General features: G+C 34.6%; 108 protein-coding genes, 2 other RNA genes and 1 pseudogene (2 of these 111 running past the window's edge). 48 read left to right on the top strand and 63 right to left on the bottom strand.

All coding sequences use genetic code 11. The features are described 5' to 3' along the window. The 9 genes from H4O20_RS06700 to H4O20_RS06660 form a co-directional block, all read right to left on the bottom strand. Positions 1-484 carry the 5' portion of a polysaccharide pyruvyl transferase family protein gene (locus H4O20_RS06700; RefSeq protein ID WP_185098681.1) on the bottom strand. Its footprint begins 641 nt before the window's first position, so only the first 484 of its 1,125 coding nucleotides appear in the window; its start codon is at positions 482-484; the stop codon falls past the left edge of the window. After that, positions 481-705 carry a hypothetical protein gene (locus H4O20_RS06695; RefSeq protein WP_221442746.1) on the bottom strand — a complete coding sequence of 75 codons (225 nt, stop codon included), beginning with the start codon at positions 703-705 and terminating at the stop codon, positions 481-483. The genes H4O20_RS06700 and H4O20_RS06695 overlap by 4 nt, the downstream gene beginning before the upstream one ends. Before the next feature lie 56 nt (positions 706-761). Beyond that, the gene (locus H4O20_RS06690; protein ID WP_185098679.1) at positions 762-1,553 is read right to left on the bottom strand and encodes a glycosyltransferase; all 792 of its coding nucleotides are present in this window, start codon (positions 1,551-1,553) and stop codon (positions 762-764) included. Next, entirely contained in the window at positions 1,553-2,524 is a 972-nt protein-coding gene (locus H4O20_RS06685; RefSeq protein WP_185098678.1) for a glycosyltransferase family 2 protein, read from the bottom strand. Before H4O20_RS06685 ends, H4O20_RS06690 begins: the two co-directional genes overlap by 1 nt. Positions 2,525-2,649: 125 nt before the next feature. Continuing rightward, a complete protein-coding gene (gene tpiA, locus H4O20_RS06680; protein ID WP_185098677.1) occupies positions 2,650-3,405 on the bottom strand; it encodes a triose-phosphate isomerase in 756 nt (251 codons plus the stop codon). 104 nt (positions 3,406-3,509) lie between these two features. Beyond that, positions 3,510-4,586, bottom strand: a complete 1,077-nt coding sequence (locus H4O20_RS06675; protein ID WP_185098676.1) for an ABC transporter permease — start codon at positions 4,584-4,586, stop codon at positions 3,510-3,512. Then, the gene (locus tag H4O20_RS06670; RefSeq protein ID WP_185098675.1) at positions 4,586-6,301 is read right to left on the bottom strand and encodes a BT_3928 family protein; all 1,716 of its coding nucleotides are present in this window, start codon (positions 6,299-6,301) and stop codon (positions 4,586-4,588) included. Before H4O20_RS06670 ends, H4O20_RS06675 begins: the two co-directional genes overlap by 1 nt. Before the next feature lie 156 nt (positions 6,302-6,457). Beyond that, positions 6,458-6,802 (bottom strand): four helix bundle protein, encoded by a 345-nt coding sequence (locus H4O20_RS06665; RefSeq protein WP_185098674.1) that lies wholly within the window; start codon positions 6,800-6,802, stop codon positions 6,458-6,460. A 51-nt stretch (positions 6,803-6,853) separates the two neighbouring features. Further along, on the bottom strand, positions 6,854-7,393 hold the full coding sequence (locus H4O20_RS06660) for a DUF1599 domain-containing protein (protein WP_185098673.1): 540 nt from the start codon (positions 7,391-7,393) through the stop codon (positions 6,854-6,856). Between the two features lie 54 nt (positions 7,394-7,447). Between H4O20_RS06660 and folP the strand changes: the two genes are divergently transcribed. Continuing rightward, positions 7,448-8,287 (top strand): dihydropteroate synthase, encoded by an 840-nt coding sequence (gene folP / locus H4O20_RS06655; RefSeq protein WP_260402645.1) that lies wholly within the window; start codon positions 7,448-7,450, stop codon positions 8,285-8,287. A gap of 124 nt (positions 8,288-8,411) precedes the next feature. Further along, complete coding sequence (gene cdaA, locus H4O20_RS06650; protein ID WP_139854813.1) at positions 8,412-9,185, top strand: diadenylate cyclase CdaA; 774 nt, start codon at positions 8,412-8,414, stop codon at positions 9,183-9,185. 22 nt (positions 9,186-9,207) lie between these two features. On the opposite strand, the gene rnpB is transcribed toward cdaA, so the two are convergent. Next, an RNA gene (gene rnpB, locus H4O20_RS06645) (RNase P RNA component class A) lies at positions 9,208-9,556 on the bottom strand. A 145-nt stretch (positions 9,557-9,701) separates the two neighbouring features. On the opposite strand from rnpB, the gene H4O20_RS06640 reads away from it, so the two are divergent. From H4O20_RS06640 to H4O20_RS06620, 5 genes are all read left to right on the top strand, one after another. Continuing rightward, positions 9,702-11,528: a DNA polymerase III subunit gamma/tau gene (locus H4O20_RS06640; protein WP_185098672.1), complete on the top strand. Its 1,827-nt coding sequence runs from the start codon at positions 9,702-9,704 to the stop codon at positions 11,526-11,528. A 127-nt stretch (positions 11,529-11,655) separates the two neighbouring features. After that, positions 11,656-12,237 (top strand): tRNA-(ms[2]io[6]A)-hydroxylase, encoded by a 582-nt coding sequence (locus H4O20_RS06635; RefSeq protein WP_185098671.1) that lies wholly within the window; start codon positions 11,656-11,658, stop codon positions 12,235-12,237. Positions 12,238-12,258: 21 nt separating this feature from the next. Continuing rightward, positions 12,259-13,566, top strand: a complete 1,308-nt coding sequence (locus H4O20_RS06630) for a chloride channel protein (RefSeq protein ID WP_185098670.1) — start codon at positions 12,259-12,261, stop codon at positions 13,564-13,566. A 1-nt stretch (position 13,567) separates the two neighbouring features. Further along, a complete protein-coding gene (locus tag H4O20_RS06625) occupies positions 13,568-14,173 on the top strand; it encodes a trans-aconitate 2-methyltransferase (RefSeq protein ID WP_185098669.1) in 606 nt (201 codons plus the stop codon). 30 nt (positions 14,174-14,203) lie between these two features. Further along, on the top strand, positions 14,204-15,460 hold the full coding sequence (locus H4O20_RS06620) for a T9SS type A sorting domain-containing protein (RefSeq protein ID WP_185098668.1): 1,257 nt from the start codon (positions 14,204-14,206) through the stop codon (positions 15,458-15,460). A gap of 53 nt (positions 15,461-15,513) precedes the next feature. Here the strand turns inward: H4O20_RS06620 and H4O20_RS06615 are convergent, their stop codons facing one another. The 12 genes from H4O20_RS06615 to H4O20_RS06560 form a co-directional block, all read right to left on the bottom strand. Continuing rightward, positions 15,514-16,416: a Ppx/GppA phosphatase family protein gene (locus H4O20_RS06615; protein WP_139854819.1), complete on the bottom strand. Its 903-nt coding sequence runs from the start codon at positions 16,414-16,416 to the stop codon at positions 15,514-15,516. A 1-nt stretch (position 16,417) separates the two neighbouring features. Further along, a complete protein-coding gene (gene ppk1, locus H4O20_RS06610) occupies positions 16,418-18,514 on the bottom strand; it encodes a polyphosphate kinase 1 (protein ID WP_139854820.1) in 2,097 nt (698 codons plus the stop codon). Further along, positions 18,514-18,999, bottom strand: coding sequence for a histidine phosphatase family protein (locus H4O20_RS06605; protein ID WP_139854821.1), 486 nt, complete (start codon positions 18,997-18,999; stop codon positions 18,514-18,516). Before H4O20_RS06605 ends, ppk1 begins: the two co-directional genes overlap by 1 nt. Before the next feature lie 71 nt (positions 19,000-19,070). After that, positions 19,071-19,715, bottom strand: a complete 645-nt coding sequence (pdxH, locus tag H4O20_RS06600; protein ID WP_185098667.1) for a pyridoxamine 5'-phosphate oxidase — start codon at positions 19,713-19,715, stop codon at positions 19,071-19,073. 145 nt (positions 19,716-19,860) lie between these two features. Next, entirely contained in the window at positions 19,861-20,766 is a 906-nt protein-coding gene (locus H4O20_RS06595; protein WP_185098666.1) for a ribonuclease Z, read from the bottom strand. Between the two features lie 67 nt (positions 20,767-20,833). Further along, the gene (locus H4O20_RS06590) at positions 20,834-21,169 is read right to left on the bottom strand and encodes a ribonuclease Z (protein ID WP_139854824.1); all 336 of its coding nucleotides are present in this window, start codon (positions 21,167-21,169) and stop codon (positions 20,834-20,836) included. Beyond that, the gene (locus H4O20_RS06585; protein ID WP_139854825.1) at positions 21,159-22,094 is read right to left on the bottom strand and encodes an aspartate carbamoyltransferase catalytic subunit; all 936 of its coding nucleotides are present in this window, start codon (positions 22,092-22,094) and stop codon (positions 21,159-21,161) included. The genes H4O20_RS06590 and H4O20_RS06585 overlap by 11 nt, the downstream gene beginning before the upstream one ends. Positions 22,095-22,238: 144 nt before the next feature. Continuing rightward, on the bottom strand, positions 22,239-22,778 hold the full coding sequence (pyrR, locus tag H4O20_RS06580) for a bifunctional pyr operon transcriptional regulator/uracil phosphoribosyltransferase PyrR (protein ID WP_185098665.1): 540 nt from the start codon (positions 22,776-22,778) through the stop codon (positions 22,239-22,241). A 177-nt stretch (positions 22,779-22,955) separates the two neighbouring features. Continuing rightward, a complete protein-coding gene (locus tag H4O20_RS06575; RefSeq protein WP_185098664.1) occupies positions 22,956-25,412 on the bottom strand; it encodes a zinc-dependent metalloprotease in 2,457 nt (818 codons plus the stop codon). 147 nt (positions 25,413-25,559) lie between these two features. After that, positions 25,560-27,410, bottom strand: a complete 1,851-nt coding sequence (gene rpsA, locus H4O20_RS06570) for a 30S ribosomal protein S1 (RefSeq protein ID WP_185098663.1) — start codon at positions 27,408-27,410, stop codon at positions 25,560-25,562. A 408-nt stretch (positions 27,411-27,818) separates the two neighbouring features. Then, positions 27,819-30,494 carry a DNA gyrase/topoisomerase IV subunit A gene (locus H4O20_RS06565; protein WP_185098662.1) on the bottom strand — a complete coding sequence of 892 codons (2,676 nt, stop codon included), beginning with the start codon at positions 30,492-30,494 and terminating at the stop codon, positions 27,819-27,821. Positions 30,495-30,631: 137 nt separating this feature from the next. Continuing rightward, entirely contained in the window at positions 30,632-32,482 is a 1,851-nt protein-coding gene (locus H4O20_RS06560) for a DNA topoisomerase IV subunit B (protein WP_139854830.1), read from the bottom strand. A gap of 297 nt (positions 32,483-32,779) precedes the next feature. Here H4O20_RS06560 and H4O20_RS06555 point away from each other — a divergent pair, with 297 nt between their 5' ends. After that, the gene (locus H4O20_RS06555; RefSeq protein WP_185098661.1) at positions 32,780-33,685 is read left to right on the top strand and encodes a DnaJ C-terminal domain-containing protein; all 906 of its coding nucleotides are present in this window, start codon (positions 32,780-32,782) and stop codon (positions 33,683-33,685) included. Next, positions 33,685-33,975, top strand: coding sequence for a chaperone modulator CbpM (locus tag H4O20_RS06550; protein WP_185098660.1), 291 nt, complete (start codon positions 33,685-33,687; stop codon positions 33,973-33,975). The genes H4O20_RS06555 and H4O20_RS06550 overlap by 1 nt, the downstream gene beginning before the upstream one ends. A gap of 88 nt (positions 33,976-34,063) precedes the next feature. On the opposite strand, the gene ychF is transcribed toward H4O20_RS06550, so the two are convergent. Next, on the bottom strand, positions 34,064-35,158 hold the full coding sequence (gene ychF, locus H4O20_RS06545) for a redox-regulated ATPase YchF (RefSeq protein ID WP_139854833.1): 1,095 nt from the start codon (positions 35,156-35,158) through the stop codon (positions 34,064-34,066). 199 nt (positions 35,159-35,357) lie between these two features. Between ychF and H4O20_RS06540 the strand changes: the two genes are divergently transcribed. Together H4O20_RS06540 and H4O20_RS06535 are read left to right on the top strand one after the other, a co-directional pair. After that, positions 35,358-35,834: a hypothetical protein gene (locus tag H4O20_RS06540; RefSeq protein WP_139854834.1), complete on the top strand. Its 477-nt coding sequence runs from the start codon at positions 35,358-35,360 to the stop codon at positions 35,832-35,834. A 186-nt stretch (positions 35,835-36,020) separates the two neighbouring features. Continuing rightward, a complete protein-coding gene (locus tag H4O20_RS06535) occupies positions 36,021-36,581 on the top strand; it encodes a hypothetical protein (RefSeq protein ID WP_139854835.1) in 561 nt (186 codons plus the stop codon). A 163-nt stretch (positions 36,582-36,744) separates the two neighbouring features. Here H4O20_RS06535 and H4O20_RS06530 read toward each other — a convergent pair whose 3' ends face one another. Next, positions 36,745-37,095 carry a 4Fe-4S dicluster domain-containing protein gene (locus H4O20_RS06530; RefSeq protein WP_139854836.1) on the bottom strand — a complete coding sequence of 117 codons (351 nt, stop codon included), beginning with the start codon at positions 37,093-37,095 and terminating at the stop codon, positions 36,745-36,747. Positions 37,096-37,158: 63 nt separating this feature from the next. On the opposite strand from H4O20_RS06530, the gene H4O20_RS06525 reads away from it, so the two are divergent. The 8 genes from H4O20_RS06525 to H4O20_RS06490 all read left to right on the top strand — a co-directional run bounded on the left by H4O20_RS06525 (position 37,159) and on the right by H4O20_RS06490 (position 44,708). Continuing rightward, on the top strand, positions 37,159-38,208 hold the full coding sequence (locus tag H4O20_RS06525; RefSeq protein WP_185098659.1) for an acyl-CoA reductase: 1,050 nt from the start codon (positions 37,159-37,161) through the stop codon (positions 38,206-38,208). A 149-nt stretch (positions 38,209-38,357) separates the two neighbouring features. Next, positions 38,358-39,425 (top strand): 3-phosphoserine/phosphohydroxythreonine transaminase, encoded by a 1,068-nt coding sequence (serC, locus tag H4O20_RS06520; RefSeq protein WP_185098658.1) that lies wholly within the window; start codon positions 38,358-38,360, stop codon positions 39,423-39,425. Positions 39,426-39,476: 51 nt separating this feature from the next. Beyond that, positions 39,477-40,430, top strand: coding sequence for a D-2-hydroxyacid dehydrogenase (locus H4O20_RS06515; protein WP_185098657.1), 954 nt, complete (start codon positions 39,477-39,479; stop codon positions 40,428-40,430). 116 nt (positions 40,431-40,546) lie between these two features. Beyond that, positions 40,547-41,188 carry a DUF937 domain-containing protein gene (locus H4O20_RS06510; RefSeq protein ID WP_139854840.1) on the top strand — a complete coding sequence of 214 codons (642 nt, stop codon included), beginning with the start codon at positions 40,547-40,549 and terminating at the stop codon, positions 41,186-41,188. Between the two features lie 123 nt (positions 41,189-41,311). Further along, positions 41,312-41,731: a DUF6146 family protein gene (locus tag H4O20_RS06505; RefSeq protein WP_139854841.1), complete on the top strand. Its 420-nt coding sequence runs from the start codon at positions 41,312-41,314 to the stop codon at positions 41,729-41,731. Then, on the top strand, positions 41,728-42,030 hold the full coding sequence (locus tag H4O20_RS06500; protein WP_165148221.1) for a DUF6787 family protein: 303 nt from the start codon (positions 41,728-41,730) through the stop codon (positions 42,028-42,030). Before H4O20_RS06505 ends, H4O20_RS06500 begins: the two co-directional genes overlap by 4 nt. After that, positions 42,027-42,356, top strand: coding sequence for a hypothetical protein (locus H4O20_RS06495; protein ID WP_139854843.1), 330 nt, complete (start codon positions 42,027-42,029; stop codon positions 42,354-42,356). The genes H4O20_RS06500 and H4O20_RS06495 overlap by 4 nt, the downstream gene beginning before the upstream one ends. Before the next feature lie 138 nt (positions 42,357-42,494). Then, positions 42,495-44,708 (top strand): TonB-dependent receptor, encoded by a 2,214-nt coding sequence (locus H4O20_RS06490; RefSeq protein WP_185098656.1) that lies wholly within the window; start codon positions 42,495-42,497, stop codon positions 44,706-44,708. 72 nt (positions 44,709-44,780) lie between these two features. On the opposite strand, the gene H4O20_RS06485 is transcribed toward H4O20_RS06490, so the two are convergent. Further along, positions 44,781-45,083 (bottom strand): hypothetical protein, encoded by a 303-nt coding sequence (locus H4O20_RS06485; protein ID WP_185098655.1) that lies wholly within the window; start codon positions 45,081-45,083, stop codon positions 44,781-44,783. Positions 45,084-45,184: 101 nt separating this feature from the next. Next, entirely contained in the window at positions 45,185-45,784 is a 600-nt protein-coding gene (gene folE / locus H4O20_RS06480) for a GTP cyclohydrolase I FolE (RefSeq protein WP_185098654.1), read from the bottom strand. A gap of 121 nt (positions 45,785-45,905) precedes the next feature. On the opposite strand from folE, the gene H4O20_RS06475 reads away from it, so the two are divergent. The 8 genes from H4O20_RS06475 (at position 45,906) to H4O20_RS06440 (ending at position 53,424) form a co-directional block, all read left to right on the top strand. Further along, positions 45,906-46,565 carry an ABC transporter ATP-binding protein gene (locus H4O20_RS06475; protein WP_139854847.1) on the top strand — a complete coding sequence of 220 codons (660 nt, stop codon included), beginning with the start codon at positions 45,906-45,908 and terminating at the stop codon, positions 46,563-46,565. A gap of 24 nt (positions 46,566-46,589) precedes the next feature. Next, on the top strand, positions 46,590-47,354 hold the full coding sequence (locus tag H4O20_RS06470) for a TIGR02757 family protein (RefSeq protein ID WP_139854848.1): 765 nt from the start codon (positions 46,590-46,592) through the stop codon (positions 47,352-47,354). Between the two features lie 122 nt (positions 47,355-47,476). Further along, a complete protein-coding gene (locus H4O20_RS06465) occupies positions 47,477-48,712 on the top strand; it encodes an ATP-binding protein (RefSeq protein WP_139854849.1) in 1,236 nt (411 codons plus the stop codon). A 69-nt stretch (positions 48,713-48,781) separates the two neighbouring features. Further along, positions 48,782-50,704 (top strand): BatA domain-containing protein, encoded by a 1,923-nt coding sequence (locus H4O20_RS06460; RefSeq protein ID WP_185098653.1) that lies wholly within the window; start codon positions 48,782-48,784, stop codon positions 50,702-50,704. 27 nt (positions 50,705-50,731) lie between these two features. Continuing rightward, a complete protein-coding gene (locus H4O20_RS06455; RefSeq protein WP_185098652.1) occupies positions 50,732-51,988 on the top strand; it encodes a dihydroorotase family protein in 1,257 nt (418 codons plus the stop codon). Beyond that, positions 51,988-52,308, top strand: a complete 321-nt coding sequence (locus H4O20_RS06450) for a hypothetical protein (RefSeq protein WP_139854852.1) — start codon at positions 51,988-51,990, stop codon at positions 52,306-52,308. The genes H4O20_RS06455 and H4O20_RS06450 overlap by 1 nt, the downstream gene beginning before the upstream one ends. A 52-nt stretch (positions 52,309-52,360) precedes the next feature. After that, positions 52,361-52,684 (top strand): DUF4870 domain-containing protein, encoded by a 324-nt coding sequence (locus H4O20_RS06445; RefSeq protein ID WP_139854853.1) that lies wholly within the window; start codon positions 52,361-52,363, stop codon positions 52,682-52,684. Between the two features lie 80 nt (positions 52,685-52,764). Beyond that, complete coding sequence (locus H4O20_RS06440) at positions 52,765-53,424, top strand: alpha/beta hydrolase (protein ID WP_185098651.1); 660 nt, start codon at positions 52,765-52,767, stop codon at positions 53,422-53,424. A gap of 545 nt (positions 53,425-53,969) precedes the next feature. On the opposite strand, the gene H4O20_RS06435 is transcribed toward H4O20_RS06440, so the two are convergent. Both H4O20_RS06435 and H4O20_RS06430 read right to left on the bottom strand, forming a co-directional pair. Further along, entirely contained in the window at positions 53,970-54,464 is a 495-nt protein-coding gene (locus tag H4O20_RS06435) for a hydrolase (protein WP_139854855.1), read from the bottom strand. Positions 54,465-54,468: 4 nt separating this feature from the next. Further along, positions 54,469-55,245, bottom strand: coding sequence for an MBL fold metallo-hydrolase (locus H4O20_RS06430; protein WP_139854856.1), 777 nt, complete (start codon positions 55,243-55,245; stop codon positions 54,469-54,471). Positions 55,246-55,324: 79 nt separating this feature from the next. Between H4O20_RS06430 and H4O20_RS06425 the strand changes: the two genes are divergently transcribed. Beyond that, the gene (locus H4O20_RS06425; protein ID WP_139854857.1) at positions 55,325-56,779 is read left to right on the top strand and encodes a TonB-dependent receptor; all 1,455 of its coding nucleotides are present in this window, start codon (positions 55,325-55,327) and stop codon (positions 56,777-56,779) included. On the opposite strand, the gene bcp is transcribed toward H4O20_RS06425, so the two are convergent. Beyond that, on the bottom strand, positions 56,776-57,231 hold the full coding sequence (gene bcp, locus H4O20_RS06420) for a thioredoxin-dependent thiol peroxidase (protein WP_139854858.1): 456 nt from the start codon (positions 57,229-57,231) through the stop codon (positions 56,776-56,778). The two genes, H4O20_RS06425 and bcp, sit on opposite strands and share 4 nt — an antisense overlap. 30 nt (positions 57,232-57,261) lie before the next feature. Between bcp and nth the strand changes: the two genes are divergently transcribed. After that, a complete protein-coding gene (gene nth, locus H4O20_RS06415) occupies positions 57,262-57,921 on the top strand; it encodes an endonuclease III (RefSeq protein WP_139854859.1) in 660 nt (219 codons plus the stop codon). 106 nt (positions 57,922-58,027) lie between these two features. Here the strand turns inward: nth and H4O20_RS06410 are convergent, their stop codons facing one another. Next, positions 58,028-58,180 carry a hypothetical protein gene (locus H4O20_RS06410; protein WP_165148262.1) on the bottom strand — a complete coding sequence of 51 codons (153 nt, stop codon included), beginning with the start codon at positions 58,178-58,180 and terminating at the stop codon, positions 58,028-58,030. A gap of 59 nt (positions 58,181-58,239) precedes the next feature. Beyond that, positions 58,240-58,824 carry an RNA polymerase sigma factor gene (locus H4O20_RS06405; RefSeq protein WP_185098697.1) on the bottom strand — a complete coding sequence of 195 codons (585 nt, stop codon included), beginning with the start codon at positions 58,822-58,824 and terminating at the stop codon, positions 58,240-58,242. Positions 58,825-59,090: 266 nt separating this feature from the next. On the opposite strand from H4O20_RS06405, the gene uvrA reads away from it, so the two are divergent. After that, the gene (gene uvrA, locus H4O20_RS06400) at positions 59,091-61,862 is read left to right on the top strand and encodes an excinuclease ABC subunit UvrA (RefSeq protein WP_185098650.1); all 2,772 of its coding nucleotides are present in this window, start codon (positions 59,091-59,093) and stop codon (positions 61,860-61,862) included. A gap of 316 nt (positions 61,863-62,178) precedes the next feature. Beyond that, complete coding sequence (locus H4O20_RS06395) at positions 62,179-63,453, top strand: hypothetical protein (RefSeq protein WP_185098649.1); 1,275 nt, start codon at positions 62,179-62,181, stop codon at positions 63,451-63,453. Between the two features lie 967 nt (positions 63,454-64,420). Here the strand turns inward: H4O20_RS06395 and H4O20_RS06390 are convergent. The 15 genes from H4O20_RS06390 to H4O20_RS06320 all read right to left on the bottom strand — a co-directional run bounded on the left by H4O20_RS06390 (position 64,421) and on the right by H4O20_RS06320 (position 80,713). Continuing rightward, complete coding sequence (locus H4O20_RS06390) at positions 64,421-66,187, bottom strand: ABC transporter ATP-binding protein (RefSeq protein WP_139854863.1); 1,767 nt, start codon at positions 66,185-66,187, stop codon at positions 64,421-64,423. 206 nt (positions 66,188-66,393) lie between these two features. Further along, the gene (locus H4O20_RS06385) at positions 66,394-67,452 is read right to left on the bottom strand and encodes a hypothetical protein (RefSeq protein ID WP_185098648.1); all 1,059 of its coding nucleotides are present in this window, start codon (positions 67,450-67,452) and stop codon (positions 66,394-66,396) included. Beyond that, positions 67,449-68,336: a glycosyltransferase family 2 protein gene (locus tag H4O20_RS06380; protein ID WP_185098647.1), complete on the bottom strand. Its 888-nt coding sequence runs from the start codon at positions 68,334-68,336 to the stop codon at positions 67,449-67,451. Before H4O20_RS06380 ends, H4O20_RS06385 begins: the two co-directional genes overlap by 4 nt. A gap of 40 nt (positions 68,337-68,376) precedes the next feature. Then, positions 68,377-69,516 carry a glycosyltransferase gene (locus H4O20_RS06375; protein WP_185098646.1) on the bottom strand — a complete coding sequence of 380 codons (1,140 nt, stop codon included), beginning with the start codon at positions 69,514-69,516 and terminating at the stop codon, positions 68,377-68,379. Continuing rightward, a complete protein-coding gene (locus H4O20_RS06370) occupies positions 69,513-70,298 on the bottom strand; it encodes a sulfotransferase domain-containing protein (protein WP_185098645.1) in 786 nt (261 codons plus the stop codon). Before H4O20_RS06370 ends, H4O20_RS06375 begins: the two co-directional genes overlap by 4 nt. Continuing rightward, positions 70,295-71,005, bottom strand: a complete 711-nt coding sequence (locus H4O20_RS06365; protein ID WP_185098644.1) for a class I SAM-dependent methyltransferase — start codon at positions 71,003-71,005, stop codon at positions 70,295-70,297. Before H4O20_RS06365 ends, H4O20_RS06370 begins: the two co-directional genes overlap by 4 nt. A 9-nt stretch (positions 71,006-71,014) precedes the next feature. Beyond that, positions 71,015-71,887 (bottom strand): sulfotransferase domain-containing protein, encoded by an 873-nt coding sequence (locus tag H4O20_RS06360; protein WP_185098643.1) that lies wholly within the window; start codon positions 71,885-71,887, stop codon positions 71,015-71,017. A 6-nt stretch (positions 71,888-71,893) separates the two neighbouring features. Further along, entirely contained in the window at positions 71,894-73,096 is a 1,203-nt protein-coding gene (locus H4O20_RS06355; protein ID WP_185098642.1) for an ABC transporter ATP-binding protein, read from the bottom strand. 292 nt (positions 73,097-73,388) lie between these two features. Next, on the bottom strand, positions 73,389-74,228 hold the full coding sequence (locus H4O20_RS06350; protein ID WP_185098641.1) for an ABC transporter permease: 840 nt from the start codon (positions 74,226-74,228) through the stop codon (positions 73,389-73,391). A 90-nt stretch (positions 74,229-74,318) separates the two neighbouring features. Then, entirely contained in the window at positions 74,319-74,972 is a 654-nt protein-coding gene (locus H4O20_RS06345; protein WP_185098640.1) for a hypothetical protein, read from the bottom strand. A gap of 10 nt (positions 74,973-74,982) precedes the next feature. Further along, positions 74,983-75,618 (bottom strand): hypothetical protein, encoded by a 636-nt coding sequence (locus tag H4O20_RS06340; protein ID WP_185098639.1) that lies wholly within the window; start codon positions 75,616-75,618, stop codon positions 74,983-74,985. A 1-nt stretch (position 75,619) separates the two neighbouring features. Further along, complete coding sequence (locus H4O20_RS06335; RefSeq protein WP_185098638.1) at positions 75,620-76,246, bottom strand: hypothetical protein; 627 nt, start codon at positions 76,244-76,246, stop codon at positions 75,620-75,622. Between the two features lie 339 nt (positions 76,247-76,585). Next, the gene (locus tag H4O20_RS06330; RefSeq protein WP_185098637.1) at positions 76,586-79,069 is read right to left on the bottom strand and encodes a hypothetical protein; all 2,484 of its coding nucleotides are present in this window, start codon (positions 79,067-79,069) and stop codon (positions 76,586-76,588) included. A gap of 200 nt (positions 79,070-79,269) precedes the next feature. Then, a complete protein-coding gene (locus H4O20_RS06325; protein WP_139854877.1) occupies positions 79,270-79,650 on the bottom strand; it encodes a hypothetical protein in 381 nt (126 codons plus the stop codon). A 1-nt stretch (position 79,651) separates the two neighbouring features. After that, entirely contained in the window at positions 79,652-80,713 is a 1,062-nt protein-coding gene (locus H4O20_RS06320; RefSeq protein ID WP_185098636.1) for a hypothetical protein, read from the bottom strand. An 859-nt stretch (positions 80,714-81,572) separates the two neighbouring features. On the opposite strand from H4O20_RS06320, the gene lpdA reads away from it, so the two are divergent. Next, positions 81,573-82,949, top strand: coding sequence for a dihydrolipoyl dehydrogenase (gene lpdA / locus H4O20_RS06315; protein ID WP_185098635.1), 1,377 nt, complete (start codon positions 81,573-81,575; stop codon positions 82,947-82,949). Between the two features lie 174 nt (positions 82,950-83,123). Here lpdA and H4O20_RS06310 read toward each other — a convergent pair whose 3' ends face one another. The 8 genes from H4O20_RS06310 to H4O20_RS06275 all read right to left on the bottom strand — a co-directional run bounded on the left by H4O20_RS06310 (position 83,124) and on the right by H4O20_RS06275 (position 89,307). Then, positions 83,124-83,786: a hypothetical protein gene (locus H4O20_RS06310; RefSeq protein ID WP_185098634.1), complete on the bottom strand. Its 663-nt coding sequence runs from the start codon at positions 83,784-83,786 to the stop codon at positions 83,124-83,126. Positions 83,787-84,392: 606 nt separating this feature from the next. Beyond that, complete coding sequence (aroQ, locus tag H4O20_RS06305; protein ID WP_139854881.1) at positions 84,393-84,818, bottom strand: type II 3-dehydroquinate dehydratase; 426 nt, start codon at positions 84,816-84,818, stop codon at positions 84,393-84,395. Positions 84,819-84,884: 66 nt separating this feature from the next. Beyond that, entirely contained in the window at positions 84,885-85,526 is a 642-nt protein-coding gene (locus H4O20_RS06300; RefSeq protein ID WP_185098633.1) for a porin family protein, read from the bottom strand. A gap of 67 nt (positions 85,527-85,593) precedes the next feature. Next, on the bottom strand, positions 85,594-86,175 hold the full coding sequence (locus tag H4O20_RS06295; protein WP_185098632.1) for a porin family protein: 582 nt from the start codon (positions 86,173-86,175) through the stop codon (positions 85,594-85,596). 125 nt (positions 86,176-86,300) lie between these two features. Continuing rightward, positions 86,301-86,879, bottom strand: a complete 579-nt coding sequence (locus H4O20_RS06290; protein WP_185098631.1) for a porin family protein — start codon at positions 86,877-86,879, stop codon at positions 86,301-86,303. Positions 86,880-87,194: 315 nt separating this feature from the next. After that, entirely contained in the window at positions 87,195-87,806 is a 612-nt protein-coding gene (locus tag H4O20_RS06285) for a porin family protein (protein WP_139854885.1), read from the bottom strand. Between the two features lie 182 nt (positions 87,807-87,988). After that, on the bottom strand, positions 87,989-88,555 hold the full coding sequence (locus tag H4O20_RS06280; RefSeq protein ID WP_185098630.1) for a porin family protein: 567 nt from the start codon (positions 88,553-88,555) through the stop codon (positions 87,989-87,991). Positions 88,556-88,752: 197 nt separating this feature from the next. Continuing rightward, a complete protein-coding gene (locus H4O20_RS06275) occupies positions 88,753-89,307 on the bottom strand; it encodes a porin family protein (protein ID WP_185098629.1) in 555 nt (184 codons plus the stop codon). A 109-nt stretch (positions 89,308-89,416) separates the two neighbouring features. Here H4O20_RS06275 and xerD point away from each other — a divergent pair, with 109 nt between their 5' ends. Continuing rightward, the gene (gene xerD, locus H4O20_RS06270) at positions 89,417-90,313 is read left to right on the top strand and encodes a site-specific tyrosine recombinase XerD (protein ID WP_185098628.1); all 897 of its coding nucleotides are present in this window, start codon (positions 89,417-89,419) and stop codon (positions 90,311-90,313) included. Positions 90,314-90,461: 148 nt separating this feature from the next. After that, positions 90,462-91,409: an aldo/keto reductase gene (locus H4O20_RS06265; protein WP_185098627.1), complete on the top strand. Its 948-nt coding sequence runs from the start codon at positions 90,462-90,464 to the stop codon at positions 91,407-91,409. Positions 91,410-91,483: 74 nt separating this feature from the next. Here H4O20_RS06265 and rny read toward each other — a convergent pair whose 3' ends face one another. The 4 genes from rny to H4O20_RS06245 all read right to left on the bottom strand — a co-directional run bounded on the left by rny (position 91,484) and on the right by H4O20_RS06245 (position 93,851). Beyond that, positions 91,484-93,046 (bottom strand): ribonuclease Y, encoded by a 1,563-nt coding sequence (rny, locus tag H4O20_RS06260; RefSeq protein WP_139854890.1) that lies wholly within the window; start codon positions 93,044-93,046, stop codon positions 91,484-91,486. A 55-nt stretch (positions 93,047-93,101) separates the two neighbouring features. Beyond that, positions 93,102-93,210: non-coding RNA, 6S RNA (ssrS, locus tag H4O20_RS06255), on the bottom strand. 52 nt (positions 93,211-93,262) lie between these two features. Continuing rightward, entirely contained in the window at positions 93,263-93,553 is a 291-nt protein-coding gene (locus tag H4O20_RS06250; RefSeq protein ID WP_185098626.1) for a cell division protein ZapA, read from the bottom strand. Between the two features lie 7 nt (positions 93,554-93,560). Further along, complete coding sequence (locus H4O20_RS06245; RefSeq protein ID WP_185098625.1) at positions 93,561-93,851, bottom strand: hypothetical protein; 291 nt, start codon at positions 93,849-93,851, stop codon at positions 93,561-93,563. A 542-nt stretch (positions 93,852-94,393) separates the two neighbouring features. Between H4O20_RS06245 and H4O20_RS06240 the strand changes: the two genes are divergently transcribed. Continuing rightward, positions 94,394-96,085: a M23 family metallopeptidase gene (locus H4O20_RS06240; protein ID WP_185098624.1), complete on the top strand. Its 1,692-nt coding sequence runs from the start codon at positions 94,394-94,396 to the stop codon at positions 96,083-96,085. 9 nt (positions 96,086-96,094) lie between these two features. Then, positions 96,095-98,554: a carboxypeptidase-like regulatory domain-containing protein gene (locus H4O20_RS06235; RefSeq protein ID WP_185098623.1), complete on the top strand. Its 2,460-nt coding sequence runs from the start codon at positions 96,095-96,097 to the stop codon at positions 98,552-98,554. Here H4O20_RS06235 and H4O20_RS06230 read toward each other — a convergent pair. Then, the gene (locus H4O20_RS06230; protein ID WP_185098622.1) at positions 98,551-99,315 is read right to left on the bottom strand and encodes a lipopolysaccharide kinase InaA family protein; all 765 of its coding nucleotides are present in this window, start codon (positions 99,313-99,315) and stop codon (positions 98,551-98,553) included. The two genes, H4O20_RS06235 and H4O20_RS06230, sit on opposite strands and share 4 nt — an antisense overlap. Before the next feature lie 159 nt (positions 99,316-99,474). Between H4O20_RS06230 and H4O20_RS06225 the strand changes: the two genes are divergently transcribed. Next, complete coding sequence (locus H4O20_RS06225; protein WP_185098621.1) at positions 99,475-100,548, top strand: glycosyltransferase family 9 protein; 1,074 nt, start codon at positions 99,475-99,477, stop codon at positions 100,546-100,548. On the opposite strand, the gene H4O20_RS15140 is transcribed toward H4O20_RS06225, so the two are convergent. Both H4O20_RS15140 and H4O20_RS15135 read right to left on the bottom strand, forming a co-directional pair. After that, positions 100,545-101,384 (bottom strand): glycosyltransferase family 2 protein, encoded by an 840-nt coding sequence (locus H4O20_RS15140; RefSeq protein WP_333907983.1) that lies wholly within the window; start codon positions 101,382-101,384, stop codon positions 100,545-100,547. The genes H4O20_RS06225 and H4O20_RS15140 overlap by 4 nt on opposite strands. A gap of 27 nt (positions 101,385-101,411) precedes the next feature. Further along, a pseudogene (locus tag H4O20_RS15135) lies at positions 101,412-102,230 on the bottom strand (glycosyltransferase family 2 protein); the annotation flags it as partial. 150 nt (positions 102,231-102,380) lie between these two features. Between H4O20_RS15135 and H4O20_RS06215 the strand changes: the two are divergent. Genes H4O20_RS06215 through H4O20_RS06205 form a run of 3 tightly spaced genes read left to right on the top strand, consistent with a single transcriptional unit; the run spans position 102,381 to position 105,078 of the window. Further along, entirely contained in the window at positions 102,381-103,118 is a 738-nt protein-coding gene (locus H4O20_RS06215; RefSeq protein WP_185098619.1) for a glycosyltransferase family 2 protein, read from the top strand. Between the two features lie 58 nt (positions 103,119-103,176). Beyond that, complete coding sequence (locus tag H4O20_RS06210) at positions 103,177-103,938, top strand: glycosyltransferase family 2 protein (protein ID WP_185098618.1); 762 nt, start codon at positions 103,177-103,179, stop codon at positions 103,936-103,938. Between the two features lie 9 nt (positions 103,939-103,947). Continuing rightward, entirely contained in the window at positions 103,948-105,078 is a 1,131-nt protein-coding gene (locus tag H4O20_RS06205; RefSeq protein WP_185098617.1) for a CDP-glycerol glycerophosphotransferase family protein, read from the top strand. On the opposite strand, the gene H4O20_RS06200 is transcribed toward H4O20_RS06205, so the two are convergent. Continuing rightward, a complete protein-coding gene (locus tag H4O20_RS06200) occupies positions 105,073-105,858 on the bottom strand; it encodes a glycosyltransferase family 2 protein (protein ID WP_185098616.1) in 786 nt (261 codons plus the stop codon). The two genes, H4O20_RS06205 and H4O20_RS06200, sit on opposite strands and share 6 nt — an antisense overlap. A gap of 123 nt (positions 105,859-105,981) precedes the next feature. Between H4O20_RS06200 and H4O20_RS06195 the strand changes: the two genes are divergently transcribed. The 5 genes from H4O20_RS06195 to H4O20_RS06175 all read left to right on the top strand — a co-directional run bounded on the left by H4O20_RS06195 (position 105,982) and on the right by H4O20_RS06175 (position 110,836). Further along, on the top strand, positions 105,982-106,548 hold the full coding sequence (locus tag H4O20_RS06195) for an L-threonylcarbamoyladenylate synthase (protein WP_185098615.1): 567 nt from the start codon (positions 105,982-105,984) through the stop codon (positions 106,546-106,548). A gap of 144 nt (positions 106,549-106,692) precedes the next feature. Further along, the gene (locus H4O20_RS06190) at positions 106,693-108,114 is read left to right on the top strand and encodes a CCA tRNA nucleotidyltransferase (RefSeq protein ID WP_185098614.1); all 1,422 of its coding nucleotides are present in this window, start codon (positions 106,693-106,695) and stop codon (positions 108,112-108,114) included. Positions 108,115-108,118: 4 nt separating this feature from the next. Next, a complete protein-coding gene (locus tag H4O20_RS06185) occupies positions 108,119-109,144 on the top strand; it encodes a heme A synthase (RefSeq protein ID WP_139854904.1) in 1,026 nt (341 codons plus the stop codon). A gap of 29 nt (positions 109,145-109,173) precedes the next feature. After that, positions 109,174-109,701 (top strand): hypothetical protein, encoded by a 528-nt coding sequence (locus H4O20_RS06180; protein WP_185098613.1) that lies wholly within the window; start codon positions 109,174-109,176, stop codon positions 109,699-109,701. 76 nt (positions 109,702-109,777) lie between these two features. Then, positions 109,778-110,836: a nucleoid-associated protein gene (locus H4O20_RS06175; RefSeq protein ID WP_185098612.1), complete on the top strand. Its 1,059-nt coding sequence runs from the start codon at positions 109,778-109,780 to the stop codon at positions 110,834-110,836. A gap of 121 nt (positions 110,837-110,957) precedes the next feature. Here H4O20_RS06175 and recQ read toward each other — a convergent pair whose 3' ends face one another. Then, positions 110,958-113,150, bottom strand: a complete 2,193-nt coding sequence (recQ, locus tag H4O20_RS06170) for a DNA helicase RecQ (protein WP_165148391.1) — start codon at positions 113,148-113,150, stop codon at positions 110,958-110,960. A 198-nt stretch (positions 113,151-113,348) separates the two neighbouring features. Here recQ and H4O20_RS06165 point away from each other — a divergent pair, with 198 nt between their 5' ends. The 3 genes from H4O20_RS06165 to H4O20_RS06155 all read left to right on the top strand — a co-directional run. Continuing rightward, positions 113,349-114,314, top strand: a complete 966-nt coding sequence (locus H4O20_RS06165; protein ID WP_185098611.1) for an SIS domain-containing protein — start codon at positions 113,349-113,351, stop codon at positions 114,312-114,314. Next, on the top strand, positions 114,314-115,147 hold the full coding sequence (gene tatC / locus H4O20_RS06160) for a twin-arginine translocase subunit TatC (protein WP_179951773.1): 834 nt from the start codon (positions 114,314-114,316) through the stop codon (positions 115,145-115,147). The genes H4O20_RS06165 and tatC overlap by 1 nt, the downstream gene beginning before the upstream one ends. Positions 115,148-115,256: 109 nt before the next feature. Further along, positions 115,257-115,343, top strand: partial view of a carboxymuconolactone decarboxylase family protein gene (locus H4O20_RS06155; RefSeq protein ID WP_139854909.1) — the start only. 261 nt of this gene lie beyond the right edge of the window; 87 of the gene's 348 nt are visible here — the first part of the coding sequence; the start codon lies at positions 115,257-115,259; its stop codon lies beyond the right edge, outside the window.

The raw sequence follows: 115,343 nt of genomic DNA, 5'->3' as shown, positions 1-115,343 counted from the left end.
TAGACAATTCACCTCTTACCCCTATAAATAGGCACTTATCTAAGACTACCTTCCAATCTTGAGCGTCTGAAGGGAAACCAATTTGATGAGCTAATTCAGGGTCTGCAACTCCTGAGCCAAAAACTACAAGCTCTGCGTTAGGAAATTTAAAGTGATATTCAGTGAGTAATTTAAGATAACTTTCTTTTTTACTTTTCTTAATAATAGTACCACCTCCGAGTATAATTAAATCAGGAGCTTTGAACAACCAACTTCTCAAATACTTACCCGAACTAGGCTTCACATAGGAAATAGGATATAAATATATTTTTTCTTTTAAAAGTCCTTGTATTGCAATAAAAACACCCTCATCACCTAAATTACTATGTCCAGTACACCCAATATATACTGCTTTTCTCTTTTTTGTAAAGAGATAACCTATATTTTTCGGCAGATAACGTATCTCGGCTATTAACTGATCTAAATAATATCTTAACTTCTTCAAGGTTTTATTTTTTTCTTAAATTCCTTTAAAATTCGCTTCCTAAAAAGGATAGCATAATACCCAAAAAACACATTCTTAATATTATTCATTACTTTATTAATACTAGAGTGAGGTTTATAATGCATTCCATTATAGCTTATATAGAATTCCTCTGGCTGATCGGTATAATTCACTTCAGAATATTTCATCGTTCGTTTCCAGTTGATAAAGTGAAGATACATAACTTCGTCAATAGACTGTCAATTACTAAACCCTATTACACTTTCTTATTCACTCATCATGAATGCCTTGACAATTTATAGGCTTTTAAAAGCTTTTTCAAGTATTTTTTTTTAAAAACATCCTTCTTATGTGCTTTTTTCAATATATTCAATATAGCTTTAAAGTACTTCTTATTAGTTAAAAGCTGAAATTCATTAATTTTTTGCCAAGAACCTGACCATAAGTGTATTGCGAAAGTATTCTCTTTAGAATACTCCTCATAATTCCTATCTAAGGGTCGCTTATATTCATTATAAGGAATAGGATAGAAAAATTCTGGGCGATAAATAGTAACTCCATCTTTTCTAACCGTATTCGAAAAACCTTCATTATAATTATAATATTCTCGAAAAATCTGAGTAACTATCTTAGTTATGGGCATTTTGAAATCATCTAATCCGAAATCATTTAAATTTTCATAATATTCTAGACATTTTTTTATGAATTCATTATGTTTTTCTGCTCCAATAATCCCACAACTAATTCTACTAGAACTTTCTGAACCAAAAAAGCAAATTTCATCCATAAAGCTATTAAAGCTTCTAACTACATACATATCTGTGTCTAAATATACACCACCATAATCGTATAGGCATTTTAATCTTACATAATCAGAAACATATGCCCATTGTTTATTCTCGAAAGCAAACTTTACAAAGGGAATTTCAAGTATGGTATTTTCTTCATTCCATAACATTAATTTATAATCAGGTAGTATTTTTTTCCAGGTAGCAATACAAGATTGTTCCGTTTGAGGAAAATCTTTGCCTCCAAACCAACAATAGTGAATTATCTTTGGTATAGCCATTATAATTTAGGTAGGTTATATTTTAAATGTAAAAAAATCTTGCTATAGAACCATTTGTTTAATCCACCTATTTTACTATAAACCAAAATCTTATAATACAATAAGTTGTTATTGGGTTTAAGCAAGAATTTCATCTCATGCAAAATAAATATGCAGTTATCTCTATCTGACTTTTTTAAAGCAGTATTTAATAATTTCAAGATTTTTTTATATGAATAGTTCATCAACTCTCTATCTCCTAACTTCATAGCCCGCTCAAGACTTCTTAAGTGATTTTTGGCTATAGATAAAATTATTTTCGAATCATAATTTTTACTTTTCTCTGTTTTTGTTCCATCATGTTGCCTATATAAATAAATAGGTTTATTTAAAACAGCATATTGACTCTCATTAATATCATAAAAAATTCTCGAAAAAAAATCAGTTTCTTGCCCCCTAACTAATGTTTCATCAAAACTATATTTTTTTAAAATATTCCTTTTAAATAAAACTGACTTTGTATATATCTCAAACTTCCAAAGTGCATACTGTTTGTATAGATTTGATGGTCTTACAAGGTTTACCTGTCTCTTTAAATTCAATAAAGAATCAACTATTAATCCTGAACCAATTACCACTTCAATTGTAGTTGAAAACATTAGTAACCGAGATGACAAAAAATCTATTAACATTACATCATCATCATCAAACCACTGAATATACTCCCCTTTACTCACCTCAAACCCATAATTCCGCGCTGCATTTCCTCCAGGCAATCTATCTTTAGGTCTGTGGTGATATTGGAAACGGGCGTCTTTAGCCATATATGCTGCCATCACCTCGTCAGTATTATCCGTACTCCCATCATCCACCACAATACACTCCCAGTTTTGGTAAGTTTGTGCCAATACCGAGTCTAGCGTTTCACCAATAAGGTGCGCGCGATTATAGGTTGGAATAATAATAGAAACTAAGGGATTGGAACTTGGCAAGGTTTAAACTGTTTATTATCAAAAATAAGAAAAAGGTTAAGCTAAGCAACAAAATAAAAGCCTCAAATTCTAAAACATCTGTTTTAAAACTTGAGGCATAAATTTTAAACTAAATTCGAAGGCGGTTATCCCTCAAATGCATTAACAATATCCATAAAGCTATCTACTTTTAAAGCTGCACCTCCAATTAGTCCGCCATCAACATCGGCTTGAGAGAAAATTTCAACAGCATTATTAGGTTTTACACTACCTCCATATAAAATTGAAACTTTATCTGCGATATCTTTTGAATACTTTTCCTCTATAGTTTCTCTAATAAACTTATGTATTTCTTGTGCTTGCTCTGGACTAGCAGTTTCTCCTGTGCCAATAGCCCAAACTGGTTCGTAGGCTATAATAATATTCTCCCAAGCTCCACTAGAAACATGGAAGAGTCCTTCTGTAAGTTGATTTTTTACTAGATTAAAATGATTTCCGCTTTTTCTATCTTCAAGCTCCTCTCCTATACAGAAAATTACAGTCATTTCATTTTTTAAAGCTGTATTTACTTTTTCTGCTAGCAACTGGCTATCTTCATTAAAATAAGCACGACGCTCACTATGACCTAATATAACAGTGCTTACTCCAACGCTTTTAAGCATTTTTGCCGACACCTCACCTGTAAAAGCACCTTCTTCACTTTGATGCATATTTTGAGCAGCAATCGATACAGGATGTTCGCGCATAGAAGTAAATGCGTGACTTAAATTGGTAAAAGGAGGGGCTATCATTACCGTCACATCTTCTGGAAAAACTTGTTTTTTAAGATCTACTAAAAATGTTTCAGTCTGTGCTAAATCATTATTCATTTTCCAATTCCCAGCTACTATTTTCTTTCTCATTATCGTATATGTTTGGTGTTTTGTATTTTCTTTTGGTAAAACTATTTTTTAAGTTTAATTCAAATTTCTAAATTCATAATTCTGCATTCATAATTCATAATTATCTACTGTCTACTAATTTTCGGGTCTAGCCAGCCGTAAATTATATCTACAAAAATATTGATTATTATAAACAATGTCGCAATTACTAATACTGCGCCCATTATTACGGGTAAATCTAAGGTGTTTAAAGCGTTTACAATTTCTTTTCCTAATCCGTTCCAGCCAAAGATGTATTCCACGAAAACAGCTCCTGCGAGCATAGAAGCAAACCAACCAGAAATAGCCGTAACTACCGGGTTTAGTGAGTTTTTTAAAGCGTGGCGTTTAATGATTTGATAAAACGAAAGTCCTTTAGCCTTTGCAGTGCGTATGTAGTCTTGATTTAAAACTTCCAACAAGGAATTTCGCATTAACTGACTAACAACTGCAAGTGGGCGAATACCTAATACTACGGCAGGTAAAATCAAATTTTTCCACTGAATGTATTTACCATTTCCAAAATCGTCAACTTCATACAAGCTTCCTGTCATATTTAAGTTTGTGTATTCGTGTAGTAGAAACCCGAAAATCCAAGCGAATATAATCGCACTAAAAAACGAAGGGACACTCATTCCTAAAGTGCTTACCAATTGAATCATCTTATCGATAAATCCATCCTTGAACAACACTGAAATAATTCCCAAAAGCACTCCGATAAGAATTGCAATTACAATGGCTGAAACTGCAAGTATAAAGGTATTTGGGAGGGTTTCAGCAATTACCTGACTTACTTCTTTTCCATTTTTTTGAAAAGATTCGCGTAAATAAGGCGTTTTAATTACAACACTTGTATTTCCTACGTTGAACAAATGAGTAGCATTGTACTTTCCTTTTTTTAGAAATGTATAATCATCAGGATTATTACTGTGAAATGAAACGGGTGATAAATCGTTTAAATACCGTACATATTGAACAGAAACAGGTTGATCGAAACCGTATTTCTTTTTAACGATTGCAACTTGTTCGGCGGTTTCATTTTGACCCAACATCATTCTTGCTGGATCACCAGGAAGTATTGTGAAAAGTAGGAATATAACAGTAACAACCCCAAAAAGTGTCAATACTGCATAACCCAACTTTTGAAGAATATACTTTACCACTAACCTTGATTTATTTGGTCCATCGTTTTAACCTCGTAGATAAAGTCGTCTCCAAAAAGAATTTTTGCATACTCTTCTATCGTTTCTGTAAAACCAGCTTCTTTTCTTCGTTCATTAACAGTTTCAGGCTTTTCGATAGGCCAAATAAAAGAACCTCTTGCATCGTCATAGCTCATTCCCTGAGTACCGTAAACTTGTGGTTTCCCTTCTAGCATTAAATACCTGTCTTCCATCATAGCTGCAGCGGTCTTCGGAATTTCACCTGCATCAGCTGCTTTTTTTACAAGTGGTAAATAATTTGGGATTTTATCAGGATTATGCTGAAGTACATTCCAAGCTACTAAACTAGACTCCTCTCCCACTACTGATTTACCTGGATATCCTTTTTCAATAAAATATTTCTCTACAAAAATCATATTAACGCTATCCAAAACCTTTTGCATTTCTGAAAGATCGCCGCTGTATTCAGCTTCAGTCAATCCCATACTTTCACCAAGTTGCTTTCTTTCTTCCAAAGATCTAGTTTGCATTAGGCGTCTGTATTTTTGATCTAAGTTTCCTATGCTATCAAGTCGCTGTTTTAATGATAAATCCAATTTAGGTTTTGAATTTTCAACTACAGGTAAGTCTAACTTATGAGCGTCATTCCAATGAAGTTTTTGCTTTATCGTTCCCTTATCCAATTCTAAGATTCCTGGATTACTTCTTACAATAGTCTTTAAGGTAGTTTCATCGCAGAAATAAAACTTGAAGTTTAGTTTGTAAGTATCTGTTAAGCTTTCAGTCATTTCTTGTGAAGAAGCAGATAGTCCAATTACATTATAACCGTTTTTAATAGCTCTATCTGTAATTTCTTTTACAGAAATATAACCGTCTTTTTCAGTGTTTGTCAAGCTATAAGCTACAATTACAATAAGATTTTCTTCATTTAAGAACTGATCGGTAAAGTCTTCGCCATTTCTTTCCATAGTAAAGTCGTGAATTGGCGGTACATAACCTTCCTGAATCATTTTAGTTTCAGTATTCACTAATTCTCCATCAACCTGTGGGTATTCCCCGTTTGTAACGATAGTTTTTTCTTCACCATTAATATTAAAAGTCCATTTATATTCATAAATAGGACCTGGAGCACCTTCTGGAACAGTCATTCCATCCTTAATATTTGCACCAATTTTATAAGGTCTGAAGTCAATAATGGGAAGGTGTTGTAATACGTGATAAGTAATGGCCATACACCCTACAAAAGTTGCGAAAATGATGATGCTACGCGTGCCTTCAGCAAAAAATGGTTTGATGTATTTACGCCCTATAAAAAGAATTATAATTAGAACTAAAAGAATAATGTCTTTGTAAAACGATTCCCAAGGAGTTAAAGGAATTGCATCTCCAAAACATCCACAATCTGTTACTTTGTTGAAATAAGCCGAATAAAAGGTAAGAAAAGTGAAAAACACTATCATTAGCATTAATGCCCATAGCGTAAACTTTTTTAAATACCCTAAGAGAAGCGCTACACCTACTAGCACCTCAAAAATCACAACGAAAATTGCAATTAGTAATGAATAAGGCACCAAAAACCCAAGGTCTAAAACGTCTGGGGCAAAGTAGTCTTGTAGTTTAAAAGCAAACCCAATAGGATCGTTAAGTTTCACCAAGCCGCTTATAATAAACAAGGCTCCAACCAATACTCTAGATATTCCAACTAATATTTTCATTTACTTTATTTTAATTAAATTAACTTTAGATATATATATAAAATTTGTTTTCTTAATTAATATCATTATATCTTAAACAAATAAAATCCAAAATTTTAAGCACCAAATTCCAAAACTAAATTATTTTAAAATTTTTGCTTAAGATTAAATTTATCTCTACTCAAACTTTTTAATTATTGTAGATAATATTTTTGTTATTTCTTCAGATTCATTAATTAACTTTTTAAATTCCATAATACCTGGATTCGCTTCCTTTAATAGTCGTAACCAATATCTAGATTCTTTAGCTTCCTTTCTAGCTATCTTTAATCTAAATACAAAATCTCTATCACCTAGTTTTTCATTCGCTTCAATATAATTAGCTCCAACAGAACCCGACGATTTAATCAATTGTTTACCATCTTCAACATTTGCCGTTGTATACTTTAAAGATTTAACGAGTATACGGCATTCATTTGCAAATTGAAAAGTTCTTTCTTCTAAATCATATTTTGCACCCACTTTTTGGAATTTAGATTTTTAGTTTTTGGTATTTAAATTATGCAATTTTTGCTAATTTTCATTTAAATGAATTAGCGCAAAAATTGCATAATTTATCATATCCTGATAATTAGCATCAATCCCTTCAGATACTAAAGTTTTCCCGCTATTGTTTTCAATTTGTTTTACGCGAAGTAATTTTTGAAGAATCAAATCAGTTAACGAACTCACTCTCATATCACGCCAAGCTTCGCCATAATCGTGATTTTTGTCCATCATCAGTTGTTTGGTTTCGGCAATGTGTTTGTCGTAAAGTTTTACAGCCTCATCTACTAATAAATCGGGTTGATCTACAACACCTTTTTCAAGTTGGATAAGCGCCATAATCGAGTAATTTACAATTCCAATAAACTCACTCGTTTGACCTTCGGCAATTTTTTGTTCTTTATTTTCTTGTAATCCGCGAATGCGTTGTGCTTTAATAAAAATTTGATCAGTAAGTGAAGGAAGTCGAAGAATTCGCCATGCACTTCCGTAGTCGTGCATTTTATTGATAAACAGCTCCCTACATTTTTCTACTTGTTCGCTGTATTGTTTTGATGTCTTTGCCATTCGTAAATTGTAAGATTTTGCGTAAATTTCGGGTAAATAAATCAATTTAGAAAATTGCAGACCCTTAATTGCCGCGGCAAGCTCATAGATCTTACCATCCCAAAAGTAATGGGAATTATAAACGTTACTACCGATTCGTTTTATGACGGTGGAAAAACGACTACTGAAAACGATATTTTAAGTCAAGCCGAAAAAATGCTTTCGGATGGCGCAACATTTTTAGACATAGGCGGTTACAGCACCCGACCTGGTGCAAATGAAGTTACAGAAGCTGAAGAAATTAAAAGAGTTACCGAAGCAATAACCCTTATCCTTAAGAAGTTTCCTGAAGCATTAATTTCAGTGGATACTTTCCGAAGTGAAGTAGCAAAAAAAGCCGTTGAAGCAGGAGCCGCAATAGTAAACGACGTTTCTGGTGGAACTTTAGATTCAGAAATGTACTCTATGGTAGGAAAATTAAAAGTGCCTTATATTTTAATGCATATGCGGGGTACTCCTAAAACAATGAGTTCACTTACCGATTATGAAAATGTAACTATTGAAGTTATAAAAGACCTTGCGTCAAAAATTGCCTTAGCTCGTGCAGAAGGTATAAACGATGTGATTTCCGACCCTGGATTTGGATTTGCAAAAACACGAGAGCAAAATTTTGAAGTTTTAAACAACCTTGAACTTTTCCAAAACCTCGAAATTCCACTTTTATCGGGAGTTTCTAGAAAATCTTTTATTTACAAAACGCTAGACACCACTCCAGAACATGCCTTGAACGGGACTACTTTTGTAAATACCTTTTCACTTATGAAAGGAGCTTCTATTTTAAGAGTTCACGATGTGAAAGAAGCTGTGGAATGTGTAAAGCTTTGGTGTGCAATTAATGGAGTTGAACATTACTGATAATTAGACAAAATTATCCAGGTTTTCTGTAATGAAGTATTATAAATTTTCTAACTTTCAAAATGTACTTAAGACTGAAACATAAAATCAATTTTTAAAGTACTTTTACAAAAAATACAGCCCTTTGGATTTTCTGGATATTCGAATTTTAGACATTGTAGATATAGTACTGGTTGCAGTGCTATTATACTATATCTATAACCTAGTGAAAGGCACTGTTGCCATCAATATTTTGGTGGGTATAATTATAATTTATACCATCTATGTTGTAACTCAACTTTTAGAAATGGAGTTACTCAGCCAAATATTAGGAGGATTTTTAGGTGTTGGGATGTTCGCCTTGGTAGTTGTTTTCCAACCAGAAATTAGGAAGTTCCTTTTAATGCTTGGCTCTACAAATTTTAAAGCCCGCCGGAAGTTTTTCCAACGATTTAATTTTTCTTCTGCCGATTCTGGTCCTTTTATAGACATCGATGCTATTGTAAAAGCTTGTAAAAAAATGGCAACCACCAATACGGGGGCTTTAATTGTAATTCAGCGGAACAATAGTTTAGATTTTGTAAAAAACACCGGAGACAAAATGAATGTTGAAGTTAATCAACCAATTATAGAAAGTATTTTTTACAAAAATAGCCCTTTACACGACGGTGCTATGATAATTGAAGAAAACAGGATTACGGCAACACGTGTAATTTTACCAGTTTCCAACGACCGTACTATACCTTTGCGATTTGGATTGCGACATCGTGCAGCTGTGGGTATTACCGAAAAAACCGACGCTGTTTGCTTGGTTGTTTCGGAGGAAAACGGCCAAATTTCTTATCTAAAAGACGGTGACTTCGTGCTTTACGAAAACACCGATGATTTGAAAAAACTTCTGAAAAAAGATTTAAGCTAAAAAGCAAAATCTAAGTATAAAATAAAAAAGCAGGCCTATAAGCCGGGTTCTGTTACTACTTCGATTAAATCAAAATAGCACCTTATCATTTATCTAGACGTTTCGTTACCGAAACGCTCAATCTGTCTACCCTCCTGCATCGGGCGGGTACCCTTATCCGAAAACGGAACGCAGGTTTACGTGACATTTCACCGCATAGAGTTTACCTGGTTTCACTACAGCATTACCTGTACATACTTTCTGTTGCACTTGTCCTAAAATTCTTACTCGCGCAAGAATAGTGACGGCTGTTAGCCGCTATGCCTCCCTGTGGTGCCCGGACTTTCCTCCCTCCCGATTAAAATCGGGACGACGATAAGGCGGCCTGCTGCGCAAAAGTACTCCAATGTTAATAAATATGAGAAAATACGAGCATCTATTTTTTTAAAACCCGATACACATCTTTATATTTGCTACCAAGTCATAATTTACAATTCAGAAATTTAATACTGAATTTTGAAAACGACTATTTTAACTATGGAACACTTCATTGTATCAGCCCGAAAATACCGCCCTGCAACTTTTAAAGATGTAGTTGGGCAACAGGCCATTACCAACACTTTGGATAACGCCATAGAAAACAACCACCTAGCACAAGCATTACTTTTTACGGGACCAAGAGGTGTTGGAAAAACTACTTGTGCGCGTATTCTTGCCAAGAAGATTAACCAAGATGGCACAGAAAAAGAAGATGAAGATTTCGCTTTCAATATTTTTGAATTGGATGCAGCTTCAAATAACTCGGTTGATGATATTCGTAATCTAATAGACCAAGTACGCATTCCACCACAAGTTGGAAAATACAAGGTTTATATTATAGATGAGGTTCATATGCTGTCTTCAGCAGCTTTCAACGCGTTCCTAAAAACGCTTGAAGAGCCGCCAAAGCACGCTATATTTATACTTGCTACTACCGAAAAGCACAAGATAATTCCTACTATTCTCTCTCGTTGTCAGATTTTCGATTTCAGAAGAATTGGCGTTAACGATATTAAAGGTCATTTAGCCGATGTAGCCAAAGCTGAAGGAATAGACGCAGAAGATGATGCTCTTCACATTATTGCTCAAAAAGCAGATGGTGCACTACGTGACGCACTGTCAATTTTTGATAGGGTTGTAAGTTTTGCGGGAAAAAACCTAACGCGTGAAGCTGTAACCGAAAACTTAAATGTTCTTGATTATACGTGGTATTTTCAAATCACCGATTTGCTATTGCAAAACAATATTCCACAAGTTTTAGTTACTTATAACGATATTCTCGCAAAAGGATTTGACGGTCACCATTTTGTAATGGGGCTTGCATCTCACTTTAGAGACTTGATGGTTTGTAAGAACCAGGAAACAATACAACTCCTTGAAGTTGGAGAACAAGTAAAGGAAATGTACCTAGAGCAGTCTAAGAAAACAAGTGCTCAATTTTTGATGGATGCTATAGAAATCGCTAATACCTGCGATTTAAAGTATAAAAACAGTCAAAATCAGCGACTCCTTGTTGAACTCTGCCTAATGCAACTTGCTTCCTTGACTTTTCAGGGCGAAAAAAAAAACTCTAGTATCGGGCAACGCTTCGTAATAGCTCCCTCCTATTTTAAATCGGAAGAATTTACTTCAAAGAGAATAACTTCTGCTGGAAGCATTATCCCTAAGCCGTTTAGGAAAATTGAAACTGACAATACAAATCAACAGGAAGTTGCATCTTCTCAAGCTGAAAAAAGTCAACCTAACGTTCAGGAACCTACTTCAAATATTTCTTCTGTAAATGTAAAGGCTGAAACTACAACTAAAGGAGAGGAAGTCACAACTCAAGAAGTAGCACAGCCTAGTATAGCAACTAAACGAAATGAAAGAAAAGTTTCTGCATTATCGTTAAAAAGCATTCAGAAGAAACAAGAGTTAAAACAGGAATTAGAAGCCAATCAACCTAAAGAGGAAGATCTCCCGGTGAATAATTTTACCGAAGAAGAGATGCTTAAGTATTGGAATAAATACACCAAAAAAGTGGAAAAAGACGGGAAATTTAACCTGCTTTCTCACTTAACAATGGGTACCCCAAAATTGGAGGGAGCGATAATTCATCTTGAATTTCCAAATCATACCATAAAAACTGAAGTTGAACGCGCTAAATACGATTTACTTGGGTATTTGCGTGAAAAACTTCAAAATTATGAGATAGACTTAGATATTACAGTAAACGAAACCACTGAAAAGCGTTATGTTTACTCAACACGAGAGAAATTCGAGAAAATGAAGGAAATGAATCCTGCTTTAGAAAGACTTAGACAGGAGTTTGATTTAGATATATAACTAGAGTAAATTCAAAAAACAATAAGGTAGTTATTGAATACATTAGCGATAGATTTTAATTGACACCACTCTTTATACTTGGACACTTAAAATCTTAATACCATAAACTTGAAACGATTAAGATAATATGTTAGGCTTAAAACTTCCCACAGACCCTCGCTGGGTAAATATTGTAGAAAAGAACATAGAAGACATTCTTTCAGATCACGCTTGGTGCGAACAAAAGGCAGCATCTACAGCTGTTTCTTTAATTGTGAGTTTCCCTGAATACACAGAGCTTACACAAGAGATGATTGCTTTGGTAAAGGAAGAAATCAGCCATTTTAAAATGGTTCACGATAAAATTTTAGAAAGAGGCTGGGTTTTAGGTAGAGATAGAAAAGATGATTATGTTGTTCAGATACTAAAGTTTTTCCCAAAAGGCGGGAGCCGCACCACACAACTCGTTCATAGACTATTGTATGCTGCACTTATTGAAGCTCGAAGCTGCGAACGATTTAGATTGTTAAGTGAAGAGCTTGAAGACAAAGAACTGGCCGAATTTTATAGAAAATTAATGGTTAGTGAGGCAAATCACTATACGATGTTTCTTGGTTTTGCACGTCAATACGGTGATAGAAAGGAGGTTGATCAAAAATGGAACGATCTTCTTACCTATGAAGCTGAGGTAATGAAAGACTTGGGAAAGCATCAATCCATTCACGGATAAATAACTTAGACCCCCTTCCCAATGAAAATCGAAAGAAGAAGGAAATTAATTAAATACAGAGATGTTTTAGACCAACCTATTCGATTTAACCCCTTTGTGTTTAGTAGAATGTTTATTCTCTGGGCTTTATTAGGGCTTATTGGAGGCGTTATTTCTGGGGTGTATTGGGTGGTTTTAATGTATCTAACCGACTTTTTAGCAGTATATCAAGGATGGCTTGTAATTCCTGTTATGGCTATTTGTGGGCTTCTTGCAGGGTTAATTATCTACTTTATTGGCGACCCTGGCGAAATGGAACTTATGGTTAATAACATTCGTTTCAAAAAAGGAAAGTTAGACCCTAAAAACAATCCTTCAATGATATTATCATCGCTGCTGTGTGTAGCCTCGGGAGGAAGTTTGGGCCCAGAAGCACCTTTGGTACAGGTTACAGGTTCCACAGGATCTTGGATGGGAAAAATTTTCAGATTAAAAGGTGAAGAGCTGCGCTCTTTAAGCATTGCAGGGATGGCATCGGGATTTACTGCCTTATTTGGCGCTCCCCTTGGAGGTAGCCTCTTTTCTTTAGAAATACTCCACCACAAACACGCCGTAGAATATTACCAAGCAATAATACCAGCACTTGTTGCCAGTGGATTTAGTTATATCATTTTTGCTATAATCGTGCAATTAGGATGGGGACCAATGTGGAATCTACCTGCCTACGAAATGGAAACTTTTTTCGATTTTGGATGGGCTGTCTTATTTGCAATTATGGCAACTATAGTGGGGTGGATGTTTATTTTTTGTACTAAGTTTTTTAAAACTCTTTTCAAAAAATTAAAATCTCCTATTTACATTAAAACCTTAATCGGAGGTATTCTTTTAGGGGTAATTGCTTATTATATTCCGCTTACTAGATATTTCAGCCACTTTGAAATCAATGAATTACTTGAAGAAAATGGTACGTTACAATTTCTTGGAGCAGTTCTTATTTTTAAAATTATAGCTATTTCTATTACAGTAACTTCAGGATGGCGTGGAGGTTTTATTATTCCTTTGTTTTTCTGCGGTACAGCTTTAGGGTTACTAATTCACAGCATTTTCCCTTCCATAAGCCTTTCGTTAACTATTGTAAGTTGTATGGCTGCTATAAACTCTTGTGTAACTCGCACCCCAATGAGTACAACTATTCTACTCGCTACATTAACAGGGTTCACATATTTTATTCCAATACTTTTTGCGAGTTTAACCGGCTATTTTCTAGCGCCTCGTATTCCTTTTATTGGAGCTCAAATGGAAGAGAAAGAAAAGAGAGCTATTAAAATAAAAAAGCATAACAATAAATAATATGAATAAAAAAAATCATTGGGAGACAGTTTACGAAACTAAAACTCCAGAGCAAGTAAGTTGGACACAAGAGGTTCCTAAAACTTCATTAGATTTTATTCAATCGCTAGAATTAAAGAAAACTGCAAAAATTATAGACGTTGGTGGCGGTGATAGCAACTTGGTAGATCATCTACTTAAAGCTGGTTTTGAAAATATTACTGTTTTAGACATTTCAGAAAAAGCACTCAATAAAGCGAAAAAAAGACTCGGTGATAAGGCAGAGAAAGTAACTTGGATTGTAAGTGATATCACAGAGTTTGAGCCAGAAACTACTTACGACCTTTGGCACGACAGAGCAGCTTTTCACTTTTTAACCAATGCTGAACATATTGAAAAGTACAAGCAAACGATTAAAAAATCGGTAAATAGCTATTTAATAATTGCAACTTTTTCAGAAAATGGACCTTTAAAATGTAGTGGACTTGAGATTACTCAATACAGCGAGGAGAAATTAAGCTCGGAATTTGCTGAAGATTTTGAAAAAATTAGCTGTCTAAACGAAGACCACAAAACTCCCTTCGACACACTTCAGAATTTTACATTTTGTAGTTTTAAAAAACGATAGCTTAAGCCAACAGCCACTTAAAGATACGAGATGAAAAAGGTCCTTCTATTTATAGCTCTTGTTTTAGCAACTTTGGCTGTAAATAGTCAGACCTCTAAAAAAGTATTATTTATTGGGAATAGCTATACAGCTGCTAATAATCTGCCGCTTATGGTAAGCGAAATGGCCAATAGCACCGGGCATATTCTAATTTACGATTCCAATACTCCGGGTGGATTTCGTTTTATGGATCACGCATCTAATAGTACCACTCTTACCAAAATAAGTTCAAATAACTGGGATTACGTTGCCCTTCAAGGACAAAGTCAAGAAACTTCTTTGAGTCAGTCGCAGATGGAAACAGAAGTATTTCCCTATGTAGAACAATTAGTCAATGCCATAAGAACAAACAACGAATGTTCACAACCGCTGTTTTATATGACCTGGGGGCGTAAAGATGGAGATGCTCAAAATTGCGCTATAAGACCTTGGGTATGTACATACGAAGATATGGACGACTTAATTAGAGCTACTTATATATACTTAGCTGAAACCAACCAATCTGAGTTAGCTCCTGCAGGGGCTGTATGGCGATTTCTTAGAGAGAACCACCCCAATATTCCACTGTACTCCAGTGATGGCTCACATCCGTCCTTAGCAGGCTCATATGCTGTTGCGTGTGCTTTTTATGCGATGATTTATAAAAAAGACCCAACTTTTATTTCTTGGAATTCTAGCTTAGATGAAAATCAAGCTAATACCATTAAAGCCGCGGCTAAGACAATTGTTTTTGATGAAATCGCTAATTGGGATTTTACAGAAAACCCCGTAGCAGATTTTACGGAAGAAATAATCGGAAGTGAAGTATCATTTACTAATACTGGCAGTAATTTCCATTCAATCTATTGGAGTTTTGGCGATGGATACAATTCCACCGAAACTAATCCAGTTCACACATATACTGAAAGTGGAATTTATAATGTTTCACAAACCGTTACTTATTGTGGTAAATCGGATACCAAAACAAAAACTATAGAGATTCCAATATTAAACATCGATAGGTTTAAAAAGGAACAAATATCTATTTATCCGAATCCAGCCACAGATAAACTATTTGTTAATCTCGATAAAAACTATAAGGAAATTGATGTTTCAATTTTTGATGTTTCAGGAAAAATTTTATTCAACAGAAAATTAAAAAACAAAAGTAGTTTAACGCTTAACCTTAGGGACTTAGATAGCTTTACTTATATCTTTAGTTTAATAACAGAAAGTTCTAAATTTGTAAGAAAACTAATAGTTAAATAGTGTAAATATTATTTCCCATTGTCAAATTTCCACGATGAGCTTTAAGCTTAATCCTAATTTTCTGCAGCAATTTTTTCGTTGTAAAGACTTTTCACTATACCGTCACTAAGTCCTATTTTAGGCACATACATACTCTTAGCTTTACTCCATTTCATGGCAGATAAATAGATTTTTGTAGCAGGAATTACCACGTCGGCACGATCTGGATTCATATCTAATTCTGTAATACGCTCCTCGTAGGTAAGAGATTTTAATGTTTTATAATATGAAGATAGGTAAATATAGCTAAGTGGCTTCCCAAGCTTTTTGCCACTCTTTTTAAAGATAGTATTGATGTTTCCTCCACTACCAATCATTAAAATCTTTTTATAATCTTTGGTCTCTTGTTTAATCCAAGCCTCCATTTGCTTCCAAACATCTTCAACTACGAGGTTTTCTAACAACCGAACTGTTCCAATTTTAAAACTTTGCGAAGTAACCGTTTTTCCATTGGCAAAAATAGTTAGCTCTGTACTCCCTCCTCCAACATCTACGTAAAGGAAAACTTTATCGTCTTCAATTAGTGTTTTTAAATCGGTAGAAGCGATAATTGCAGCCTCATCATTACCGTCAATAATGTCGATTACAATTCCGCTTTTCTCTTTAATCGTTTCAACTATCTCAGAGCCATTGGAAGCTTCACGCATCGCTGAAGTAGCACACGCTCTATAACGTTTTATTCCGTGCGTTTTCATCAACAGACTAAATGCCTTCATTGCATCTAGCATTCTTACGGCATTTTTATCAGAAATCTTTCCATCAACAAAAACTTCCGCACCTAAACGAATAGGCACGCGAACCAATGATGTTTTTTTAAATATCGTATCTTTTCCCTTCTGCTCAATTACAGTAACTACCAGCAAACGTATAGCGTTACTACCAATATCTACTGCTCCGTATTTTTCTATGTTTAACAAATTAATTTACTTCAAGTTTGTTTAAATAATAATTGTACATTTTGAATTGAGAACGAACTGGAGGCTTGTTGTTTCTTCTATAAGCATTGTCATTTTTCACGCTAAACACTCTAGCTTTAACATTATCACTCCACCCAATTTCAAAATTTTCTAAAATTTCATTTTTAATGTCAGGGTCGTATATCGGACAACTCACTTCTACCCTGTTATCTAAGTTTCTTCCCATTAAATCAGCAGAAGAAATATACACCTTAGTATCTCCGGCATTTTCAAAAATAAACAATCGCGGGTGTTCTAAATATTTACCAACAATACTTATTGCTTCAATATTTTCACTCATTCCTTTCACACCTGGAATCAAGCAGCAAATACCACGAACAATCATTTTAATTTTCACTCCTGCTCTGCTCGCTTCGTAAAGCTTGTCTATCATGGCATAGTCCGACAGACTGTTGAGCTTTAATTTAATCCCGCTAGGTAAGCCTGCTTTTTTATTTTTAATTTCAGTATCGATTAAATTATATAAAGCTTTTCGAGTGTAATGCGGCGACACGATAAGATGTCTATATTTTTTTACCTGATAATTGACTTCAAAAAAGTCGAAAACCTTATTTATCTCTTTGCATATCTTTTGATTCGCAGTAAACAAAGTATAATCGGTATAAAGTTTTGCTGTAGATTCATTGAAGTTTCCTGTACTCAAGATACCATAACGAACTGTTTTGTTGTTCTCTAGTCTTTCTACCAAACAGGTTTTACAATGCACCTTTAGACCTTTTACTCCAAAAATCAACTTGATATTTTCACTTTGAAGTAATTCAGCGTATTTAATATTTGCTTCTTCATCAAATCTCGCTTGCAGCTCTATTTGTACTGTTACGTCTTTCCCATTTTTCTTAGCATTTATAAGCGAACTAGCAATATGCGAAACTTCTGCTAAGCGGTAAATTGTGATTTTAATAGATTTCACTTTTGGATCCAACGCAGCTTCACGTAAAAACTTAATTACATACATAAATGTTTGATACGGAGCATGAAGCAGATAATCTTTTTCAGCAATTCTATCGAACAAACTACCTTGTAAGCTCAGTCCTGGTATTGGAAGCGGTTCTGTTTTTTCGTATTGAAGATCGGGCCTTCCCAATCTAGGGAAATTCATATAGTCTCGTCTGTTGTGATAACGCCCTCCAGGAATAATACTGTCGGTTTTATCAATTCCCATTTTATCTAGTAGAAACTGTAAGGACTTTTTATCAATACTTTTATCGTACACAAAGCGAACTGGATCCCCAGCACTTCTATTTTTTACACTTTTTGAGATTTTTTCAATAAAACTGCGACTTAAATCGCTATCTATATCCAACTCAGCATCACGGGTAATTTTAATCATATGAGCCGAAATTGTCTCATATTTAAAAATATTGAAAATGTTGTTTAAACAATGACGAATTAAATCGTCTAGAATAATAACATATTGATTATCTCCTTCCTTTGGAAGCTCAACAAAACGATTAATAGTTCGTGGAATTTCAATTAAAGCATAGTTGTGTTTAGCCTCAAAAGTATCATCCTCCTTGCTCATCACCATTGTTACAGCTAAGTATGCAGCATCATCACGAAGATTGGGGAATTCATCAACTTCACCAATCATAATAGTCATCATCGCCGGGCTAACGTATCTCACAAAGTATTCTGAAATAAACTTACTTTGCGAAGGTGATATTTCGGTCTCGTTAATAATAAATATATTCTCTTTTCTAAGTTTCGTTTGAATTTTACTTAGAATTTCGAGACTTTGAGCCTGCTGATCGATTACCGTTTGCGTAATCACCTCCAAAAGCTCCTTGGCTGAATACCCTCCAAGAAAGCTTTTCCCTGTCTTACCAGCTTCTACAATACGTTTTATAGTAGCATACCGAACCTTAAAGAACTCATCTAAGTTATTAGAAAATATACCTAAAAATCGAAGTCTTTCAATTAAAGGTAACTTTTCATCATTTGCCTCTTGCAACACTCGAGCATTAAACTGAAGCCAGCTTAACTCTCTATTGTAATATTGATTACGATTAGTTTTATTAGTATCTGTTTTACCTGTCATTACTTAAGATCTCGTGGAAATATTGTTTTAATTGTTTTACCTCTGGTAATGTCTTTCCATTTTTTTTCATCAAACTGCAACATTACAAAACCACAAGTTGGAACATTTTCTATGTATTTATCACCTAACATATTTACTATAGATGTTAAGGCGTGATTATGCCCCACTAACATCATAATGTCTAAATTATCATCGAACGACTTAATAATTCGCATAACACTCTGACCGCTAAAATCGTAAAGACTATGATTGGTTTCAAAATTTGCATCATCAATATTGAAAGCGTCTTTAAAAAATTGAGCCGTTGAGAGTGTACGAGTAGCGTCACTGCTAACAATTTTTTGAGGAGGCTTAACTTCTTTCGCAACTTTTTCTGAAACTAGTTTTCCATCGCGTTTACCACGCCCTTTTAAAGGACGCTTATGGTCTTGTAAATCGTGTTTCCAGGATGATTTTGCGTGTCTTACTATGTAAAGTGTTTTCATTGCGTTTTATTAATTCTAGGTTTTGGATGGCAATCAGAATATCGCTGGCCTCCTTAATTCTATTCCCTCATTTAAGGAGCTAACCTCTCAATCACCCAATCCTTGTCTTTTAATCTATATCGAATTCTGTCGTGCAGCCTATTTGGTCTTCCTTGCCAGAATTCTATCGATATTGGCTTTACTAATACTCCTCCCCAATTATCTGGTTTTGGAACTTCTTCTGTTTCATATTTCTTTTCGAGTTCTGCCAAATTTTTCTCTAAAACTTCTCGAGATTCCACTACTTCACTTTGATGTGAAACAACTGCTCCTAGCTGACTTCCCTTTGGTCTAGAATGAAAATAATTTGTTGAATCTGCTTCTGAAGTTTTCTCAGCAGTTCCTTTAATTATAATTTGTCGTTCCATATTTGGCCAAAAGAAAGACAAGGAAACCTTGTTGTTATTTGCAATAGCCCTACCCTTTTCACTTTCGTAATTAGTGTAAAAGTAAAAGCCGTATTCGTCGTATTTTTTCAGTAAAACTACTCTTCCTTTTGGGAAACCATCGGTTCCAATAGTATTTACCGTCATTGCATTAACTTCATCTACACCACCACTGTTCTGCACCTCATAAAACCATTTACGGAATTGTTGCATCGGGTTTTCATCTACCGAATTTTCGGATAGCTCGCCCTTTTCATAAGATTTTCGGTAGTCGTGAAGCTTTTCGGCCATTTCTCAAGTTTTAACGCAAGTTAAGAGTTTTAAATATTCTTTGAAATAGCAGTTTATTAAATATGTATTAAATATTTTCCAGTAGAAAAGATTCAAAAGTGAATTTAAACGAAAGGTTAAAGCCTAACTAGTAAGAAAAAGTAAATTAAAACTGAAAGGATTTTCCATCTTCAGCTAATTCTACATTATCAAATACCTCTTGAGCCTCCTTACGGAAAAGTTCAAGCTTCCCATAACGGCCTGAATAATGACCGAGAATTAATGTCCCAACGTTTGCTTTTCGCGCAATAACAGCAGCCTCCTTAGCGGTGCTGTGCTTGGTTTTTTCAGCAAGATGATAGTGTTCATCCAGAAAGGTTGATTCGTGATACAAAAAAGTTGCTCCTTCAATTTGAGGAACCATTTCTGGATTATATTCTGTATCACTACAATAGGCATACGATTTTGGTGCAGGTGGATCGAAGGTGATGTCTTTGTTTGATATCAACTTACCATCTCTATTCTCCACGTCGAAACCTTGTTTGATTTTGTTGTAATAACTTAAATAGATATTCAGTTCTCGAGCAGCATCCACATTTAACTTTCGGTCTTCCAGTTTTTCTTTGAAAAGGAATCCATTGGTATACACTCTATGTTTTAATGGAATTGTTTCCACCGTAACTTTATCATCTTCATAAATTAACTGTGGCGTAGTCTCTTCTAGTTCGTGGAAGTACAAAGGGTAATTTGTATATGCTTTCCCCAACTTAAGAAGCAATAATATAGACTGTTTTATGCCTTTGGGGCCGTAAATATGTAATTCAGCTTCTCTTCCTAATAGTAAAAAAGTTGAAATTAGTCCTGGTAAGCCAAAAAAGTGATCGCCGTGTAGGTGTGATATAAAAATATGACGAATACGCGAAAATTTAACCCTATATTTTCTTAATTGCATCTGGGCTCCCTCCCCACAGTCAATTAAAAACAAATGCCCCTTAATCTGCAAAATCTGCGCTGTTGGGTGCGTAGAAGCAGTTGGAGTTGCTGAATGGCATCCTAGGATAGTTAATTTCAAAATTGGATTTTTAAAAAATTATTGTTTCTCGTATCAGAAGCTTTACGAGTAATCAGCTCAGTTTAGACTAGAAACCGAGGTCGCGCTCAATCTCTTCCATTTCAACGATATCCTCAGCTTCCTGAAGTGTTGGCACTACAACTAATTCGTAAGGAACTTCATCTATATCAATGGCATCGTTTACAATAACAAAGGAATAGTTTGTTTTGCGATGAAGGTTTGATGTTTTTAAGAATTGTAATAATTCTGGCAAGGATAAAGAGTCATACTTCAATAAGTTCAAAACCACATTCTGACCCTTGTACTTTGAAGGAACTTGACTCTCAATAAATGAGGCAAAATCTATTATATCATCCTTCTCATCTTCAAGGACAACAAAATTTGGATGATTCTCAATCTTCATTATGTTTAATTTTTGAGGCTAATAAATAAATTACAGCCATACGGATGGCTACTCCATTTTCTACTTGACCTAATATAATAGATTGCTTGCTATCTGCAACATCACTTGTGATTTCCACACCGCGATTAATTGGTCCTGGGTGCATTACTACAATTTCCTTATTTAAAGAATCGAGCATCGCTTTATTAAGTCCGAATTGTTGTGAGTATTCTCGAGCTGTTGGGAAATAACTAATATCCATACGCTCGTTTTGAACACGAAGCATATTTGCTACATCACACCACTCTAACGCTTTACGCAAATTAGTTTCCACTTCTACGTTTAATTTTTCTATATATTTAGGGATAAGTGTTTTAGGACCACACACCTTAACCTTTGCTCCAAGCTTTTGAAGTGTAAAAATATTCGACAATGCAACTCTAGAATGAAGAATATCACCTACAATAACTACCTTTTTTCCTGCAACATCACCTAACTTTTCACGAATAGAGTAGCTATCTAATAGGGCTTGAGTTGGATGCTCGTGTGCTCCATCTCCTGCATTAATAATACTAGCATTAACGTGCTTAGATAAGAATATTCCTGCTCCTGGATTTGGATGACGCATTACCACCATATCAACTTTCATAGAAAGAATATTGTTTACGGTATCAATAAGCGTTTCTCCTTTGGCAACAGAAGAACTCGAAGATGCAAAATTTATAACATCTGCAGAAAGTCTTTTTTCAGCAAGCTCAAACGAAAGTTTCGTACGCGTACTATTTTCGAAAAAGAGGTTGGCAATGGTAATGTCTCGAAGCGATGGCACTTTTTTAATAGGTCGGTTAATAACCTCTTTAAAATGATCGGCCGTCTCGAAGATGAGTTGAATATCGGCTTCGGTTATATATTTTATTCCCAGTAAGTGATTTACACTTAGTTCCATTGTTTGGTTTTCGGTTATCTGTTATCGATTATCTATTGGCACTTGTCTTTTCTACACTAGTCACTTACCATTCTCCTCTCTCTACTCTCTACTCTCTTCTCTCTTCTCTGTTCTCTGTTCTCTACTCTTTGCTCTCTCTCCCCCTTAACTCTTAACTAAATAAACAGCGTCTTCGCCTTCATTTTCTTTCCAGCACACTTTTACTTTTTCCCCATTAATCGCATCTACTTGTCTTCCTCTATAATCGGGTTGAATTGGTAAATGACGGCTAAAACGGCGATCTATAAGTGTTAGTAATTCAATTTCTAATGGCCTTCCAAAAGATTGCACTGCGGTTAATGCAGAACGAACACTTCTTCCAGTAAAAAGCACATCGTCTATAAATACAACGTTTTTATCTTCAACTATAAAATTAATTTTGGTTTTATTTGCTTCTAACGGCTTACCACTTCTTCGGAAATCATCTCTAAAGAAGGTGATGTCTAGATAACCAAGTTGAATGTTTTTTATTTTATATTCAGTTTCCAACAAGGTTTTAAGTCTTTCAGCTAAAAAGACTCCTCTAGGTTGTATTCCGATAAGTACTGTTTTGGAAAAATCGTCGTGCTTTTCAATCAATTGGCAAGCCAAACGGTTAAGCGCAATATTAATCTCGGTTGCGTTTAGTAACACTTTTTGGCTCATAGGAAAGTCTGAATTAGATTCAGCAAACAAAAATACAGAATTATTTATTTAAAACTAAAGAATTTATTTTCGTTTAAAACCAATAAATCGTAAACTTTTGAAACTATTCAATTTACTGCATAAAAAAACCTGTCTTATATAAGACAGGCTATTTTGTTTTAATAAGAAAACTCGAAATTATTTAGCGTATGGATTCAAGATAACATCAATCCTTTCACGAAGATCTAACAAATGAATCTTACTCATTCTATCTGTAGTTCTACCTAAAGCTCTTCTAATATCATTATCTAAAGCTATAAGCTCTGCTCTTGCTACCGAACGAATGTCACTTAAGTTAACATCAACTTTTGTTCTATTTCTACCTTTTTGCTCATTCGACATTAAATACGAAAGTCTATTGATGTAAACTCGCTGGAGATTTCTTCTGTAGGTATCTATAGGCGCAGCAGTTCTAAGCTCTTCAAAAATTCCTTTCCGCAAGTCTTCCATCATCTCTAATAACGAATAACTGTTTTTTCCATTAATAGATTCATTTTCAATAATTCGAGCCAATCTTCCAAAGTCAAGAATATTATTTAACGTTCTTTCTTGCATCTTTCTAATATTCTCAATACTTCCATCGAATTGGATTTTATTGAAGATATCATCATCCAACAACCATTCTGGAGTTGCAAATAGTTGTTCTTGTAAAAATGCCAAACTTTCTTCTTGTTTATCTTTTGCAACGTGCGTATAAACTGCACCCTCCTGATCGTAGGTTTTATAGTATTCGTAAACACCACCAATATTTGCTGTTACGTGCCCCATATACCTATTAAATTGATCAACTACTTGATTGTACATTTCTGAAAGATCATCGTAGTTTTTACCATCTTCTCTGGTGTATTCAATAAGTTTTGGCACGAGTAATTTCAGGTTTGAAATACCGTACATACTCGCTTTTACAGCATCGTCACCCAAATCTTCAGTTTGACTACTAGGATCTATCACACCTCCCGACTGTTGTTTTCCAAATCGATACATAGGGTCAGCAGCGTGTTCTAAAATCCAAGAATCGAGAGTTTCTTTTTCCTCTTCAGCAGTTAGGTGTGGCAATGGTCTATATCCCCAATTTATTGCATACTTATCATAAACACCAATATTTGGCATTAGTGCTACATCTCCATCTCCTGGCTGAGCAATATAATTAAAACGCGCATAATCCATAATTGAAGGAGCTGTTCCGTACTTTTTAGTAAAATCTACAGAACGCAGTGAATCTACAGGATAAGCAACACTACTTCCCATATTATGTGGCAATCCTAAGGTATGACCAACTTCGTGAGAAGAAACAAAACGGATTAGTCTACCCATAATTTCATCTTTAAAAGCTACACCTCTGGCGTCTGGATTAATTGCAGCAGTTTGCACAAAAAACCAGTTTCTCAATAATGTCATAACGTTGTGATACCAATTAATATCACTTTCCAATATTTCACCACTACGCGGATCACTTACGTGAGGCCCGTTTGCGTTTGGTATAGGAGACGCCAAGTAGCGCACCACCGAATAACGCACATCTTCTGGAGACCATTCTGGATCTTCCTCAACTGTTGGCGGATCTTTTGCTATTATAGCATCTTTAAAGCCTGCAGCTTCAAAAGCCACTTGCCAATCTTCAATTCCTTGTTTGATATATTTTCTCCATTTTACTGGAGTAGCTCTGTCGATATAATAAACAATTTGTTTTTTAGGAACTACTAATTCTCCTCTTTCAAATGCTGCTCTATCTTCATCTCTTACTTCTAAACGCCATCTGTCAAGATATTTAACGGTTTTACTTTCATGGTTTTCCAATCCATAATCAGTTTGTCCACGAGCAAACCATCCAACGCGTTCATCAAAATAACGACGTTTCATTGGCTCTTTAGGCAGTAGCACCATACTGTTATTCATTTCAACAGAAATTGAACCTACAGCTGAATTGCTAGGCGGCTCTTTTGCCGCGTATGTTTTTACGTGACGAGATTCAATATTTAATGGATAAGATTTGATGGTTTCGATATACGAACGTTCCTTATCCATAGAGGTGATTTTATACCGATCGCGGTAATGCTTTGGCATCCCTAGCGGTCTAACGTCACTTTCAAAAAGTTTATTCACCTGAACTACAGTAGATGTACTGTCTTTACCTAAAGCCTTTACGTCGAATGTAAAAAGAACAGGTTCAAAGTTTGAGTTTACAACAGCCTCATATATAGGAAGTGAATCGGCCGCAAATATTTGATGCGAAACAACGCGTAACAACACCTTGTTTGGTTTCTTTTCCCATCGAAGGACTTGGGTATTTGTTTTTCCTCCACCAAAACCAATATTAGTCGCGGTTTTAGCGATTCGGGTAACCATTAACATTTCTCTTCCAAAAAGAGAATCGGGAATTTCATAAAAGAAATCTTCTTTTACAGTATGCACTTTAAACAAACCATCGTCTGTTTTCGCATCTTTCGTTATCACCTTGTCATAAGGTTTGATTGAAGATTTGTCTTTTTCTGTTTTTGCATCGGCGCTATCTGCTTTTCCGTTTATGGCTTTTTTAGGAGCAGCACACGAAAGGATAAACAGTAACAAAAGTGGGGTAAGGGCTCTTATTTTCATATTAAAATTTAAAAAATTTGAAAATAGTCAATTTTAATATATTGGGAAATCTTTTCAGTAACAAAAGCATTAAAAGTGATAGAAACAAGCTATAAACAAAAAGCCTTCTGTTTCCAGAAGGCTTTTTATTAGCTATAAATGCAACGATTATTTTTTACCGTCCATTTTATCTTTAAGGGCTTGAAGTGCAGAGTTTGCATCACCTAAAGTTGGTTTTGCTTCTGCTTCAGCTGCTTCTTGTTTTTTCACAGCGTCTTTTACAATCTTAGCCTCTTCTTCTTTATGAATACTCATATGTGAAGCAACCACTTTCTTGAATTCTTTGTTGAACTCAATAATTTGGAATTCAGCCTCATCACCTTTTTTCAACATTGTACCATCTTCTTTTTCAAGGTGACGGTTTGGAATGAAAGCAGTAATATCGTCATTGAAGTTGATTGTAGCTCCTTTATCTACCATTTCGTCAATAGTAGCAGTGTGCTTAGTACCAACTGCAAATTCAGCTTCATACTTATCCCAAGGGTTTTCTTCAGTTTGTTTGTGACCTAAACTTAGTTTACGTCCTTCAACATCTAACTCAAGAACAACAACATCTAGCTCATCACCAATGTTAGTGAATTCGCTTGGGTGCTTAATTTTCTTAGTCCAAGAAAGGTCGCTAATGTAGATAAGACCATCGATACCTTCTTCTAACTCAACGAATACACCGAAGTTAGTGAAGTTACGAACAATACCTTTATGGCGTGAACCTACAGGGTATTTAGTAGTAATATCAGTCCATGGATCTGGAGTCATTTGCTTAATACCAAGGCTCATTTTGCGCTCTTCTTTGTCCATTGTAAGAACAACAGCTTCAACCTCATCACCAACATTTACGAAATCTTGTGCGCTACGTAAGTGAGTAGACCAAGACATTTCGCTAACGTGGATAAGACCTTCAACACCTTCAGCTACTTCAACAAAAGCACCGTAATCTGCAATAACAACTACTTTACCTTTTACTTTATCTCCAACTTTTAACTCATCACCAAGAGCTTCCCATGGGTGAGGGTTAAGTTGCTTAAGACCTAATTGGATACGTGTTTTATCTTCATCGAAATCAAGAATTACAACGTTCAATTTTTGATCAAGTTCAACGATCTCATTTGGATGGTTGATACGAGACCAAGAAAGGTCTGTAATATGTACAAGTCCATCAACACCTCCAAGGTCAACAAATACTCCGTATGAAGTGATGTTTTTAACAACACCTTCAAGTACTTGTCCTTTTTCAAGCTGCCCGATGATTTCTTTTTTCTGCTCTTCAATATCTGCTTCGATAAGCGCTTTGTGAGAAACAACAACGTTTTTGAATTCGTGGTTAATTTTAACAACTTTGAATTCCATTGTTTTACCAACGTAAATATCGTAATCACGGATAGGCTTAACATCAATTTGAGAACCTGGTAAGAAAGCTTCGATACCGAAAACATCTACGATCATACCACCTTTTGTGCGGCATTTTACGTATCCATTTACGATTGTACCTTCGTCGTGAGCTGCATTTACGCGATCCCACGCCTTGATAGTTCTTGCTTTACGGTGGCTAAGGATAAGCTGACCTGTACTGTCCTCACGAACATCGATCAACACTTCTACTTTATCACCAACTTTTAAATCTGGATTGTAACGGAATTCGTTTAATGAAACAACACCTTCACTTTTCGCGTTGATATCGATAATTGCATCACGGTCTGTAATGTAAACTACCTTACCTTCAACAACTTCATCATCAAGTGTGTCAACGAAATTCTCAGCTACTAATTTCTCGAATTCTTCTAATTTACCATCGTCGATAGGATCAATTCCTTCTTCGTAGTTGTGCCAGTTAAATTCTTCTAGGAATTTTTCAGGGTTGCTTTCTTTTAATGAAACTTCCCTTTGAGGCTTTGTAGATGCCTCGTTTTGAGTTGCAGTATCTTCTACTTGCACTTCTTCTTTGTTTGCTTTATCAGCCATTTGTTTGTGAAATTGATTTCTAAACTTCTAAAATTAAAATTAGAATGTTTTAAAAATCAACGTTTTGTATTCTGCGCTGTTACAAGATTTTAATGCGACTATCCCACAGAAGGGTTCTTTTTGTTTTGTTTCAATTCCTCTTAATCTTGACTCGTCGCTAAGCGGGGTGCAAAAATAATGTTTTTCTTTTGAAAATCAAAAGGTTTAGTCACAGAAAGTTAGAATTTTAGACTTTAGCTTAAAAGAAACAAAGTCAACACCCTATAAGCATGCCGATTCAAGGCAAAAACACAAGAAAACAGCTACATTACTTAAAAAATCTGATTTTCAGAATAGCCTACTATATTGAATAGATGAAGTGATTAAACCCCAATCAAACCTCATCGCATCCAGAAAATATTACAAGAGCTAAAACAGCAAGCCTTGCCCGCCTTCGTCAGTTCTTAAATCCTCGTCGTCTGAATCTTTATTAGTTTTTAAATCCCCACTATCTGAAGTCATTTTTTCTTCATCAACAACATCCATTTCCTTAGCATCTCGAGGTTTTGGCAAATCGTATGGCAAAGGCTCCATAGTATTAATTTCTAAAACCTTTTCCTTAGTTAACTGATTCCCCATTGCAGTTATTCCTTTAACGGCAATAAATTCTTCTAAATTAACCTCAAGATTTTCATCTCGCTCCTGCCCTCTCTTCTTTACAAAAACCACTTCAGCCATAGGACGGTAATCGGTAAAGATTTTCTCTAAATACGAATCAGGATGATCTGTAATAATGGTTTCTTCTTTATCTGGGTTGTCAATTAGGAATCGTTTTACGTAGAATAATTCTTTTTCACCTTCCCAATAAATAGCGCTTAACGGTTTTTTAGGATCCCATTTTTCAAGTACAATCATATCGCTATCAAAACGCAATGTTAAGTCTGGAACAACAGTCTTAACAACACCTTTTTGATTCACAATTAGCAATCGGTCTTCTTTTCTAAATTCACCTAAAAGTTCTCCACGCTCATCGACATTTAATCGCTGTACAGAATCGTCAAACCAAATTTTTCTTGGTTTTAAGGTAGAAAGCCCTTTCTCTTTCAGCTCAATTTTTTTAATTGAATATTTGGAAACAATATTTCCTTTAGAATTTCTTCCTTTTACCAATTGATCGGCAAAATCAAAGTCGAATTTTAATTTCTTTATACTACCTGTCTGACGTAAATAGATTGTCACCAATTCGGCTTCACCGTTTGGGTTTGCGGTAAAATACAACACCTTAGAACCTTTCGCTCCATTGGTCATATCATATTCTTTGTCGCGGGTAATTGACGTAACAGCAAAACGCTTAACATAACTCGAGCCACGAGCTCCGTCGCGGTAAATCATATTGTATATGGTGCGTTTATCTTTCTTTTTAAATACAGCAACGTGAATAATATTTTTACCAACAAAGGTCTTGGAATCCACTTTTGTAACCATCATTGAACCATCTTCGGTAAATACAATAATATCGTCTATATCACTACAATCGGTTACGTATTCATCGCGTTTTAAACTTGTACCCACAAAACCTTCTTTGCGATTTACATATAGCTTAGTGTTGCGAATTACAACCTTGGTCGCTTCAATATCTTCAAAAGTTCTTATCTCTGTTTTACGCTCTTTACCCTCACCATAATCCTTTTTCAATCGCTTAAAGTAATCGATTGCATATTCTATTAGGTTGTCTAGGTGATGTTTTATTTGAGCAATACTAGCTTCAAGCGCATCAATTTTTTGCTGTGCCTTATCGATGTCGAATTTAGAAATTCTTTTAATTCGAATTTCTGTTAACCGAACAATATCTTCTTCGGTAACAGCGCGTTTTAAGTGTTTTATATGAGGTTGTAATCCTTTGTCTATCGCTTTGATAACCCCTTCCCATGTTTCTTCCTCTTCAATATCGCGGTAAATTCTATTTTCAATAAAAATACGCTCTAATGAAGCAAAATGCCATTGTTCTTCTAATTCAGATAACTGAATTTCCAACTCACTTTTTAGCAACTCAACCGTGCGGTCGGTACTTAAACGAAGCATTTCAGAAACTCCAACAAAAAGAGGTTTGTTGTCTTCAATTACACATCCTAAAGGCGAAATTGAAGTTTCACAGGCTGTAAACGCGTATAGCGCGTCTATAGTTTTATCTGGTGAAATTCCACTAGGTAAGTGGATTTGAATTTCAACTGCAGCAGCCGTATTATCCTCTATCTTTTTAATTTTAATTTTTCCTTTTTCATTCGCCTTTAAGATAGAGTCAATTAGCGATGATGTATTTGTTCCGAAAGGAATTTCAGTAATTATTAATGTGTTTTTATCAAGTTGGTTTATACGGGCACGACTTCTAATTTTCCCTCCGCGTAAACCATCGTTATAATTGGCTACATCCATTATTCCCCCTGTAGGGAAATCTGGATATATTTGAAACTTTTTCCCTTGTAAATGCTTTATAGAAGCATCGATTAATTCAAGGAAGTTATGTGGAAGTATTTTTGTTGAAAGACCAACTGCAATTCCTTCTCCTCCTTGATTTAAAAGTAGTGGAAACTTTACAGGTAGATTGATTGGCTCTTTTCTACGACCATCGTAAGAAGCTTGCCACTTTGTAATTTTTGGGTTGTAAATAACATCTAAAGCAAACTTTGAGAGTCTAGCTTCAATATAACGAGAAGCAGCAGCACTATCGCCCGTTAGGATGTTACCCCAGTTTCCCTGAGTGTCTATTAGCAGGTCTTTTTGACCAATTTGCACCATGGCATCTGCAATACTCGCGTCCCCGTGTGGGTGGTACTGCATAGTATGCCCAACAATATTTGCCACCTTATTGTAACGCCCATCATCCAAATCTTTCATAGATTGCATAATACGGCGTTGCACAGGCTTAAATCCATCTTCAATTGCAGGTACGGCACGTTCTAGGATTACGTAACTAGCGTAGTCCAAAAACCAATCGCGATACATTCCAGTTACTTTTTTTATAGTATCTCCGGAAGTATCGTCGTTTACGCCTAAATAATCTGGACCTGTAATTTCTTCTTCGTTATTGTCGAGTTCGTCACTCATTTTTATATGCTGTATTCTTTATTTTATATTTTCACTCAGCGCTCTCTGCGTCTTGCGGTAAACTTTCACCTAAGAGGCCGAAAGAACAATAAGGTGTATTTTTTAATAAGGACGCTATTAAGCGTGTTCTAAATAAATTATTCTTCTACTCTATCCAATTCCACTTTCAAATTATCGATAATAAACTCCTGTCTATCCGGTGTGTTTTTACCCATATAAAATGAAAGTAATTCTTCAATACTCATAGACTTATCTAGCATTACTGGATCTAAACGAATATCGTTTCCAATAAAATGCACAAATTCGTCTGGCGAAATCTCCCCCAAACCTTTAAATCGTGTAATTTCAGGCTTTGGCTTAAGTTTTTCTATAGCATTTACTCTTTCTTCTTCTGAATAACAGTAAATAGTTTCTTTCTTATTTCTAACACGGAAAAGTGGTGTTTGCAATATATACAAATGTCCTTCTTTAATCAACTCAGGGAAAAACTGAAGGAAAAATGTAATCAGCAATAAACGAATGTGCATCCCATCCACATCGGCATCCGTTGCAATTACAATATTGTTATATCGCAAGTCCTCCATGGAATCTTCGATATTCAACGCTGCTTGTAGTAAGTTAAACTCTTCGTTTTCATACACAATCTTCTTGGTCATACCATAAGTATTCAATGGTTTTCCTCGAAGTGAGAATACGGCTTGAGTATTTACATCGCGACTCTTTGTAATACTACCACTTGCAGAATCCCCCTCTGTAATGAACAGCGTAGACTCTAGATTTCTTTCATTCTTTATATCTCCCAAATGCACACGGCAATCGCGTAATTTTTTATTGTGAAGACTCGCTTTTTTAGCTCTATCCTTAGCGAGTTTTCTGATTCCACTAAGCTCTTTACGCTCTCTTTCTGCCTGAACTATTTTTCGCTGAATAGCATCTGCCGATTCAGGGTTTTTATGTAGAAAATTATCGAGATTAGTTTTTACGAAATCGTTGATATAGGTTCGCACAGTTGGCAAATCGCCACCCATGTCGGTAGAACCGAGTTTAGTTTTTGTTTGACTTTCAAAAACAGGCTCCATAACCTTGATACTAATTGCCGAAACGATTGACTTTCGCACGTCACTAGCATCGTAATTTTTGTTGTAAAACTCACGAACGGTTTTTACAATAGCTTCACGGAAAGCAGCCAAATGCGTACCTCCTTGCGTGGTGTTTTGTCCGTTTACAAAACTGTGATATTCTTCGCTGTATTGCGTTTTACTATGTGTTATAGCTACCTCAATATCATCACCGCGTAAGTGAATAATTGGATACGCCATATCTTCTTCACTAATAGTTTCCTGAAGAAGGTCTTTTAATCCATTTTCGGAATAGAATTTTTGTCCGTTAAAATCTATTGTTAATCCAGGGTTTAGATAAACATAGTTTTTGAGCATTTTCTCAACATACTCTGTACGGAATTTAAAATTTTTGAAGATTGTTTCATCCGGAATAAAAACCACTTTGGTCCCTTTTCTTTTTGATGATTCTTCTATCTCCAAATCATTTGTAAGCTCTCCAAGTGAAAACTCTGCAGCTTTCATTTGGTTATCTCGAACAGATTCTACTTTAAAAAATGAAGAAAGGGCATTCACGGCTTTAGTACCTACCCCATTCAATCCAACAGATTTCTTGAATGCACGGCTATCGTACTTACCTCCGGTATTCATTTTTGAAACTACATCAATCACTTTTCCTAGCGGTATTCCACGACCATAATCGCGAACTCTCACTTCTTTCTCTTTTATGCGAACCTCGATAGTTTTTCCCGCGCCCATAACAAACTCATCAATAGAGTTGTCAAGCACTTCTTTTAGAAGGATGTAAATTCCGTCATCTGGCGAAGATCCATCACCAAGCTTACCAATATACATCCCGGGACGCATACGAATGTGTTCTTTCCAATCGAGGGAGCGTATGTTATCTTCGGTATATTGTGTTTCGGCCATAAAAATTTTGTGTAGGGTTGCTAATATAAATATACGTGAGCACTTGTGAAACCAATACTTCGGAAAGTAATTAACAATAAAATGTATATTATTGTTAGTAATTAGTTTTTAGCCACTAATGCGCAAATATATTTTATACTTCTGAATAACATAACACTTATTTTAATTAAAAACAATAACATATTTTTTCCTAATCGAAAACTTTTACAGACTGCTAAACTTTTGTAAAGAATTCGGGGCTATGTTGATTGCTAGCATTTATTTTTATAACTTCATAGGCCTAATCTAATAACACAAATGGAATTTATAGATTACTACAAAATTCTTGGGCTCACAAAAAGCGCTAGTGAAGCCGATATTAAAAAAGCATATCGAAAACTCGCTCGAAAACATCATCCTGATTTAAACCCAAACGACAAGTCGGCCGAGCAAAAGTTTAAGCAAATAAACGAAGCCAATGAAGTGTTGAGCGATCCTGAAAAGCGCAAAAAATACGATCAATATGGAAAAGATTGGCAACACGCTGATTCCTATGAAAAAGCTAGACAACAACAAGGTTCACAGGGATATAGCAATCAGAGAACTTATACTAGTGGCGGACAAGGGTTTGATGAGAGTCAGTTTTCAGACTTTTTTGAATCGATGTTTGGCGGCGGTGGATTTAGTGGCGGTGGACGCAGACGAACAGCTCAATTTAAAGGTCAAGATTTGAATGCTACACTGCGATTAAATTTAACCGATATTCTTCATGATCAAAAACAAACCATAAGTGTAGGAGATAAAAAAATTAGACTTACAATCCCTGCAGGAGTTGAAGACGGACAAACAATTAAAATTAGAGGTTATGGTGGTGAGGGAATGAATGGAGGTCCTAAAGGTGACCTATACATCACCTTCGAGATATTCAATAACACCCGATTTAAAAGACTCGAAAGCGACATTTATGCCACCGAAAACATTTCGTTGTACACTGCGCTTCTAGGCGGTGAAATAACCATAGAAACATTAAGTGGAAAAGTAAAATTGAATGTTAAGCCCGAAACTCAAAACGATACTAAAGTAAAACTCACAGGGAAAGGACTTCCTAAATACAAAAAGGACGGACAATTTGGAGATCTATATATAACATATAAGGTAGAACTTCCTAAAAACCTATCAGCAAAAGAAAAAGAACTGTTTACCGAACTTTCAAAACTGAGATAATGGCACGAGAAAAATACATACTAGTGGAACAATACTGCAAACACTCAAATATTGAAGACACTTTTATTAATAGACTTTACGAATACGGTTTGATTGTATTTGAAGAAAAGCAAAATGACCTTTATATAGATGAGAACGATATTTCAGAAATCGAACGTATGTTTAGATTGCACAACGATTTGGGGATAAATTTTGAAGGACTTGACGTTATAAGACGAATGCTTAATCGAATGGATAAGATGGAAAAAGAAATGGATTTACTTCAGAAAAAACTCCGTTTATACGAATAGTTTCTTCAAGAAATAAATCCATCTATATTTTGATTCTTAAGCAGATAGATGAGATAAATTCAACTCACTGCTTAAATCATTTTCAGTTTTAAACATTAAATCGGAAGTGCATAATATCGCCATCTTTAACGATATATTCCTTCCCTTCTACGCCCATCTTTCCAGCTTCTTTTACTTTGGCCTCACTACCGTATGCTACGAAGTCTTCATACTTAATAACTTCAGCTCTAATAAATCCTTTTTCAAAATCTGTATGGATTACTCCCGCAGCTTGTGGTGCTGTTGCCCCAACAGGAATAGTCCAAGCACGAACTTCCTTTACACCTGCAGTGAAATACGTCTGAAGGTTTAATAGTTTATAAGCGCTTCTAATTAGTTTTGCTGAACCTGCTTCATCAAGACCTAAATCTTCTAGGAACATTTGACGCTCTTCAAAAGAATCTAATTCGGTAATATCGGCTTCAGTACCAACTGCTAAAACTAACACTTCTGCGTTTTCATTTTTTACAGCTTCACGAACTTGTTCAACATAAGCATTTCCATTTACTGCAGAGTCTTCATCAACATTACACACATACATTACTGGTTTGTCTGTAATAAATTGAGAGCCCTTAATATATTCTTCTCTTTCGTCTTCAGTTAAATCGATAGCACGAACAGATATACCGGCTTCCAAACCTGCTTTTACTTTTAATAAAGCTGCCTCTTCTTTTTGAGCTTCTTTATTTCCAGTACGAGCTGCACGTTTTACTTTTTCAAGTTTTTTATCTACAGTCTCTAAATCTTTTAATTGAAGTTCGATATCGATAGTTTCCTTATCACGGATAGGGTTTACATTACCGTCAACGTGCACAATATTATCATTATCAAAGCAACGTAAAACGTGAAGAATAGCATCGGTTTCTCTAATGTTACTCAAAAACTGGTTTCCTAATCCTTCCCCTTTACTCGCTCCTTTTACCAGTCCTGCAATATCAACTATTTCAACAGTTGCTGGAAGCACACGTTCTGGTTTTACCAATTCTTCAAGTTTCAATAACCGTTTATCCGGTACATTTACTACTCCAATATTTGGTTCAATTGTACAGAATGGAAAATTCGCACTTTGCGCCTTGGCATTAGACAAACAATTAAATAGAGTGGATTTTCCAACATTTGGCAATCCTACGATACCTGCTTTCATTTATTATATTTTTTTAGGGTAAATCAAGAAAAATTCAATTTTGATTTACGAAGGTGCAAATATACATCTTCAAAGCAGACTTTCAATAATTGATTTCAAATGGTTTTTAAAAAAAGTTTATGTTTTATTTCACTAAACTTATAGCCTATATCAGCAACTATTCATTTAATTTTACTCAATAACCTTTAATACCAATACTATGAAAAACGCAGTAATGAGTCTTGCTTTAGCCATTCTAACACTTGCTGGAGTTCAAGCTCAAGAAAACAAGACAGTAAAACAGGAGTCAACAATTAAACGTGTAGTTACTAAAAAAGGAAGTGAAGTTGAAGTAAAAGAAGTTAAAGAAACGGATACTGAAAGCGGCGCCGTAATTGTGAGTGACGACAATCAAACTAATCAGGAGTTTAGAATTGAAAGTAAAAAAAATCGCGACAATAAATTACTTACAGATGAATTGAGTACCGACGAGAAAAATGAATTGCTAATCCTTGAGAATAAAAGAAAACAAGAGGAAAAGCTAGAAGCTTCTATTAGACAACAGAAAGAGTTAGCTGCACAAAAGAGAAAAGAATTGGAACAAATTCAATTACAAAAAGAAAAGGAATTAGCCGAAAGAAGAGCTAAACTTGAAGCAAGACCAAAAAGAATGTCTAAGCTAAAAAAAAGTAATTAGGCAGCACCTTATAAAACAACTTATATAATTTCCAATTTATGGTACTCATAGTAAGGATAGTTTAAAATAGTATTCCCAAAAGTCGGTTTTCGTCAAGATTGTGAAATGATTATCAATGTTTTAGGTTTTTTTAACATTTTATGATTGTACTTTTGAATAAATCAATACAAATAACAAACAACCATTATGAAAAAAGTATTAACAATTATAGCGTTAGCAGCATTTACTACAGTTTTTGCTCAAGACAATAAGAACAAAAAACAGGAAACTATTACTACTAAAACCGCAGTTAAAAGCGAAAAAGGTGTAGATGTTTCAACTAAAGCTGTAACTAAAACTCAAAAGCAGGCAATTTCATTATCTGAAAAAGATGCCAATAGAACGAATCAAGAAATGGTAGTTCAACCTGCAACAATTAACACTGAAGTTAATTACGGTTATGAAGGAAATAGATTTAAATTCATAAATCAGCGAGATAAGGATGGTTACAGAATGATGACTGTTAAAGACAATGCAACTCACGAAGAGTATGCTATTATCAAGCCTACTTCAAAGAATGGATACTACATCATGTCTCAAAACGGGAAATCATCTTTCGGATATTTTAATGATGATGGTGATTTTGTTGTAGAGAAATACGATACCGATAAAGACGCGGTAGTTTCTGTAATCTATCGATTAAATGAAACTGGTGGTATAAAGCCAATGAAGAGTAATTCAGTAAATATCCAACAACAGGATAAATAGAATATAACTCCTCAATTCTAAAAAATGCCCTTTAAAACATAATTTAAAGGGCATTTTTCTTTATATAGATTATCTCAATTCTAATTTATCTGGAAGAACACAATTTTAAATAAACAAAAAAAGCAACCTATTGGGTTGCTTTTTCATTTAGAATCAAGAAATTTTACTCTTTATGCATAAACGCTTGTTTTGCCAATAGTTCCTCTTCACTTTCTACGTGATCGTCGTCAGGAATACAGCAATCTACAGGACAAACAGCAGCACATTGCGGCTCATCGTGGAAACCTTTACATTCGGTACATTTATCTGGAACTATGTAATATATCTCGTCGCTAACTGGTTCTTGGGTTTCATTTGCATTAACCTGTTTACCGTTTGGCAGTACTACATCACCATCTAGATCAGTACCATCGGCATAACGCCAATCGTCTGCTCCTTCGTAAATAGCTGTATTAGGGCATTCTGGTTCGCACGCACCGCAGTTTATACATTCATCTGTTATTATAATTGCCATGGTATTTACTTTTTTTAACTTTGTGCAAATTTAACGCCTATTAAGGGCAACTCCAAACTAAGTATGCAATTAAAAGATAGAATTAACGCTTTTACAGCTTTAGGTAAGTTTCTTAGAGAAATAAACATTGAATCTACACAAGAGCGTCCAGAAATAAACAACCTTAATATTGAAAGTATTCTAAAAAGAGCTGAAGCCGAAAACGGTTGGTTTACTCAGGAAAATATACACTTTGCACTTAATAGTTGGGGCAATGCTCTTTCCGAAGAAAACTTACAACAATGGATTTCTAATTATAAAATAGAATCGGTGGAACCAAAAACCGTTGCTATTATTATGGCTGGAAATGTTCCACTTGTAGGGTTTCACGATTTCCTTTCAGTATTAATTACAGGAAATAAAGCATTAGCTAAGCTTTCATCAAACGACAAAACGCTTCTGCCTTTCATTGGGCAAATTTTAATTTCAATCGAACCTAGGTTTAAAAATTATATTGAATTTACTGACGAACGATTAACGACATTTGATGCTGTAATCGCAACAGGAAGCAATAACACCGCTAGGTATTTTGATTACTACTTCGGAAAGTATCCTAATATTATTCGTAAAAACAGAAATTCAGTTGCTGTATTAACTGGAGAAGAAACAGAAGAAGATCTAAAGAACCTCGCTGATGATGTATTTAGATATTTCGGACTTGGTTGCCGGAATGTTTCAAAAATATACATTCCAGAAGACTATGATTTCGAGCCATTTTTTAAAGGAATGTATAGCTGGAAAGAAATAATCCATAATCACAAATACATAAATAATTACGACTACAACAAAGCTGTTTATTTAATGGACAGCTTTCCACTGCTGGACAATGAGTTTATGTTATTAAAAGAAGATTCAGGCTTCTCCTCTCCTATCTCAGTACTTTTCTTTGAAAAATACACTTCAAAGTACGCTGTGAAAAAAATACTAGAAACTGAAGCAGATAATATTCAATGCGTGGTTACTAAAGCAGGATTACCAAACGAAATTTCATTTGGAAAGGCTCAAAATCCTGAATTATGGGATTATGCAGATGGTGTGGATACAATCGATTTTTTATTGAAATTATCTGAATAAATTTCAAGTAGATACAACATTTTTAGGGTTGTATTTTGCACTTTTGCATTATAAGCTTTTAGTAAATGTAGTTTAGGCAAAACACATTCAATAGATTTATTTTGAATGTTTTACAACCCTATATTTACTATCTCAAATTTACTAATTAAATGAAGAAACATAACTTTAGTGCAGGTCCGTGTATTTTACCACAACCCGTTTTTCAAAAAGCTTCTGAAGCTGTCTTAAATTTTAATGATTTAGGTCTTTCAATATTAGAAATATCGCATAGGAGTAAAGATTTTGTGGAAGTTATGGAAACCGCCCGAAATCTAGCCTTAGAACACCTCGGACTACAAGAAAAGGGATATAAAGCCTTATTTCTACACGGTGGTGCAAGCCTTCAGTTTCTAATGACGGCATACAATCTCTTAGAAAACAAAGCTGCTTATTTAAATACAGGAACTTGGAGTGATAAAGCCATAAAAGAGGCAAAGGTTTTAGGAGAAGTAGTTGAAGTAGCTAGTTCAAAAAATGAGAATTTCAATTTTATCCCGAAAAACTACAGCATACCTTCAGATGTAGATTATTTTCACTGTACAAGTAACAACACCATCTTTGGTACACAATTGCAAAGTTTCCCCGAAATTAATGTGCCTTTAGTATGCGATATGAGTAGTGATATCTTTTCTCGTCAGTTAGATTTTTCAAAATTTAGTTTAATCTATGCGGGAGCCCAAAAAAATATGGGGCCTTCAGGAACTACTTTGGTTGTTATAAAGGAAGACATTCTAGGTAAAGTTTCTCGAGCTATACCATCAATGCTTAACTACAAAATGCATATTGAAAAAGACAGTATGTTTAACACCCCTGCTGTTTTTCCAGTTTATGTATCAATGTTAACGCTACAGTGGTTAAAAGATTTAGGAGGCATTTCGGCAATTGAGAAAGTGAATAATCAAAAAGCTAAAATCCTTTATCAAGAAATAGATCGAAATCCTTTATTTGATGGGTTTGTGGTCAACAAGGAAGATCGCTCTAAAATGAACGCCACTTTTAATATTAAGAAACCAGAATTAAAAGACTCCTTTGATAGCCTAATTAAAGAAGCTGGAATAAGCGGTATTAACGGACATCGAAGTGTTGGGGGGTATCGCGCATCCATGTACAACGCCATGCCATTAGAAAGCGTAGAGCTATTGGTCGAGGTAATGAAGGATTTTGAAAAGCGCGCCTAATTCTAGAGCGAACAGAGGAATTAACGATTATAAACTCAGTAAAATATTTAAATGAAAATATTAGCGAACGACGGAATATCACAAAGCGGAATAAAAATTTTAGAAGCAGAAGGTTTTGAAGTCTTAAAAGTACACGTAGCTCAAGAACAGCTCCAAAACTACATTAATGAACATAAAATTGACGTGCTTTTAGTTCGAAGTGCAACTAAGGTTAGAAAGAATTTAATAGACAATTGCCCGTCTCTAAAAATTATAGGTCGCGGTGGTGTGGGCATGGATAATATTGATGTTGATTATGCTCTTAAAAACGGTCTAGATGTAATAAACACTCCAGAAGCATCATCTGGCTCTGTTGCCGAACTTGTTTTTGCCCATCTATTTGGAGGAGTAAGGTATCTACACGACTCTAATAGAAACATGCCTTTAGACGGCGACAGCAGGTTTAAAGAAATGAAAAAGAATTATGCAGGAGGGAGAGAACTGCGCAACAAAACCCTTGGTATTATTGGTTTTGGAAGGATTGGTCGTCAGGTTGCAAAAATAGCTTTAGGGTGTGGGATGAAAGTTATTGCAAGCGATTATGAAGTTGGAGAAGCCGATATAACTTTAGAATTTTACGACGGTCAAGAAGTAACCCTAAAAATTAAAACCGCTCCAATTGATAAATTATTAAAAAACAGTGATTTCATCAGCTTACACGTACCTTCTCAATCAGAATATTTAATCGGGAAGAATGAATTAGCAAAAATGAAAGATGGTGTAGGAATTATAAATGCTTCACGTGGAGGGATACTTGATGAAAACGCCCTTTTAGACGCTTTAGAAGATGATAAAGTATCCTTCGCAGCTTTAGATGTTTTTGAAAACGAACCTACTCCTTCAATTAAAGTTCTTATGAACGAAAAAATTTCACTTACCCCACATATTGGTGCGGCTACAAATGAAGCGCAAGATAGAATTGGAATAGAGCTCGCAAATCGAATTATTTCGATATTGAAGAAATAAGTTAAACATCACTTAAAAATCAATGAAGTAAGCTCTGTTTTTATAATACCAGTCTATTTTTACTTAACTTTACTTGAATTAATCATTTGTAAATAACCAAATTTTAAAAAAAGATCATGTCAGGAATTTTAGATTTATTGAATAGTGACCTCGGAAAACAAATTGTAGGAGGCATTAGTAAAGAAACACACCAACCAGAAGATAAAACAGCATCGGTAGTTGCAATGGCAATGCCAATACTAATGGGTGCTATGAAACGCAATGCAAATACCGAAGGCGGTGCAGCAAGTTTAATGAATGCTTTAAACAACAAGCACGACGGAAGTATTCTAGATAATTTAGGAAGTCTTTTTAGCGGTGGTGTAAATGAAGAAGTAAAAAAAGATGGCGACGGAATTTTAGGCCATGTATTAGGAGGGTCTAAAGACACTGCCGTACACGCTTTATCACAAAAATCAGGTTTAGATTCCAGTTCTGTGATGCAAATTTTACAGGTTGCAGCACCTATTTTATTAGGTTATTTAGGAAAGCAAAAGCAGCAACAAAATGTAAATTCAAATTCTGGAATTGGAGACTTACTAGGTGGCCTAATGGGCGGCGGAAGTGGACAATCTCAACAACAATCTATGATAGAATCGTTACTCGATGGAAATAACGACGGAAGTGTTATTGATGATATTGCAGGAATGGTTCTTGGTGGTGGAAGTCAGAAAAAAGGGGGCTTAGGCAATATTTTAGGTGGTTTCTTCGGAAAATAAATTAGATTTTATAACTATTAAAAATACCGTGCTTTCTAATAAGTTACGGTATTTTTTTTAAATCATAGTTAAATCCCTTTAGCTTTGTTTTACAATGATTAACTTTGCAAAAATCATAATTCTATGAAAAACCTATTACTCATATTTGCTTTTTCGCTCGCAATTTTAAGTTGTGGAACTGGAAACAAAGCAATTGACAACTCTTCTACGGATACTACTGAGAGTGATACAATACGTATTGCTAACGATAGTTTGGAATACGAAATAATGATTATTGAGCCTGGTTTCGACTCTTGGCTTATTTCACAACCAAAACCAGGGCATTACGGACAATCTTTTTTAGAATCAAAAAACAGACTTTTTGTTTCAGAATATAACAGTCGCGTTTTACAACCTCAAAATTATTCTAGAAATCTATACACTGAACAAATAAATTACGATACAGCAGTAGATTATGGGTATGAAGTAAACTATTTACTGTATAACTACTTCGTTTATTTTCAGCAGAAATACAATCAGAAATTTATAGGAGGAAGAAATTGAAAAAGCTTAAAGAACGTTGGAATGTTGAATCCAACACCCAACTATATATAATTTTTTTAGTTTTTGCCATTACCGGAAGTTCTGCCGCAAAACTAGCTGCACCTGTCACTGAGTTTTTTGGGATTTCAAAGGAAATGGGTTGGTATGTATATTGGCCGTTTAGAATATTAATTATATTCCCTATCTACCAAGTGCTTTTAGTGTTCTTTGGTTGGATTTTTGGTCAGTTTAATTTCTTTTGGACATTTGAAAAGAAAATGCTTCGCAACTTAGGTCTCGGATTTTTAATTAAGGAATGAGTTTTTTTAAGAATCAAATAACGCAATTTCTTACAGCAACAATCTTCTCGATTGCTTTGATGCTTCCTGCTGCAATTCAATTTGCGCACAGTTTCGAAGGTCATAAGCACGAAGTATGTACAGATGTATCGTCACATATTCACGAAAAGCAACTAGACTGTTCGATATTTGATTTTCACTTTTCAATCTTTAATTTTAATCCTCAAGAATTACCTGAGGTTGTAACTATTCACAGTTTCCAAAACACGGAAACTTTATATATTCTTCCTAAAATTGAAGGCGAGTACGCTGCGTACTACCTAAGAGGTCCTCCTCTACACTCTTAATTACCTAGTTACACACTTTTATTAAATCAATTTTAAATTCAAGGAAGGCTATTATCTGCTCTTGACAAATATTTATGCTTTTTAGAGTATAGATAGCTGGAGCAGTTAATAAACCTTATCCCCAACTATTTTTAAGAAATGAAAAATATTTTATTTTTTGTTGCTGCTCTTATGCTATACACAGCAGCAAACTCACAAAACTCCTTAACTGGAACAATTATATCAAAAAACTCAAACGAACCTTTATTAGCCACTGTGTATATCCCACAACTCGAAAAAGGGACTACCTCGGATTTTGATGGCAATTATATCGTAAATAATATACCTGACGGAAACTATAACGTAGTTTATTCGGCATTGGGGTATACTACTGTTTCGAAGAAAATACTATTTACAAAAGGTAAAACCATTACGAAAGCTATTCAGCTAGAAGAAAGTGCTGTTGAAATGGAAGAGGTAATCATCTCTACACCTTTCCACAAATTACAAAGTGAAAATGTGATGAAAGTAGAACGTGTATCTACCGAATCATTAAATGCTTCAGGCGCTGTAACTCTTGCAGAAGGCATAAAAAACATAGCGGGAGTTGATGTAATTTCTACTGGTGTAGGAATTGGAAAACCCGTTATTCGCGGTTTGAGCTCCAATCGAGTTCTTACTTATACACAAGGCGTTCGCTTAGAAAACCAACAATTCGGGGATGAGCACGGACTCGGAATTAATGAAGCAGGAATTGAGAGTGTTGAAGTAATTAAAGGCCCTGCCTCACTTTTATACGGAAGCGATGCCTTAGGGGGTGTTCTATACCTAAATCCTGAAAGATTTGCACGATCTGGAGAAACTCACGGAGACTTAAACAGTACTTATTTCTCAAATACCTTAGGGACTTCTACAAACCTAGGAGTAAAAACTTCTGGTGAAAAACTAAGCTTTTTAGCTCGTGGCTCGTACTCTTCATTTAGCGATTATAAAACAGGGGCAGATTATCGCGTTACAAACTCTCGTTTTAACGAAAAGGATTTCAAAACTGGATTACAGTATTTAGGGAGTAAATTTAAATCTACTGTTAGATATAACTACAACCGTTCCAACATCGGAATCCCTGAAGAAATTGGAGAGCAAACACAATCAAAAGATTTAGAATTGCCTTTTCAAGAAGTAGATAACCATATTGTAAGTTTAGACAATACTATTTTCTTCAACAACTCTAGTTTAGATATAAAAGCAGGATACTTGTTTAACGACCGTAGAGAGTTTGAAGATGATCAATCGACTGCGGCATTAAGATTAAAGTTAAGTACATTTAATTACGATGTAAAATACCACCTTCCAGAATTAGGCAACTTTGAAACTATTGTTGGTTTACAAGGAATGTTTCAAAACAACAAAAACGAGGGTGAAGAAATTTTAATTCCAGATGCAAAAACTACTGATATCGGTGTTTTCGCTACAACTCACTTTCACTTAGACCAAATTGACATACAAGCTGGAATTCGATTTGATTCAAGAAAAATTGACAGTGAAGCTGCGCGAAATCCTTTAGAAGAAGATTTCATTCCTGCTTTAGATAAAAATTTCAATAGTTTCGCTGCGGCACTTGGGGCGAAGATAAATTTATTCGAAAAAATTTCAGCTCGGTTAAACCTTGCTAGTGGATTCCGCGCGCCAAACTTAGCCGAATTAACGTCAAATGGCGTACATGAAGGGACAAATAGATTTGAAAGAGGAAATCACAATTTAAACAGTGAACAAAACTTTCAAACAGACCTTGCCATAGAATATAGAAATGAGCACATCGAAATTTTTGCAAATGGATTCTACAATGCTGTAAACGATTATATCTTTATTTCTCCTACAGATGAAGTTATTGATGACACTCCTGTTTACGACTACTTACAAGATAACGCCTCATTATATGGTGGAGAATTCGGATTTCACTTGCACCCACATCCATTAGATTGGCTTCACTTTGAGAGCAGCTTTGAGACCGTAACAGGGAAATTAAAGAATGATAATTACCTACCACTAATTCCGGCAAATTCACTTCGAAATACCTTTAGAGTAGAATTTCAAGATGGAAAATCTAGAAAATCAAGTTCGGTGTTTATAACGCTAAAAAATACTTTAGACCAGAAAAACACAGGAAATTTTGAAACAAGAACTGGTGGATATTCACTATTGAGTGCTGGTATTGAGAGTAGTTTTAAACTCAATAATGTCATGCTAAAATTGGCTGTAAACGGTACAAATTTAACGGACAAAGAGTACATTTCGCACCTATCTAGATTTAAGCCAGACGGAATTTTAGATATAGGAAGAAGTGTGAATATAAAACTGAAAGTAGAAATATAGAATTTAAAAAGATGTAGTTAGAGCGCAATAGCTATGAAATGTATAATTTCAACTGCGCTCTAACTACATTAATTATTCATCAACTCTAATTTCGATAGTTTGTGGTGCTGGTTTCTTTTTCCATACAAAAGTATACAACCACATAAGTGTAAATGTTGGAACTATATCGGTAAATGGTAGAATTTCTTCCAAGAACACAACAACAGAAGCTAATTTACCTTCATTACCTTTATACATTTTAGACATTTGCTTGGCAGCCAACGGTGCCCAGATCATATCCAAAAATGGACCTACCACAGGAATAGCCATGGTTGACATCCCTATTAAATCATAAAGTATTCCTTGGCGGAGAAGTTTATATTTTTCGTCTTTCATTATAAGTAATTTTTGTTTCTATATCTAAAACAAAAAACATTCCAAAATATTACTCAAACGCCAAAATACTTCTTTATAAGCTAGTTAACCTTTTAATTACTTTATGAAAGATCGTGACTTATCAGTTTTAGGAATTCGTTTCGAGTTTCAATAGCTTCAAATTGGCCTCTAAAACCAGAAGTAGTAGTTACACTATTCTGCTTTTGTACTCCTCTCATCATCATACACATGTGTGAAGCTTCAATAACCACAGCAACTCCTTTAGGTTTTAAGGTGTTGTTGATACATTCTAAGATATCATGAGTTAACCTCTCCTGAACTTGAAGTCTTCGTGCAAAAACATCTACCACTCTTGGAATTTTACTCAAGCCGACAATATGTCCATCAGGAATGTAAGCTATATGTGCTTTCCCGAAAAAAGGCAGAATATGATGTTCACATAAAGAATAAAGTTCAATATCCTTTATTATTACCATATCGTGATATGACTCTGCAAACATTGCACTTTTTAAAATTTCAGCAGGATCTTGATGGTTACCCGACGTTAAAAACTGAATTGCTTTTGCAGCGCGTTCAGGGGTTTTTACAATTCCTTCACGGTTAACATCTTCTCCTATTGAAGTTAAAATTTTACTGTAATCCTCAATCAAATCGTCGGTTACAGGTTGATTATATTCTTCAAAATATCTATAGGTGGCCATTTATTATATGTTTAATTATTGAAAATCAAAAATAAACACATATGTCCGAATAAAAACAATATTCCCAATGAGATTGTATTATAGCGTCATAAATAGTACTTTCACATTTTAAAATTTTGCGATGATTAAAGCTCAAAACATTCATAAATACTACGACAATTTACACGTTTTAAAAGGAGTTAATCTTCATATTAAAAAAAGTGAAATTGTATCAATTGTAGGTGCTTCAGGTGCAGGTAAAACTACATTATTACAGATTTTAGGTACTTTAGATGCTTTTGATAAATCACAAAGTAAATTAGATATAAACGGTGTGGATATAGGTTCACTTTCTGGGAAAAAATTAGCTAAGTTTCGCAATGAAAATTTAGGGTTTATCTTTCAATTTCATCAGTTACTTCCTGAGTTTACCGCTATAGAAAATGTATGTATTCCTGCCTTTATAAAAAACACACCTAAAGCTGAGGCAATAAAAAGAGCTAAAGAATTACTTTCATTCTTAGGGCTTTCGCACCGTGAAGATCACAAGCCGAATGAACTTTCTGGTGGAGAACAACAACGTGTAGCGGTAGCAAGAGCTTTAATAAATAATCCTGCTATAATTTTAGCGGATGAACCTAGTGGAAATTTAGATACCGAAAGCGCAGAAAACCTTCACAACTTATTCTTTAAATTAAGAGATGAATTTGGACAGACATTTGTAATTGTTACTCATAACGAAGAGCTTGCTAATATGGCCGATAGAAAATTGGTAATGCAAGACGGAGTAATACTTACTTAAAATTATACGCAATAAAGTATATCAATGAATAAGGCGCAGCTTAAAGAATTTCTCGACGAAAAAGTTATTCTCTACAATAACCCAGATTTTATTGAAAGTGACCCCATACAAATTCCGCATTTATTTACGTTAAAAGAAGATATTGAAATTGCAGGGTTTTTAGTTGCTACTATAGCTTGGGGAAACAGAAAGAGCATCATTAATAACGGGCATCGTTTAATGGATATAATGGGCAATTCGCCTTACGACTTCATAATGAATCTAAATGAAGACGATTCAGAAAAGCTTGATGGATTTGTACATCGCACTTTTAATAGCGACGATTTGTTCTACTTTTTAAAATCACTTCAAAACATTTATAACAACCACGGCGGATTGGAGCGTGTTTTTGCAAAATATTCCGAAGAAGATTCTGTACAAACTGCTATACATCAGTTCAAGAAAGTATTTTTCGAACTTCCACATCTTCCTCGTACGCAAAAGCACGTTAGCGACCCTTTAAAAAATTCTGCCGCCAAACGAATAAATATGTTCTTACGTTGGATGGTAAGAAATGACCATGCTGGTGTAGATTTTGGAATTTGGAATAGCATCTCCCCTTCCCAACTTTCTTGTCCGCTAGATGTGCACAGTGGCAATGTAGCAAGGAAATTAAAGCTTTTAAAACGAAAACAAAACGACGGTAAAGCATTGGCCGAACTTGATGCTTCCCTTAGAAAGTTAGACCCAAAAGATCCCGTTAAATACGATTTCGCGTTATTTGGACTTGGAGTTTTTGAACAATTTTGACAAGCAATTTACCCCTTTGCTAAGCCTTGTTTTTTCTTGATTTTTTAATGTGAAAAATTGTATATTTACGTTTAATTAAAAAATGTCATTTATTTGATGTTTTTAACAAAGTACACAAAGTCTTGATAGAACCTCGAATTCCTATTGATGAAGAACAACGTCTTGAAGCAGTGCGGTCTTATGACTTATTAGACACCTTACCTGAAAGAGACTTTGACAACCTTACATTAGTTACTGCTACTGTTTGTGATGTGCCTATTTCCTTGGTTACTTTAGTAGAATCCGACAGAAATTTTTTGAAATCGCATTACGGGATTCCCTTTAATGAGAGCCCAAGAAGCACCTCTTTTTGTGGCCACGCCATATTAGATGAGTCTAGTATTTTTATAGTTGAAGACGCTAGAAAAGACCCTCGATTTGTAGATAATCCGCTTGTTACCGAAATGAATGCTATTTTTTATGCTGGCGTTCGGCTAATAAACTCCGATGGGTATCCTTTAGGTACTTTGTGCGTTTTCGACACTAAACCTCGTAAACTTACTTCCAAACAGAAAAAGGCGCTAATCGCTTTAGCGTTTCAGGTGGTTAATCTCTTTGAAGCCAAAAAGCGAAATAGAGAATTGATGGTTATTCAAAATGAATTGAAGGAGAAAAACGAAGAACTTAAAAACTTCGCAGGAATGGTTTCTCACGACATGAAAATGCCACTCGCCAATATGATAATCACTTCGGATATGCTTCGCAGTAAATACGGTCAATACCTCGACGACCAAGGCAAGCAATATTTGGAATATATAAAGCAATCTTCTTTTACTTTAAGTGAATACATCACAGGAATGCTTGAACATTACGAGAGTGACAAAACAGCTTCCCTAATTGAAGAAGTTTTTGACAGTCACGATCTTTTAGAAGATATTATCGAACTTCTTAATATTAATTATGACTGTGAAATAAATCTTCCTGAAGAAAATATCGAGATGAAGGCCAATAGAGCTGCCTTAGAACAGATTACATTAAATTTAATCACCAATAGTCTAAAATATAACGATAAAGAAACAATAGTAATAGATATCAATTGTTGGAAAGAAAGAGGCTATTACTATTTTACAATCACCGATAATGGTGTAGGGATTGAAAAAGAAAAGCTCAAAAGCATTTTCAACCTTTTTGAAACTGTGGGCGAATTAGACCGTTATGGAAAAAAAGGGAACGGGATTGGCCTTTCTACGGTTAAAAAATTAGTGAATAAATTAGGGGGTGATATCGAGGTTACCTCAGAAAAAGGAAAAGGAACAACTTTTAAATTTTACATTAAAAAAACGAAAAAGAAGACCCCTAAACAACTAAAGGAAAAATAAATGGTTTTAAGCTAGTAATCTAGTTGTTATTAAGTTCCGTTTTTTATCTTTGAATTTATAATTTTAGGAATGCAGTTTAAACACCCAGAAATTCTTTACGCTCTTTTCCTGCTGCTGATACCGATATTTATTCATCTTTTTCAACTTCGGCGATTTCAAAAAGTAGCGTTTACCAATGTTGCTTTTCTAAAAAAAATAAACATACAAACCCGTAAAAGTTCGCAGCTAAAAAAATGGCTGACACTTTTAATGCGTCTATTGGCAATGGCTGCACTTATTTTTGCCTTCGCACAACCTTTTACAGCTTCAAAAACTGCTTTAAAAAACGAAAAAGAAACGGTAATCTATATAGACAATTCGTTTAGTATGCAAGCAAAAGGAAATCAAGGCCCACTGCTTGAACGCGCTTTACAAGATTTGTTTGAGAATTCTGCATCTACTGAAAAACTAAGCTGGTTTACCAATAATACTCAACGAAAAAACACTTCGGCTCAAGACTTTAAAAACGAAATTCTCTCTGTAACATACTCGCAAAATCAACTCACTCCCTCTCAAGTATTACTGAAGGCAAATCAGCTCTTTTCTAATGAAAAAGATGTAATTAAAAGATTGATCTATATTTCAGACTTTCAACAAAAAGAAGCTTTTCCTACTATTTCAGACGACATAATTGTAGATGCAGTACAGTTAAAACCTGTGAAACACTCAAATATCGCTATCGACAGCGTTTATATCACTTCAAAAAATGCTTCTGCTATTCAGTTACAGGTAAAAGTTTCAAAATCTGGGGATGATTTTTCAGAGGCTCCAATTTCACTGTATAATAATAACAAATTGGTTGCAAAAACTGCAGTTAACTTCTCAACTAGCAAAAATGGTACGGTTACTTTCGACATAGATAATTCAAAAGAATTTACTGGAAAGCTTCAGGTTGCCGACCCTAATTTAACTTTTGACAACACACTTTTCTTCAATATCAACAAACCAGAAAAGATTAAAGTTTTAGCCATTAATGAAGCGAACGGCAATTTTTTAAAACGCTTGTTAGAAAAAGAAGAATTCCAATTTACCCAACAAACGTTTAAAACCCTTAATTACAACGAAATTCCTAATCAGAATTTTATAATTTTAAACGAGTTAGAAGAGATTCCAGCTTCATTGAGTACTGCTTTAAAATCGTTTAGCGATAACGGCGGGAGTATGCTTATAATTCCTAATCCGGAAGTAGATGTAAACAGTTATAACAATCATCTATTAACCCTTGGGTTTGGAAGTATCTCCACAGTAAATTCACAAGAGAAAAAGATTTCAAACATAGTTTTTTCACACCCCTTATTTAAAGATGTTTTTGAAAAAGAAGTAACAAATTTTCAATATCCTAAGGTTAGTTCATTTTATACTATTTCAACCAATGCTACCCCTGCGATAAGGTTTGAGGACAACCAACCATTTTTACTTCAAAAAAACAAAACGTATTTATTTACTTCAGCAATAAACAAGGAGAATTCAAATTTTCAAAACTCGCCATTAATCGTTCCAACGATCTACAATATGGCCTTACAAAGTTTACCCCTTCCACACCTCTATTATACTATTGGTGAACAGAATTCAGTTGCAGTACCTGTAAAACTAGGACAAAACGAAATTTTAAAAATAAAAGATAGTATAAGTCAGTTTATTCCATTGCAGCAAACAAAAGCTAATTATGTATTAATCACTACTACTGAAGAGCCTACAAATGCTGGAAACTATCAAATTGTAAAGGAAAACGAATCTTTAGAAAATATAAGTTATAATTATAGCCGAAGCGAAAGTGATCTACTCTATTTAAATCCAGACGAATGGAATGCTGTAAATGTGTACAGCTCTATAGACAATCTCTTCGAATCGATAACAGAAGCAAATTCAATCAACAGTTTTTGGAAATGGTTTGCTATTTTTGCACTGCTCTTTTTGCTTTTTGAAATGTTAATCTTAAAGTTTATCAAATAGAGAGAAAAAAGAAATTAATCTTAATATATGAAGATACTACTTAAATCCGCAACTATTATTGATGAAGCTAGTAAGCATCACTTAAAGAAACGCGATGTATTAATAGAGAATGGTACAATTTCTAAAATTGCCGCTAAAATTCCTTCTTCGGAAAAGGTTAAGGAAATTTCATTGAAAAATCTTCATATCTCACAAGGATGGTTTGATAGCAGTGTTTCTTTTGGAGAGCCAGGCTTTGAAGAGCGCGAAAACGTTGAAAACGGATTAAAAACAGCAGCATATAGCGGGTTTACAAGTGTAGCTGTTAACGCCAACTCATTTCCTGTAACAGATAGTAAAGGGTATATAAAATTCCTAAAAAGTAAAGGCGAAGGAAATGCCGTTAGCCTCTACCCTATTGGTGCACTTACAACCGGCAGTAAAGGAGTGGATTTGGCCGAACTATACGATATGCAAAATGAAGGTGCAGTAGCTTTCTACGATTATAAGAATCCAATTTCTAATGCCAATTTGCTTAAAATCGCGTTGCAGTACACACAAAACTTTGACGGACTAGTACAATCATTTCCATTTGATAAATCGGTGGCTAAAAACGGCGTGGTTAACGAAGAAGAAAATAGCACTAAACTTGGCTTAAAAGGTATTCCTGCTCTTTCTGAAGAACTTCAGGTTATTCGTGACTTGTATCTGTTAGAATACACAGGTGGAAAACTTCACATCCCGACAATTTCTACAAAGAAATCGGTAGAACTAATTAGAGCAGCCAAGAAAAAAGGACTAAATGTAAGCTGTAGCGTAAGTATTTTCAATATAACATTAACCGATGATGTTTTGGAAGAGTTTGACACAAACTTTAAACTACTCCCTCCTCTTCGAACAAATGAAGACACTAAAGCATTAATTAAAGGTTTAAAAGACGGAACTATTGACGCTATTACAAGTGACCATAATCCAATAGACATAGAGCACAAAAAAGTAGAATTCGACCACGCTTACTTTGGAAGTATAGGCCTAGAATCTTGTTTTGGCGCAATTAATTCAGTTTTAGGAGTTGAAGATTCTGTTAAGAAACTTACAGGCCTAAAAGATGAATTTAAAATAACATCAGAAGCTATAGAGAAAAGTAATACCGCTTCAATTACATTGTTTAATCCAGATGATAATTGGGTGTTTTCTGAAGAAAATATACTTTCTACTTCCAAAAACGCAGCACTTTTAGGACAAAAACTCAAAGGAAAAGCTTACGGAATTTATTCAAATAACCAGTTGATTTTAAATAAATAATGAAGACTTCTCCTCCAGGCAAATCAACTGCTATGATTGCCTATGCTCCCTTTGTAGGATTTATAATTGCTTATTTTATAAATCGCGATGAAAATCACAAATTTCCTACTTGGCATATAAAAAACATGTTCGGCTTGGTTTTGCTATTTATATCATCCCTGGTTATACAATCGCAAATTGACACAAAAACTGGCGATATTATATGGTTTGTGACCTTTGTACTTTGGATTTACAGTTGGATTATGGCTTATAAAAACCAAAAAAAAGGAATCCCTTTTTTAAGTGAGAAATTTCAACAATGGTTTACGTTCTTAAATTGAAACTATTGGTTATCTTTAGCTTATCATAAATTTATAATTAAATTTTTATATTATGGAAAAAGCTTCAGATGATGGTAAAACAGTTGCAATTATCTCATATATCACTCTAATAGGCTGGATTATTGCACTTATAATGAACAACGGTAATAAAACTCCGTTAGGAACTTTTCACGTTCGCCAATCGTTAGGAATTATGTGTGTGGGTGTGGTGTTTGCAATAATTTCTGGTTTTTTAGACTTATGGATTCTTTCATCCATAGTGAATATTGGAGTTTTAGTACTGTGGATTCTTGGATTAGTTAGTGCTGTACAAGGTGAAATGAAACCCGTGCCGCTATTAGGCGAACAATTTCAAGAATGGTTTAAAGGAATCTAAATTATTTAAAACTATATTTAAACAGACCTTTTCTTCTGAAGTACTTTCAGATTGAAAGGTCTTGCTTATTTTTGCAACTTATGGAAAAACAAACTTTACTTTTAGAACACAACTATAGAGCCGCGAAAAACACTTCGGGAAAGGCACCAGTAATTATAATGCTACACGGATTTGGAAGTGATGAAAACGACTTATTCTCCTTCGCTTCTGAACTTCCAGAAAAATATGCAATCATCTCTCTAAAAGCACCTATAAAACTTGAGCCATATGGAAATGCTTGGTACAATATCTATTTTGATAACGACCAAGGAAAATTTAGTGATGACGTACAAGCCATTAGCTCGAGAGAATTGGTTGCAAAATGTATCGATAGTGTAGTTGAAAAATACAATGTAGATGAAAATAATGTAACCCTACTTGGTTTTAGTCAGGGAACAATTTTGAGTTTTGCGGTAGCTTTAAGCTATCCAGAAAAAGTGAAAAATGTTATCGGATTAAGCGGTTATATCAACGAAGAAATATTAAAAGAAGGCTATAAAAGCAATGATTTTAGTCATCTAAACGTCTATACTTCTCACGGAAGCGTAGACCAAGTTATTCCCGTTCAATGGGCGAGAAAAACAGAGCCGTTTCTAAAAAATTTAAATATAAACTGTGCTTATTCAGAATATCCTGTTGGCCACGGCGTAGCCCCACAAAATTTCCACGACTTCAAAACTTGGCTAGAAAAGGTTAGTTGAGAAGTTGGAGGTTGGAGGCTAGACGTTAAGTCTCGGCTCTTGGTTCTGGTGGTGAGAGATGAGAGATTAGTTGGTAGTTGATAATTTTTAGATTGTAGTGAAGGGATAAATTTCAAGTGTCAAATCCCAAATTCGTAAATCATCTTTCATAATTCTGTATTCTGAATTCATAATTAATAAGAGACGGGAGATTTGAGATGCTAGATGCTAAATGCTAGACGTTAAGTCTTGGCTCTTGGTTCTAGTGGTAAGAGATGAGAGATTAGTTGGTAGTTGGTAGTTGGTAGTTTTTAGTTTGTAGTGGATGGATAAATTTCAAGTGCCAAATCCCAAAATCATAAATCTTCATTCATAATTCGGCAATCTGAATTCATAATTAATAAGAGACGGGAGATTTGAGATGCTAGATGCTATACACTGATTCTAGTCTCTAGCCTCTAGTTTCTTTCTCTTGTGAAAACTACGAAGTGAAGAATAAATTCTAAACAACAAATTCCAAATTACAAATTACAAAATCATAATTCATAATTCTAAATTCCTAATTCCTAATTCTGATATAGAAAAGATGCTATTGGAGTAAGGTCTAGATCGCCGTTTTCTTTAAAGTAATATTCTAAAATCATCTCACCCCAGAATTTACCATCCGTAAAATCGGCTTGAATCCATTTGTGGTTTAGGAATTTTACTTTATTTATCTTCATATCCCCATTCATACCTTCAAAAGGCACCAATGGGTTATTCCCTTTCTGTAGATTGAAATCGTAGATTTTCTCAGAAATCATAGTCTCCACATCAGCAGCTTCATACCCTAACCTTTCTAAATAGGTCATTGCATTCTCATTTCCTTGCAAGGTGAAGTAATTAAGATTGTGGTTTTCAAGACTAAGTACTTCTAAAGAATCTTCAGCTTTGTTTGCTCTTTCTCTAAGTTCTTCGATTTTGTTTTCTTGTCTTTCAAAAATTTTCTTCTGATTCATATACTGAAAAAGAATCAACAGTAGAACAAATAGAAACAGGTATAAATAAATATTCTTTCTCATGTAATTATATATTAATCTTTAGTGTATCGTAAGCCAAATGAACGTTTTTTGGAAGCTTCTTTTCTACTTCTTCATGAAAACCCATTATATGACTGATATGTGTAAAATACGTTTTTTCTGGTTTTATTTTTTCAACAAACTCGAGTGCTTCCGTTACATTAAAATGCGAATAGTGAGGCTCTTCGCGTAGCGCGTTTACTACCAAAACCTTAGTTCCCTTCACTTTTTCAATTTCTTCGTCGGATATCGTTTTTACATCGGTTAAATATGTAAAATCTTCAACGCGAAATCCTAATACTGGAAGCTTATCGTGCATCGCTTCAATAGGAACAACTTTTTTCCCTCCAATGGTAAAAGGTGTATTCTTATCTATTTCAATTGCTTCAATACTTGGAGCACCTGGATATTTATTTTCTGTAGCAAAAATATATGCGAATCGTTCGCGAAGGGATTTAAAAACACGCTTGTCTGCATAAAAAGGCATCGTGCCATGTCTAAAATTAAAGGGGCGAATATCGTCTAAACCTGCAGTATGGTCACTGTGTTCGTGAGTGATAAGAATACCATCTACTTTGGAAACATTTTCTCGAAGCATTTGATATCTGAAATCGGGTCCACAATCAATTACAAAATTATAATCATCCCAAGACATTAACGCAGAAACTCTTAAGCGTTTATCCTTGGGATCTTTACTTAAACAAACCTCGTGTTTACTCCCAATTACAGGGATTCCCTGAGATGTTCCAGTTCCTAAAAATGTAACCGTGATTTTAGATTTCATTCCCGCAAAAATAATAGTATTTTTTTTGTTTACCTATTGTATTTGCTACCTTTGTTAATAAGAATTAATAGAACATACTATGCCGGAATCCATACTAGGAGATAAGGAGTTTGAGAACATACCATCCATTAGAAGCAAAGCTTTAAGAATAAACCTTAATGAAAATATTTACGGCACTTTCGCTGAAATTGGTGCTGGACAAGAAACTGTTCGAAACTTTTTTAGAGCTGGAGGTGCATCGGGAACTGTAGCTAAAACAATGTCGGCATACGACAAAGATTTTAGCGACGCTATTTATGGTGTTGAGGAAGACGGTAGGTACGTTACAGAGTCTAGACTACAAAAAATGCTTACACACGAATTCGATCTTATTGAAGAACGAATCGATCGTGTAAAACATCCCAATAGACTTTTCTTTGCTTTTGCAAACACTGTGGCAACAATAGATTTTGCTAAAAAATATAAAGGCCACGGTTGGGTAGGTCTTCGATTTCAAATAGACCCTACCGAACCTTATAATGAAATCACACTTCATATTCGCTTTCACGAAAATGATGCACAATTGCAACAAGTAACCTTGGGAAAACTTGGAGTAAACCTTATTTACGGCGCATATTACAAATACGATGAGCCTAATAAACTTTTACGATATTTATACGACCACATCGATCAAGATAAAATTGAAATAGATACGATAAACTTTTACGGTCCACGTTTTGAAAGTGTAGATAATAGGTTGATGAGTTTGCAGCTTATTAAAAATGGAATGACCGACGCTGTTATGTTTGATGCTAGTGGATATAACGTGTTACCCGCTAAAATTCTTTATAAGAAAAACATTCTAGCCCTACGTGGAAGTTTTAGACCTGTAACCAAGGTAAACATCGATATGTTTAAGCATTCTTATGAAATGTTTTTAAATGAAAACAGAGTTGATAAGAATAAGACGGAGGTGATTTTTGAAATTACACTTTCTAATTTACGTGCCGATGGAGAGATTGATGAAGAAGACTTTATGGATAGAGCAAAACTACTTTGTTCGTTAGGCCATACAGTTATGATTTCAAACTTTCAGGAATACTACAAGCTGGTTGAATATTTCGCGCGTTACACCAAATTGCGAATGGGTCTAGCGATGGGCGTAAGTAATTTGATTGATATTTTTGATGAAAAATACTATCGTCACTTAAGCGGGGGAATTCTTGAAGCTTTTGGAAAATTATTCTTTAAAGACCTTAAGGTTTATTTATACCCAATGAAAGATTCTGAAACCGGGGAGTATATAAATAGTGAAAACCTAAAAGTTCATCCACGAATGAAGGAGTTGTACAAATTCTTTAAATACAACGGAAAAGTTGTAGATATTAAAGATTACAATCCAGAACACATGGATATTTTTTCAAGAGAAGTCTTACAGATGATTGAAGAAAACAAAGACGGCTGGGAAGAAATGTTACCAGCCGGTGTCTCTGAAACTATTAAGAAAAAGAGATTATTTAACTATAATCCCCATTCCGAAGAAATAAAAGATTAATCTTCAAGGATTTGAGCTGCGTGATCTTTAGTTTTTACTTTATCAATTACGCGCTCTATTATACCTTCTTCATTAATTATGAAAGTTTTGCGGTGAATACCATCGTATTCTCTCCCCATAAACTTTTTTGGACCCCAAACTCCAAATCCATTAAGCACCTCTTTATTTTCATCGGCTAATAGAGGAAATGGCAATTTGTACTTTTCTTTAAAATTTGTTTGACGCTTTTCACTATCGGCGCTTACTCCTAAAAGCTCGTAACCTTGATCTTGTAGCGCTTGATAATTATCTCTCAAATTGCAAACCTCTGCCGTACAACCAGGTGTACTAGCTTTTGGATAGAAAAAAACCACCCATTTTTTACCTTTATAATCCTCAGACGATATAGGATTTCCACTTTGATCGTTAACTTTAAAATTTGGCGCCTTATCGCCGGCTTGTAATGTTTTCATTATCCTTATTTTTGTATAAAAGTACTTAAAATGACAAAGAAAGAAAAGGTTGAATTCGTTATAGATACGTTAAACAACCTTTACCCACAAATACCTGTACCGCTAGATCACAAGGATCCGTACACATTATTAATCGCGGTATTGCTATCGGCGCAAAGCACAGATGTACGAGTTAATCAAATCACACCCTTGCTGTTTGAAGTTGCCGATAATCCGTACGATATGGTTAAACTCTCTGTTGAAGAAATAAGAGAAATAATTAAACCCGTAGGGCTATCTCCTATGAAATCAAAAGGAATACACGGTCTTTCTCAGATATTGATTGAAAAATACAACGGTGTAGTTCCGGCAGATATAGAATTATTAAAAACTTTCCCAGCCGTAGGACATAAAACTGCTAGCGTTGTTGTAAGCCAAGCGTTTAATATTCCAGCGTTTCCTGTAGATACACATATACACAGACTAATGTATCGCTGGGGCTTTTCTAACGGGAAAAATGTAGTGCAAACTGAAAAAGATGCGAAGCGGTTATTTCCTAAAGATTTATGGAATAAACTTCACCTTCAAATGATTTGGTATGGAAGGCAATACTCCCCTGCTCGCGGATGGAACTTAGACAAAGATATCATCACAAAAACAATTGGCAGGAAATCGGTAATTAACGAGTATTGGAATAAGAAAAAGAAGTAAATATTATACTGTTTTTCAGATTCAACTTCAGCGTAAATTTTGAGAAGATTGAAATTCTAAGACATAAAAAAACCCTGAAATTTTTGTTTCAGGGCTTTTCCAAAGTTTAGTTAAGAAGTGCTTCAAACTTCTTGTTTTGGTAATCTATAACACTTAAAGCCATCGAATAATCCAGAAGAAATTTTATGGTTTCTTCTTTTGGAACGAGATTTTTATTCACGTCGTCCACACGTGATATTTTAGAGTAAAATTTTTGCATAGATTCTTGTTGTTTAATGGTTTATTCCCAAATAACGCAACAAAAATCATATTATTGTATCAATTGGTTAATATAATATTATGTTTATCAATAACTTTCCTCAAATTTATCAGGGCATATCGCATTCTACCCAAGGCTGTATTGATGCTAACACCTGTTTGCTCGCTAATTTCCTTAAAGCTCATGTCTTTATACATACGCATAATTAAAACTTCTTTTTGATCTTCAGGAAGTTCTTCAATCAATCTTCGGACATCATCTTCTACCTGTCCTTTAATAATTTGTTTTTCAGCATTTAAAGAACTGTCACTTAAAACAGAAAAAATATTGAAATCATTATTATTCTCGAATTTAGGCATGCGATTGCTTTTTCTGAAATGGTCTATTACCAAGTTATGTGCTATTCGCATCACCCAGGGAAGAAATTTTCCTTCCTCATTATAACCACCTTTTTTAAGTGTTTTAATAACCTTAATAAAAGTGTCCTGAAATATATCTTCAGATATATCTCTGTCGTAGACCTTTGAATAAATAAAGCTGTAAATTCTTTGTTTGTGACGTGTTATTAACTCGCCAAGTGCAGATTCATTACCCTTAATATAAGCGCTTACCAAAAACGCGTCAGTGTTCGTTTGTTGCTCCATACCAATACTTACTAAATAAATAAACAACAATGATTTGGTTGTTTAATAAAATGTTTATTTGTTAAAAGTAAAGGTCAGCTATAGGCAATAATTTATAATTAAGACGTTGTAAAGCGTAAATATAACAACATTCGCTTCACAAAAGCAAAAAAATGCTTAAAATTTTCTATAATAAATAATAATATCGGCAAAAGTGTGTTGCATAAACCTATATAGTATCTTTGCAATCCCGATAGCAGGTGGAAATAAAAAAGAAAGATATTACATTGAAAACAGAAACTATAGATACTAAGAACAACATCCTTATTCAAGGGGCAAAGCTTCACAATCTAAAAAATATAACGGTTGCTATACCCCGTAATAAACTTGTGGTTATTACCGGACTTTCTGGAAGTGGTAAATCCAGTTTGGCATTCGATACGCTTTACGCTGAAGGGCAACGCCGCTATGTAGAAAGCCTTTCGAGTTATGCTCGTCAGTTTTTAGGAAGATTGGACAAGCCTAAAGTTGATTCTATTAAAGGTATTTCTCCTGCCATTGCCATTGAACAAAAGGTAAATTCAACAAATCCAAGGTCTACCGTAGGTACTTCCACCGAGATTTATGATTACCTTAAATTACTTTACACGCGAATTGGGAAAACAATTTCTCCAATTTCAGGAAGAGAAGTAAAAAAGGACACCACTTCCGATGTAATAAAATTTATCAAGACCTTTTCAGAAGGCGAAAAATTATTGCTCCTTGCTCCTGTTCATCTTGAAGAAGGACGAACAATGGAAAATAAAATTCAAGCCCTAGCGCAACAAGGTTATGCTCGTGTAAAGGTTAAAGATGAAGTGATACGCATAGATGAGTTGAAATCTTTTCCAGAGAAAATTGATGTTGTTGTAGATCGCGTTATTACAAAAAATGAAGAAGATTTTTACAACCGTCTTGCCGATGCAGTTGAAATAGCCTTTTTTGAAGGTAAAGGTGAACTGTATATCGAGGAGCTATCTTCTAAAAAAATCACTGAATTTAACAATCGTTTTGAAGCTGATGGAATGTCGTTTATGGAACCCAACGCTCACTTGTTTAGCTTTAACAATCCTTATGGCGCTTGTCCCGTTTGTGAAGGTTATGGCGATGTAATTGGGATAGACGAAGATTTAGTAATTCCAAATACTGCTCTTTCTGTTTACGAAAATGCTATTTTTCCTTGGCGAGGTGAAAGCATGAGCTGGTATCGAGATCAGTTGGTAAATAGCGCTTATAAATTCGATTTTCCTATTCACAAACCTTGGTTTCAACTTACTGATGAACAGAAACAATTGGTTTGGAAGGGGAATAAACATTTTGAAGGCTTAAACTCATTTTTTTCATTTTTAGAATCGAAGAGTTATAAAATTCAAAATCGAGTAATGTTATCACGTTACCGAGGAAAAACGAAATGTGCTACTTGTAAAGGAAAACGACTTCGGCCTGAAGCTAGCTACATAAAAATAAACAATACTTCAATTCAAGAATTAGTTGAACTACCACTTGATAAGCTTGCCAATTTCTTTAAAAACCTTGAATTATCAGAATACGATGCTAAGGTAGGAAAGCGCTTATTATTGGAAATTAACAATCGCATTAGCTTTTTAAGAGATGTTGGTTTAGGCTACTTAACTCTTAATCGTAAATCGAATACACTTTCTGGTGGAGAGTCGCAACGAATAAACCTCGCTACATCCTTAGGAAGCAGCTTGGTAGGTTCGATGTATATATTGGATGAACCTAGCATCGGATTACATCCAAAAGATACAGAAAGGCTTATTGTAGTTTTGAAGGCATTACGCGATTTAGGAAATACGGTGATTGTAGTAGAACACGATGAAGATATTATGAAAGCCGCCGATCAGATTATAGACATCGGCCCTGAAGCTGGAACATTTGGAGGTGAAGTGGTGGCTCAAGGAAATTATAAAGAGATACTAAAATCTGATTCGCTTACTGCAAAATACCTCAATGGCGAGATGGAAATTGAAGTTCCGAAGAAACGCCGGACGTCCAAAAATAAAATTTCTATTACCGGCGCTAGACAGAACAATTTAAAAAACATCGATATTACCTTTCCGCTCAATGTTTTTACAGCGGTAACTGGTGTTTCTGGAAGTGGAAAAAGCACCTTGGTTAAAAAAATACTATACCCTGCCCTACTGCGTGAAATTGGTGGTTATGGTGAAAAACCTGGTCAGTTTTCAGAAATTACAGGGGATTTCAATACCATAAAAAGTATAGAATTTATAGATCAAAACCCAATCGGTCGTTCTAGCCGAAGTAATCCAGTTACCTATATTAAGGCGTACGATGATATTCGAAATCTCTTCGCCTCACAAAAACTATCGGACATACGCGGATTTAAACCAAAACATTTCTCATTTAACGTAGATGGCGGTCGATGCGAAACCTGTAAAGGTGAAGGGGAAGTAACTGTAGAAATGCAGTTTATGGCCGATGTACATTTAGTATGTGATACCTGTAATGGCAAGCGCTTCAAAAAAGAAGTCTTAGAAGTTACATTTCAAGATAAAAATATAGACGATGTTTTAAGCATGACGGTTGATGATGCTGTAGCCTTTTTTGGCAAACATGCACAGTCAAAAATAGCTGCAAAACTACAGCCACTACAAGATGTTGGACTTGGGTACGTACAATTAGGACAAAGCTCTTCTACCCTTTCAGGAGGAGAAGCGCAACGTATTAAACTCGCTTCATTTCTGGTAAAAGGAACTTCAAAAGAAAAAACTGTATTTATTTTTGATGAACCTACTACGGGGCTGCATTTTCACGATATTAAAAAGCTACTCGCTTCCTTTTATGCTTTATTAGAAAAAGGACATACAGTAATTGTGGTAGAACACAATCAAGACCTTATTAAATGCGCCGATTATATTATAGACCTTGGTCCTGAAGGAGGAGAAAATGGAGGACAAATAGTAGCTGAAGGCACTCCAGAAGAGGTAGTAAAAAGCAAAAAATCATTTACAGCTGCATATTTAAAAGAGAAGCTATAATTTCTCTAATTTGGCATACTATTTGAAATTAAAACAACAGAAACTTTTAGTTTTTGGTTGGTTAGTTTTAAAAACCCGTTGCAAATGGTAATTCATTTCAGCGGGTTTTTTTGATCAATAAAATACAAACTGAAGAAAATCCCCCCTCCCAACCACTTCTCTCTGTTCTCTTCTCTCTGTTCTTTTCTCTTTGCCCTCCCTCAAACCACATCTGATAATCAACACTTTAAAACTTTGGCACGGTCGTTGAATAATCTAGAACGTACCGAACTACCAAAGAACTTAGAGAAAGTACAAACCTTTAAATCTTTACCTTATGAAAAACTTAGCACTTATCTTCAGCATACTTTTTATGGGATTATCTGCTACTACAGCATCTCCAGAAAGTGAAAACAATATTAGAAGAAGTTATGACGGCAACGCATACATCTTCGTAGAAGGCGATGTAGAGTTTTCTGTCTTCCCAGATGGACAATTCGACTTCGTTTATATCGGACCTCAAAAAGGTTCTAATGTAACTATAACCTCCAGAAACGTTAATATAAGTTTCAACTCAGGGTATAATTATGACGCTTATGTTCAGTACGACGATTATGGAGCGGTAATTCAGGTAGAAAATGTACCTATTTACTACGACGAATACGGACGTATTATTCAAGCAGGGAATGTAGATATTCGTTACAACAACCGACGTTTAGTACGAGTAGGTGGCTTACACGTAATATATAACCATTACGGTCATTTTTCACATGTAAGTGGATATATCAACCCTTACAACAGATATTACGTTTACCGTCCGTGGCATGTTTATTATGCTAGACCACTCTATACACACTGTGTGGTTTACGACAGACCTTATAGAAGATACTATAAGCCTGTACGTTATAGCTACCACGAGCATATAGTGTATTACAAAAACAGAGATAAAGTAGCTTACCACAACGGGCGTAGAGATTTTTATCGCCCAGGAAGCCGTGTTTACGATAAAAGAGGAAGAGCGTCTATTAATAAAGACTTCAACCCAAGTAGAGAAAACACTATGATTTCTAACAATACTAGAGTTAAAAACTCGGTTAGAAATAACGATAGATCAAACAATGCTGTACGTTCAAACACAAGAAGCAATACAGTTACAAGAGATGTAAGCACGTCAAGTAGAGGTGCCGTAAAAACTGATAGAAACGTTAGAAATGGTAGCGTAAATGCTAACAGTAATCGCAACAAGAAAAGTGTTTTAACTCGTACAAATAACAACACACCTGTTAAGAGTTCGAACACTAGAACGAGAAGCGTGGAGCAAAGAAATACTCCTAGAACTGTAAAGAGTACTAGAAGCAATACCAGCAGAGCTACAACAGTTTCACAGAATAGAAACAGTACATTTAAAACACAAACTAGAAATGTTTCAACAAATAAAAGTAATAGAACAGTAACTAGAAATAAATCTCAAGCTCCTACGCGCACCACAACAAGCCGTAGTACTTCAGTAAAAAAATCTAGTGCACCTGCTCCTAGCAGAACAAAAGCAAATACCTCAAGAGGAAGTTCTTCAAGAGAATCTAATTCTAAAGGATCTAGAGGAAGAGGTTAAAAATAGTTTTTTGGTTGGTTTGTTAACCCCTCGTGATTCACAAAACGTGAAACTCGGGGGGTTGACTTTTTTAATTCAGAATTAAAAAATTCAGAATTCAGAATTATGAATTATAATTTTGGAATTTGGAGTTTGGAAATTAGAAGTTAGAAGTTAGAAGTTAAAATCTAGACTAACTTCTCATACCTCCTTTTAATTCAGAATTAGGAATTATGGATTACAATTTTGGAATTTGGAATTTGGAAGTTAGAAACTAGAGGTTAGAAACTAGAAACTAGACTTCGGTCTAGCGTCTTAAATCTCAAATCTTTTATTAATTACGTCTTTGAAATTTGGTATCTGGAATTAATCTTCTTCAACCAACTATCCACTCACTACTAGAAGCTAGAAGTTAGAATCTAAACTTCGGTCTAGCGTCTCAAATCTCACGTCTCAAGTCTTTTATGAATTATGATTTTGGGATTTGGAATTTGTTATTTGGAGTTTGTTATTTGGAGTTTGGAAGTTAGAAGTTAGAAACTAGAAACTAGACTTCGGTCTAGCATCTTAAATCTCACGTCTCAAATCTTTTATTAATTACGTCTTTGAAATTTGGTATCTGGAATTAATCTTCTTCAACCAACTATCCGCTCACTACTAGAAGCTAGAAACTAGAAACTAGAAACTAAACTTCGGTCTAGCGTCTTAAATCTCACGTCTCAAATCTTATTAATTATGCTTTTGGAATTTGGTATCTGGAATTAATCTTCTTCAACCAACTACCCTCTCACTACTAGAAGTTAAAAGTTAGAAATTAGAAGTTAGAAAACAGAATCAAGACTTCAATCTAGCGTCTCAAATCTCACGTCTCAAATCTTTTATTAATTATGCTTTTGAGATTTGGAATTTGTTATTTGGAGTTTGTTATTTGGAATTTGAAATTTGATTCTTCTCTCCCAACTACAAACTATCTACTACAAACTAAAAACTAAGGATTTCCACCATCGGCAAACTGGACTTCGTATAGGTTTCTATAGAAACCGTTTTCGTTTTCTAGGAGTTCGTGGTGGGTGCCTTCTTCAACAATTTTACCAGCATCCATAACGATAATTTTATCGGCTTTTTTAATTGTCGCTAATCGGTGAGCGATTACAATAGAAGTACGGTCTTTTGTGATTTTATCGGTGGCTGTTTGAATCAGCTCTTCAGAATAGGTGTCTACAGACGAAGTGGCTTCATCCAGCACTAAAATACTTGGTTTGCTTACATAAGCGCGTAAGAACGAAATTAACTGTCGTTGCCCCGAAGAAAGCATACTTCCTCGTTCTTTTACGTTATAGTGATAACCCCCTGGTAAACTCTCTATAAACTTGTGAACCCCGATTTCTTTAGCGGCAGCTATAACCTCATCTTCGGTGATGTTTGGATTGTTGAGCGTAATATTGTTGTAAATAGTATCCGCAAAAAGGAAGACATCCTGAAGTACAACAGCTATCTGACTCGTTAAAGAAGCTAAGGTGTACTCTTTTATATCGATATTATCAATTTTAATCACTCCGCTATTTATTTCGTAAAAACGATTTAGCAGATTGATAATTGTAGATTTTCCTGCTCCTGTTGCTCCCACTATGGCAACGGTATCCCCTGGATTCGCTTTAAAAGAAATACCTTTTATTACTTCTTCCCCTTCAATATAACCAAAATGTACATCAACAAATTCTATTTCACCCTTAGTGTTGGTGTAGTTTATAGTTCCATTGTCTTCTATATGCGATCTGGTATCTAAGATCCCGAATACGCGGTTTGCAGCAACCATTCCCATTTGCAGGGTATTGAATTTATCGGCAATTTGCCTAAGCGGTCTAAAAAGCATTTCGGCATACTGAATAAATGCCGTTATAATACCTAGGGTTACAGCTCCTCCTCCAATAACATTTAATCCACCGTACCAAACTACAAGACCCGTTGCAATTGCACCTGCCATTTCCGCAATAGGGAAAAATATAGAGTTATACCACACGGTACGAATCCAAGCTGTTCGGTGTTTTTTATTAATTTCCTGAAAGCGTTCGTATTCTGTTTTTTCTCGAGTGAAAATCTGTACAATCTTCATCCCTGTGATTCGCTCTTGAACAAAGGAGTTTAAATTGGCTACTTGATTACGAACATCTTCAAAAGCTACCTTCATCGCTTTTTGGAAGACGCGAGTCGCATACAAGATAAAAGGCAATACAATAAACACGATAAGGGATAATCGCCAACTTTGTGTAAGCATAAACCCTGCAATAACTAGCATTTTTAGTAAGTCGCTAATTATCATAAATAAGCCTTCGCTAAAAATACTGCTTATTGTTTCAACGTCGTTTACCGCGCGAGTAGTAAGTCTTCCCACGGCACTTTTATCGAAGTACTGCATTTTAAAGCTAGTCATTAATCGGAAAAGCTTTTGTCGCATATCCCGAATAACACTTTGTCCGAGCCAGTTGGTGTAAAAGATAAAAGCAAATTGAAAAACCACTTCCAAAATTAGCACCACTAGCATTAAAATAACGTAGGTCATAAAGCCTTCGCTATCTTTTGGTACTATCGAATCGTCTATAGCTAGTTTTAAAAGGTAAGGACGCAGAACCGCCAAACCAGACATAACAATTGCAGCAAAAGCAACAAATATGAAGATGCCTCGGTAGGGTTTAGTAAAGCTCATTAATCGTTTAAAGAGCTTAAAATCGAATGCGTTGCCTTTGTTTTCTGACACTAGTTACTTACTTGATTTATTTTTAAAATTAACGGTGGAAGTCTTTAGCTATAGACCGTTTGTAATGCGCTAATTTGGATTTAAATACCTCGCCTAAAAATTAGATTTTATGCGACTTGCAAATTTAGGGCTTTTGGATGTATTAGACCAAGATAAAGTTTTGTTGGTTTAGGGTGAATTGAAATATAAATTAATCTTTATAAAACCTAATTAATTTCATTTACCAAGTCATTTAAAAAAGCGTCCCACTGTAATGCAATTACTTTTGGCGAGAAAACTTGCAAGTCCATATCATTATACGGAAGATCAGTTTTCAACATTTTCACAGCATTACTAAGAGATGCTGCAACACTTGAATTATCGTCCGGGTTAAACGTAGGTAAATAAAGTTTTTCTAAAAACTCCTTCATATTGCCTATAGCTGGACCTACAATTACTTTTTTATAGGTAAGACCTAAAAAAATATTGCCAGAATTTAAAGAGTCTATTCTTGGTATGAAGACAATATCGGTAGCTGAGAGCCACAGTGATAAATCTTCAAAATTCATAAAGCCATAACCAAACTTATATTCGGGTAAGTAATCTTGATTATAGAAAGATTCTACAACCTTTTTTACATCAATGAATTTTTTAATCCGTTGACGTCCTTTAAATTCTATATTAAGCGATTTTTTAAACATCCTAGGAACCACAAGTAATTTGTTTCTAACTCTTAATTTCTTAAAAACCTTTAGAAGCATTTTACGCTCTTCTATGCTTCTTATGTTGCCTGGTGTTAACACCATTAATTTATTGTTTGATATTCCTAATCGTTTTCTAGCTTCTGCTTTATCGAATATTTCAAATCCTGTAGTATATAGTGGATGAGGAATATACTTATGAATCACAGATGGATATTTATTTTTAAATAACTCTAAGCTATATTTTCCTAGATGAACCATAGCATCGCAGTTTTCTAAAACTAATTCATATAGCTTCTTAAAGTTTGTAGTCATCCCATAATGCCTTTGTAGATTATGTACTACATAAACAACTTTTGCATTTCTTTTCCAATTGAAAATTGTTTTTTCTAGTTGCAAAAGCTGCTCTTGGCTTGGCTCCCTCCAATTAAATAACTTTTCAGGCCAATGGATTAGCACTATTGAATAATCGTCTATATTTGATTCTAATCCACCATAATCAAATTTCCACTGACTGTGCTTTGGTACAGAATCAAAAAACGGGTTTCTATCTTTTGATGTTGGAATTAAAACCTGATTTTTCATGGGTTAATTCGTTTAATTCTTCCAGCTATATAACCCTTCAATTGAGCTATAAGTTTAGAATCTGGTAGAGTTAATGCCTTTATATGTTTTTTAATCTTTTTTGACAACTTCTTCCAAATTATGTCTTTAGTAGCTTGGTAGTATGCTGGATATAATTTGGCCAATAACAACCTATTTCTCGTCATATAATAATGATACATATCTCCTTTTTCACTAGACAGATGATAGGCCAAAGCATCGACATTCGTCATAAGTCTATACCCATTATCCTTTGCTCTTATACACCATTCTGTTTCTTCAAAGTATAAGAAAAAATCTTCTCGCATTAATCCAATATCCTCAAAAACAGAAGTTCTAACCAAAAACACACTTCCATTTACATAATCTATCGATTGCAAGCTTGAGTTATAACTAACAGCATTTTTTGCTTTATTATTATTTAGATGATGAGTATAAACACCCTTTTCCATATCAATTAACCCACCATCAGAGTATATAAGATTTGGGTCTTTTCTATAACAAATTCGTGGACCTACCGCTGCAACATCTAGATTTTGGATTAATACCTGGACTAAATTTTCAACACAGTTATAATCTAACCGAATGTCTGGATTTAATAGTAATACAAAAGGAACCTGATTTGATATTGCTTCCTGAATAGCATGCTTATTCCCAGAAGCATATCCATCATTAGTAGATAGTAATCGTAAATTACTATCAGGTATAGCAGCCTCTAAAATAGCACGATCTTCTATACTTGAATTGTTGTCAACAACAATAGCTTTATAGTTAGTATAACTTTGATTTTTCAAATCATTGTATAAAGCAACTGTTTCTGTGGCCGAATTATAATTAAGAATAATAATGTAAAGTTGTGAATGCATTAATTAGTTGGCTTTAACACATATAGTGATATAAAAAATACTATTTATCTAATACTCTTAAAATTTCGGCATAGTACTTTGGACAAATTAAATCGGGGGTAAAGTTTGAAAAAGCAGACTTATTATAATCACCATGCTCTTCCAAAAGCTTTTTATCATCATAATATTTCATTATACATTTCGACATTTCTTCTATGTCTAGATAAGGAACCACAACCCCGCCTCCATCTTTGAGAACTTCATTAGTTCCAACAGCATTTTGAAAGCTTATTATAGGCTTACCTAACATGCCTATTTCGATACATACTAGAGGAAACGGATCTTCTCTAGAAGTCATTAAAAACACATCGAAGTTTGAATACTTTAAACTAGGATCTTTTAGCTCTCCAATAAAGTGTACTCTATTTTGTAAACCCATTTTTTGAATATCAGCTTCTACTATAAACTTAACATCCTTGTTTATACTACCTACCCATTCGAATACTATATTATTTGCATCGTAATGCTTGTTAATATAACTTGCTACTTGTAAGAAAACATCGTATCCTTTTCGCCAACTTACATGTCCTGATGCGCCAACTACAAATCTATTTTGCTCTTTTTTAGACAAAGCTTTTGAATTAGTGTCTACTAAAGCACATGAATAAATATTTGATACTAGTTTTCTATCTACTAATCTATTTTTAATAAGATTATTTGCAACAAGATTAGAAGCTGTAATAAAGCCATCAACACTTTCTACATATTGATTAAAGTTAGGCAAAAGTTGATTTATAACTGTGTTGAGCTCATGAACATGTGCCAAAACCTTACTATTTAAACTAACCTTCTTTAGAGCCACAGCCATAGGTATGGAAACAATCGTATTGGCATAAATTACGTCATAACCTTTACTTGCGATACTAGATATAAAAACTTCCTTTTTGTTTTTCTGTTTATATAAATGAAGCTTTTTTAAAATACGTTCTATTATCGATAGAGAATTGGTTTTTGTTTCTAGCAAATAATTATAATAATTGGAGCAATTTTCCTGAAACTCTTCCTCCATATTACCACAACGTAATGCTAACACATCTATTTGAACTTGAGGCTTATTTTTTTTTAGCCAACGTAAAAAGTGTAGAAGAACCATAGGAGCTCCAGTTCTTGTGGTGTCGTGGGTGATGAATAGGATTTTCATGCGTATAACGAAAGTTTATTTAATTGCGTATAAATCAAAGATATTTTTGAATTCATTTTATCAATACTTGCGGTTGCTCGTGATAATTTTTTTTCAGGAAATTCTTTATTAATACTCGCTCCTATAAAGTCTTCGATTTTATTTTGTGTTTCGGATGTAAACAATTGATTATAATGAATGAATAACCAATTATTTTTATTTTTATCTTGATTGTAGTTTTTAAGTATGTGAGAATACATTAATTCCCAAACCTTCAACGCTTTTCTTACATCCATTTTTAAAGGATGCAAAGCTTTGTTTTCTCTACATTCTCTAACGATACTATTGGCAGTTTTAGCTGGTTCTCTATAAACAACTAAATATTTAACCTTGATTTCATTTTTCTCTATTACAGATTGCCATATAGGAAGTGTATAGCTTAAACGAGGGTCCTTATAACAAAACCTTTCTTTGTTTATTAAGGATGAGATTCTATTATCTATTTTTTCATTGCTAACATTTTTTTTAGTTATAGATACTCTCGCCAACCATCTCGCTCTATAAAATGTAGAAGAAGGGAACAATTGTTTTCTTATGAATTCTGGAATAGATACTAAAGTTTCCTTTAAAATATCTTCATTAACAGTATTTACTTCGTAATCTTCAAAAAAACCTTTAGGATTTGCTTTGTTTTTATTCAAATATTCAAAATCATCTCCTAAATGAAATCCAGAATCAGCTAACATACCCGTTAACATACTCGTTCCACTTCTCCCCGACCCTAAGATTAATAGGTTTTTCATTTCCTCAATATCTTTGAAACAAAAGACTTCTTTTTATTACTCGATTCATTTTTTAATTGATGTAGCAGGCTTAGCTCGTTATACTTTCCATTCGTTAAATCAATGAACTCATAACCTTTAGCTCCTTTATCTATTAAGAACTGATTATAAGGCAACCCATAAATCTTCACATTATTTGACTCAGCAAAATAAACAGCAAAAGGAAAAACTAACGAGGGTTCATAACTTCTATCATGCTGCCATATACTCGGACAAAAGTCATCACCTGCTATATAACCATTTGATTTAATCTTCCCCCATATAGCAATTAAATCTACGCTAATACCTCTTAAAGTGTGATCTCCATCTATATAAGCAAAATCTAAAGAATTATTTTCGATATCATCTTGAACATCTTGAGTTCTACCTCTAAAAACTTCTCTTTTTTCGACTGCAAAATTTGTCTTATGCATTGTCTCTTCATAAAAGCTTTGAAATGTATCATCCAATACATTTGCTGGTTTATTCCAATCATCCAAATGACGCCAAGGGTCTATCATTAAATACTTTTTAATATCCTGACATGATAATAATATTTTTTCGGCAAAATCACCCTTAAAAACTCCTACTTCAACAACATTTTTCAACTCTTTTTCCTGTAAAAAAGATATCCATAAATCATATCTATCATTGGAATTTCTTATTATTTTCTTTAGACACTTTATCATAATCTACTCTTAATTTTTAAGCCAATTTTTCAAATCAATGTTTATTAATGATTCCAAAACTAGAATATCTTTTTTATAAAATTTTAAAAAATAGTCCCTATCGTTCTTATACATAGTTTCATTAACTGTATTTATTTTATTTACATAATTATACAGATTAAAACTTATTTTTTTTACTAGAAGTCCTATCTGCCTCAGTAAATTACTCTTATATATTGGATAGCTCTTCATATAAATTTTACTAGTATCAAAATTAAATTCGTCACTAACCCCTAGAAACCTAATAATGTCATTGCAAACTTTATTAGCATCTTTTTTTAAATCATCATAAAAAACAATTTTAATTTGATTTTTATTAAATAAGCTATAATATCTTTTTAGATGCTTACCATAATTCCCTTTTTCTAAATAATCAAAATACGGAGGCTTATTACTTCGTTTTCTTTTCTCGATGAGATTAATCGCTTTTCTAAAATTATATTGCCTATCGTATCCCATTCTTACATTATGTTTCCAGTCTGAATATAAACGGTCTACAGGGTTTCTTAAAATAACTATTAATTTCATTTGAGAATCAAAGTCATAAATATTTTTTGCTGCCGGCTCAAAATGAAAATAGTTTGGTGAAGCTTCTCCAATATAAGGAGCAGTTTTATTTTTAAATAAATTTAAATACTCCTCTTCGTTTTGGATTGTTGATTTTTTTATCTGATTTACTACAACTTCATTTGCATTAAAATTTAAATTTAAATTTTTAAACGAAAAATATTTAGGCTCTTTTACATCTGCAAATTCAATTTTAGGATGTTGACCTAAATAATTATATAAAGAAGTAGTACCACACTTTGGACTTCCAATGATTAAAAAATTTGGTTTAGACATGTAATATCAGGCTTTAGTAAATTCAGTTGAAAGATAAAATGGTGGAAAAATTTCAAGTTCATGATTAGAGTAGAAGGTGAATGCACCCTTTACTCTTAAATAAGGCTCTCTGCTTATTGCATTATTAACTGAAACATCTACAGAGTAAAACCCTTTAGATAATTCTAACCTTTTATGCTCTATAAAGAATTCTATAATATTATTTTGTAAACCAATTATATCACTTTTAGTATTATGTTTTAAATGAGCAACAGGTTTTTGTTCCTTATCAAAAACGACTAATATAAATATTAAATCATTCTTGAAATTATGCCTTTTAAATTTTAAATATATCTTTAAATTTTCTCCCCAATTTATTTGTGGAATATCATTTTCTGAAATTTCAGAAATTACTTTTGACTCAAGTAATTCTATCGTTCCGTCATTAAAAATTATATCATTTGAACTTTGGGAAAATCTTGTATAATACAAATCAATTGCCTTTCCAACATCATCTCCCTGAAATTGGGCCTTGCCCTGTTCCATTAAAATAATCTGACTACAAATTCGAGAAACCATAGGCATACTATGGCTTACAAATATCACAGCGGTATGTGGTAAAATTGTATCAATAGTTTTAAAACATTTTAAAACAAAACCCAAATCCCCAACTGCTAAAACCTCATCTATAATCAACACATCGGGTTCCATTTGTGCGGCTACTGCAAAGCCAAGTCGCACTTTCATCCCGCTACTGTAATTCTGAACAGGCATATCAATAAACTCCCGTATTTCGGCAAAGTCTATTATTTTATCAATCTTTTCGTCTATTTCTTTTTTTGTGAATCCAAGAATAGCCCCGTTGTTATAAATGTTTTCTCTACCGCTAAGAATAGGGTTAAAACCAGCCCCAAGCTCTATTAAAGCGCCTACTCTCCCCCTAATGGTAACCTTTCCTGCATCTGGATTTATAAGTCCGTTAAGGATTTTCAATAAAGTAGATTTCCCTGCGCCATTGTGGCCTATAAGTCCGAGACATTCCCCTCGCCTTAACTCGAAGCTAATATCCTTCACCGCCCAAAATTCCTTTGGCCGCAGCTCTCGTTCGTTTTTGTTTCCAGATAAACCAGAAGCCAAATCCTTCACCCCATACCACAAGCTAGTTTTAAGATCCTTACAAAACTTTTTGGAGAGGTTTTCTACTTTTACTAAAATTTCACTTTCGTTCATTAGATGGTGGTTGGTCTTTGGTCTTTGGTCTTTGGTCTTTGGTGGTTTATAGTTTGTGAAAAATAGCAATATACTTTTCAAACTTCAACTTTCTATCACTTATTTTATATCTAATCAATTTCAAAATTTTCAATCTCAAAGCAATCACTCCATGTTAGAGACGAACAATGCACAGGAGTTTAGAGTTTAGAGTCTAGAACCTAGAGTCTAGAATCTAGAGTCTAGAGTTTTGCATCTCACGTCTCACGTCTCACGTCTCACATCTCACATCTCACATCTCGCGTCTAAAAAATCACGCACTCATTCGTTCCACTAAAATTGGTATTGAAATTCTATAGAAAATTAATGCTATTAAAAACAAAGGAATACAGCAGGCGATTACGATTAAAAAATAAGTGAGGTACGCGGGAGGCATTCCAACAGCAAAATCGCGAGCCGTTAAAATAATTGGCGTAAATGGGTTCCACTCCATTACGGTTCTCATAATTCCACTTTTGGGAATTGCATAAACTACTGGAGTTACATACATTAAAAACTGCAAGCCAAAAGTGATCATTCTGCCTATGTCTTTATACAACATCCCTAAAGGGGTGATAAATAAGCCTAATGTAGTTCCAAAGAAAATACCTGCAAATAACACAAAAGGGAAAAGTAAAAGGCTCCAGTTGAAACCAACCCCATAGAAAAAGATGAATATCAGCAGCAATATTACTTTTACCGAGCTATTAAAGAGAAGTTTTAAAATCCCCGACATCACCAAGGCTTCTTTAGGGAAATTAATTTTCGATAATATTCCTTTGGCGCTATTAGTACTACTTATTGGCGAGTTAATGGCTTCGGTAATTACGGACCACAACAGCGTTCCTGAAAAAGCATATACTGGATAAGGTATTCCTGTATCAGTTAATTGTACTGTACCGGAGCTATTCAGAAAAATCCAAACAAATGCTGTAGCTAGTGGTGTTACAAACGCCCAGATTATCCCGAGATAACTCTGCCTGTATTGTGCTTGTATGTCTCTTTTTGCTAATTGGAATGACAAGAAACGAGACCGACGAATATCTTTTAAGCTTTCCACTAAAAGCTTCCCGAGATGTAAATTGTTTTCTTTTTGGTAAACTTTGGTTTCCAAGAATAATTATTTAGACAAGAAATATTTTAATGTAGCTAATATAGGTATTTAAAAAGAAAACTATTGAAGTTGTATTATTAGTTGTGCTAATTAAAATCCTTCTGGCGTTGCCACCGTTCTAGTAGTGTTTCCTCCCATATTAACCTCTATCCTATCACTCCAATTTTTAGTGATAAAATCATTTTTATAAATAGTTACATCCATATAAATATCAGTATTCATGGGCCAAAACCTATAACTTCTACTATTTTGTACAAACCCCTTTATCCACCATTCTCCATTGTGTACATAAGCATAAAACTGATGTCCTTCCATAAATCTATTACTGTTATTAGCCTCAGATCTAAACGAAACATTTGTGGTTTGATCAAGATGAATTAAAAGGTAATAGCCGTGAACTGCAAGGGTGTACTTTTCTGCACTTATTTTGGTATTGTAACCACCTCTTAACCCATATTCGGAAACATCTCTAAACAAAAACTTGATATAGTTTAAAGGCCCATAGGAGCTCGTTCCAATATCGTATTTTACTATTTTAGTTTCATTATCTTTAACTACTAGTAGTTTAGAACTTGTAACATTTAAATCACCCCCAGGGTTTTCTAGATAGAGTTTATCTTTTACCAAAACATCGCCTATTACATCAAGTGTGGCATTAGGGTTTGGGTTGTTAATTCCAACCTGCGAGAACACCCCAAGACTTTGAATAAATAAAAAAGCTAAAAGAAAATAATGATTTTTCATATTTAATTATTTAAAGACCTATAGGTGCGGGAGCCGATCCTATACTAAAACCATAAAGATTTGCTGTAATTGGAGGAAGTTCTTTAAAATAGTTTCTATCAAATACTATCAAACTCACGTAATACACTATACTATCATTATTGTAACTATCTCTTTCTCTATTTCTTATTTCTAAATGCCACGTGCCTCCTTGCATAAAAGTTCTAGAAACAAAATAGCCTAGACGCGTGTAGTTGGAACCTGTTCGACCTTTTACAATTGGTTGACCTTCATACCTAAAATTGGCAATACCTACAATGTATTTAGATGCATCGTATTGAAGATTTACATTGTTAACATTATCTCTATTTAAATTGTGAAATCTATAGTTAATAATATTAACTGGAGCCACGCTAATTGATTTTACATCTAATTTGGCTACTTCCCCTGGAGGATTGGAATTGCTCTTTCTCAACAATAGATTAAGGTTTGTGCTTTCAGTATTTACACTCTCTAAATTTTCCAACTTAAAATGATTTTGAATTAAAAGTGAGCCTTCAACATCTAATTCATACCCTGGCGTAGGTGTGTCTGTACCAATTCCCACTTGGGAATACCCCAGATAGGTAAAACAGAAACAAAATAGAAAAACAGTATTTTTAATCATATTAATCGATAATTGGGGAGGCTGCCTCCTTAGTGGTTGCACCATTCATTTCAATAATTTGGTCTGGAAATTCCTTGGCTATATTTCTTGTTATTAATATTGTGTTTATTGTCCAAGTGCCATTCACAGAACCATCTGTTGTTGCAGATGGATAATCGGCTCTAATTCGCCACGTTCCTGTAAAGGGGTCTACAACTGTAGAAACTGCTGGAATTGCAAAATTCCCAGGAGTACCATCCATCACTAATTCATGACTAAAATAGGCTGATATTACTATCATACCATATTTTGAAGCCTTTATATTTGTATTAAAATCACTTACCCAATCCCTACTCACATTGGTTAACTTGTATTCTTGAAAGTAGGCTAAGGAATTACCTACGTAAGTGGTATTTAGTTCTTTAACTACCTCGCCTTGATTTTGAGTCAACAAATAGGGTACGTCCAAATCTTGAATTACGCCCAAATTTTCAATATTAATTGCACCATTTATAGTAGTATTTCCAGCCACCTCTAAGGTGGTTCTAGGGGTAGTAGTATTAATACCTACTTGTGCAAAAATTGGTAATGATAGTAAGCAAGAAATAAATAGTAGAATATTCTTTTTGAAGATGGGGATACGCTTCATGCAGTTAAGTAGTTGGGGGTAAAATAGTTATGATATTTTATAAAAAAATCAGTCTTATTACAAACAAACTTATAAAAAATTCGATAATATTTTAAGGTTTTATTAAGAATTTTTTAAAAGAACTAAGGAACTTTTAAAGCAATGTATAAAAGAAATTCGAAAAGATATTTACCGTTAATTAATTAGAAAAAATAGGATAATGGGATAGAAATATAGTGGGAAATTATTTTGGGAAGCACTCAGTTTTTATATTTAAATGGCATGAATTACTAAAAATAAAATGATGAAACCCCTTCGATAGAATCGCAAGGGGTTTCTTTAATAGAAATATTCATTTTTTTAATCTGCTTTTTGGATATTACCTTTATCCTTAACAGATGTATTTACTGGGGTTGCACTAGGTTGTTGTTCAATAGAAGATGTTTTAGAATTTCCAATTTCTGATAAGCTAGGATTCTCGTTTTTGGAAACATTATTTTCAGTACTACCTTGAGGTTTATACTGATTGTTAATTCTTTTAATTGATTCAGGATTTTTCACTTCTCTTAATGGCATTGTTTGATTTAAAACTTCTTCTCTATTTATTTTTGTAGCATCTAAAGTTTGTGATTGCATTTCTGCAGTACCAACAGAGTTTCTACTCAAATGTGAATTTGTTTTATTTTGAATTCCACTTATTTTATTTCTTAAAATTCCTTTATCCGCAGATTGTCCGTATACCTCAGGAGTTAAATATAACCCTCTTTCAGACCCTTTATCGACGACCATAATACGATTTTCTGGATTGTTTCTAATGTAAGGGTCGTTTCTTTCGGCAGTTACTACCCAAGATACTTTTTTACCCGGCACACCACCTGCTATTACAAAAACCCCATTCTTAACTTCTTTTGCTATATGTATATTTGGCATAGCTGCACCAATGGAGGTAAGCTGATAGGAAGCATTTTTATTAATAGCATCATAGTAATCTGGTAATTGAACCACAACTTCCCCCGATGAATCAAATGCATTTACACCTCGATACAGATTAAGAATTTCATTCGATTCGATACTAGCGTGTTTTAAATACTTGTTTGCAGGATCTCGAGGATCATCTATTATAAAATTTTTCGTTCCTCCTGCGGTTAAATTTCCTGAGGCAGAAATTGTTTGGCTATTAATAGTGTTAGCTACCATTACATGTCCATCTTCTATAATAAAACCATCGCTAATTATACCCCTTGGCACTACAATTGGTTGATCCGATGTAATTGTTCCCGTGGCATGAAAATCTCCTGAAGAGTAAACACCATACCCATTCTCGTCCGTAGCATGGCCGAAAACCCCTATATTTAATCCAGTCCCTGCGACTCCTGCTCCTTGATTACCACTGGGTATAGTATAAGTACCTATATTATTACCTACTCCTATAACACCAATAGGGTTTGCACCCGCATTTGCTTTTCCATATACTCCTACAGAAGCCCCTGTACCAGCCACACCTGCACCATTTACTGAAATAGATGCTGTATTTAATTTATTACCTACTCCAATTAGACCTGTTCCATCATTATTGTCAGCCCATCCCGAACCACCACTACTTCTTCCGACTAATACTGCTCCAGTTCCTGGGAAATTTAATGTATATCCTAAATTCTGACCAATGGCTAGTAAACCATTCCGGTTAGCACCAAAAAGAGTTGTATTCCATGCAATAAGACCAAATCCATTATTTAAACCAGACTCAAATATTCCTCCATTCCCACCTACTCCTCGTACACCTATATTAGTGGAATTCCCAAAAACTCCATTTCCAAGACCAGAGGATTTCTCTCCATAAACTCCATCTTGCCCTAATCTAGTTAAACCCCAAACTCCATCTCCGTAACTATCTGAAGCGTTTGACCCTACAACTCCAGCCAAAGAGCTTGAACTCACAACAGTACCTTGTACACCAACGTAGTCTATAGATTGACCATAAACTCCGATACCATTAGTAGCACTACCAGCAACACCATCGTCATTATTATTTAATGCAAAAGCAGTTAAAGAGACATCTGTCCACAAGCTATTCCCTGTATTTACCCCAACATTTCCACCACTTATAATTCTCATCCTTTCATTACCATTAGTAGATAATCCTAAAGTATTTGCCCCTATTCTATACATTCCTATATCACTATCTGAACTCCATGAATAAAAAGGAGCTGCAGCAGTTCCATTGCCCATTGCATGTACTTGTTCAGCATTAGGTATTCTAAATTTCTCAGTTCCATTTGTTGAAAAACTTATAACATTATCTGCTTGACTCCACATTCCTGTATTAGATCTATCTACCCAAGAATAGGTAGGTTGTCCAGGTCCTCCATAATGAAAACTTCGCAACCTACCATTATTTGTAAACTCAAACCGCTCTTGATTATCAGTTCTCACTCGAAACGGTTGATTATCCGTTGTACCTATAAAATTTGTACCCGGCACAGTACCCGCATTCCCTGTTAGCTTCCAATCATCACTAGCATCTGAAGTTGCTGCAATTCGCACCCATCTACTTCCGTCATTAAAATAATATCCTGGAGAAACTCCATTAGTGCCAGTAGTAGTTGCAGTGTTATAAACTGCCATCCCTGCTAAGTGAGCGGATAAAGGAGCTACATTATTAGTTGCAACAAGAGCTACCCTAGGCAAAAGCAATCCTCCAGGAGTAGTTGACGCATCTATCTCTAATAACGCATTGGTATTTGGGTTTGTAGTACCTATCCCCACTTGAGAAAAGGCAGTTATCGTTAGGAATGAAAAAAAATAAAATAGGATTACTTTTCGAAAGGTGTAGTGTTGATTCATCCGTAATTGAAATTTTAAGTTTATACTTAAGTTATGTTGTATCAGAATTTTACAACAATAACAAACATAAAAATAAAATACCTATTTATCATTAATTTTTGAAAAATTTCCATCGTTAATCAATATAAACAACAATAACTTGACATATTCCCACTATAAATATTAAATTATGTGATAAACATCAAAACAATCTAGGAAGTTTATTCATCTGGTGAGATTAAAACAGCATTTAAAATTACACTCTTATTACTCTTTAAATTAGAATTTTTAATACTGTCAATACTTCGTTTATACGTTAAAGTACTTTGATTAGTAATTGGCTCTAAGGATAGAAAAGTTTCCTTACGCAAAGAGTCGTTATCGACAATATTACTGCTTGAAATTCTTGAATGAAAAGTTTTTTCTACTGTTGTAGCAGCCGGATTAATTAGAACTGGCGTAAGAGTTAAATTCCTTGTACTTGTTTTAGACGAATTTTCTTCACTTTGATTATTAACTTGATCATAATTTTTTTCTTGAGTTATTCCAATTGCTGAATAAAACAAGCAACTTATAATAAATATTAATTTTATTGCTTTCATATTATCGTATAATAGTAATATTAAAAATCATATCCGGATAAATAACAAAACCAGTGTTATTAGACACGACAAAGCGAACTCCATTTGTTCTTATCTCTATATTGTGAATCGTTATATCGTCATAAATAGGTGAAGTCCAATTTCCTTGAATATTTACAAATGCAGATGCGCTAGTTGTAAGTCCTGTTAAATTCACTGTTATTGAAATTACATCGCCAGGATTTAAAGTCGTCCCATTTATAGTAGCATATCTATTAATTTGGTTTACATTCCCTAAGCTTCCACCCCAAACTGGAGTACTTCCCGGACCATTTGAAACCAAAACTCTTCCTGCATCTCCCGCCTGATTTCCAGGCATAAACGCACCATTAATCCTTAAATTTCCATCCACTTCTAGCTTCTCAGATGCATTTGCTCCTGAACCAATTCTCATATTTCCACTTGAAGATACTCTCACTCGCTCATTACCATTTGTTGAAAACCCTAGCGAATTTGCTCCTACCCTATAAATTCCAGTATCAGTATCTGAAGACCAAGAATAAACAGGTAATGCCGCAGTACCATCTGTCATAGCTCGTAATTTCCCACGATTGGTCGCATTGCCACTTGAAATTTCAAAAGCTTCTGTGTTAGAGGTTCTAAATCTTAAATTAGTTGCATCTAAAGTTCCTATAAAATTATTAGTAGCATTTAACCCGTTATTCCCTGTTAAAGTCCAGTCATCGTTTGGAACTGAAGCATCAGCTATGCGCACCCAATTTACTCCATTATTAAAATAATAACCAGGAGTAACAATGTTTGGAGCACTACCTGCTGTTACAGTATTATAAACCAACATCCCTGCAACATGTGCAGAAAGTGGTAAAAAACTATCAGTTGAGGAAAGCGCTACACTTGGCAACAATAAACCACCCTCCGCTCCCGGGGAAGAATGAACTTCTAAAACTGCATTAGTGTTTGGATTAGTAGTACCAACCCCTACTTGAGCTATTGTGTTTTGATAAAATAATACGAATAGGAATATGAGCCCAAAGATCCCCACCTTTTGGAAGTATATTTTCATAATAAAGCTTTTTCAAGGGTTACCCCCTAATTCATAATTGGTTAAAACATCAATGAATTTACAATATATAGTTGACTTTATTAATTTTTTAATGTTAAATAAACGTGTTTACTAAGAAAACATAAATTATAAGTAATTATAATTATTAAAACCGCAAAATCATTTTACAAAATATACCGAAATTTAAAAGCATCAAAACCTCTGAAATGATAGGTTGGTTGTTGGTCTTTAGTCTTTAGTCGTTAGTCTTTAGTCGGTGGTCGTTGGTTGTTGGTAGAGAATCGTTTTTAATGTCATTTCAATTATCTACTACCCCTGTGTCTAGATTCTAGTTTCTATTTTCCTGACGCTTATCTACCCACAAACCACTTTCGATATCAGAATTTATCCTACGTCTTACATCCTACAGTCCTACGTCTATAAGCACCCCTCACCACTTTCGCATCCAGAATTCATCCTACGTCTTACATCCTACAGTCCTACGTCTATAAGCACCCCTCACCACTTTCGCATCCAGAATTTATCCTACGTCTTACGTCCTACACTCCTACGTCAATAAGCACCCCTCACCACTTTCGCATCCAGAATTTATCCTACGTCTTACGTCCTACAGTCCTACGTCTATAAGCACCCCTCACCACTTTCGCATCCAGAATTTATCCTACGTCTTACATCCTACAGTCCTACGTCAATAAGCACCCCTCACCACTTTCGCATCCAGAATTTATCCTACGTCTTACGTCCTACAGTCTTACGTCAAAAAAAAACCTCTCAAATCCTTACTAACATTTCATTTTCATCTTCATTTTAGTTTTCGTAATTTCGTACCTCCAAAAAAAATCAGACTTAAATACATAAAATGAGCAAATACGACGTAATAGTTTTAGGAAGTGGGCCAGGTGGTTATGTTACTGCCATCAGAGCTTCACAATTAGGTTTAAAGACCGCTATTGTTGAAAAAGAAAGCCTTGGAGGCGTATGTTTAAACTGGGGATGTATTCCTACAAAAGCACTTTTAAAAAGTGCACAGGTTTTTGACTACCTAAAACATGCAGATAGCTATGGCCTTAGCGTAAAAGAATTTGACAAAGATTTCGGAAAAGTTATTGAAAGAAGTCGTGGCGTAGCTGATGGAATGAGCAAAGGTGTTCAGTTTTTGTTGAAGAAAAACAAAATTGACGTTATCAATGGTTTCGGAAAGCTAAAAGCTGGAAAGAAAGTTGATGTTGACGGAAAAGAATATTCTGCAGATCATATTATTGTTGCCACTGGTGCGCGTTCACGAGAATTACCTAACCTTAAGCAAGATGGCAAAAAGGTTATTGGTTACCGCGAAGCAATGACTTTAGAAAAGCAGCCTAAAAGTATGATAGTAGTAGGAAGTGGTGCAATAGGTGTTGAGTTTGCACATTTTTACAATTCTATGGGTACCGAAGTTACTATCGTTGAGTATTTACCAAACCTAGTACCTCTAGAAGATGAAGAAGTGTCTAAACAATTTGAGCGTTCATTTAAGAAAGCTGGAATTAAAGTAATGACAAATTCTTCTGTTGAAAAACTTGATACTTCTGGTAAAACTGTAAAAGCTACTGTAAAAACTAAAAAAGGCGAAGAAACTCTTGAGGCAGAAATAGTTCTTTCTGCTGTGGGTATCGCGTCAAATATTGAAAATATCGGACTTGAAGACGTAGGTATTGTAACCGATAAAGGGAAGATTATGGTAAATGATTTTTACCAAACTAACATTCCTGGTTACTATGCTATTGGTGATGTTGTTCCTGGTCCTGCCCTAGCCCACGTTGCTTCAGCAGAAGGTATTACTTGCGTTGAAAAAATTGCTGGACACAATGTAGAATCAATAGACTACGGTAACATTCCAGGGTGTACATACGCTAGTCCAGAAATTGCAAGTGTAGGTATGACCGAAAAACAAGCCAAGGAAGCGGGTTACGAAATTAAAGTTGGTAAATTCCCATTCTCTGCAAGTGGAAAAGCTAGTGCTTCAGGTAATAAAGACGGATTCGTTAAAGTAATCTTCGACGCTAAATACGGCGAATGGTTAGGTTGCCATATGATTGGTGCTGGTGTAACCGATATGATTGCTGAAGCTGTTTTAGGTAGAAAACTTGAAACTACAGGATATGAAGTATTAAAAGCAATCCACCCGCACCCAACAATGAGTGAAGCTGTAATGGAAGCCGTTGCAGATGCTTATGGAGAAGTAATTCATTTGTAATCTTTGGATGGAAGATAGATGCTAGATATTAGATGTGAGATGTGAGATGATGAAATTTAGAATCTTTAAAAAAATTAAATGTAATAATAATTAAAAAGGGCCGGACTTAAAAGTCTGGCCCTTTTTTATGATGCTGATTTAATATAAAATTCACTTCAATTTACGGCCTAAAACCTAGTCTATAATTGTAAGATATCTATTATGTGATGGGTCTGATAAGGGGTGATTATAAATGACAAAAATAGCTGATCCTTCTCTAAACCATTGCACACTAAATTTAATTTTTTCACCGGGAGTCACTTCTAATGGATACATTGAAAGTGAGGCATGGTAGGATCCACCACTATTTGACGCTCTAATTTCAAGTCCTGGAATTGGGTCGCCATTTACTAGAATTCGGAATTTAGCAGATGCTAATAAATATCGACGCCCGGTAGCATTAAAGTTTAAGTAAATTAATGGGCTAGAAGGAGTAATTTCTATATCTAATTCATCAAAAGTATCCCAAGAGGAATTTTGCCGATGAATATTAGATTTTCCAATTGCATCAATTTTTCTCATACCCTGCTTTGATGCATATTCCAAAACTGTCCATTTACTAAGAGATTTACTGTATTGTAAGGTTACCGATGAGTTTTTCCCTTTTAAATTGAAATTACTTTCATTTGGACATAAAATTCTTAAAGGATTTGCCGTTTTATCATTTACAATTGTCATATCATAAGCTGTACTATTTATCAATCGTACAATTTGACCATCGGCATTTGAAATTGGCTTAATACTCTTTATCGAAAAAGCACCAGTAGGGCCTTCAATTAAGTATTGAGAATAAGGCACTTCTCCTAAATCAATATTTTCACTAACACCGTCATTTATTTTAAGTGGAGCTACACTTTCTCTTAAAAAAATTCCACCCTTAACATCGAGTGTAGTTGTTGGATTAGTATTGTTAATCCCTACTTGCGAAAAAGCAGAAACTGAAATAAAAAACGCTGAAATAACAGTTCAGGCAATTCTGGTTTCCATAGTAAAGTTGTTGATCATGATGTCAAGTATGTTTGCTTTAAGCGCGCGAAAATACTATATTTTTCATAATCGAATGAATAAAACAAAATGATTAACCTAAACTTAAAATCTAAGTCGTGAGATTTGAGATTTGAGATTTGAGATTTGAAAAACGGTAACTAGTTACCGTTTTTTCAAATCAATATAAAGCTCCTTCCCCTCTTTTAGGGGAAGGTGGCTTTCAAATCGTAAAACGATTTGAAAGTCGGAAGGGGTCAGATTAGCCAACGGTTTCAAAAGTAAGACCACCAGTTCATGGCTCAAACGTCACAACTTAAGATTCATGCTCCTGTTCCCAAATCTATTTAATTTAATAATGTTAAGCATATCCTTTTTAGTCTTCTCAAAAACTAAAATCTACCAATCACCAATCATCTTCTAAAGTCTTTCTTCCAAAAAACTTTGTAACGCTAGCTCATAGCTCTGCAATCCAAAACCTACTATTATCCCTTTAGCATGGGGTGAGATGTAGCTTTTATGACGAAAGTCTTCTCTAGAAAAAGTATTGGAAATATGCACTTCTACTACTGGAGTTGTAATTGCTCTTACGGCATCGGCTATACCTACTGAAGTATGTGTATAGGCAGCCGCGTTTAGAATAATACCGTTGTAACTGAAGCCCACTTCTTGAATTTTATCAATTATTTCACCTTCAATATTAGACTGAAAATAAGAAATCTCAAGATTTGCATATTTCTTCTGAAGTCTCTCTAAAAATTCAGTAAACGACTCGTTTCCGTAGATATCGTTTTCTCTATTTCCGAGCAAGTTTAGGTTCGGCCCGTTTACAATGATTATTTTCATACCGTAAATATAGAAAATTAAAGAAAGAGCAATAAATTCTTATTCATAAAACAAAATGAACAGGAATTAAAACGAATACCCAGCAGAAATTTGCAAGACGTTATTGGTGCTTTTAACGTCATTAGATGTACGATGGTATCCAAGAACTACCCCTTCCTTTTCATTTACATTAGACACTCCAATAACATACCGTAGCTGAACAAATACCCCTAAATCTAATCGATATTCTGCACCTATTCCAAGTCCGAAATCGAAATTACTTATTTCGTCTTTTAAATCGTTTTTTTGAACGGTAGATCTACCCAAAAATCCTGAGGAGGTAATTTCATTTTTAGCAGAAACAAGATACCCTAGCTGTGGCCCTCCCATTACGCTAAAATTATCTATAAGGTAATACTTTGCCATTAACGGTAGATTAACGTAATTGAGATTTGTAATTATCTTTGGACCATCTGTAGCTATCGTATTATGCTCAGAACCTTGAGCAGAAAATAAGATTTCAGGTTGAAAAGTTAAATTTGTTACAATTGGAAATTCTGCTAAACCACCTAGATGAAACCCAAACACTCCTTTAGTATTATTGGTAAAATCACCTCCAACATTAGCAAAATTAACTCCTCCCTTTACTCCTAACCTTAATTCAGATTGTGCTTTTACCGAAATAAAAACAAACAAAAGCAAAAACGAAAAAGCGAATATTTTTTTCATAATAATTAGATTTTTTTTAATATATACTTCACCTCGTAAATTCTAAATACAATATAGCTAATTAAGTTTAAAATGTATAACCCGCAGAGATTTGAAACACGTTGTTTTCAACGTTTAATCTATAATCATCTTCTGGATCGTACTTTTCAGGCTCACTAATTTCCATTAATCCTTTAGTAAATCTCAAGCTAAAAAAGACACCCATTGGAAGTTTATAGCTTACACCACCCCCAATTCCAAAGTCAAAAGTTTTTGTATAATCGGAAACATCACTCTCTACTCCACTCTTAGTTTGCTCTGCATTTACAAGAAAGCTTGGCACAGGCCCTAATTCTACACTAAGCCCATGAACTATGTGATATTTTGCCATAATAGGAACATCAAGGTAGCTCAAGTGTGTTTCCGTTCCAAAAAACTCGCTTCCTTTTTGGGAATAGAGCACTTCTGGCTGAACTGAAAATTTTTCCGAAAGTGGAATTTCTGCTAATCCCCCAATATGAAGCCCTACCCGTGTATCGAATCCTGTAAATGAATCTCCAGTAAAAGTCGATAAGTTTACCCCAGCTTTTACACCATAGGTTATCCCTTGAGCACTAGCCGTAGCAATTGACACTACCGATAGTACTGTAATTAGTAATAGTTTTTTCATGTGTTGGTTGTTTATATTAATTTATCTAATCTACACATAAAAAATATAAGATTACTTATGAATTGTATAAAACAAAAAAAAGCAGGAAAATGAATTTCCTGCTTTCAAAAAAAAATATAATTTGGTTAGAAAGAATATCCTGCTGATACTTGGAATACGTTACTTTGGTTTGAGCCGTAATCTACAACATCCCTATCATTAACATCTAATAAGCCTTTGTTATAACGCAAACTAAAGAAAACACCCATATTTAAACGGTAAGTCGCACCAATTCCAAATGCGGCATCAAAGCTTTTATAGTAATCTTTTGTATCGTCATCACTAGCATCACTAGCACTAACTAGTACTCCAAAAACAGGGCCTGCTTCAGCGCTTAAGCCTTCGATTATATAAAATTTTGCCAATACAGGAACACGTAAATAATCTAGCTTAATATCACTATTTCCCAATCCCCAAGCGTTCCAATTTGAACCTTCAGAAGAATATAATAATTCTGGTTGAAGGGCAAATTTTCCTTTTAATGGAATTTCAGCTAATGCTCCTATATGGAAACTTGTTCTAGAACCTAGACTCCCAACACCATAGCTATCCCCTCCTAAAGAGGCTACGTTTAGACCTAGTTTTGCACCTAAGCGAACTTCTTGAGCTTGAGCAGTGGTACAGGTTAATGCTACTACTGCGATAAAAAGTAGAATTTTTTTCATAATTGATTGATTTAGTTTAAAAATTAATAGTTAAAATTTTTAATTTAATATTTCAATAGACATTTTCCCTTGCAACATTACTTCACTTCTTCAAAAATGTATACACAAACCTATGTATCTAACTAAGGCTTAACAAGTCCTATTTAGAATTCGGGGGTTTTCGGTTAGAATTTGGTAATAGAAGGAACCATATACTGTAAAATACAGAAAATAAGAATATTAGCAGCGTAGGTGTTAAATTCAAAGTGCTTTTTAGATATAAAAAAACCACCCAAAATGGGTGGTTTTAAATTGTATTAATAAGATTCTAAGTTATTAGAATGAGTATCCTGCTGATAATTGGAAAACACTGTTGTTTACTTTATCATCACCAGAATCGTTAATATTTGATAATCCGTGGTTATAACGTGCTCCAAAGAAAACTCCCATTGGAAGTCTATAAGATACACCGGCACCTAGACCGAAATCTATACTAGAGATATCTTCTATATCACCTTCATCTTTTACAGTTACTCCACCAATTGTGCTTTCAGATTCTGCTTTAGAAGATGCAAGAAAACCAATTTGTGGACCAGCTTCAATTGCAAATCCCTCAGCTACATAAAACTTAGCCATTACAGGTACCTGAATATAGTCTAGTTTAAGGTCTGATCTGAACAAATAATCAACACCCGCTTCTGTGCCGCTTTCTTCATACTTAGCACCTTGAGCAGAGTATAAAACCTCTGGCTGAACTGAAAATCTTTCAGTAACTGGAATTTCTACTAAAGCACCAATATGGAAACCTGTTCTAGAATCAGCATCGTCGATATCACCACCTAAGTTAGCGAAGTTAACACCACCTTTTGCTCCTAAACGCACTTCTTGCGCTTGTGTCGCAGTTACTGATAACATTATAGTTGCTGCAATAAAAAATAACTTTTTCATATTTATTTGTTTTTTTAGTTAACACTTCAAAAGTCATAAATTAGTCATTTCACATCCTAATTTTTAATTTTCTTTTAACTGAAAACTACCAAACTTTAGCGGTTTTTATGAAATCGTCTTAATGTTTATACAAAAAAACCACCCTGAATGAGTGGCTTGTGTTATCTATACTCAAATTCTACCTATAGGAAGGAATAACCAATGGTTAGCGAAATATACTTATGTCTTCCGCTTTCTAACTGGTAATCGGTAACATTTGTAATTCCTAGGTTAAATCGACCTTCAATTCTAATTCCATACGGGAAATCGTATCCCATACCCATTACAGCAGAAATATCGGTATCATTTCCAACTGCTTTAATACTAGTATTATCAATAACGGTTCTTAAGTCATCTTTTAATAAAATTCCAACTTGTGGTCCTACTTGTATATAAAGTGGCTGATCATCTACAAGATAATACTTTAAAACAACAGGTACATTTAAATAAGTTAATTCAAACTTTCCGCTATCCGTAAATTTAGCTCCTTGTTCAGAATATAATGCATCGACTTGCAACCCAATTCTATCTGAAAACTTTATACCTGCAAAAACTCCTACTACAATCCCTTCTTTATATTCTAAATTAAGTGGTTCTAAGCCATAAATATTCGAAAAATTAATCCCACCTTTTATTCCAAGATCAAATTCTTGTGAATAAGAATTTACTCCAATAAATAAGATGATAACTGCAACTATCAGTTTTTTCATATTAATTCGGTTTAGTTTTAACGAAAACAAATATATAGTATATCTAACAATCTAATATGCTTTTACTTTAATTGTTAATATCGTTAGTATCAAATTGTTTTGGAATAGCAATATTTTAGATTGCCTTCCAAAAGTAAAATCTTATAAAAAAAGCCACCCATAATGGATGGCTTATTTATTATAATTATGTTTTCTCATTATAGGAAAGAGTATCCTAGTGCAAGGGAAAACACTGTGTTTTTCCCTTCAAATCCTTCTGTTTTTGAAACATCAGACAATCCAAAGTTGTACCTAGCATCCAAACGAACTCCGAAAGGAAAATCGTATCCAGCTCCTACAATTCCAGAAACGTCACTTTTTTCAGCATTTGCCTTAATAGAATTGCTTCCTAATCTGTTTTCATAAATATCATCATCCAAAATAAACCCAAATTGCGGCCCTGCTTGAATATTTAAACCCTGTACTAAGTAGTATTTCAATACAACGGGTACGTTTACATAGTTTAAGTCGAATTTTCCATAATCAAACTCCGCTCCTTGTTGTGAATACAGAACATCTGCCTGAATCCCAACTTTGTCGGTAAATTTTATTCCAGCAAAAATACCTGCTTGGAAACCAGTTTTACTGGATAAATCATTAACATCTGAGATATTCGCAAAGTTAGCCCCAGCTTTAATCCCTAAATCAAGGTTTTGGGAAAAAGCAGTAGCTCCCATAAAAAGTGCACAAAACGCAATCATTAATTTCTTCATAGTGTAAAGTTTTGATTTGTTAATTAAAACGACAAGTTATCATTAATCATATACATATTAAAATATTTAGAATTTTGTTAACTATTATAATTAGTAGTAATATAGCACTATGAACTGGCAACAAACTCTAAAAGATTATCAAAATTTCCTCCGCTTAGAACGTGGACTTTCAGATAATTCTATAATTAATTATTCGTTAGATGTTAAGAAACTAATGCGCTGGTTAGAAAAAAATGAAATAAAGACTTCTCCTATTTCTATTTCTGAAGAAACGCTTCAGCAGTTTATATATGACACAGCAAAAACAATAAACCCTCGCTCACAGAGCAGGTTAATTTCAGGGCTAAAAGGCTTTTTTACGTATTTAATTTTTGAAGATTATCGAAATACTAATCCTTTAGAATTAATTGAAGCTCCAAAACTGGGTAGAAAACTTCCTGATACTCTTGCGATTGAAGAAATTGACTCTCTTATAGGTGCAATCGACTTAAGTTCTAAACAAGGAGAGCGCAATCGTGCGATAATAGAAACACTTTACGGCTGCGGACTTCGTGTTTCAGAATTAACAAACCTGAAAATATCCGATTTGTATTTTGATGAGGGCTTTATTAAAGTCACGGGGAAAGGTGATAAACAGCGTTTAGTCCCTATTAGTCCTATCACAGAAAAATATATAACCATTTACCAAAAACAAGTACGAGTTCATCATAAAATAGACCCTAAGGATGCCGATACGCTTTTTTTAAACCAACACGGCAGGCAGCTTACACGGGCCATGATATTTACCATTGTAAAGCGTTTAGCTGAAAAAGCAGGAATAAAAAAAACCATTAGTCCGCATACTTTTAGACACTCCTATGCTACTCACCTTTTAGAAAACGGTGCCGATTTACGTGCAATTCAACAAATGCTAGGACATGAAAGCATTACTACTACCGAAATTTACACTCATATTGACCGAAAACACTTGACTGAAGTTATCAATAAATTTCACCCTAGAAGGTAGGTGGAAATTATGATGATATTTCAATTACGAAAGCACTTTTTTTTCTGAATTCATAAGGTTAAAAAACTCCCAAACAGCTACATTTTTTTTCTTTTCCTACAATCCTTTTATATTTTGAAGGTTTAACTTAAAAAGAAAAAAAATATATATGAAGACATTAAAATTCAGTAATGGTGATACTATGCACGCCATTGGATTAGGAACTTGGAAATCAATTGGAAATGAGTTGAAAAAAGCGATAAAAGACGCTATTTACGCAGGTTATAGACATATAGACACCGCTACAAATTACGGCAATGAAGCAATTATTGGAGAAGCCTTAGCCGAGATATTTGCAGAAGGTAAAATATATCGCGAAGATGTATTCATTACTTCCAAACTCTGGAACGACTCTCACGCAGAAGGCCAAGTAATCCCAGCCTTGCAAGATTCACTTAAAAAACTTCAATTGGATTACTTAGATTTATATTTAATCCATTGGCCAGTAGCCTTTAGAAATGGAGTTGAATTTCCTAAGAAACCGAGCGACTATCTTACTCTTGAAGAAGCTCCGCTAATAGAAACTTGGAAACAAATGGAAGAAGCCAAGAAAAACGGACTAGCAAAGCATATTGGAGTTTCCAATTTTAGCGTTAAGAAGTTAAAAGACCTGATTTCTAAAGCAACCATAAAACCCGAAATGAATCAGGTAGAACTTCACCCGCTGCTCCAGCAAAACGATTTATTAGAGTATTGTAAAAGTGAAAACATTTTGCTTACAGCATACTCACCACTAGGTTCGGGAGATCGTATTTCAGCAATGAAAGCCGAAGACGAACCAAATATGTTTGATATAGATGTTTTAAAAGAAATTGCCAAGGATAGAAGCGCTACTGTACCACAAGTACTAATTGCCTGGCATAATCACAGAGGCTGTGCTGCTATCCCAAAATCTACAACCAAAGATCATATAATTTCGAATTTTAAATCGGCAGATGTAGAACTCAGAGATTCTGACATGGAGAAAATTGCCAAATTAGACCGCCATTACAGATACATCAATGGAAAGTTCTTTGAAGAAGAATCTAAGGGATATGTAAATCTTTATGATGAATAAGGACTAATAGATTTCAACAAAAAAACAAGCCGCAATGTTCATTGCGGCTTATTTTATATATAGTTTAATCTTATTTACTTCGCTATATTAACTGATCGTGTTTCACGGATAACAGTTACTTTCACTTGACCAGGATACGTCATATCCGTTTGGATTTTTTGTGAAATTTCAAAAGATAATTGTGCAGCTTTCTCGTCGCTTACTTTTTCACTTTCAACCATTACACGAAGCTCACGTCCTGCTTGGATGGCGTAGGCTTTATTAACCCCTCCAAAACCAAAAGCGATATCTTCTAAATCCTTCAAACGCTGAATGTAAGAGTCTAATACTTGTCGTCTTGCTCCAGGTCGTGCACCGCTAATAGCGTCACATACCTGAACAATAGGAGATAGTAAGCTTGTCATTTCAATTTCGTCGTGGTGAGCACCAATAGCATTGCAAACCTCAGGCTTTTCACCGTATTTCTCAGCCCATTGCATTCCTAAAAGTGCGTGAGGCATTTCTGTTTCCGTTTCTGGTACCTTCCCTATATCGTGCAATAATCCAGCTCTTTTAGCAAGTTTAGCATTTAAACCAAGCTCTGCAGCCATTACTCCACAAAGTTTTGCAACCTCACGTGAGTGATGTAATAGGTTTTGTCCGTAAGACGATCGATACTTCATACGTCCAACAGCTTTAATAAGCTCTGGGTGTAAACCGTGGATTCCTAAATCGATAACTGTACGCTTACCAACTTCAATGATCTCTTCTTCTATCTGCTTGGTTGTTTTCTGAACAACCTCTTCAATACGTGCAGGGTGAATGCGTCCGTCTGTTACAAGTTTATGCAGTGATAGACGTGCAATTTCCCTTCTTACTGAATCAAAACAAGAAAGAATAATTGCCTCAGGAGTATCGTCTACTATAATTTCAACCCCAGTAGCTGCTTCAATAGCACGAATATTTCGACCTTCACGACCAATAATTCTACCTTTTACATCATCGCTTTCTAGGTTAAATACAGAAACGCAATTTTCAACTGCTTCTTCTGTTCCTATACGTTGAATAGTATTGATAATGATTTTCTTTGCCTCTTGTTGAGCAGTCATTTTGGCCTCTTCAACAGAGTTTTGAACAAAAGCCATAGCTTGAGTTTTGGCTTCGTCTTTTAGGCTTTCCATTAACTGAGCTTTAGCCTCTTCAGCAGATAAGCTACTGATTACCTCTAATTGCTCTACTTGACTGCGGTGAAGTCTATCTACTTCACTTTGTTTTTTATCTAGAACTGAAATTCTCTCGTCAAACTCTTGTTGTTTTGATTGAAGTTCAGCGTTTAATTTCTTTGATTTTGCTAGTTCGTTAGAAACTTGCGATTCCTTATCACGTACTCTTTTTTCAGTGTCAGAAATCTTTTTATCACGGCTTAATATTACTTTCTCATGTTCTGCTTTAAGTTCTAGGAACTTCTCTTTCGCTTGTAATATTTTGTCTTTTTTTATGCTTTCTGCCTCAGATTTTGCTTCTTTTAATATTGCTGCAGCACTTTTTTTAGCTCTTGATAAAACGTGGGATGCGTTATTTCTCTCCAGTATTTTTGCAATAAAAAAACCAATCGCTATCCCAACGATGGCACTAATTATTATAGTTACTATATCCATTTATTTGTTGATTTTTATATAAAAAAAAGCCTACATCAATACATTAGTTTTGAATAAACTCCTTAAAAAAATGTTTAGGGCTAACAAGCTGATCAAGAATCCGCTCGAAGACGGCCCGCTTTTACAACTTTAACTCACCCTTTTTTAAAGAATTCGTGTTGAGTTTACCAAAAATAATATTAATGTAGGCAGTTACCTTATTTAATTAAAAGAACGTTACGATAGTTGCTCCTCCAGGATTTGACTTAAAGCCCTTAGCCTTTCTTCTGCTTCCTTGGTTTCACTAGATCTATCTATTTGTTTTTGCTCTACCTGGGCAGCAAACTGGAGGGCGCTCATTGCTAACACATCCTGTTTGTCACGCACAGCATAACTTTGCTCGAACTTCTTAATCATTTCTTCTATCTTCTTCGCCGCCAATCTCAACCCCTCCTCCTGCGAAGGATTGATAGTCAAGGGATAAACCCTGTCTGCTATCGATAGTTTTATTTTTAATTGTTCTGACATTGTTATATTATTCGGAAAGTTGGGCAATACATTGATCTATTTCCCGAACTAAAGCGTTTATCTTGAGTTTCGTTTCTCGTTTATGTTGGTCACTGCCAAGCATTGAGTTTGCGAGTTTTAATGAATTGTTTTTTTCGGTTAAAGCTTCAATTTCTTGTTCAGATTGCTGCTGTTTTAACTTTAAATTGATTATCTCTTCTTCCAATTGAGCATTGGCAGTTTTTAATTTCTCATGCTTGTTAAGCAACTGACCCACTCTATTCTCAAGAGAATCAACAATTTCAGAAAGATTACTCATTAAAATTTTTGTTCAATACTTCTTTCACAAAGTTAGCATACCCTTGCTAAAACACAAACAGTTTTCTGTTATTTTTTCAGTATTTTATAATGATAAACCAAATAATTGTGGTATTAGAAAGAAATTTGCAAAACTATCTTTGATAATCAACCTATTGCAGTTTGCTATCTATGCAAATTCTAAACAAAAGGTTATTAACAATTAAACTCTTAAAGCCTAAGTTAATTTCGATCATAAGCAACCCGGTTACTTTCCTCCGCAAATTCTAATACAAAACACAAAATTCTATACTTAAAGTGATTTTTCACTAGGACACACCTAAATCTTTTGTTTTTAAGTTTTTATAAATATACAACAATCAATTTTTAGATCTGGATTAAGCGCATTAATTCTTTCTATAAAGAGTTATTTTGTAAAGTTTCAATCGGACTTTAATAATTATTGCAAGAAATAAGGATTCAAATTAAAATAGAATCAGCATACATATCGTTAATTAAGTTGTTGTCCCTTTTTTATTCCTAACGTATTATTATTTTTACACTATGAAAAAAATTTTATCGTTACTCCTACTTATCGGGAGCTTTACTTATGCCCAAAACAATTTTCCTAAAAATTATTTTTCAAACCCATTGGATATAAAAATGATCCTCTCTGGAAGTTTTGGTGAGCTTCGTTCTAATCATTTCCACAGCGGTTTAGATATAAAAACTCAACAACGCGAAGGGATGCCAGTTTACGCCCCTGCAGATGGGTATGTAAGCAGAATTAAAGTTAGTCATTACGGGTATGGAAAAGCGCTATATATTTTACACCCTAATGGATACACCACGGTTTATGGACATTTAAGAAGCTATGCAGGAGAAATTGAAAAACACGTAAAGGAAACCCAGTACGCAAAAGAATCATTCGAAATAGAACTTTTTCCTGACAAAAACCTCTTAGCTGTTAAAAAAGGAGACTTAATTGCATATACAGGAAACACAGGAGGTAGCGGCGGCCCACACTTACATTATGAAATCCGTGATGCCTCACAAAGACCGATTAATCCACTTCATTTTGGTATCGATATTCCAGATTCTAAAGCTCCGTTATTAATGGGTGTTTTCGCTTATACAATAGATGAAGATGGACACGTAAATCAAAGTCAAAATAGAACTAAATTAAGATTGATTAAGCAAAAAGATGGCACCTATAAAACCGAAGGCATTAAAGCTTATGGCAAAATCGGGTTTGGAGTAACTACCTACGACCAGTTTGATGGAGCTTCAAATAAAAACGGTAGTTATAGAATTCAAACAAATTTTAATGGTTCTGAAAAATTTGAAGTTACCTTCGATAAGTTTTCATTCTCTGAAACTCGCTACCTCAACAGGTATATAGATTATGAATACTTTGAGACAAATAAAAGTAGAATTCAAAAGCTATTTAGAGAAAAGAATAATCCATTAAGCGTAATCACCTACGAAGACGATAATGGATATGTAACGGTAAAAGATAGTTTACATTCAATTTATACCATTAGCATCAACGACTTAAAAGGAAATACAACTTTTGTTACAATTCCAATTGAAGGGGCTAAAATGGATATCCTCGATCCGAAAAACAATAAGGTTACCGACGATTATATCAATGCAGATCACGCTACTTCAATTACAAAGGGTAAATTCAGCATTTATATTCCGGCTAATAGTTTATACGAAGACACTTATTTAGACATTCGCGCCGATGGAGATACATTAATATTTCACGAAGATATTGTACCAATTCACACCAACATCACCTTATCGGCAGATATTTCGTCTTATAGAGAAGAAGACAAGGACAAGCTTTATTTAGGTAGATTAAACACCAAGGGCGAACCTTATTACACTTCTACCAGTAGAAACGGCGATAAACTTGTAGCCAAAACAAGAACATTTGGAACGTACATCATTGCATCAGATACAATTCCACCTGAGATAGAGCCTGTAAATTTTTCAGAAGACAAATGGATAAGCAATGAGAATTTTCTAAAAATTAAAATCAAAGATGACTTAAGTGGTATTAGCTCGTATAGAGCTACCATCAACGGAAAATTCATTTTAACAGAATATGATTATAAAACAGACGTTCTAGTTTATAATTTTAACGACAATGTAAACTTAGAAACTGAAAATAATTTGAAACTTATAGTGATTGATAATGTAGGAAATAGTGCTACATTTGAAGCAAAATTTTTCAGAAAACACCCCTAATTCAAGCTTTTGAAAACAATAAAACTATCGCTCACACTTTTCTTTTTATGTTTTGCAACCGTTGTGTTTGCTCAGAAATCGATTGTAAAAGGAATTATTCTTGACGAAAACAACTTTCCCGTAGCTGGGGCAAATGTAACCTATAACGACACTGGAACTATTTCAGATTTTAATGGGTTTTACTTACTTAAAGTACCATCAAATCAAGATGTTACTATTGTTTTTTCGCATCTAAGTCATAAAAAAGTACAGGTAACTGTGAACCTTTCTCCAAATGAGGATTACGAGTTAAACCCTGTAATGAACACTACTATTGAGCAAATAAGTGAAGTTGTAATTTCGGGTAGAGAAAACAAACGCGTTGAAGGGGTAACTACTATTTCACCAGAGGTAATTCGTAAAATGGTAGGTGCAAATGCGGGTGTTGAAAACCTTCTAAAATCACTTCCAGGTGTAAATGGTAATGACGAATTAAGTACTCAATACGCTGTTCGTGGTGGTAATTACGACGAAAACTTAGTTTATGTTAATGAAATTGAAGTTTATCGTCCTTTCTTAATTAGAAGCGGGCAACAAGAAGGGTTAAGCTTTGTAAATAGTGATCTTACTAGCAATGTAGATTTCTCAGCTGGTGGATTTCAAGCAAAATATGGGGATAAACTTTCTTCTGTTCTAGACATTACCTATCGCCGCCCAGTAAATTTTGGTGCTTCCATAGAAGCTAGTTTATTAGGAGCTAGTGGTTCTGTAGAAGGGGTTTCAAAAAATGGTCGTCTGTCAGGTATTTTCGGAATTCGCTACCGCGATAACAGTCTTTTTGTTCAAGCAAAAGAAACAGAAACCAATTACAGACCAAAATTCGCAGATGCCCAAACATATCTTACTTATAAATTCAGCAATAAATTTGAACTTGGATTCTTAGGTAATATATCAATTAACGAATACAATTACAGACCGCTAACAAGACAGACTAACTTCGGTACAATTTCCGATCCTATTGCGCTACTTGTGTTTTATGAAGGTCAAGAAGAAGATAAATACAACACTTATTTTGGAGCTTTAAAATCAACTTGGGTTGTTTCAGATAATTACACAGCTAAGTTCATCGGATCTGTTTATCAAACTACTGAACAAGAATATTACGACATCCTTGCTGAATATCGTTTAGGTGAAGTAAACACAGACCTGGGAGGAGAAGACTTAGGACAAGTAGAGTTTACAAGAGGTATTGGCGGGCAACTTACTCACGCTAGAAACGACTTGGATGCCTTAATCCTTAACTTCGAACACAAGGGGAATCTTTCTATTGAAGATAACAATATTGAATACGGAATAAAATACACTCACGAGGATATTCGCGACCGTGTAAACGAATATGAAATTATCGACTCGGCTGGGTTTTCAATTCGCCCACCTATTTTCCCTCCTAACAATCAACCTTACTCTCCAGATACTTCGCCAATTGTTCCTTACACAAACGTAAGAGCAATGAATGATACGCAAATAGACCGTATATCTGGTTATGCTCAATGGAGTAGAAAAACTACTCTTGGAGGTAGCGACCTTTGGTTAAATGCAGGTGTTCGTGCGCACAATTGGACCGTAAGCGGACAAAACATTACAAGTACATCACAAACTGTATTTAGTCCACGAGCACAGGTTTCTTTAAAACCAGATTGGGAAATGGATATGCTTTTCCGTCTTTCGGGAGGTATGTACCACCAACCACCGTTCTATCGCGAGTTAAGAGATTCAACAGGAACTGTACGTCCTGGAGTTAAGGCACAAAAATCTGTACACATTGTATTCGGAAACGATTACAGCTTCAAAATGTGGGACCGCGAATTTAGATTGAATTCTGAAGTATATTACAAACACCTAGATAATGTTAATCCATATACGTTAGAAAACGTTCGTATTCGATATCGTGCAAACAACAGTGCTGTTGCTTATGCTTACGGTTTAGACGTACGTCTGGCAGGAGAATTTGTTCCAGGGACAGAAAGCTGGTTGAGTTTTGGATATTTAAAAACAGAGGAAAACATTAATGACAAAGGGTATATTTTCCGTCCTACAGATCAACGCCTAAAATTTGGTATGTTGTTTCAGGACTACGTAAAAGTTATTCCATCGCTTAAAATGTATCTTAACTTGACGTACAACACTGGACTTCCAGGTGGTTCCCCAAGTTATGCCGACCCTTATAACTATCAAACGCGTTTACCAGACTATAAGCGTGCCGATATTGGCGTTAGCTACGTAATTGTAGATGACACGAAGTTAAGAGATAGCGGGTGGTTAAAACCATTTAAGGAACTTTCGGTTGGAGCAGAAATTTTCAATATATTCGATGTTCAAAACTCAATTACAAACACTTTTGTAAGAGATGTTTATAGCAAACTTCAATACGCTATTCCGAATTACTTAACACCGAGAATTTTTAATGTGAAGCTTTCAGCGAAGTTTTAAGCTCGAGAACGCTGCCTTTTACGCTTTCTCAGCTTTTTGCTGTTTTTCTTTTTCTGAAAATTACGACTGTACTTCAGCATAGTTTCATAGGTTTCTGAAGAGCTTTTATTGTAGAGTTTAGCATACTCATCGGCCATAATCTTAACCATAGTTTTTGAAGGCCAGAGTCTGCGGAAGTTATTCATTCGCTTTTCAAAACTCATTGGTTCAAATCTCATTCTATTCAAATCAATTAAATAGAATTCGTATTTGTTATTTCCTACATCGGTAATTAAAGTATTCCCAGGGGAATGATCTAAAAAGTTTACTCCGTTTTCGTGTAGTTTAAAAGTGAATTGGGTAAACTGTCGTAATATTTCTTCCCGATTTTCAAACTTCGGTTTATGAATTAAAACTCGAAAATCGAAATCGTATTCGAGGTGTTCACTTATATAATAGCTCTGTTTTAATCCAAATGTAAAAAACTCGATATATGCTACAGGTGTTGGCGTTCCAATTCCGAAGTTAGCTAATTTAGAAGCGTACTCAAAAGAGCGTTTTGCCTTACTTTTTCTAAAGAATTGGTATATTATAGACTGAAAGAAATTAGGTGTTTTAAAACTCTTAATATTGAATACAACACCATTTAATTCTATTTTTTTTATAACATTGCGCTCACCTTTGGTTACATACTCCCCTACTTTTTCAAATTGATAAAGTGCGTCTTTCAATGCAGGTTGCAAGTGTGAATATTTTGGATTGATTACGAAATTCTCGCGCATTTTTAATATTTATACAGTCAAAAAAGGTATTTTGCGAAGGTAATTTAAAATCTTTATCCCGTGCTTATGCTGTGGGATTTTATACGAAAATACAAACTTTACTTTAAGGCGATGTACAAATTTTGGCAAAGAAGACGAAGTCTAACAAAGTAATACACTATGAAGAAAATACTAATCATACAAAACAAACGTATTGGCGATGTGCTACTGAGCTCTGTTATTGCTAATAATATTAAAAAAGTATTTCCTAATAGTGAAGTTTCCTTTTTTGCTTACGATTATACTATTGGTGTACTTGAAAACAACCCAAATATCGATCGTATAATTTCAATAAACCAAAAAGAGCTTAAGCGTCTGCCCAAACTTTTTGAAACTGCTTTAAAAATTAGAGAGCAGAATTACGATATTATCTTCGACCCTTATGCTAAGTTTCAAAGTAGAATTATTTGTCTTACAAGTAAAGCTCAATACAGAGTTGGCTTCAAAAAAGCACATAAAAAACTAAAACTTCCTTTTTATACGCATCCAATAAATTTCAAAAAGAAAGCCACATTGCCTTGCGGAAGAGGGATTGAGGATAGAGTTAACTTAGTATATCAAGTTTTTCCATTGGCAGAACCTGACTATGTACCAAAAATATATTTAAGCGAAATAGAGAAATCCGAAAATAAATTACAAAACATTAGTGGGCCTGTTATAATGTTTGGAGTTTTAGGAAGCACGCCAAATAAATCTATGCCCTACGAGTATATTGTTGAGCTTATAGATTTTGTCACCAAAAACTATAAGGCTACCATCCTTTTCAATTATGCACCTCATCAAAAAGAAGAAGCCTTAAAAATATACAATGCGTGTGCGCACAAGGAAAAGATAAATATGGAAATTTATGAAGATAGTATTCGTGGCTTTGCCGTATTAATGAGTCAATGCGATATGTTAATCAGTAATGAAGGAGGAAGTGTTCACATAGCAAAGGCGGTAAACAAACCAACTTTCACAATATACTCACCTTATATAGATAAAGATGCTTGGAATAGTTTTGAAGATGAAGTATTCCATCAATCCATTCATCTACTAGAAGAAGTTCCAGACCTATTTAAAAGCTTTACTCCAGAAGAAAGAAGGTCGATTGAGAAAAACCCTCAAGAGCTTTACAAGGAATTAAAATCTGAAATGATTCTCAAAAAGTTGAAGCCCTATTTAGCGCATCACCTTTCTGATGTAAAAGTCTAGTTAGTTTCTACTTTTTCCTTTAAAACACTTTCAGGAGCATCAGTCTTTAGAATTCCGTATTTCGTCCAAACTCTTTTTTCTTGTTTTGTAATACGTCTTATAGCTTTGTTTTTTACAAACATGTCTTTAGTAACATACCCTCGAGCGTGATCTAAATGTAAGGTTACTGTGCTATATCGAATTTGAAGGGGTTTTATTCCGTAGTTCATTAAGCGCTCGCCCATTTCACGGTCTTCTCCACCGTATTGCATACGTTCGTCGAATCCATTAACTGCAATTACATCCTTACGCCACCCTGAAGCATTGTTACCATCCCAAGTAGCACTAGTAGGAGTAAATGTATTTAGAAAATCTTCTTTGAAACCGTAAGAAGTAAGTTTGTTTATCTTGAATGTTTTCTTTAATCCTTGTTTTAACAACCATTTTGCATTAAAACAACGTTGCAGTTTTATGTCTTCTCTTGTAATTTTTTTAGAAATACTCATGGTAAGCTTGAAGTACCCCGCAGAAAGAAAACATCCTGGACGACTTAAGCCAAGGTGTGTAGAAACTAAATCGTTTCTTGGAATACAATCCCCATCTGTAAAAATGAGGTACTCCCCTTTTGAAGCTACAATTGCTTTATTGAGAATTTTTGTTTTTTGAAAACCGTGGTCTTCTTGCCAAACGTGTGTGATTTTTAAAGGAGAATTCTCTTTAAAGGAATCAATCATTCTTTTGGTTTCGTCTCCCGAACCATCGTCGGCAATAATAATTTCAAAATTCTTTTCAAGTTGTTGCTCAAATCCCCAAAGTGCTTTTTGTAACCATTCAGGTTGGTTGTAGGTACTTACAATAACTGAGACATAAGGCGAATCATCTTCATTTTTAACAATACCGTAATTGGTCCATTTTTTATTTTGATTACGTGTAACCTTACGTATTGCTAAATTCTTTTCAATAGACTCTTCGTTCTTATACCCTCTTGGATGATCAAGATGTAAAACAACCGCATTGTAGCGAATCTGTTTACTTTTAATTCCATAATTCATCAGTCTTTCGCCAAGTTCACGATCCTGTCCGCCGTATTGCATACGTTCGTCAAAACCATTTATAGCAACAATATCTTTCTTCCACCCGGAAGCATTATGCCCATTCCAACTAGCATTAGTAGGAGTTAAAGCATTTAAAACTTTAGCTTTTACAGACCCAGAGTAAAGTTTGTTGTTTTTAAAAGAAGATTTTAATCCGTGTTTTTTAAGCCACTTTACATCAAAACATCTTTCGGTATAAATATCTTCTTTGGTAATTTTCTTTGAAATTTCCATTGGAAGCATAAAATATCCACCTGACAGAAAATATCCTTCTTCACGATATTTTACGTGTTGTTCCACAAAATCTTTTCGCGGAATACAGTCGCCATCGCTCATAATAATATACTCGGTACTACACTGCTTAATGGCTTTATTAAGAATTTCAGACTTCTGAAAACCTTTGTCTTCGTGCCAAACGTGAACGATTGGATAGAAAACCTCTTCTTGCATTTTTTCTAGCAATAGCCGTGTTTCATCGTCTGAACCGTCATCTGCAATTACAACTTCAAACTGTCTATATGTTTGATTATTATAACCGTACAGCACTTTTGTCAACCATTCGGTAGAATTGTAAGTGCTAATTATTATGGAGGTGTTAAGCTGCTTCATTTATGCAAAGATAAAGTTATTTAGGAAGTTGGCGCACAAAACAAAAAGTAGTAATTTCGAAATGTATTTTAAATCTTTAGCTAAAATTAAAAAACTGCGATTTTACGAAGAAATAATTAATTATTTTTCGTGAAATTCTGCTGAGAAAATATGCCGAAACTAACTGTAATCATACCTACTTTCAACGAAGAAGCCTATCTTGAAGACGCCTTGTTTTCAGTAGCTTTTGCCGATGAAATTATTGTTGTAGATTCATATAGCACAGACAAAACCCCAGAAATAGCTAAGAAATATGCCACTAAGTTTCTACAGCGAGCGTTCGACAATTTTTCAAATCAGAAAAACTTCGCATTAAAAGAAGCAACTGGAGATTGGATTCTATTTATTGATGCCGACGAGCGCGTAACGCATTCTTTGGAAGCCGAAATTTTAGAAACAATACAAAATCCGGAACACGGCGGATATAAAATTAATTTTCCGCATTTTTATATGAATCGTTTTCTCTATCACCACAGTGATGATGTATTGCGATTAGTAAAGCGGGAAGGAGCAAAATTCACAGGTTCGGTCCACGAAAAATTACACTGTAACGGAAGCATAGGAAAATTAAAAAATAAAATGCTCCATTTTACCTACAAGGGACTGGATAATTATATTCAAAAAAAAGAATCGTACGCCTGGTTTCAAGCACAACAACAATTTGACAAAGGGAAAAAAGCAACTTGGTTTCACCTCTTTATAAAACCTACTTATCGATTTTTTAGATCGTTTGTATTAAAGGGAGGTTTTCGAGACGGGGTGCCAGGACTTACAGTTGCCGCTGTAAATGCATACGGAGTTTTTGAAAGGTATGTAAAGTTAATGCTATTGCGAAAAGGAATACAATAATACACATTGTAAGTAAGAAAGGTAAAAACATTATTTTTACACAAATCACATTCAGTTTTTGAAAAACACAGCAAAAATTTCAGCCATTGCCATAACGCTTAATGAAGCGCATAACATCGAAGCTTATATAGATAGTCTTTGGTTTGCCGATGAAATCATCATTGTAGATTCATATAGTACAGATGAAACAGTTTCTTTAGCGGAAAAACACGAGAAGGTTACAGTGTACCAAAGAAAATTTGATAACTTTTCGGCTCAAAAAAACTTTGCGATTTCAAAAGCGAAAAATGATTGGGTTACTTTTTTCGATTTAGACGAAGAAGTAACTCCAAAATTAGCTGATGAAATTGTTGAACTAGCGAAAAACCCAAAAGCTAAAGCCTATTATGTAAAACGCGATTTCTATTTTATGGGAAAACGTATAAAGTACAGCGGTTTGCAAAACGATTATATCGTAAGGTTTTTCAATAAAAATCATTGTCAATACAACGCCAATTTAGTTCACGAAACTTTAGAAACCGATGGGAAAACTGAAAATCTAAAAAACAGTTTACCACATCACACATATAAATCCTTCGACGATTACACCGCAAAAATGCATAAATACAGTGCATTACAAGCTAAAATGCTTTATAAAAAAGGGAAGAAACCTACCTATTATCACTTCCTCTTTAGGCCATATTATCGGTTTTGGAATCAGTTTATATTTCGTTTGGGAATTCTCGACGGAAAAGAAGGGTTTATCTTAGCCTACGTGAGTGCATTTTCAGTATTTAAACGATATATTAATCTTTGGTTACTTTATAGAAAAATAGCTTAAAAAAAACCTATGAGTCACAAAATAGCTATCATCTTTCTCGATGAAATTCACCATATATATCATTTTGTGAGTGTAGCAGTAGAACTTGCAAAAACCAATCAAGTACATATTCTCACCCATTCTGGAAAAAATACTTTTCTACACGAATCTCTTAAGAAGCTTAATGATAAAAACGTAGTAGTTGAAAAAATGCCAACAGCTGCCTTTAGAGAATTTACTGATAGAATAAAAGGCAGACAACTACCTAGAAAAGGCTTTTGGATAAAAAAGCACAAGAAATATATACTAAATAATTTTGATGCGATAGTCTTTACCGATTACTATCATAAATACCTCTTAAAAGCTAGAGAAGATCGCAATAAACCAAAGTTTATATTTTTAGAACACGGTACACCTGGAAGAGCTTATGCTTATAATAAAGACATCTTAGATTTTGATTTTCACCTACAATGTGGGAAATTTCACAATAAGTCTTTAAAAGAAATGCAATTGCTAAATGAAGAATATAAAGTTACAGGTTATCCAAAACTAGATGTGGTAAAATTGGATAAATCCGAGCCTATTTTCACCAATAACAAACCGACAGTTTTATACAATCCACACTTTACTCCTCCCCTTTCGTCTTGGCATTTTATGGGGCTCGAAATCTTGGAGTTTTTTTATAAGTCGAAAGATTACAATTTAATTTTCGCTCCGCATATTAATCTTTTCAATAAAGTTGGAGGTGACGACCCCGCCGCAATACCAAAAAAATATTATACTGCTGAAAACATATATATAGATTTGGGAAGCGAAAGAAGTGTAAATATGACTTATACAAAAGCTGCCGATATCTATATTGGTGACGTCTCTAGTCAGGTTTACGAGTTTATGACTAATCCACGTCCTTGTATATTTTTAAACCCAGAAGGCGTCGATTATAAAGATGATATTAATTACCGTTTTTGGCAATGCGGTGATGTGATTAATTCTATTAATGAATTAAATGAAGCATTAAAAATTTCCAAAGAAAACCATCAGAAAACTTATAAGTCTATACAGGAGGAAATAACTTCAGAAAACTACTACACAGAAGAAGGCTCCACTCCTTCAGAAAGAGCTGCTAGTGCGATAAATGAATATCTCGATAATGTTTTATAAGTAAGCGTTAATTCCTTTTTCACACCATTTCACTCTATTTTCTTGTGTTTCTTTTTGTAGCGAATCATTTATTTCAAATCTACTTTGATCTTTAACTAAATGCCAAATGTGATAAACAATACCACTATACCTTAATCTTTTACCTAATACTCCACTATTAAGCATCCTTATAGCCATTTCAGAATCTTCTCTACCCCAACCTTCAAAATTTTCATTATATCCATTAATTGCAATAAAGTCTTTTCTCCAATAAGATAAATTACAACCTCTCAATTTTTTTGAAAGTATAGGGCTAGTTTTGTATAGGTCGGCTAAAATGGATATTCGTAACGCTCGAGTTCGTTTTTTTATGCCTTTAGAAAAAAAGTTGAAATTTATTCTCTCTTTTTTAAAAAGTTCCTTTAAATATGCTTCTTGAATGTTAACACGGCTTCCAAAAAGAAACTGTCCTCTTGCAGAGTGTGCAATATGATCTTTTACAAAATCGGGATGCATTATACAGTCTCCATCAATTTGAATTATATAGTCTCCATCAGCAGCAGCAACTGCCTTATTCAAAATCTTGGATCTTCTAAAACCTTTATCCTCATGCCAAATATGCTTAAGTGTTGTTGTGGTTCTATTTTTAAATGCCTCTATCAAATCCTTTGTTTCATCTTTGGAGCCATCATCTGCTATCAAAATTTCAAAAGGTTGAAAACTTTGCGCAGCAGCACTCTTTAAAACTAAATCCAATGCTTCGGGCCAGTTGTAGGTAGAAATAAGTAAGGAGGTTTTCATTTGTTGAGAGATTTCTTCAAAGATATATTTTTTACCAAAACTAGATAAGTTCAATTTTAATGAAATTAGACAAGGATAATGCTGCTTTTTTGAAGAACTTTGCAATTAAGCAAAATTTAGCAGATGAATATCAAAGACGAAACAAACAATGCCCTTTTAACTCTTAAAAAAGGGGGACTTATTTTATATCCTACAGACACAGTTTGGGGAATAGGATGCGATGCTACAAATGCCGAAGCGGTAGAAAAAGTATTTAAACTAAAGCAAAGGAGTGATGATAAATCTTTGATTTGTTTAGTGAGTGATTTTAAAATGTTAAATGAATTTATAGAGGATGTTCCTGAAGTTGCTTATGATATCTTAAAGTACGCTGCAAAGCCAACAACCATTATTTACGACGACCCCATCCGCATAGCTGAGAATATTATTGCTAAGGACAATACACTAGCTATACGAGTGGTTAAGGATGATTTTTGTAAAACCTTGATTAGAAAATTTCGCAAACCTATTGTTTCTACATCGGCAAATATTTCCGGAACGCCCACTCCTGGAACTTACTCCGAAATAGACCCTTTAATTTTGGAAGGCGTGGACTATGTTGTAAATTTGCACCGCGATAAAAAAACTGGAAAACCTTCGGCTATTATTAAGCTTGGAAATGATGGAAGTGTAAAGGTAATCCGCAAATAGAAATTGAAACAAGACTAAAGAGAAACAAGAAACAGAACGGCTTATCTAGCAAGGTATTAATACGCTGCTAGCATAAACGCTTCATCTTAAAAGATAGTAATTTTAAAAATATTTACGCCTTTGCTTCTCTGCTAGAAATAATAAATGGCAAAACAAACATACATATCGGCATTAGAGAATCCTATTTTTAGAACAATCTCTAAGGCTGCGTCTAATTTAAACCTTGAAACTTATGTTATTGGAGGTTACGTCCGCGATTTTATTTTAAAACGCGGTGAAGCCAAAGATATTGATATAGTAGCAGTTGGTAGTGGAATTGACCTTGCTGAAGAAGTAGCTAGACTCCTACCTGGTAAACCAAAGGTATCAGTTTTTAAAACCTATGGTACGGCCATGTTAAAAAGTGGCGGAATAGAACTTGAATTTGTAGGAGCACGTAAAGAATCTTATACAGAAGAAAGTAGAAACCCAGCAGTAGAAAACGGCACCCTTGAAGACGACCAAAACCGAAGAGATTTCACTATAAACGCCCTGGCGCTTAGCCTTGGCTATGAGAATTACGGTGAGCTTCTCGATCCTTTTAACGGCATTAAAGATCTTCAAAAGAAAATTATAAGAACTCCACTAAATCCTGATATTACATATAGCGACGATCCATTGCGAATGCTGCGTGCCATTCGATTTGCAACGCAATTAGATTTTGTTATTGAAAAAGAGTCCTTGAATTCTATCACAAAAAACGCTGAAAGAATTAAAATAATCTCAAAAGAGCGAGTGGTAGATGAAATTAATAAGATTTTACTTTCAGATGTACCTTCTAAAGGGTTTACGTTATTACATAAAACAGGATTACTAAGCTACATCCTACCTGAGCTAATGGCTTTACAAGGTATTGATGAGAAAGAAGGACAAACCCATAAAGACAACTTCTGGCATACATTAGAAGTGGTAGATAATATTTCTAAAACTACAGACGATTTATGGTTGCGATGGGCTGCTTTATTACACGACATTGGGAAAGCCCCAACAAAAAAGTTTGATAAAAAAATAGGCTGGACATTTCACGCACACGAATTTGTGGGTGCGAAAATGGTTTATAAACTTTTTAAGCGCTTAAAAATGCCATTAAACGACAAGATGAAGTTCGTTCAAAAAATGGTTTTAATGAGTTCACGTCCAATTGCTTTAGCCAGTGACGTTACTGACAGCGCTGTAAGGAGATTAATTTTTGATGCTGGCGAATACGTGGAAGATTTAATGACGCTTTGCGAAGCAGATATCACCACTAAAAACCCTAAAAAATTTAAAAAATACCACGCAAACTTTCAATTAGTTCGCGAAAAAATCGTGGAAGTTGAAGAGCGTGATCACGTTCGTAATTTTCAACCGCCCGTTTCTGGGGAAGAAATTATGGAGACTTTTAATTTAAAGCCTTCTCGTGAAATTGGAATTATAAAAGATGCAATTAAAGAAGCTATTCTAGAAGGTGAAATCCCTAATGAATATAAAGCTGCAAAGGCATTTATGCTAAAAAAAGGTGCAGATTTAGGCTTAAAAAAAAATTAAACTAATGTTCAGAAAATCAATTAAAGTTTCAATTGTACTAGTTTACCTAGTAATTATCGCTGGGGCTATGGTACGAATGACTGGCTCTGGAATGGGTTGCCCAGATTGGCCAAAATGTTTCGGGTATTATATTCCACCTACAGAAATTTCTGAATTAGAATGGGCACCCGAAAGAACATTTAAAAAAGGACAGGTAATTATTCACAACGATGCCTTATACGTTGCAAAAGAAGATTTTACAACCTCCAATCAATACACCGATTCTCATTGGGAATTATACACCAAGCACGACTATGCTACCTTCAACGTATGGCACACATGGATTGAATATGTAAACCGATTATTTGGAGCTTTATCCGGTTTTGCAATTCTTATCATGGCAATATTTTCACTTCGAAAATGGAAAACTAAAAAACAACTTACCATCTTATCCTGGGTAAGCGTTGGATTATTAGTATTTCAAGCTTGGCTAGGAGCTACAGTAGTTTACTCGGTGCTTTCTCCTGTTAAAATTACCATCCATATGGTTATGGCCTTGGTTATTTTGGCAGTATTACTTTATATCCTATATGCTTCAAAAGAAAAGCCAGTAAATTATTTCACCTCTAGAAGTTATAGAACACTTATCCTCTTTGCGGTAGTCCTAACACTTATACAAGTGGTTTTAGGTACTCAGGTTCGTGAATTTGTTGATGAACGCGTCAAAGAAATTGGATATAATTCCCCAGAATTATGGTTGGAAAACCCGAGATTAGACTTCTATTTACACCGCTCTTTTTCAATATTAGTAGTTTTAGTAAACCTATCATTGTGGTACTTCAATAGAAAAAGAAACTATGGATTAAAGTATTTAGATGCTCTAATTTTATTAATTCTCGCTGAAGCATTCACAGGAATCTTAATGTATTATTTTGATTTTCCTGTACTCTCACAACCGCTTCATCTCGTTATTGCCACATTGCTCTTTGGAGTTCAATTTTATATATTGTTGGAAGCATTTCTAACCAATAGAACGAGTAAAAGTTTGTAACTTTGCGCACTAATTTTTTTATAGCTTAAATGGTTTACCGATTTAGAATTATACTAGACACCGAAGAAGATGTATTTAGAGACATCGAGATAGAAGCTTCTGCTACCTTAGAAGATTTCCACAATGCAATTACCCAATCTTTTGGATTTGACGGCCAAGAAATGGCTTCATTCTACACTAGTAATGAGTTTTGGGAAGAAGAAGAGGAAATTTCACTTTTTGATGTAAGTGATGAACCTGGCGGTATAAGAGTAATGGGCGATACTTATTTAGAAGATGTGGTAGATAAAGACAACACCCGACTACTTTATGTTTACGATTTTCTAAATATGTGGACGTTTATGGTAGAATTAGCCGACATAGGTGAAGTTGAAACTGGACGAATTTATCCAAACCTAATGTACTCTCACGGTGAAATTCCTGCTGAAGCACCTGAAAAAGAGTTCATTTCGGAACCTATAGAAGGTGATGATGATGATGATGATTTTTTTGATGACGATTACGATTTAGATCCAGAAGACTACGACAGTCTGGATTTTGATGAAAACTGGAACTAGCTATTAGTAACAGATCATTATTAGTAGGTAGTACAACACATTTACATTCCTAAAATTTTAATATCTAATATTCTATATGATAAACCTTTTTTCTACTCATATTGCATCTCTTTCAATCCACAGAGTGGGTAACAAAAGCCGTGGTGAAGATATTTTTCTTTCTGCCGAGCCTTATAAAATGGATGATGAAATTACCCCATTGTTAAAAGAGTTTTTCTTAAAGCCTTTTCGTGAAAAAGAAGAGAACTACTTTAAGTTTTCACACGAAGCCGATTTAGAGTTTCACGAATTGTATAACAACGCAAACAACATATTTAACAATCCTGAAAACATACACGAAGAGAGTAAAAAAATTGCTACTTATCTCTTTAATCAGTCTGAGCATCCACATATTAAAAGTGGTGAGGTTTACGTAGCTTATCTTGAAGGTGTACAATTGGACAATGTGAAGATGGACGCCATTGGTGTTTTTAAAAGTGAATTGAAACAAGATTTTCTTCAGTTTTTAGAAGAAGGAAATTCACTGGACGCAATGTTACAACAAGGTGTAAGTTTAAATAAACTTGATAAAGGTTGCATCATTTTCAACGCTAACAAAGAAGAAGGATACAAAATACTTTCAGTAGATAGCAACCGCTATGATGCGCGTTATTGGTTAGAAAGCTTCCTAGGCGTAGAACCGCTAGCTGACGACAACTTTCACACCAAAAAATACTTGAAGTTCTGTCAAGACTTCGCCAAGGATGTTGTTTTACCTGCCGAAGATAAAAAGCAGGAAGTAATGTTTATGAACCGAGCGGTAAATCATTTTGCGAAAAATGACACTTTTGAAGAAACTGCTTTTATGAATGAAGTAATTGACAACCCTGATTTATTACCAGAATTCCGTCATTATAAAACTGAAAAAGCGCCTAAATACAGCATCGAAGATTTAACGACATTCCCAATTGCAAATACCGCTGTAACAGCAGCGAGAAAAAAAATTAAGAATGTTATCAATCTGGATACCAACATACAAATCAAACTCGATTTCATAAACCCTGAAAGCGCAGATAAATTTGTAGAGAAAGGTTGGGATGAGGAGAAGCAAATGTACTACTACTTAGTTTACTTCAATAAAGAACAGAAAGTATAGCTGTACCCAAACAATAAAATAAAAAGAGCAAAACATTTAAAATTTAAATGTTTTGCTCTTTTTGTATTTAGATATTCCGTTTATACTGTTTACAAACGGAATGTTTTTTACATTAATATGATTAGTTTCCTAATTCACTGATGAATTTTATACGATATAGTCTTAGTTCTTCTTCATCGTAATCTCCATCAAACTCATCCATGGCTGCTTTAATTTCATCGGTACTAGCTTCAAGGAAATAATCGTGGATTTCTTCTTGTTGATCTTCATCTAACACTTCATCTATCCAATAATCGATATTTAATTTTGTTCCACTATACACGATAGCCTCCATTTCTTTAATAAACTCAGGCATTTCAAGGCCTTTTGCATCAGCAATATCTGGTAAAGAAAGCTTTCTGTCTACATTTTGAATGATATACAACTTGAGGGAGCTATTGCTACCTGTAGATTTTACAACAAAGTCTTCAGGTCTTATAATATCATTTTCTTCAACGTAATCCTGAATTAATTTTAAAAACGACTTTCCGTATTTCTTTGCCTTCCCTTCTCCTACCCCATGAACGTTAGATAGCTCTTCTAGTGTAATAGGATATTTTAAAGCCATATCTTCCAAAGATGGTTCTTGGAAAATCACAAATGGTGGCAACTCTAGCTTATTAGCAACTTTTTTAAGTTCAGCTTTTAATAATTTAAAAAGTGTATCATCTACTACATCTCCTCCTTGTTTAGCCGAAACTATTATATCGTCGTTAGCATCTTTAAATGAATGATCTTCCGTCATCATAAAAGTTGTAGGAGACTTAATGAATTCCTTCCCGGCATCTGTAAGTTTAATTACACCGTAGGTTTCAATGTCTTTCTTTAGGTAACCAGCAACGAGTAGCTGACGCAATAACGCCATCCAATAAGCAGCGTCATGGTCAGCTCCCGATGCGAAATACTCTTGTGTATCTGTTCTATGCGATTTAATTAAGGCGTTTACTTTCCCAATCAAAACATTTACAACCTCTTTACTCTTATACTGTTGATTAGATTTTAAAACAACCTCCAACAGCTTTTTAGCTTCCGCTGTAGCTTCGTGTTTCTTTTTAGGATGACGCATATTATCGTCCATCATTCCACCTTCACCGGTTTCATTGTCAAATTCTTCTCCAAAATAATGAAGAATAAATTTTCGTCTAGACATAGAAGTTTCAGCAAAACCTACTACTTCTTGTAGAAGTGCGTGTCCAATCTCCTGTTCGGCAACTGGTTTTCCACTCATAAACTTCTCTAGCTTTTCTATGTCTTTGTAGCTATAAAAAGCTAAACAATGACCTTCACCACCATCGCGACCGGCGCGACCAGTTTCTTGATAGTAGCTTTCAATACTCTTCGGTATATCGTTATGGATAACAAAGCGTACATCTGGTTTGTCGATTCCCATTCCAAAAGCAATGGTAGCAACAACCACATCCACATCTTCCATCAAGAACATATCTTGATGTTTTACACGTGTTTTTCCATCGAGCCCTGCATGATACGGAACAGCTTTTATACCATTCACCTGCAAAGCTTGGGCGAGTTCCTCAACTCTTTTTCGGCTTAAACAGTAAATAATTCCGCTTTTACCTTCGTTCTGTTTTACAAAACGAATAATATCCGCATCTACATTTTTCGTTTTTGGACGAATTTCATAGTACAAATTTGGACGGTTAAAAGAAGCTTTGAACGTATTAGCATCCTGCATCGATAAATTCTTCAGAATGTCTTCTTGTACTTTTGGAGTAGCGGTTGCCGTAAGACCGATAATAGGAATATCGTTTCCTATACGAGTAATAATACTTTTAAGATTTCTATATTCAGGTCTAAAATCGTGCCCCCATTCACTTATACAATGCGCTTCATCAATGGCTAAAAATGAAATTTTTTGAGTTTGAAGAAAATCAACATACTCATCTTTAGTTAGCGATTCGGGAGCAACATAAAGCAGTTTGGTAATTCCGCTAGCAATATCACTTTTAACTTGTTTTACTTCAGTTTTATTAAGCGATGAGTTTAATACATGCGCTATTCCATCTTCTGATGATAAGGCACGTAATGCATCTACTTGATTTTTCATAAGTGCTATTAGCGGGGAAACTACTATAGCTGTTCCTTCTTGCATAAGTGCAGGAAGTTGATAGCAGAGGGATTTACCTCCGCCTGTTGGCATAATTACAAAAGTATTATTGCCTTCCAGGATGCTTTTAATAACATCCTCTTGCAAACCTTTAAATTGAGAAAATCCAAAATATTTCTTTAAGTCTGCGTAAATGTCATAATCTACCACGTCATAATAGTTTTAGGGAGTAATTCAGTTTTAATCAACATTTAGATTATATTATCAATAACAGTTGTAATTTTGTAATCAAATTAAGCAACTGTAACTTTTTTGTTAACTCAAGATTAAAAATACTAAATTAGGTTTTTTTTATATTTAAATATACTAATAAAATGTACAGTTACAAACATTCAAAAGCATTAAGTTTTGAACAAAACAAATAGAATAATTTCAATTGCAAAGAATACCATTGAAACTGAGAGCAAAGCAATTGCAAATCTCGCTCATTTAGTAAACGAAGAATTTGCCGGAGCTGTTGAATATATTTTTCATTCTGAAGGTAGGGTAATTGTTACTGGTATTGGCAAAAGTGCCAACATTGCAACAAAAATAGTTGCTACTTTAAACTCCACTGGTACCCCTGCTATTTTTATGCATGCTGCCGATGCAATTCACGGCGATCTCGGTACAATTCAACATGATGATACTGTAATCTGTATTTCTAAAAGTGGAAACACTCCGGAAATAAAAGTTTTAGTACCCTTAATTAAGGCGGCACAAAATAAACTTATAGCCATTACAGGAAACACAGAATCTTTTTTAGGGCAGCAAGCAGACTTTGTTTTGAATGCTTATGTAGAAAAAGAAGCTTGTCCTAACAACCTTGCTCCTACTACTAGCACTACTGCACAATTGGTAATTGGTGATGCTTTGGCCATGTGTCTATTAGATTTAAAAGGATTCTCAAGCAAAGATTTTGCAAGATTTCATCCAGGAGGATCTTTGGGCAAGCAGTTGTACTTACGAGTAAGCAATCTCACTTCACTAAACGAAAAGCCACAAGTAGCTCCCGATACCGATGTAAAACAGGTGATTGTAGAAATATCTGAGAAAATGCTTGGCGTTACTGCAGTAATAGAAAACGATAAGATTGTAGGAATAATTACTGACGGAGATTTGCGTAGAATGTTAACTAAAGCAGATACCTTTGCAGGATTAACCGCAAAAGATATTATGACCAACAATCCAAAGGTAATAGACAATAATGCTATGGCTGTTGAAGCGATGGAAATGATGGAGAAATTTGGAATCACGCAAATTATCGCTGAAGAAGATGGGAAATATAGCGGGATCGTACATATTCATAACCTTACTAAAGAGGGTATTATTTAATGAAAAAAATAGCTTCCCCCGAAAAAGAAATGTCCTTTTTGGACCATTTAGAAGAATTACGTTGGCATCTAGTACGTTCAACAATGGCGGTAGTCTTGGTTGGAATACTTGCCTTTATTTTTAAGAGTTTTATATTCGATACATTAATATTTGGACCTTCAAAGCCAAGTTTTTTCACCTATCGTATCTTTTGTGATTTTTCTCAAAAACTAGGAATGGACGCCTTTTGTTTTGATGAAATGCCTTTTAGAATTCAGAGTAGAACTATGGCTGGGCAGTTTTCCGCTCATATGTGGACCTCCATTTACGCGGGAATTATAATTGCTTTTCCATACATACTTTATGAATTGTGGAAGTTTATTAGCCCGGGCTTAAAAGAAAAAGAACGAAAGTCTAGTCGTGGGTTTATTGTAATCGCATCAATACTTTTCTTTATTGGTGTTTTATTTGGTTACTACATTATTACACCGCTTTCAATTAATTTCTTAGGAAACTATCAAGTAAGTGATAGGGTTTTTAACGACTTCGATTTAGATAGTTATATCTCATTGGTTCGTACGTCTGTATTGGCTTCAGGAATAGTATTTGAGTTGCCAATTATAATGTACATCCTAACCAAGATTGGCCTAGTAACTCCTGAAATTCTACGCAAATACCGAAAATTCGCGTTGGTAATTGTGTTAGTTCTTTCTGCTGTAATTACTCCTCCAGACATTGTTAGTCAGATAATCGTGGCTATCCCAATTTTAATACTGTATGAAGTAAGTATCTACATATCAAAAATTGTAGTTAGAAATCAAGAAAGAGAATTGAAAAAAATGAAAAATGCATAAATACCAATTAAAAGGTTACGTTGAAATAGTATTTATAGTAGCGTTTCAATTAACAACCGACCTTTATTTTGAGTATTAGCGTATCTAAGTTTGAATAAAAATAACAGCTATGGAAAATAATATTGTTGAAGAGTTTAACGCTTATCGCGAAAAAATGAATCAAAAAATGCTTGAAGATAACAACAAAATCATCAAG

The sequence above is a fragment of the Aequorivita sp. 609 genome (assembly GCF_014212065.1).
GTDB lineage: Bacteria > Bacteroidota > Bacteroidia > Flavobacteriales > Flavobacteriaceae > Aequorivita > Aequorivita sinensis.
The sequence above is the reverse complement of the archived record's forward strand: the minus strand, read 5'-3'. Positions and strand labels throughout refer to the sequence as shown.

What these genes read in the sequence shown, in the direction of transcription:
- H4O20_RS06360 (WP_185098643.1), bottom strand. Translation starts at nt 71,887, where the DNA reads ATGTCTAAACCAAATTTTTTAATCATTGGAAGTCCAAAGTGTGGTACT.
- H4O20_RS06440 (WP_185098651.1), top strand. Translation starts at nt 52,765, where the DNA reads ATGGAAAAACAAACTTTACTTTTAGAACACAACTATAGAGCCGCGAAA.
- H4O20_RS06630 (WP_185098670.1), top strand. Translation starts at nt 12,259, where the DNA reads ATGAAAATCGAAAGAAGAAGGAAATTAATTAAATACAGAGATGTTTTA.
- H4O20_RS06455 (WP_185098652.1), top strand. Translation starts at nt 50,732, where the DNA reads ATGAAGATACTACTTAAATCCGCAACTATTATTGATGAAGCTAGTAAG.
- H4O20_RS06330 (WP_185098637.1), bottom strand. Translation starts at nt 79,069, where the DNA reads ATGAATCAACACTACACCTTTCGAAAAGTAATCCTATTTTATTTTTTT.
- H4O20_RS06380 (WP_185098647.1), bottom strand. Translation starts at nt 68,336, where the DNA reads ATGCATTCACAACTTTACATTATTATTCTTAATTATAATTCGGCCACA.
- H4O20_RS06345 (WP_185098640.1), bottom strand. Translation starts at nt 74,972, where the DNA reads ATGAAAAATCATTATTTTCTTTTAGCTTTTTTATTTATTCAAAGTCTT.
- rpsA (WP_185098663.1), bottom strand. Translation starts at nt 27,410, where the DNA reads ATGGCTGATAAAGCAAACAAAGAAGAAGTGCAAGTAGAAGATACTGCA.
- xerD (WP_185098628.1), top strand. Translation starts at nt 89,417, where the DNA reads ATGAACTGGCAACAAACTCTAAAAGATTATCAAAATTTCCTCCGCTTA.
- H4O20_RS06290 (WP_185098631.1), bottom strand. Translation starts at nt 86,879, where the DNA reads ATGAAAAAAATTCTACTTTTTATCGCAGTAGTAGCATTAACCTGTACC.
- H4O20_RS06245 (WP_185098625.1), bottom strand. Translation starts at nt 93,851, where the DNA reads ATGAGTAATCTTTCTGAAATTGTTGATTCTCTTGAGAATAGAGTGGGT.
- H4O20_RS06285 (WP_139854885.1), bottom strand. Translation starts at nt 87,806, where the DNA reads ATGAAAAAGTTATTTTTTATTGCAGCAACTATAATGTTATCAGTAACT.
- H4O20_RS06450 (WP_139854852.1), top strand. Translation starts at nt 51,988, where the DNA reads ATGAAGACTTCTCCTCCAGGCAAATCAACTGCTATGATTGCCTATGCT.
- H4O20_RS06525 (WP_185098659.1), top strand. Translation starts at nt 37,159, where the DNA reads ATGCAATTAAAAGATAGAATTAACGCTTTTACAGCTTTAGGTAAGTTT.
- H4O20_RS06555 (WP_185098661.1), top strand. Translation starts at nt 32,780, where the DNA reads ATGGAATTTATAGATTACTACAAAATTCTTGGGCTCACAAAAAGCGCT.
- H4O20_RS06300 (WP_185098633.1), bottom strand. Translation starts at nt 85,526, where the DNA reads ATGAAAAAAATATTCGCTTTTTCGTTTTTGCTTTTGTTTGTTTTTATT.
- serC (WP_185098658.1), top strand. Translation starts at nt 38,358, where the DNA reads ATGAAGAAACATAACTTTAGTGCAGGTCCGTGTATTTTACCACAACCC.
- H4O20_RS06530 (WP_139854836.1), bottom strand. Translation starts at nt 37,095, where the DNA reads ATGGCAATTATAATAACAGATGAATGTATAAACTGCGGTGCGTGCGAA.
- H4O20_RS06225 (WP_185098621.1), top strand. Translation starts at nt 99,475, where the DNA reads ATGAAGAAAATACTAATCATACAAAACAAACGTATTGGCGATGTGCTA.
- H4O20_RS06490 (WP_185098656.1), top strand. Translation starts at nt 42,495, where the DNA reads ATGAAAAATATTTTATTTTTTGTTGCTGCTCTTATGCTATACACAGCA.
- H4O20_RS06560 (WP_139854830.1), bottom strand. Translation starts at nt 32,482, where the DNA reads ATGGCCGAAACACAATATACCGAAGATAACATACGCTCCCTCGATTGG.
- H4O20_RS06410 (WP_165148262.1), bottom strand. Translation starts at nt 58,180, where the DNA reads ATGCAAAAATTTTACTCTAAAATATCACGTGTGGACGACGTGAATAAA.
- H4O20_RS06175 (WP_185098612.1), top strand. Translation starts at nt 109,778, where the DNA reads ATGATAAACCTTTTTTCTACTCATATTGCATCTCTTTCAATCCACAGA.
- H4O20_RS06565 (WP_185098662.1), bottom strand. Translation starts at nt 30,494, where the DNA reads ATGAGTGACGAACTCGACAATAACGAAGAAGAAATTACAGGTCCAGAT.
- H4O20_RS06295 (WP_185098632.1), bottom strand. Translation starts at nt 86,175, where the DNA reads ATGAAAAAACTATTACTAATTACAGTACTATCGGTAGTGTCAATTGCT.
- H4O20_RS06510 (WP_139854840.1), top strand. Translation starts at nt 40,547, where the DNA reads ATGTCAGGAATTTTAGATTTATTGAATAGTGACCTCGGAAAACAAATT.
- H4O20_RS06325 (WP_139854877.1), bottom strand. Translation starts at nt 79,650, where the DNA reads ATGAAAGCAATAAAATTAATATTTATTATAAGTTGCTTGTTTTATTCA.
- tpiA (WP_185098677.1), bottom strand. Translation starts at nt 3,405, where the DNA reads ATGAGAAAGAAAATAGTAGCTGGGAATTGGAAAATGAATAATGATTTA.
- H4O20_RS06430 (WP_139854856.1), bottom strand. Translation starts at nt 55,245, where the DNA reads ATGAAATCTAAAATCACGGTTACATTTTTAGGAACTGGAACATCTCAG.
- H4O20_RS06180 (WP_185098613.1), top strand. Translation starts at nt 109,174, where the DNA reads ATGGTTTACCGATTTAGAATTATACTAGACACCGAAGAAGATGTATTT.
- H4O20_RS06485 (WP_185098655.1), bottom strand. Translation starts at nt 45,083, where the DNA reads ATGAAAGACGAAAAATATAAACTTCTCCGCCAAGGAATACTTTATGAT.
- H4O20_RS06635 (WP_185098671.1), top strand. Translation starts at nt 11,656, where the DNA reads ATGTTAGGCTTAAAACTTCCCACAGACCCTCGCTGGGTAAATATTGTA.
- H4O20_RS06405 (WP_185098697.1), bottom strand. Translation starts at nt 58,824, where the DNA reads ATGGAGCAACAAACGAACACTGACGCGTTTTTGGTAAGCGCTTATATT.
- lpdA (WP_185098635.1), top strand. Translation starts at nt 81,573, where the DNA reads ATGAGCAAATACGACGTAATAGTTTTAGGAAGTGGGCCAGGTGGTTAT.
- H4O20_RS06320 (WP_185098636.1), bottom strand. Translation starts at nt 80,713, where the DNA reads ATGAAAATATACTTCCAAAAGGTGGGGATCTTTGGGCTCATATTCCTA.
- H4O20_RS06185 (WP_139854904.1), top strand. Translation starts at nt 108,119, where the DNA reads ATGTTCAGAAAATCAATTAAAGTTTCAATTGTACTAGTTTACCTAGTA.
- H4O20_RS06275 (WP_185098629.1), bottom strand. Translation starts at nt 89,307, where the DNA reads ATGAAGAAATTAATGATTGCGTTTTGTGCACTTTTTATGGGAGCTACT.
- nth (WP_139854859.1), top strand. Translation starts at nt 57,262, where the DNA reads ATGACAAAGAAAGAAAAGGTTGAATTCGTTATAGATACGTTAAACAAC.
- H4O20_RS06640 (WP_185098672.1), top strand. Translation starts at nt 9,702, where the DNA reads ATGGAACACTTCATTGTATCAGCCCGAAAATACCGCCCTGCAACTTTT.
- H4O20_RS06535 (WP_139854835.1), top strand. Translation starts at nt 36,021, where the DNA reads ATGAAAAAAGTATTAACAATTATAGCGTTAGCAGCATTTACTACAGTT.
- ppk1 (WP_139854820.1), bottom strand. Translation starts at nt 18,514, where the DNA reads ATGACAGGTAAAACAGATACTAATAAAACTAATCGTAATCAATATTAC.
- H4O20_RS06460 (WP_185098653.1), top strand. Translation starts at nt 48,782, where the DNA reads ATGCAGTTTAAACACCCAGAAATTCTTTACGCTCTTTTCCTGCTGCTG.
- H4O20_RS06370 (WP_185098645.1), bottom strand. Translation starts at nt 70,298, where the DNA reads ATGAAAAACCTATTAATCTTAGGGTCGGGGAGAAGTGGAACGAGTATG.
- H4O20_RS06625 (WP_185098669.1), top strand. Translation starts at nt 13,568, where the DNA reads ATGAATAAAAAAAATCATTGGGAGACAGTTTACGAAACTAAAACTCCA.
- H4O20_RS06280 (WP_185098630.1), bottom strand. Translation starts at nt 88,555, where the DNA reads ATGAAAAAACTGATAGTTGCAGTTATCATCTTATTTATTGGAGTAAAT.
- H4O20_RS06605 (WP_139854821.1), bottom strand. Translation starts at nt 18,999, where the DNA reads ATGAAAACACTTTACATAGTAAGACACGCAAAATCATCCTGGAAACAC.
- H4O20_RS06335 (WP_185098638.1), bottom strand. Translation starts at nt 76,246, where the DNA reads ATGAAGCGTATCCCCATCTTCAAAAAGAATATTCTACTATTTATTTCT.
- H4O20_RS06250 (WP_185098626.1), bottom strand. Translation starts at nt 93,553, where the DNA reads ATGTCAGAACAATTAAAAATAAAACTATCGATAGCAGACAGGGTTTAT.
- H4O20_RS06375 (WP_185098646.1), bottom strand. Translation starts at nt 69,516, where the DNA reads ATGAAAATCCTATTCATCACCCACGACACCACAAGAACTGGAGCTCCT.
- H4O20_RS06355 (WP_185098642.1), bottom strand. Translation starts at nt 73,096, where the DNA reads ATGAACGAAAGTGAAATTTTAGTAAAAGTAGAAAACCTCTCCAAAAAG.
- H4O20_RS06395 (WP_185098649.1), top strand. Translation starts at nt 62,179, where the DNA reads ATGAAAAACTTAGCACTTATCTTCAGCATACTTTTTATGGGATTATCT.
- H4O20_RS06585 (WP_139854825.1), bottom strand. Translation starts at nt 22,094, where the DNA reads ATGGAACTAAGTGTAAATCACTTACTGGGAATAAAATATATAACCGAA.
- H4O20_RS06505 (WP_139854841.1), top strand. Translation starts at nt 41,312, where the DNA reads ATGAAAAACCTATTACTCATATTTGCTTTTTCGCTCGCAATTTTAAGT.
- pyrR (WP_185098665.1), bottom strand. Translation starts at nt 22,778, where the DNA reads ATGAGCCAAAAAGTGTTACTAAACGCAACCGAGATTAATATTGCGCTT.
- H4O20_RS06425 (WP_139854857.1), top strand. Translation starts at nt 55,325, where the DNA reads ATGCCGGAATCCATACTAGGAGATAAGGAGTTTGAGAACATACCATCC.
- H4O20_RS06590 (WP_139854824.1), bottom strand. Translation starts at nt 21,169, where the DNA reads ATGAAGATTGAGAATCATCCAAATTTTGTTGTCCTTGAAGATGAGAAG.
- H4O20_RS06470 (WP_139854848.1), top strand. Translation starts at nt 46,590, where the DNA reads ATGAATAAGGCGCAGCTTAAAGAATTTCTCGACGAAAAAGTTATTCTC.
- aroQ (WP_139854881.1), bottom strand. Translation starts at nt 84,818, where the DNA reads ATGAAAATAATCATTGTAAACGGGCCGAACCTAAACTTGCTCGGAAAT.
- H4O20_RS06445 (WP_139854853.1), top strand. Translation starts at nt 52,361, where the DNA reads ATGGAAAAAGCTTCAGATGATGGTAAAACAGTTGCAATTATCTCATAT.
- H4O20_RS06540 (WP_139854834.1), top strand. Translation starts at nt 35,358, where the DNA reads ATGAAAAACGCAGTAATGAGTCTTGCTTTAGCCATTCTAACACTTGCT.
- H4O20_RS06195 (WP_185098615.1), top strand. Translation starts at nt 105,982, where the DNA reads ATGAATATCAAAGACGAAACAAACAATGCCCTTTTAACTCTTAAAAAA.
- folE (WP_185098654.1), bottom strand. Translation starts at nt 45,784, where the DNA reads ATGGCCACCTATAGATATTTTGAAGAATATAATCAACCTGTAACCGAC.
- H4O20_RS06670 (WP_185098675.1), bottom strand. Translation starts at nt 6,301, where the DNA reads ATGAAAATATTAGTTGGAATATCTAGAGTATTGGTTGGAGCCTTGTTT.
- ychF (WP_139854833.1), bottom strand. Translation starts at nt 35,158, where the DNA reads ATGAAAGCAGGTATCGTAGGATTGCCAAATGTTGGAAAATCCACTCTA.
- H4O20_RS06690 (WP_185098679.1), bottom strand. Translation starts at nt 1,553, where the DNA reads ATGGCTATACCAAAGATAATTCACTATTGTTGGTTTGGAGGCAAAGAT.
- H4O20_RS06660 (WP_185098673.1), bottom strand. Translation starts at nt 7,393, where the DNA reads ATGGCAAAGACATCAAAACAATACAGCGAACAAGTAGAAAAATGTAGG.
- H4O20_RS06385 (WP_185098648.1), bottom strand. Translation starts at nt 67,452, where the DNA reads ATGAAAAATCAGGTTTTAATTCCAACATCAAAAGATAGAAACCCGTTT.
- H4O20_RS06230 (WP_185098622.1), bottom strand. Translation starts at nt 99,315, where the DNA reads ATGCGCGAGAATTTCGTAATCAATCCAAAATATTCACACTTGCAACCT.
- H4O20_RS06620 (WP_185098668.1), top strand. Translation starts at nt 14,204, where the DNA reads ATGAAAAAGGTCCTTCTATTTATAGCTCTTGTTTTAGCAACTTTGGCT.
- H4O20_RS06265 (WP_185098627.1), top strand. Translation starts at nt 90,462, where the DNA reads ATGAAGACATTAAAATTCAGTAATGGTGATACTATGCACGCCATTGGA.
- H4O20_RS06695 (WP_221442746.1), bottom strand. Translation starts at nt 705, where the DNA reads ATGTATCTTCACTTTATCAACTGGAAACGAACGATGAAATATTCTGAA.
- H4O20_RS06365 (WP_185098644.1), bottom strand. Translation starts at nt 71,005, where the DNA reads ATGATAAAGTGTCTAAAGAAAATAATAAGAAATTCCAATGATAGATAT.
- H4O20_RS06340 (WP_185098639.1), bottom strand. Translation starts at nt 75,618, where the DNA reads ATGATTAAAAATACTGTTTTTCTATTTTGTTTCTGTTTTACCTATCTG.
- H4O20_RS06215 (WP_185098619.1), top strand. Translation starts at nt 102,381, where the DNA reads ATGCCGAAACTAACTGTAATCATACCTACTTTCAACGAAGAAGCCTAT.
- H4O20_RS06495 (WP_139854843.1), top strand. Translation starts at nt 42,027, where the DNA reads ATGAGTTTTTTTAAGAATCAAATAACGCAATTTCTTACAGCAACAATC.
- bcp (WP_139854858.1), bottom strand. Translation starts at nt 57,231, where the DNA reads ATGAAAACATTACAAGCCGGCGATAAGGCGCCAAATTTTAAAGTTAAC.
- H4O20_RS06575 (WP_185098664.1), bottom strand. Translation starts at nt 25,412, where the DNA reads ATGAAAATAAGAGCCCTTACCCCACTTTTGTTACTGTTTATCCTTTCG.
- H4O20_RS06515 (WP_185098657.1), top strand. Translation starts at nt 39,477, where the DNA reads ATGAAAATATTAGCGAACGACGGAATATCACAAAGCGGAATAAAAATT.
- tatC (WP_179951773.1), top strand. Translation starts at nt 114,314, where the DNA reads ATGAAAAAAATAGCTTCCCCCGAAAAAGAAATGTCCTTTTTGGACCAT.
- H4O20_RS06200 (WP_185098616.1), bottom strand. Translation starts at nt 105,858, where the DNA reads ATGAAAACCTCCTTACTTATTTCTACCTACAACTGGCCCGAAGCATTG.
- H4O20_RS06550 (WP_185098660.1), top strand. Translation starts at nt 33,685, where the DNA reads ATGGCACGAGAAAAATACATACTAGTGGAACAATACTGCAAACACTCA.
- H4O20_RS06475 (WP_139854847.1), top strand. Translation starts at nt 45,906, where the DNA reads ATGATTAAAGCTCAAAACATTCATAAATACTACGACAATTTACACGTT.
- H4O20_RS06240 (WP_185098624.1), top strand. Translation starts at nt 94,394, where the DNA reads ATGAAAAAAATTTTATCGTTACTCCTACTTATCGGGAGCTTTACTTAT.
- H4O20_RS06435 (WP_139854855.1), bottom strand. Translation starts at nt 54,464, where the DNA reads ATGAGAAAGAATATTTATTTATACCTGTTTCTATTTGTTCTACTGTTG.
- pdxH (WP_185098667.1), bottom strand. Translation starts at nt 19,715, where the DNA reads ATGGCCGAAAAGCTTCACGACTACCGAAAATCTTATGAAAAGGGCGAG.
- H4O20_RS06190 (WP_185098614.1), top strand. Translation starts at nt 106,693, where the DNA reads ATGGCAAAACAAACATACATATCGGCATTAGAGAATCCTATTTTTAGA.
- H4O20_RS06205 (WP_185098617.1), top strand. Translation starts at nt 103,948, where the DNA reads ATGAGTCACAAAATAGCTATCATCTTTCTCGATGAAATTCACCATATA.
- rny (WP_139854890.1), bottom strand. Translation starts at nt 93,046, where the DNA reads ATGGATATAGTAACTATAATAATTAGTGCCATCGTTGGGATAGCGATT.